This is a genomic window from Pseudomonas sp. LH1G9, from assembly GCF_002949975.1.
GTDB lineage: Bacteria > Pseudomonadota > Gammaproteobacteria > Pseudomonadales > Pseudomonadaceae > Aquipseudomonas > Aquipseudomonas veronii.
The window spans coordinates 226,275-340,459 of record NZ_CP026880.1 but is presented as its reverse complement, the minus strand read 5'-3'; the positions used below and the strand labels follow the sequence as shown (position 1 = coordinate 340,459).

Below are 114,185 nucleotides of genomic sequence, written 5' to 3'. Positions count from 1 at the left end.
GGTCACGCATGCGGAACTCGAAGTAGGCCCGCGACAGGGCTTCCTTGTCCTTGTCCACATCGGCCGAATGCAGCAGCTCGTTCAGGTCGCGCTCGTAGTCGAGCATCAGGCGCAGGTAGATCTCGGCCTTGGACTTGAAGTGCTTGTAGATGGTGCCTTTGCCGATACCTACGGCATCCGCGATCATCTCGACGGTAACGCTGTCTTCACCTTGTTCGAGGAACAACTTGAGGGCGGTGTCGAGAATTTCCTGCTCGCGGCGGCGAAACTCACGGACCTTACGGGGTTCTTTTTGCATGAGGAAAAGGTCTGCAGAGGTCGGTATAGGGAGGGTTGCGCAGGGCCAAGGAGACGTGGCGATACGATTTACCCGGTACGAGGGATTATCCCGACTGAACGGTCGTTGGGCAACGCTTATGTGAACCGCTCACACACATTACTTTCAGCATGCCGACGAATTCATGGCGTTCAGTCAGAAATAATACGTGACGTCTACGCCTGTACATCCGCTCAATGAGAACTCAAGCGAAGCGCGCGTATTCCAAATCTGTTTAAAAAACGACCAGACGCGACTGGACTGAATCGGATACTGATCAATACTTCAACTGTCGGCGCGACATCTCCCCCAAGTGAAGCGTCGACCTGGGTACCGACGGACTGCGTGCCCTTGTTTTACTCCTAATGGTCTTAACCCGGATTCCCCCCCCAGAACCCGGGTTTTTTTTGCCTCGGATTTGGTCGCGTCAACCTGCGACATGCGCCAGCGGGAACAGGCGCTTGAAGTTCTCGGTGGTCTGTTCGGCAAAGCGTTCGTAGGATTCACCGCGTAGCATCGCCAGGTAATCCGCCACGTCACGCACATACTCCGGCAGGTTCGGCTTGCCGCGATGGGGAATCGGCGCCAGGTACGGCGAGTCGGTTTCCACCAGCAACCGGTCGGCCGGCACTTGTCGCGCCACGTCACGCAGGGCGTCGGCATTGCGAAAGGTGACGATGCCCGACAGGGAAATATAGAACCCCAGGTCGAGGGCCGCCTTGGCCATGTCCCAGTCTTCGGTGAAGCAATGCAGCACGCCGGCCTGGGGCAATGCGGCTTCGCGCAGCAGGCTCAGGGTGTCGGCGCGGGCGCCGCGGGTGTGGACGATGACCGGTTTGCCGGTCTGCTCGGCGGCGTGCAGGTGCAGGCGGAACGACGCTTGCTGCAATAGCGCGGCTTCGGGCTCGTAGTGATAGTCCAGGCCGGTTTCACCAATCGCCACCACCCGTGGGTGGTTGAGTTCGCCGAGCAACCAGTCGAGGGCCGGAGCTTCGCCAGGCTTGAGGTCCAGCGGGTGGATACCCACCGAGCAATCCACGTCCGCGTAGCGATCCGCGAGGGCTTTGACGTCGGCCGCATTGTCGGCACTGACGCCGATGCACAGGAAGTGCCCGACCCCACGCTGGCGGGCCGCTTCCAGGGCGGCGTCGAGGGAACCGCCGTGTTGGGCGAGGTCGAGGCGATCAAGGTGGCAATGGGAATCTACGAGCATAGGAAATGACAACTTCAATCACGGGAAGGATCTGACCGACGATACACCCGTCGGCCACGGAAATTAACGCCGGCCGAGCAAACCGACCCACTGCACCAGCAGCGCTTCGAGCAACAGCACGCGGTTGAGGTTGGCCTTGCCGAGGACCTTCTGGCGCTGGGCGAGAATCCAGTCCTGGATATTCAGCACCTTGTCCTGTGCGCTTTTCTGCGCGAGGTATTGCACGACCTTGCGCATGTCCGGCAGGCCCAGGCCATTTTCATCCTGGGTCAACTGGTAGCGCAGGATCAGGCTCGACCAGTCGCAGAACCAGTCGAACAGCAGCAGCAAGGGGATGTCCTTCCAGGCGGTTTCCGCCAACTGGGTGGCGGACAACTCCTGCTTGAGCAGCTTTTTCACCCCGTCCACCACCAGTGCGCGTTGCTCGCGCACGCCCTGGGCCTGCAGCTTCACGGCGGCCAGGGGGGAGCCGGCGGCCAGGGTCAGCAACTCGACGCGTTCGGCTTCGGAACAGTCCGGCAAAGCCTGTTCCAGCCATTGCAGGCTCATCGCCTCGCTGGGCAATGGGCACGCCTGCTGCACGCAACGGCTGCGAATGGTCGGCAACAAGCGGCTGGACTGGTGGCTGACCAGCAACAGCACGGTATCGCCGGAAGGTTCTTCGAGGCTTTTGAGCAAGGCGTTGGCCGCGTTGATGTTCATCGCCTCCACCGGCTCGATCAGTACGACCTTGCGCCCGCCCATCTGCGCGGTTTGCACCACAAAGCTGACGAGGTCACGCACCTGGTCGACCTTGATCGCCTTGTCCGCTTCCTCGGGTTCCAGCAGGTAGTTGTCCGGGTGGCTGCCGGCCTTGAGCAGCAGGCAGGACTTGCACACGCCGCAGGCTTCCAGGTTGACCGGACGTTGGCACAGCAGGCTGGCCATCAGGCGTTCGGCGAGTGCGCGCTTACCGATACCCGCCGGGCCGTGCAACAAGTAGGCGTGGGCGTGCTGGGCACGCCCCGCCAGTTGCTGCCAGAGACTGTCCTGCCAAGGGTAGGCTTCAGCCACGGGCGCGCTCCAGCAATGTGGGTAGCAGCGCATCGATGGCCTGCTGCACCTGGGCCAGCGGCTGGGCGGCGTCCAACAGGTAGTAACGCGCCGGCTCGGCCTTGGCCCGGGCGAGGAACGCGCTGCGCACGGCGTTGAAAAACGCCTGGCCTTCCAGTTCGAAGCGGTCCAGGCGGCCACGCGCACTGGCACGGGCCAGGCCGACTTCCACCGGCAGGTCGAACACCAGGGTCAGGTCGGGACGCAAATCGCCCTGGACGAAGGTCTCCAGGGTGGCGATGCGCGCCTGGGACAGGCCGCGGCCACCGCCTTGGTAGGCATAGGTGGAATCGGTGAAGCGGTCACAAATCACCACGGCGCCGCGGGCCAGCGCCGGGCGAATCACTTCGGCCAGGTGCTGGGCGCGTGCGGCGAACACCAGCAGCAACTCGGTGTCCGGGTTCATCTGTTCTTCGCCTGGGGCCAGCAGCACTTCACGGATGCGCTCGGCCAACGGCGTACCGCCGGGCTCGCGGGTCAGCACCACCTCGACGCCCGCAGCGCGCAAACGCTCGGCCAGGTAATCGCGGTTGGTGCTTTTGCCGGCGCCTTCCGGGCCTTCCAGGGTAATAAACAAGCCAGTCACAGGCAGTCCTTAGTCAGAGTCATTGCGGGCTTTGCGATGCGGCGGCGTCCGGCGCAGGCTCGGCGGCTGCGTCGGGGGCATCGTTCGTCGGCGCGGGGCCTTCCAACGGTTTCACCTGCGGCGCCGGGCTGGAACGGTAATCGGCGCGACGCTTGAGCTGGAACTCACGCACCGCGGCATTATGTGCATCCAGGTCGTCCGAGAAAATATGACTGCCATCACCTCGGGCAACGAAATACAGGCTGCTACCCGGCACCGGGTTCAGCGCCGCATGAATCGCCTCGCGGCCGACCATCGCGATGGGTGTCGGCGGGAGCCCGGCAACCATGTAGGTGTTGTAGGGGTTGGCTTCCTTGAGATGGGCACGCGTCAGCTTACCGTTGTAGCGCTCGCCCAGGCCGTAGATCACCGTCGGATCGGTCTGCAGCAGCATGCCGATCTTCATGCGACGCACGAATACCCCGGCGATCTGCCCGCGCTCCTCCGGCACACCGGTCTCTTTCTCCACCAGGGAGGCCATGATCAGCGCTTGGTAGGGGTCGGTGTACGGCGCGTCGGCGGCGCGTTTGCTCCACTCCTGGGCGAGCACATCGTCCAGGCGGTTGTAGGCTTTCTTGAGGAACTCGACATCCGTCATGCCGCGCACAAAGCGATAGGTATCGGGGAAGAACCGCCCCTCGGGGAAAACCCCTGGGTGGCCGAGCTTGTCCATCACTTCGCTGTCACTCAGGCCGGCAAGGCTCTGCACGATCTTTTCATGCTTGGCCAGCGCCGAGCGCACTTGGCGGAAATTCCAGCCCTCCACCAGGGTCAGGCTGTATTGCACCACTTCGCCACGCTGCCACAGGCCGATCAAGCCTTGGGCGGTGAGGCCGGGAGTGAGGCGGTATTCGCCGCTGTGCAATGGCTGGCCTTCGAGGTTGAACCGCCAGTACAGACGCAACCAGAAGGCGCCGTCGAGCACACCGTCGGCTTCCAGGCGATTGAAAGTGCCGGTCGGCGTGGCTCCGGCGGGGACGTCGAGCAGTTGCTCCTCGGTCAGGTGCAAGGGCTGCTTGAGGGTTGAGTCGAGCTTCCAGGCCGAAAACCCCAACAGCAACGCCGCCGCGAACAGACCGATCAGCAGCAGTAACAACAGTTTTCGTATCAACTCAAATATCCAATAGCGCGCGAACAATGCCCTGCAGTTTACGGGTGAGCGGCCCAACCGACCAGCTCATCGCAGCACAGCCGCGCACCGGCCAAATGCCATAAACGCTGTTGCAGACAAAAACCTCGTCGGCCGACTGCAACTGCTCAAGGCTGATATCGGCCACGACCACCGGGGTGCCGAGCGCCTGCGTCTGGGCCAGTACCTCGGCACGCATGACGCCGGCCACGCCGCAACGATTCAGATCAGCGGTCAACAACACGCCGTGACGCACCAGGAACAGGTTGCTGAACACGCCTTCGATGACGCGCCCGGACATATCCAGCATCAAACCTTCGGCATGCTCGGTATCTTGCCACTCGGCGCGCGCGATCACTTGTTCGAGGCGATTGAGGTGCTTGAGACCGGCCAGCAGCGGCTGTTCGGACAAACGGGTGGCGCACGGAAACAGGCGGATACCGTCGTTGCCATGAGCCTGGGGATAAGCAGCAGGCGCACTGCCCTGCAGGATACGGCGCACCGGGGCGCCGGGGTTGATGCCATAACCGCGCAGGCTGTCGCCTCGGGTGAGGATCAATTTGAGTACGCCGTCGCCGAGGGCGCTGGCATAAGCGAGCACTTCGCTGCGGACCAATGCCGGGTCCACAACCAATGCCAACCGCCTGCAACCCTCGGCCAGGCGTTGCAGGTGGCGGTCGAGCAACACCGGTTGCCCGGCCTTGACGGCGATGGTTTCGAACAGGCCATCGCCATACGCCAGGCCACGATCTTTCAGGGGCACGCTGTCCGCTGGCTGACCGTCGACCCAGCTGAGCATTACTCGGCGAACCGGCGGAACACCAGGGAACCGTTGGTGCCACCGAAACCGAACGAGTTGGACAACACCACGTCGATCGGCATCTTCTGCGCTTCATGAGGCACGAAGTTCAGGTCGCAGCCTTCATCCGGCTCATCGAGGTTGATGGTCGGCGGAGCGACCTGATCCCTGATGGCCAGCACGCTGAAGATCGCTTCGACCGCGCCCGCCGCACCCAACAGGTGGCCGGTCATGGACTTGGTGGAGCTGACCGCCAGCTTGTAGGCGTGCTCGCCGAACACCGACTTGATCGCTTCGGCTTCCGCCAGGTCGCCGGTCGCTGTCGAAGTGCCGTGGGCGTTGATGTACTGCACCAGGTCCGGGCTGATCTTCGCATCGCGCAGGGCGTTGGTGATGCAACGCGCAGCACCGGCGCCGTTGGCCGGTGGCGAAGTCATGTGGTAGGCGTCGCCACTCATGCCAAAGCCGATCAGCTCGGCGTAGATCGTCGCGCCACGCGCCTTGGCGTGTTCCAGCTCTTCCAGCACCAGCGCACCGGCGCCGTCGGCCAGGACGAAACCGTCACGGCCCTTGTCCCACGGACGGCTGGCACGAGCCGGCTCGTCGTTGCGGGTCGACAGCGCACGCGACGCGCCGAAGCCGCCCATGCCCAGGCCGCAGGCCGCCATTTCAGCGCCGCCGGCAATCATCACGTCCGCTTCGTCATAGGCGATATTGCGCGCGGCCATGCCGATGCAATGCGTGCCTGTGGTGCAAGCCGTGGCAATGGCGTAGTTAGGTCCCTGTGCTCCCAGATGGATGGACAGGAAACCGGAAATCATATTGATGATCGAACCCGGCACGAAGAACGGTGAAATTCGACGCGGACCGGACTCGTGCAACGTGCGACTGGTTTCTTCGATATTGGTCAAACCGCCAATACCCGAACCCATGGCCACACCGATGCGTTCACGGTTGGCGTCGGTGACTTCCAGACCAGCGTCACGCACTGCCTGAAAACCGGCTGCCAGGCCGTATTGAATGAACAGGTCGAGTTTGCGGGACTCTTTGATCGAGAGGTATTGCTCGACATTGAACCCCTTTACCGAGCCGCCAAAACGGGTGGAATAGGCAGAAAGGTCCGTGTGTTCGATCAGACCAATACCACTGCGGCCAGCCAGAATGCCCTGCCAACTGCTCGGCACATCCGTGCCCAGTGGCGACAACATACCCATACCGGTGACTACGACGCGTCTACGCGACACAGCACTCTCCTTTTTCTAATGACGACACTTTGCTTCAGAATCACTTTTCATCAGAGCTAAAGAAAAAACCGCACGCCGTTACAGCAGTGCGGTTTTTCCCTGACAGCAAGCGACGACTACAAACTATTACGCCTGGTGGCTGGTAACGTAGTCGATTGCAGCTTGAACGGTAGTGATTTTTTCAGCTTCTTCGTCCGGGATTTCGGTCTCGAATTCCTCTTCCAGAGCCATCACCAGCTCAACGGTGTCAAGGGAGTCGGCACCCAGGTCTTCAACGAAGGAAGCGGTGTTGACCACTTCTTCTTCTTTAACGCCCAGTTGCTCGGCAACGATTTTCTTGACGCGCTCTTCGATGGTGCTCATACCTTGTTTTCACTCCTAATGGACAAATTCAGGCAGCTGGCCAGTGGGTAAGTGTATAGAAAGCCATTTCAGCTTTTCAACTGAAAGGTTCACCCCGTACCCGGTCGGCCACCCGCGTATAAATTAAGTTGCAGCTTTATAACGGATTTTAGACAGCTCGTATGACATTTTTTTGAAGCGATCCGTCACAATTTAACTCATGTACATCCCGCCGTTAACCGGGATTGTAGCCCCAGTCACGTATGCCGCACCGTCGGATGCCAGGAAAGAGACCACATTCGCGATCTCTTGAGCCTGGCCCAGACGGCCCAGCGGAATCTGCGTCAGCAAGGCTTCACGCTGTGCTTCCGGCAGTTCGCGGGTCATATCGGTGTCGATGAACCCAGGGGCCACCGAGTTGACCGTAATCGACCGCGAGCCGACTTCACGCGCCAGTGCGCGGCTGAAACCTTCCAGACCGGCTTTCGCCGCGGCATAGTTTACTTGGCCTGCGTTGCCCATGGCACCCACTACGGAGCCAATATTGATAATTCGACCCCAACGCGCCTTGGTCATGCCGCGCAAAACGCCCTTGGACAGGCGAAACAGACTGTTCAAGTTGGTGTCGACGACGTCATGCCACTCGTCGTCTTTCATCCGCATCATCAGATTATCGCGGGTGATACCGGCATTATTCACCAGAATCGCCGGCGCGCCGAACTGTGCGGTAATCTCGGCCAGTACGGCAGCCACGGACTCATCGCTGGTCACATTCAGCTCAAGGCCGGTGCCCTGCACGCCGTTTTCCTTCAAGGTCGCGGCGATACGCTCGGCGCCCGCGGCGGAAGTGGCGGTGCCGATCACGACGGCGCCCTGACGGCCCAGTTCCAGGGCGATCGCCTGGCCAATGCCACGGCTCGCGCCGGTAACCAGTGCAACTTTACCTTGCAGACTCATGCAGGCTTCTCCTAAGTTCGGGGTTCAGGCCAGTGCCGCGCGAGCGGCCGCAAAGGCATCCGGGGTATTGAGGTTGGAGGTCGACACGCCGTCGGCGCAGCGCTTGTTCAGGCCGGCCAGGACTTTGCCCGGGCCGCACTCGACCAACTCGGTGGCGCCGTTGGCGGCCAGGGTCTGTACCGATTCAACCCAACGCACCGGCTTGTAGAGTTGTTCCAGCAGGTCGCGCTTGAGGGTGTCGAGATCCGCGGCAACCGCCGCGCTGACGTTCTGCACCAGCGGGATCTGCGGCGCCTGCCAGTTGATGGCGGCGATGGACTCGGCAAAACGCTCGGCCGCCGGGCGCATCAGCTCGCAGTGCGACGGCACGCTCACCGGCAACGGCAAGGCACGCTTGGCGCCACGGGCCTTGCAGCCTTCGATGGCGCGCTCAACGGCGGCCTTGGCACCGGCAATCACCACCTGGCCCGGCGAGTTGAAGTTCACCGCGCTGACCACTTCGCCCTGGGCCGCTTCGGCACAGGCTGCGATCACCACCACATCATCCAGGCCGAGAATGGCGGCCATGCCACCCTGCCCGGCCGGAACCGCTTCCTGCATCAACTGGCCACGACGCTCGACCAGCTTGACCGCTTCAGCGAGGGTCAGGCTGCCCGCAGCGACCAGGGCACTGTATTCGCCCAGGCTGTGACCGGCGACGAACGCCGGACGCGCGCCGCCTTCCGCCAGCCACAAGCGCCACAGGGCGATCGAAGCGGTGAGGATGGCCGGCTGGGTTTTATCGGTTTGATTGAGTTGCTCTTCCGGCCCCTGCTGGGTCAGCGCCCACAGGTCGTAACCCAGGGCATCGGAAGCTTCCTTGAAGGTTTCCAGGATCAGCGGATATTGCGCGCCCAGCTCGGCCAACATGCCGAGGGACTGCGAACCCTGCCCTGGAAAGACGAATGCGAGGGATGTAGACATGTAACAAGCCCCTAATGATCTGGTCGTCGGATATAGGCGCTCCTACGATGGGAGCGCACGAAACTGACAGATTGGATGGTCAATTGAACCGGCCGGTCACATTTAAGCATTCCCGGGCCGATTCGCCTAAGGCAACAGATCTTCCAGGCGGCCGTGCAAGCGTCGCGGCAGGTTTTCCTGGATCTCGATCAACGCCCGTGCAATCGCACTCTGAAAGCCTTCCACCCCCGCCGAGCCATGGCTTTTCACCACGATGCCCTGCAAGCCGAGAAAGCTTGCGCCATTATGCCGCGCCGGGGCCAGGTCCTCCTGCAGGCGGCGCATCAGCGGCAACGCCAGGGCGCCGACCAGGCGTGTGGCCAGGTTGCGCTTGAACAAGGCCTCGATCCGCGTGGCAATCATGGTCGCCAGGCCTTCGCTGGATTTAAGCAGGATATTGCCGACAAACCCGTCGCACACCACCACATCCGCCTCGCCGCGATACAAACCGTCGCCTTCGACAAAGCCGATGTAGTTCAACCCCAGCGCACCTTGCAGCAAAGCGGCGGCGAGCTTGACCTGCTGGTTGCCCTTGATGTCTTCGATGCCGATATTCAGCAAGGCCACGCGCGGACGGGCCACACCCAGCGCCTCGGCAGCCACCGAGCCCATCACGGCGAACTGGAACAGATGCTCGGCACTGCAATCGACATTCGCGCCCAGGTCGAGCAACTGGCAATAGCCTGTCTGCGTCGGTATCGCCGCGACTATCGCCGGCCGGTCGATCCCCGGCAAGGTCTTGAGCACATGCCGCGACAACGCCATCAGCGCGCCCGTATTACCGGCACTGACACAGGCTTGCACCTTGCCATCACGCAACAACTCAAGGGCGACCCGCATTGAAGAGTCGGGCTTGCCACGCAGGGCGACCGCTGGCTTTTCATCCATGCCGATGGCTTCGCTGGCAGGCGTAATTGTCAGGCGCGCGCGATCCACCGCCGGATGGCTGGCAATCAGTTCTTCAAGAAGGGAAGGTTGACCGACGAGGGTCAGGTGCAGCGAGGGCGTAGCAGACAGGCTGGCAATACAAGCCTGAACAATGCTGCGGGGACCGAAGTCCCCGCCCATTGCGTCAATCGCGATGACTTGAGCAGACAAGTGATTACTCGTCAGCGCCCTTGTCAATCACTTTACGGCCACGGTATACGCCTTCTGGCGATACGTGGTGACGCAGGTGAATTTCACCGGTGGTTTTTTCTACAGACAGAGTGCTTGCCGTCAGGGCGTCGTGCGAACGACGCATGTCACGGGCAGAGCGGGATTTTTTGTTCTGCTGAACAGCCATAATTGATTAACTCCTAAACGTTTGGGTCACGCTTTAACTGCGCCAATACACTGAACGGGTTGGACCGCGTTACCTCGTCCTTGCTCGGTTCGGACTCGTCATCGAGGCCCGCCGGCTGCTGGCATTCTTCCGGATGATGAGCAGGCACAATGGGCAAGGCGAGCAAAAGCTCCTCCTCGATCAGTGCATGCAGATCCAAAGGATCTTCGCCCAGTTCCAGCACGTCATAACCTTTCGGCAACGACTGGGTATTCGCACCCTCCTTTACCACAGCGTAACTGCATTCGCTGTGAATCGGCAGGGTGACCAGCTCAAGACAACGCTGGCAAACCATTTTGACCTCGGTGTCGATAAAGCTGTGAATAACCACAGATTTACGTTCATCTCGTTCAAAAACGAATTTGGCCTGCACCGTACCGACAGTGTCGGAAAGCGGGTCGCAGAGTCTCTCCAAATCGGCCAGCAGCAATTCACCTTGAAGGGAAGTGCCACGATCAGCCAATTTGCGCGGGTCAACGTGAGGTGGAATCGGGTCATTCAACATAGGCGCAGCATTATAGGGATGCCCCCAGCCATGTCAAAGGAAATTCAGCCCTGTGCGTCAGCCGGTCGTCCCGCTAGAATCCCCGGTCGCCCTGAGGAGACGCCCATGCTGCCTTTATTACTCGCATCCAGCTCGGTCTATCGCCGGGAATTGCTGAGCCGCCTGCACTTACCGTTCATCTGCAGCTCACCGGATATCGATGAAAGCCACCGCGCAAATGAGTCAGCCGTCGAACTGGTCAAGCGCCTGGCCGAAGAGAAAGCCCGCGCCCTCGCCGCCCGCCATCCAGGGCACCTGATCATCGGCTCCGATCAGGTCGCCACACTCGAAGGCCGAATCATCGGCAAGCCCCACACCTTCGAGAACGCCCGCGAGCAACTGCTGGCGGCCAGCGGCAAGCGTGTCAGCTTCCTCACCGGGCTGGCGCTGCTGAACAGCGAGACCGGGCATTGCCAGGTCGACTGCGTGCCGTTCACTGTACACATGCGCGTGCTGGACGCGGAGCGGGTCGAGCGCTACCTGCGGATCGAGCAACCCTATGACTGCGCAGGCAGTTTCAAGGCCGAAGGGCTGGGCGTGAGCCTGTTTCAAAGCACCGAAGGCCCGGATGCGACCAGCCTTGTCGGCCTACCGCTGATTCGCCTGGTGGATATGCTGCTGGCTGAGGGCGTGCAAATCCCTTAAACCAGCGCAAAACCAAATGTGGGAGGGAGCTTGCTCCCGATTGCGGTGGGTCAGCTACAGATAAGCTGGCTGATCCACTGCTATCGGGAGCAAGCTCCCTCCCACATTTATCTACGCAGACCTTGGGATCTCAGCGCAGGGTCGGGCCCTGGAAGCCCATGTACAAGGCCAACTTCTCCGCCACGCTGGCGCCGAGTTTCTTGGAGAACCGGTCAAACGGCGACTCCTGAACGGTGAAGTCCACCAGTTCCTTTTCACCAATCACGTCCCGCGCCACCGAACTGGCACTGCCCAGACCATCGATCAAGCCCAGCGGCAAGGCCTGCTCGCCAGACCAGACCAGCCCGGAGAACAGCTCCGGATGGTCCTTGTCCTTCAGACGATCACCGCGCCCTTGCTTGACGCTGGCAATGAACTGGCGATGAGTGGTGTCGAGCACGCTCTGCCAGAACTGGGTTTCATCGGCCTTTTGCGGCTGGAACGGGTCGAGGAACGCCTTATGCTCGCCCGAGGTGTAGGTGCGACGCTCCACACCGAGCTTCTCCATGGTGCCGACAAAGCCGTAACCGGCCGCCGTGACGCCAATGGAACCCACCAGGCTGGCCTTGTCGGCGTAGATCTGGTCAGCGGCACTGGCGATGTAATACGCACCCGAGGCGCCCAGGTCGGAGATCACCGCGTACAGCTTGATCTGCGGATGCAGCGCGCGCAGGCGGCGAATTTCGTCATACACGTAGCCCGACTGCACCGGGCTACCGCCCGGGCTGTTGATGCGCAGGATCACGCCCTTGACCTTGGGGTCTTCGAACGCGGTGCGCAGACTGGTGACGATATTGTCGGCGCTGGCGGACTCCTTGTCGGCAATCACCCCGCGCACTTCGATCAAGGCGGTATAGCTGGAGCCACGGGTCGCGGTTTTTTCCATGTCCACCAGCGGGCTGAACAGCACCAGCATGCCGAGCAGGTAAACAAAGGTCAGCAGCTTGAAGAAAATCCCCCAGCGCCGCGAACGACGCTGCTCTTGCACGCTGGCCAGAAGGGTCTTCTCCAGCAGCTTCCAACTCTTGTCGTCACTGCTGTCGGCCTTTTCGGGCGCTTTCCACTCATCACTCATGCCATCTACCCCAGCAAAGACTCAGTGGGCCCGGCTGAGCCAGGCCTGCAATTCAGAAAAATGATCGATCGTCAGCCTGGGCTCGTATGCCTGCAGCGCCTCGGCAGCCTGCGCACCGTAGCTGACCGCCACGCTGTCCATGCCGGCATTGCGCGCCATCATCAGGTCGAAGGACGCGTCGCCGACCATCAACGCCTGGCGTGGCGACACGCCGCAATGGGCGAGGATCTGCTCAAGCATCAGCGGATGGGGCTTGCTGGCGGTTTCGTCCGCTGCGCGGGTAACGTCGAAATAGTCTTCCCAGCCGTGGGCCCTGAGCACCCGGTCCAGGCCGCGGCGGGCCTTGCCGGTGGCGACCGCCAGCTGATAACCCTCGGCGCGGAACGCTTCCAGGGACTGCACCACGCCATCAAACAGCGGCGAAGGCTCGGCCTCCAGCGCAATGTAGTGATCGGCATAATGCTCGCGGAACGCGACCAATTCAGCGTCAGCGATGTGCGGGTACAAAGTGCGAATCGCCTCAGGCAACCCCAGGCCGATAATGCCCTTGACCGCCAGATCGCTGCACAGCTCGAAGCCAGAACGCGTCGAGGCCATGTGCATGGCCTCGACGATACGGCCAATGGAGTTGGCCAGCGTGCCGTCCCAATCGAAAATCAGCAGTTTGTAGTCAAGGTGCGGCACTCAAACGCTCCACGGTCTTGGCCCACATCTCATCGACCGGCGCCTGCAATTTCAATTCGCCACCATCGGGCAGCGGTACGGTGAGCATGTAGGCGTGCAGGAACAGGCGTTTGCCGCCCAGGTCGCGAATCTCCTTGGAGAACGCCTCGTCGCCGTACTTGGTATCACCGGCAATGCAGTGGCCCGCATGCAGGGTGTGCACGCGAATCTGGTGAGTGCGCCCGGTGACCGGCTTGGCCTCGACCAGGGTGGCGAAGTCGCCGAAGCGGCGCAGCACCTTGAACAGGGTCAGGGCTTCTTTGCCCTCCTCGTCCACTTCGACCATGCGCTCGCCGGAGCGCAGGTTGCTCTTCTGCAACGGCGCGCGCACGCTCTTGATCGAGCTGGCCCAGTTGCCGCGCACCAGCGCCATGTAGCGCTTGTCCACGCCATCGCCGCGCAGGGCGGTGTGCAAGTGGCGCAACATGCTGCGCTTCTTGGCGATCATAAGCAGGCCGGAGGTGTCGCGGTCGAGGCGATGGACCAGCTCCAGCTCCTTGGCATCCGGACGCAACTGACGAAAGGCTTCGATCACGCCGAAACTCAGGCCGCTGCCGCCGTGAACCGCAATGCCGCAGGGCTTGTTGATCACGATCAGCTTGCTGTCTTCGTAGACAATCGACGCTTCAAGGCGCTGCAACAGGCCCTGAGCCAGCGGCACAGGTTCGTCGCGCTCAGGCACGCGCACCGGCGGCACCCGCACGATATCACCCGCCTGCAGCTTGTACTCGGGCTTGATGCGACCCTTGTTCACGCGCACTTCGCCTTTACGCAAAATGCGGTAGATCAAGGTCTTGGGCACGCCTTTGAGCCTGGCCAGGAGAAAATTGTCGATGCGTTGGCCGGCATATTCCGGCGAGACCTCGAGCAGCTGGACGCTGGGGGTCTGGGGGGCGGTAGTCGTCATGTCGGCGATGATAACAATTTTTTATGGAATTGAAGCACTTAATCATTACTGCTATAGTCGCGAACGCCGCCAAAAGCGGCCTGGACAGAGGACTTGCGGCAAATTGCCGGCCCTGACCTTCGCAATTCATCAGGACGCGAGGCCGTCCTACGGGGCTTTCGTTACCTTGGAAAGCCCGAGATTGTAACAAGCGCAGGTGACATGAGGCCTGAAGCGAGTGCAGAAAGCAGAGTGAATACTCGCATTTTGCGCCGATATTTACGGCCAGTTCACAAAGTGCAGTCAGTCTTGGGACACACCATGGCGAATGCTTCGGAAACAACGCCTGTTAAGAGCCGAGTGAGAGCGCAATCGCCCACACTTGGTCTTGTTTAGCCATGAGCGTGGACTCCCCATTGGAGAACACGGTAAATGCCAACCCGCTGCGGATTCTGCGCGCGGCAGCACCCGAATTATCAGGGATACGTGTAGGGTGGAGATGCACAACCGTCGGACCGTGTAGCACTAGGCTTATATATAGACGCTTCATCTCGTCCACAGTCGCCGGTTGATTCCTCCTCCTGACCTTAGCTTTTGTTGAAGTGGTGCCTTTGTCACCACCGCTAACAAGCAGGACGCGTCCGTCGCGATACCAGCCCAATTCGCCGGTTATTGCTGGACACTGGAGTGGCCAACCACTCTTGACGCACCTGACACCGACCGTGAGAAGTCGTGTGTGCCGAACGCCGTTTCCGGCAGCCCGGAAACCGACGGTACAACATGAAAAGAATGCTGATTAACGCAACTCAACCCGAAGAGTTGCGTGTTGCGCTGGTAGATGGCCAACGCCTTTACGACCTGGACATCGAGTCCGGCGCACGCGAGCAGAAGAAGGCCAACATCTATAAAGGCCGTATTACTCGCATCGAACCAAGCCTTGAGGCTGCCTTTGTCGATTTCGGCTCCGAGCGCCACGGCTTCCTGCCCCTCAAAGAAATCTCCCGCGAATACTTCAAGAAAGCCCCCGAAGGCCGCGTGAACATCAAGGACGTCCTGAGCGAAGGCCAGGAAGTCATCGTCCAGGTCGAAAAAGAAGAACGTGGCAACAAGGGCGCCGCCCTGACCACCTTCATCAGCCTGGCCGGTCGTTACCTCGTACTGATGCCGAACAACCCGCGTGCCGGCGGCATTTCCCGTCGCATCGAAGGCGAAGAACGCAACGAACTGCGTGAAGCGCTGAACGGCCTGGTCGCTCCAGCCGACATGGGCCTGATCGTCCGCACTGCCGGCCTGGGCCGCAGCAGCGAAGAAATGCAGTGGGACCTCGACTACCTGCTGCAACTGTGGACCGCCATCAAAGAAGCGTCCCTGGATCGTTCCGCGCCGTTCCTGATCTACCAGGAAAGTAACGTGATCATCCGCGCCATCCGCGATTACCTGCGCCAGGACATCGGCGAAGTGCTGATCGACAGCGTCGAAGCCCAGGACGAAGCCCTGACCTTCATCCGCCAGGTGATGCCGCAGTACGCCAGCAAGATCAAGCTGTACGAAGACAGCGTTCCGCTGTTCAACCGTTTCCAGATCGAAAGCCAGATCGAGACCGCCTTCCAGCGCGTGGTCGAACTGCCTTCCGGCGGCTCCATCGTGATCGACCCGACCGAAGCCCTGGTGTCCATCGACATCAACTCGGCGCGCGCCACGAAAGGTAGCGACATCGAAGAAACCGCCCTGCAGACCAACCTGGAAGCGGCTGAAGAAATCGCCCGCCAGCTGCGCCTGCGTGATATCGGCGGCCTGATCGTGATCGACTTCATCGACATGACCCCCGCCAAGAACCAGCGCGCCGTGGAAGAGAAAGTCCGCGAATGCCTGGAAGCTGACCGTGCCCGCGTGCAAGTCGGCCGCATCTCGCGCTTCGGCCTGCTGGAAATGTCCCGTCAGCGCCTGCGTCCGTCCCTGGGCGAGAGCAGCGGCATTGTCTGCCCGCGTTGCAACGGCACCGGCATCATCCGTGACGTTGAATCGCTGTCCCTGGCGATCCTGCGCCTGATCGAAGAAGAAGCCCTGAAAGACCGCACCGCCGAAGTCCGCGCACAAGTGCCGATCCCGGTTGCCGCGTTCCTGCTCAACGAAAAACGCAACTCGATCACCAAGATCGAACTGCGCACCCGTGCCCGTATCGTCATCCTGCCGAACGATCATCTCGAAACGCCGCACTTCGAAGTGCAGCGCCTGCGTGATGACAGCCCGGAAGCCCACAGCGGCCAGTCCAGCTACGAAATCGCCGCTGCCGCTGCCGAAGTGGAAGAAGTCCAGCCAGCCGCCGCGACCCGCACCCTGGTTCGCCAGGAAGCCGCCGTGAAGACCGCTCCGGCGCGTGCCAACGCACCGGTTCCGGTTGAAGTGGCTGCCCCGGTCGCAGCTCCGGCCGCCTTGCCTGAGCCAAGCCTGTTCAAGGGCCTGGTGAAATCGCTGGTCAGCCTGTTCGCCAGCAAGGAAGAGCCTGCGGCACCGGTGGTGGTCGAAAAACCTGCCACCGAGCGTCCGGCGCGTAACGAAGAGCGTCGCAACGGTCGCCAGCAGAGCCGTAACCGCAACGGTCGCCGTGACGAAGAGCGCAAGCCGCGCGAAGAACGGGCCCCGCGTGAAGAGCGCGCACCCCGTGAAGAGCGTGCGCCTCGCGAAGCCCGTGAAGCCCGTGAAGAGACCCCGGTCGTAGCCCGCGAAGAACGCGCACCGCGCGAAGAGCGCGCACCACGTCCACCACGCGCACCGCGTGAAGATCGCAAGCCGCGTGGCGAGCGTGAAGAACGTGTGCGTGAACTGCGCGAGCCGCTGGACGCTGCGCCAGCCGTTGCCGTTGCCGCCGCTGCTGTTGCCGCCACTACCGAGGAAGAACGCCCGGCTCGCCCGCCGCGTGAAGAGCGTGCGCCACGTGAAGAGCGTCAACCGCGCCCACCGCGTGAAGAACGTCAACCACGTACCGAGCAGGCGGCTGCCGCCAGCGAAGAAGAAGTGCTGACCGGCGAAGAGCAACTGCAGGAAGACGGCCAGGACAACGCCGAAGGCGATCGTCCGCGCCGCCGCTCCCGTGGCCAGCGTCGTCGCAGCAACCGTCGCGAGCGTCAACGTGACGCCAACGGCAATGTGATCGAAGGCTCAGAAGAAGCCGGCGAGAACGCAGAAGCCGCTACCAGCGAACCGACCAGCACCGAACTGGCTGCCGGCCTGGCCGTTACCGCCGCTGTTGCCAGCTCGGTCATCAGCGCACCTGCCGAAGCCCAGGCTCACGAGCAGGCTGAACGCGCCACTGCCGCTGTCGAAGAAACCGTTGCGGTAGAAGCGCCAGTCGCCGAGACCCCAGTGGTTGAAGCACCGGTCGTAGAAGCAACCACCCCGATCGAAGCCCCCGCGGCTCCGGAAGTGGAAGTTGCGCCGGTTCGCGAAGTCCAGCCGCAAGAAGAAGTGGCTGCCGCCGAGCCTGCCCCAGTGGTTGAGCCACAGCCAGTGGTTGAAGCTGTTGTAGAAGCTCCGGTTGTCGAAGCCGCCACCCCGGCCGTGCGTGAAGTTCGCGAAGAACAGACCGCCTTCCAGTGGACTGCCGAACCTGCCGCCCCGGTTGAAGCGCCTGCCCCCGTGGTAGAAGCCGCACCGGCCCCGGTTGCCGAAGTGGTTGAAGCCGCTCCGGTAGTGGTTGCCGAGCCTGCGCCAGTGGTTGAAGCGCCCGTGGTTGCCGAAGCCGCCGCCCCGGTGGTTGAAGCCGCACCGGCCAGCGCCCTGACCGAAAACGGCCGCGCGCCGAACGACCCACGTGAAGTGCGCCGTCGTCGCAAGGAAGCCGAAGCGGCCGCCGCTGCTGCCGCTGCCGCACCGGCTGTCGCCGAAGTGGTCGAGCACGCTGCCCCTATCGTCGACGAGACCCCGCGTTCCGTTGAAGAAGTGGCAGAGCACCACCCAAAGGCCCTGGAAGAAGAGCACGAGCCTAAACCCCTCGTCTGATTCCATCAGCCACTGAAAAGCCCCGCCTGATCACTCAGGCGGGGCTTTTTTATGCCAACTGTCCCGTCCTGAATAAGGTTTACGCCTTCTGACCTATCTTCAGGAGGATTCAATGGATACGGGCAAAAGGCGCAGCCAGCGCGACTACACGTTAGCTTTTAAATTATCGGTCGTAGACCAAGTCGAAAAAGGCGAGTTAAGTTATAAAGAGGCTCAACGGCGCTTTGGCATTCAGGGCCGGTCCACGGTACTGGTTTGGTTACGCAAGCATGGCCGACAGGACTGGAGCCAAGGCGCATCAATTCGAGCGCCGCGGAGCAAGCCAATGACCGACCCCAACCTCCCGCTAACACCCGAACAGCGGATCAAAGAGCTTGAAGAGCAACTGGCACTGAGCAATCAGAAAGCCCAGTTCTTTGAGGCTGTCGTGAATGTCTTGAAAAATGACTACGGTGTTTCCATTGTAAAAAAGCGACCCGGCAAGTCCTCTCGCAAGGGCAAATCCAAGACCTGAGCATTACCAGGGCTTGCCTGTTCATGGGTATTTCGCGTCAAGCGTATTACAAACGCAATCGAGTTTTTGATGCCCGAGTCCGCCAGGACCAGGAAGTGGTGGACTTTGTTCTGGAAAAGCGTCGACGCCAACCCAGGCTAGGAACGCGCAAGCTGCATTACCTGATGAGCATTGAGGCTGGAGCGGCATTAAGTGTCGGCAGAGACCGCCTGTTTGCCATCTTGAGAGAGGCGCGAGCGCTCGTTCCACGCAAGCGGGCCTACCATAAAACCACTCATAGCCATCATCGTTTTCGCCGCCATCCAAACCTGCTCAAAGCAGGTCCGGAACAAGTCGTAGCCAGCAGGCCCGAACAGGTTTGGGTCGCAGACATTACCTATCTACCAACGCGGGAAAGTGTCGCCTACGTCAGCCTGATAACGGACGCGTACTCACGCAAGATCGTAGGTCATCATGTGCATGAAAGCCTGCATACGGAATCGGTGATCAAAGCGCTGCAGAAAGCGGTTAGCCAGCGAAGCTCCAAGGAGCCGCTTGTCCATCACTCAGACCGCGGCGCCCAATACTGCTCCGACTTATACCAGCGGATGCACATCAAGCACGGGATCAGGTGCTCAATGACCGACGGTTATGATTGTTATCAGAACGCGATGGCCGAGAGGATAAACGGGATTTTGAAAACTGAATTTTTGCTACATCGCCCCAAAGACTTGGCAGACGCAGTAAAGATGGTGGATGAGTCGGTGCGGATCTACAACGGGGAGCGACCGCATTTCTCCCTGAAATACAAAACGCCCGATGCGGTGCACCGGGCGTTTTGAGACTGAAATAGGTGTAAACCTATTTCAGGACTAGACAAACAAATTCTGAAAACACCGAAGATTCAATGTGAGAGGGGGCTTGCCCCCGATGGCGGAGGGACAGGCACAGATGTTGAACCTGTCACTCCGCATTCGGGGGCAAGCCCCCTCCCACATTTCAGAGCGGTTTGAAATCCAACAGATGCGGCAGATCCACATCCCAGAGTACGCCAGGGTCGTTTACCTGGATCTCGCGCACCTGCCCCTGGGCAAACAGCGGCTTGGCCCCGCGATCGCCCGTCAACGCCATCAACGCTGGCCCAAACGCTCGTCCAAACGCAACCGGATGCCCATACTGGCCGGCATGCACCGGCACGCTGATACCATCTATGCGCTCCAACACCCGTTCAATACTGGACGGCAGAATGAACGGCATATCACCCAGCACCACCAGCCAGCCATCACTGGAACCACTGGCCGCGACCGCTGCCGCAATGCTGTCGCCCATTCCGACCGAGCACAGCTGCACTACCTCGCAGCCATGGACCTGCGCCAGACGAATGACTTCAAGCCGCTCGGGCGACGTCACCAGCACGCGCTTTAGCGCCCACGCCGGCAAATTCACCAGCACCTGCTCGATCACCGGCCGCACCACCCCGTCCCGGCCGACGCACTCAGCCAGCAATTTATCCCGATCTGCCCCGGCTTCAGCGCGAAAACGACTGCCCTGCCCCGCCGCCAGCACAATCACCGTAACGGTCATTCAACCTGCACCGACAGCGGCTTTTTCTGCAGTGGCGCCACGCCATTCTTGATCGCGACAATTTCCGCCAGCAACGACAGCGCGATCTCCGCCGGTGTATGACTGCCGATATGCAAACCGATCGGCCCATGCAACCGCGCGATCGCCTGCGCAGACAACCCCAGCGCCGCCAGGTTTTCCCGGCGTTTACGCGTATTGACCCGCGAACCCAGCGCGCCGATATAGAACGCATTGGAGTTCAGTGCCGTCAGCAACGCCATATCGTCCAGGCGCGGATCGTGGGTCAGGCAGACGATGGCCGTGCGTTCGTCGGTCTGGATGTTCAGCACCGCTTCATCAGGCATGCCGGGCACAAAGCGACCGTGCGGCTCTTCCCAGCCATACGCGAACTCTTCACGCGGGTCGCAGATCAGCACTTCAAAATCCAGCAACCGCGCCATCTGCGCCACGTAGCGGGACAACTGCCCGGCGCCGATCAACAGCAGGCGCCAGCGCGGGCCATAAATGGCGCGCAGGCGCTCGCCGTCGAAGCTCACCACGTCGGTCTTGCTCGCGGGGCTCAAGCTCACGTCGCCGGTGGCCAGGTCCAGCTCCCGAGCGACGATTTCATGGGCGTCACAGCGCGCCAGCAACTCGGCCACCCACTGCCACTCCGTCACGCGCTCTTCGGTCAGGCGCAGGGTGCCGCCGCACGGCAGGCCGAAACGCGCCGCTTCATCGCGTGTCACGCCATAGGTCACCAACTGCACCGCGGGCCCGTCGTCCGCCAACCGACCATCCTGCAGACGCGCAATCAAATCGTCTTCAATGCAACCGCCGGACACCGAGCCGATCACCACCCCGTCGCCGCGCAAGGCCAGCATGGCCCCGGGCGGACGCGGCGCGCTGCCCCAGGTCTGGACCACGCTGTACAACACCACCCGCTGCCCCGCGCGGCGCCATTCGAGCACGCTGCGCAGGACATTCAGATCCACGCTGTCCATCAAGCCTTCGCCTCCTGCCAGCCTTGCAACTGATAACGCACGGGCAGGTTGCGAATACGCTTGCCGGTGGCGGCAAAGATCGCGTTGCACAGCGCCGGCGCAATCGGCGGCACGCCGGGCTCACCGACACCGCCCAACGGCACCTCGCCCTGTGGCGTGACCAGGTGGACCGCGACGACCTTGGGCGCCAGGGACATGCGCGCCACTTCATACATATGGAAGTTGTCCTGCTGGACCTTGCCGTCCTTGAAGCTGATCTCGCCCAATACCGCGTTGCCCAGGCCCATCACGCAGGCGCCTTCGAATTGCGAGCGAATGCGTTCCGGGTTGATCTGCGGGCCGCAGTCCACAGCGATATCCGCCTTGTGGACGATCAGCGTGCCGTCGTCTTTGACTTCCACCTCGATCACCGCCGCCACATAGGTGACGAAACTGTAATGCACCGCCAGCCCCAGGCCTCGCCCCTTGGGTAGCGTGCGCCCCCAGCCGGCGGCTTTGGCGGCGGTTTCGAGGACGCCGCGCAGGCGGGCGGTATCGATCGGGTAGCGCTCCGGGGATTCGCCGTAGTTCCACTCATCGCTCAGGGTTTTCGGATCGATCTGACGGTCCGGCCCAAGCAGTTTGAGTTGGTACTGCAACGGGTCCTGGCCGGCCTTGTGCGCCAGCTCATCGACAAAGCTCTGAATCGCAAAGCCATGCGGGATGTTCGACACCGAGCGGTACCAGCCAACCCGGGTGTGGGCGGCGGCTTCGGGGTTTTCCAGGCGCACGTTGGGAATCGCGTAGGCCATGTTGGTAAAGCCCATGCCCAGCTCGAACGCCGCCTCGTGGTTCATCCCCGGTGCAAACAACGCGGTGATGCTCGGCGCGACGGTGCGGTGCAGCCAGGCGGAAGGCAGGCCGTCCTTGTTCAGGCCAGCCTTGAGGTACTCGGCGGAAACCGTGTGGAAGTAGGAGTTGTGGATGTCATCTTCACGAGTCCACTGCACGCGCACGGCCTTGCCGGGGAATTCCTTGGCGAGGATGGCCGCCTCGACCACGAAGTCCGGCTTGGACTTGCGACCGAAACCGCCGCCCAGCAGCGTGACATTGATCGTCACGTTATCGAAAGGCAGGCCCAGGCGCTCGGCGACGCGCTCACGGGTCACCTGGGGCGCCTGGCTGGGGGCCCAGGCTTCGCACTGGCCCTTGTCGAAACGGGCAACGGCAACCATCGGTTCCATCGGTGACTGGGCCAGATGCGGCAAATAATAAGCGGCGTCCAAAGTGCTGTCGGCCTCGTTCATCGCCTGCTCGAGGGTGCCGGTGTTGCGCACCACTTTGCCCGGTTGCCGCGCGGCCGCTTCCAGCTCCTTGCGGTAATCGATCGAGTTGTAGCCGGCGTTGACGCCGTCATCCCAGACAATCGCCAGCGCTTCGCGGCCCTTGATCGCCGCCCATGTGTTGCTGGCCACCACGGCCACGCCGCCCAGCGGCTGGAACTCCGAGGGCAGAGGCCGGCTTTCGATTTCGAGGACCCTGATCACCCCCGGCACCTTCAACGCCGCACTGGCATCGAAGGATTTGACCTTGCCGCCATACACCGTCGGCCGTGCAATGGTGGCGTAGAGCATGCCGTCGAAATGCACGTCCGCGCCGTAGACCGCGCGACCGTTGACGATATCGGCGCCGTCGATGGCCTTGACGCCCTCTTTGCCGATGTAGCGGAACTCCGACGGCTGCTTGAGGCGCAGCGTGTCGCGCGCCGGCACCGCCAATGCTCCGGCAGCGGCGGCCAGCTCGCCATAGCCCAAGGTGCGACCGCTGGGCTGGTGAACCACCTTATGCAGCTGCGCACGGCACTCGCCCAGCGGCACCTTCCACTGTTCGGCAGCCGCCTGTTCCAGCATCGCGCGCGCACTCGCGCCGCAACGCCGCATCGGTTCGAACCAGTGGCGCATGCTGCGCGAGCCATCGGTGTCCTGGTTGCCGTAACGCACTTCGTCAGCCAGCGCCTGCTGGACGCGCACGTGGGCCCAATCGGCGTCCAACTCATCGGCGACTACCAGGCTCAGGCTGGTACGCACGCCCTGGCCCATTTCCGAACGGTTGCAGATCACGGTCACGGTGCCGTCGGTGGCAATGCTGACGTAGACCTTGGGGTCATCGATCAGCCCATGGGGCATGGCATCGCCGCCATACTTCTTGGCGGCATCGGCGGCAAACGCGGCGGGCAGGCCCCAACTGGCGGCGATCACCAGCGCGCCGGTGGCGCCGACGCCCTTGAGGAAACCGCGACGGCTGAGGTTATCGAGGACGAAATCAGCGGGTAAGCGGTTCATGCCTTGGCCCCCTGCAGGTGCGTCGAGGCCTGGCGGATCGCGGTCTTGATGCGGTTGTAGGTGCCGCAGCGGCAGATATTGCCGACCATCGCCTCCTCGATCTGCTCGTCGCTGGGGTTGGGGTTGGTTTTCAGCAGCGCGGTGGCCGACATGATTTGCCCGCCCTGGCAGTAACCGCACTGGGCCACGGCACTGTCCAGCCAGGCTTGCTGCACGACCTGGCCGATGGGGTCGGTGTGCAGGTTGTCGATGGTGCTCACGGCCTGGCCCTTGACCGCGCCGATCGGGGTGATGCAACTGCGCGCCGGGGCGCCGTCGATATGAATGGTGCACGCGCCGCACAGGCCCATGCCGCAGCCGAATTTGGTGCCGTTGTAACCCGCCACATCGCGAATCGCCCACAACAGCGGCATATCCTCGGTGACGTCCAGTTGATGGTCTTGACCATTGAGTTTCAGGGTAATCATTGGGCACGCCCGCCTATTTTTTGCATTTAGGGGCGAGCCATCTGCCGCGAAAGGTATCGCTGGTTCGGGTGCGCGCAGATGGGCTCAGGCTGAGGAGGCTCTCTTGCGAAGACGGATCTTCACCGGGCCTTTGATGGAGCATTGACTAACTGTAAACCAAAAAATTCGAATTTGGCCGCGCAGAAACGCAAACGCCCCGAACCAGTCGGGGCGTTTGCGGATTGCTGTGGGCGTCAGTTCACGCCATCAGCGGGTTACTTGATCGCCGGCGCAGGGCCTTCGGCCACGCCCAGGTCATCTTCTTCACGGGTGTCGGAGATCCCACGACCACCGGAAGCCAGCTCGACTTGCAGCTTATCTTCGTCCAGTTCGTTGACCCACTTGGCTACCACCAGAGTCGCCACGGCGTTACCGACCAGGTTGGTCAGCGCACGGGCTTCGGACATGAAGCGGTCGATACCGAGGATCAGCGCCAGGCCGGCAACCGGCAGGTGACCCACGGCCGACAGGGTCGCGGCGAGTACGATGAAACCACTGCCGGTCACGCCTGCAGCACCTTTGGAGGACAGCAGCAGCACCAGCAACAACGTGATCTGATGGGTGATGTCCATGTGCGTGTCAGTCGCCTGGGCGATGAACACGGCAGCCATGGTCAGGTAGATCGACGTACCGTCGAGGTTGAACGAGTAGCCGGTCGGGATCACTAGGCCAACCACGGATTTCTTCGCGCCCAGACGCTCCATCTTGATCAGCATGCGTGGCAGTGCCGATTCAGACGAGGACGTACCCAGAACGATCAGCAGCTCTTCACGGATGTAGCGGATCAGTTTCAGCACGCTGAAGCCGTGCGCGCGGCAGATGGCGCCGAGCACCACCACCACGAACAGGACGCAGGTGATGTAGAAGCAGATCATCAACTGGCCCAATTGCACCAGGGAGCCGACACCGTAGGCACCGATGGTGAACGCCATGGCGCCGAGGGCACCGATTGGCGCGAGCTTCATGATCATGTTGATGATGTTGAACATCACGTGGGCGAAGCGATCGATGAAGTCCAGCACCGGCTTGCCGTAGGCACCCAGGCGATGCAGGGCGAAACCGAAGATCACCGAGAACATCAGCACTTGCAGGATGTCACCGTTGGCGAATGCGCCGACGATGGTGTTCGGGATCACGTTGAGCAGGAAGCCAACGATGCTCTGGTTCGCACCGGCCGTGGCATAGGCCGCGATTTTCGAAGCGTCCAGGGTGGCCACGTCGATGTGCATGCCAGCGCCCGGCTGCACGACGTTCACCACGAACAGGCCGATCAGCAGGGCGATGGAGGACACGACTTCGAAGTACAGCAGCGCGTAGCCGCCGGTTTTGCCGACCGATTTCATGCTCTGCATGCCAGCGATGCCGCTGACAACGGTGCAGAAGATGATCGGGGCGATGACCATTTTGATCAGTTTGATGAACCCGTCACCCAGCGGCTTGAGCTCCACACCAGTCTGCGGGTAGAAGTGACCGAGCAAAATACCGATAACGATGGCAACGATCACCTGGAAATACAGGGATTTGTACAGTGGCTGACGAGTCGTCATTGCAAAGTTCCTCAATCGTCCCGTGTGGCAAATATCCGCCATTGCCCACGGCACTTGAATTGCGAACCCTCCTGCACTGGAGGGATTTGTTGTTTGCGAGACCTGTAGGACCAAGCCTGCGCTGTAATCCTTATCGCAAACGTCGTGCCACTTTGCTGAAACGGCCTGAAGCCCCCTAGACATCAGGGCTGGAGGGATCAAGGCGCGTCTGAGCGCCGTCCATTGCATGGCGGGTTTCCGCCAACTCGCCGTATCTCGTCCTACAATTTGGCGGATATCCGCCTTGTCGCTGTAGCGGGTGATGGCTACCATCCGCCCTTCCATGGACGAGGCCCTTGCATGCGCGAACGTACCATCGCCAGTCACTACGCCCGAGCGGCCCTCGGCGGTGCGCGCCGGGCCGGCTACGACTACTCGGGCCTGTTGCAGCAGGTGGGCATCACCCCGGAACTGCTGAACGAACCCCGCGCCCGCATCGCCCCGGAACAATTTACCCGGCTGTTGCAAATGCTCTGGCTCGCGCTGGACGACGAATACCTGGGCTTTGCCGAAGGTCCGAGCAAGCGCGGCACGTTCGCCATGATGTGCCACGCGCTGATCCATTGCCGCACCCTGGAGAAGGCACTCGAACGCGGCTTGTTGTTTTACAGCCTATTCCCACAAGGTCCGCGTTGGCAGCTGACACGGGAAGGCGAAATGGCCCGCTTGAGCCTGGACGACTCCCAGCTCGGGGACCCGGATCACTTTCTCAGCGAATCCCTGCTGCTGATCTGGCATCGCCTCGGCAGTTGGTTGATCGGCCAGCGCATCCGCCTGCAGCAGGCCACGTTCAGCTACCCGATGCCGGCCCACGCCAGCGAATACGACCTGTTGTTTCCCTGCCCGCAGGTGTTCGACGCACCGAACAGCAGCCTGGTGTTTCCTGCGCGTTACTTGAGCCTGCCGCTGCTGCAGGACGAGCGCACCCTCAAGCATTTCCTGCAGCGCTCCCCCGCCGACTTGTTGTCGCGTCCCGATGAAGGCGACAGTTTGAGCAGCCAGATCCGCCGCCTGCTCAGCCGTGACCGCACACCCTGGCCGGACCTGGACGCCGTTGCCCAGCACCTGCACATCAGCCCGCAGACCCTGCGCCGACATCTGCGTGAAGAAGGCAGCAGTTTTCAAGCGCTCAAGGATGAGCTGCGGCGGGACATCGCCATTTACCACCTGGGACGCGCGGATCTGTCATTGCAGGAAATTGCCGAGCAGCTCGGGTTCTCCGAGCCGTCGGCGTTTCATCGGGCGTTCAAGAAGTGGACGGGATTGACGCCGGGGGCTTATCGGGCACAGGAGAGTTAGGCAGGCGCCACTCAAGGAAGGTCAAACGGTCGGAAAGTGGATCTTGAACGCCGCGCCCCCCAAAGGCGAGTCGCCCAGGGTCAGGCGCGCGCCGTAGCTTTCAATGATGTCCTTGACCACTGCCAGGCCGATCCCCTGCCCCGGGTGCTGGCGGTCCAGCCGCTCGCCCCGTTGCAGAATCCGCGCGCGCTGGTCGGGCGGCACACCGGGGCCGTCATCCTCGATGCACAGTTCGATGCCATCCAGGCTTTCCACCAGGCTGATACGCACTTCGCTCAGGCACAGGCGGTAGGCGTTTTCCAGCAGGTTGCCGAGCAGTTCCAGCAAAGCGCCTTTTTCGATGGGCACATCGCACGCGTCCGGCAATACGAAGCTCACTTTGACGTGCTTGTCGCGGTAGACCTTGTCCAGCGTGTCGCACAGGCTTTGCAGTACCGGCTGCAGGCGTACCTGATGGCGTACCAGGCCGCTTTTACGCAAGCTGGCGCGCTGCAACTGGTAGCTGATCTGCTGGCTCATGCGTTCGATCTGCGATTGCAGCACCCAGGCCTGGTCGCGGTCTTCGGGGCGCAGGGCCATGTCTTCGCTCACGCCCTGCAACACCGCCAGCGGGGTTTTCAGGCTGTGGGCCAAGTCGTCGAGGGAGTCGCGGTAGCGGGTACGCTGCTCGCGTTCACTGTGCAGCAAGCGGTTGAGAGACCCGGTGAGGCGCAGCAGTTCGCGCGGGTGTTCTTCGCTGAGGCTTTCGCGGGTGCCGCCTTCGATCTGGTCCAGCTCCTGGCTCAGGCGCCGCAACGCTTGCAGGCCCCAGGTCAGGCCCAGCCAGAGCAACGTCAGCAACACCAGCAACGCCGCGCCGAAGCCCAGGTAGAGGTTTTCGCGCAGACCTTCGAGGGTCAACTGGTATTCGCGCACCGGTTGCAGCGCGACGATGCTGAACGCCGCACTCTTGCCGCCGAGCAGCTTGACCTCGACGTCATACACGAAGAATTCCTGGCCATTGCCCTCGCGAATCCGCGCAAACTCATTACCGCGCCCGTCATAGCGCGGCCTGTAGTTGATGTTTTCTTCCTGGGTTGCCCGCGAGCGCCACACCAGATGGCCTTCGCGGTCGTAGATATAACCGAGCAACCGGCTATCGGTGAGGTTGAAGCGTTCGTCCGGCAACTGCGCCGGCATCTGCAGGCGGTTGTTTTCGACCCGCGCCGCCGAAATCAAGGTGGTGACGTCCGACGCCAGGCGCTGCTCGATCGAGTCCTGCAGGGCCAGGCTGAACGCGCCCTGCATGGCCGGCAACAAACCCAGCATAAACAGCACGGCCAGGGTGGCGGCCGCCAGCATCAAGCGCACACGTAACGAGCGAATCAACGACAGCGCTCATTGAACAGATAGCCCAGGCCGCGCACGGTGTCGATCGGCTTGAACCCGCCCGGGCCTTCCAGTTTACGGCGCAGGCGGCCGACCAGCACTTCGATGACATTCGGGTCGCGCTCGTCGTCATCGGGGTAGAGCTGCTCCATCAAGCGGTCCTTGGGCACTACCTGCTGATGGTGACGCATCAGGTACTCGAGAATCCGGTACTCGTAGGCGGTCAGCGCCAGGGGCTGCTCGTCCAACGAGGCCTGCTTGCGGTTGAGGTCCAGCAGCAAGGGGCCGGCGACGATGGTCGATTGGGTAAAGCCGCTGGAACGACGCAGCAACGCGTTCATCCGCGCTTCCAGTTCTTCGAACTGGAACGGCTTGACCACGTAGTCGTCGGCGCCGGCGGCCAGGCCTTCGACCTTGTCCTGCCAGTTGCCGCGAGCGGTGAGGATCAGGATCGGGAAGGTCTTGTCCTGGGCGCGCAGTTGGCGGATCAGATCAAGACCGCCCATGCCGGGCAGGCCGAGGTCGATGATCGCCAGGTCATGGTTGAATTGGCCAGTCTGGTACAAGGCCTCCTCCGCGTTGGCCACGGCTTCGACCACGTGCCCGCTGTCGGTCAGGCGGGTATACAGGTGATGACGCAACAGAGCCTCATCTTCCACGACCAGCAATTTCATAAGGCTCTCCAAAGCAAATCAACTGTCCGACAGAGGGATATCATAGCGGCCCTGCAGGTCTTGCGGGCGCAGTTTAATGCCATTGTATTGGCCACCAAGATGCTCATAGCCGGCACGATACGTCGCCTGCGGGCTGCTCGAGCCCAGCGGCTGGCCCCAAGGCGCGGCCTGGCTGCGCACCGCCTCGAAGCTCACACGCTGCATCAGCGTGCTGGATTTCTTGGTTCTCTCGCTACCGAATGCCGCAAAGGCGCCATCGCTGGCCTGCGCCCCGGCGGTGGCAGTGAACATGGTCAACGCCAACATCAGCTTCTTGATTGCAGTCATGGTACTTACCTCCACGTAGGCTGTAGGCCCACATTACGCAAGCGCCCCTGAACTCCCCCTGAACAGGCTCTGAACCTGGCCTGAACCGCTACGGACTATCCACTGGCGCGCCAACTCGGCAAAATACCGCCCATGACGCCCCTACCCGCTTGCTGCACCCCACTCGACGCCCATTGGCCACTGCCCGATCCCTTGCCGGGCACGGTGTTGTTCAGTACGCGTTTTGATCCGGCCCTGTTGATCGCCGGTGATTTCCAACGCAGCGCGGTGCCGCCGCCAGCGAGCATCCAGCGTTCGGTGGCCAAGCGCCAGGCGGAGTTTCTCGCCGGGCGGTTATGCGCCCGCGCCGCCTTGCAACAACTCGATAACCTGGACTGCGTGCCGGCAATCGGCGAAGACCGGGCGCCGGTGTGGCCGCCTCACATCAGCGGCTCCATCACTCACAGCAGCGGGCACGCGGCGGCGATCGTCGGGCACAAGGCGCAATGGCGCGGGCTGGGGATGGACCTGGAAAATGTCCTGAGCCTGGAGCGCGCGGAACGCCTGGCGGGGGAAATTCTCACCGCCGATGAGTTGCAGCGCATGGCCAGGTTGCCGCGTGAGCAACATGCGCGGCTGGTGACGCTGACGTTTTCGGCCAAGGAGAGCCTGTTCAAGGCGCTCTACCCGATCGTGCAGAAGCGCTTCTACTTTGAGCATGCCGAAGTGGTGGAATGGTCCGAGCACGGCCAGATGCGGTTGCGGCTGCTGACGGAGTTGTCCGGCGAGTGGTGCCACGGCACGGAACTGGTTGGGCAATTTGCGGTGGATGGGGATCAGTTGTTGAGCCTTGTAGCAATCGGCGTCTGATCGAGCGTCATCGGGGGCAAGCCCCCTCCCACACTGGAATGCATTCCAAGAGGGGCGGTGCGAGGGTTCGGCTTGCTCCCGATAGCAGTATCAGGATTTATCCTGGTCCCGTGGCCAACTCAGGCTGAAGCACGCCCCTCCCAGGTTGTTGCTCTTGCTGATCAATGCCCGCCCGCCATGCCAATGGATAATCCGCCGCACAATCGACAAGCCCAGGCCATGCCCGCCCGAGGCGCGGGTGCGGCTGTCGTCCAGGCGCAGGAACGGCGTGAAGATGCGTTCCCAAGCGCTTTCCGGTACGCCGGGGCCATCGTCTTCCACATCGATGCGGCAGCGCACCTGGCCGACCTGGTAACTGATCAGCACCCGGCCCTGGGCATGGCGCATGGCGTTGCTCACCAGGTTCTGCAGGGCGCGGTGCAGGTAGCGCGGTTCGGCATCGACCCAGGCATCGTCCCAATGCACCGATGACAGGCAGATACCACGGCTCACGCTGACCTGCGGGCGCAGTGGCGATAATTCGCCGATCACCTGGTCGAGCAACGCATTGAGGTCGACCCGCTGGAAATTCAGCTCCGGCGCGCCCTGCTCCAGGCGCGCGTAGGTGAGCATTTCGTCGACCAGGCCGTCGAGGTCCTGAATATCGCTGTCCATGCCTTCGAGGTATTTGCGCCGGGCCTGCGGGGTGGCGGCCTCGCCGATCATCTCCAGGCCGAAACGCAGGCGCGCCACCGGGGTGCGCAACTCGTGGGACACCGCGCGCACCAGTTCGCGCTGGATCGCGAGCAACTGCTGCAGGTGCTCGGCCATGCCATTGAAGGCGGCGGCCAGGCGCCCCACCGAGTCGGCGCCGCGCGCGGGCACGCGCACTTCCAGGTTGCCTTTGGCAATGCGCGTGGCAGCGGCCTCCAGACCTCTGAGCCGGCGCTCGAGCTGACGCACCAACAGATAGACGATCAGGCCAATCAGGGTCAGGCCGATCAATGCGATCAGGATCAACCATTGCGCCGGGTACGGGTTCATTTGATACAACGGGCCAATTTCAAGCACCCAGGGCGTGCCGACCATGCCGGCAAACACCCGAATCGAGTCGCCGCCCTTGCCCAGCGCCATCACCGTATCGCCCTCCGACACGCGGCGGCGCTGGTCGTCGTCCATATCGGCCTGATCGAGGGCCATCAGGTGCATCTCGAAGCCAAACCCTTTGGCTTCCTTTATATCCGCCAGGCGTTGCGGTTGCTCGGCCACCGGAAAACGCACCAACTCGTCGGCCAACAGGTAGATCGTCGCCCGCGCCAATTGCTCGCTGATCTGTTGCACTTCACCTTCCAGCACCAACTGATCCTGCTCGCTGACCAAACGCAGGACCCGCGCCGCATGGGGGCCGGTCTGTTGCACCAGCACCTGGCCATGCTGCAGGCGGGTGCGTTGGCCGAGGTCCAGTTGGGCATCGGTGTACGTGCGCAGCATCAGGGGAATGCCCAACAGGCGCTCCCACACCGCCAGTGCGCGCTGGCGCTCGATCGCGCTCATGGGTTGCAGGTTGTCGCCCATCAAGGCAAAGGTGCCGTGGGCCAGACGTTCACGGTACTGCCCGCTGCGCACGTCGTTGAGCAGGTGCAACGCCAGCACGCCCAGCAGCGCCACCAGGATCAGCGCCGCGCACATGCCGCCGTAGATGCGCAGGAAGATCGAGTTCACAGCGGTATGTCGGCAGCGGCTTCGGGGACGAACAGATAGCCTTTGCTGCGCACGGTCTTGATCAGGCGCGGGTGGATCGGATCGTCGCCGATTTTCGGACGGATGCGCGAGATACGCACGTCGATCGAGCGGTCCTGGCCGTCGTAGCCGATGCCGCGCAGGGCGATGAAGATTTCTTCGCGCGACAGGATGCGTCCGGCATTCGCCACCAGCAGCCACAGCAGGTCGAACTCGGCGCTGGTCAGTTCGATGCCCTCGCCCTGCAGCCAGGCTTCGCGCAGGGCGTTATCCACGAGCAGCGGGCCGAATTGCAGGCGGCGCTGGTTTTGCGCGACGGCCGGTTCCGCCGGCTCGCTGCGGCGCAACAGGGCCTGGATACGCGCCAGCAGCAGGCGCGGGCGCACGGGTTTGCACACGTAGTCGTCGGCGCCCATGTCCAGGCCCAATACCTGGTCCATGTCGTCGGTACGCGCGGTGAGCATGAGGATCACCCCGTCGTAGCGCTCGCGCACCTTGCGGCAGATGCTCAGGCCATCTTCGCCGGGCAGCATCAGGTCGAGGATCACCAGGTCCGGCTGTTCGGCGATGATCCGCGCCGCAGCCTGGGCGCCGTCGCTTTCCACCGACACGCGCAGGCCGTTGCTCTCCAGGTAATCACGGGTCAACTCGGCCAATCGCTCGTCATCCTCGACGATCAGGATTTGCCAGGCTTCATGCTCCACAGGTAATCCTCGTTGTTATTAGGGGATTGGTTGATCTTCGCCAGCCACACCTTATTTGTAATGTTGTGAGGGCATAACAATGATCGATTGTAGCCATGCCCCAACCCTCGAACACAAGCCAGGAAATGCATTCGGTGATGCGGTTTTTTTGTGATAGGGTTCGCGCCCTCAAAAATCCAAAGAGCCGTTTTTTTCTTGGAATATTCAGTGACAAACGGCGCGGTCCCGCAGTACTGCGGCCTACGCGGGCATTCTACGTTTCATACACATTTTACTCACAGCGTTATCCACAGCCCCTGGATTGCTAAGCCTCCAAAAACGCATTATCTTGTACCTCGGCGCCAAAAAAACCCTACATGTAGGGTTTTGAACTAAAAGACCAAACACAAATCAGACAAGAAACTCAAGCCCTTTCTTGCTCCTGTTTGGTCCAACTCCAGCATTTTTTGAAAGCCCAAACCGCTCATGCGGATGGCAACCGTTTTAGCGCTCCAACAGCGCAAAACGGTACGGGTGTTGCAGTGCTTGAACCGGGCAACTGTCACCCACCAGGAATACGGCGAGGCGCTTTTGAGCGCCAAACCGAAGACTTCGGCATGGAAGCGGCGCGATAAGCCCCCCTTCCTCCTGTCCCGAAGTTGTTATGCCAGGCCAAGGCCTGCTGTAAGTGCTTCAGGACGGAACGGTGGGCACCGTGATGGTGCCCAAATAAATATAGAATGTGGAGACAACCCCCCATGCAAACCGACACAACTCGCGAGAACCCGCAGGGCTCCGTGCCGCAGGCCGCTGATTCGAATATGGATCTGTCCGCCACTGCACCCGGCCAACTGCGCGTGATCAAGCGTAACGGCACTGTCGTTCCTTACACCGATGACAAAATCACCGTCGCCATCACCAAAGCGTTTCTTGCAGTTGAAGGCGGCAACGCTGCCGCCTCGTCGCGCATCCACGACACCGTTGCCCGCCTGACCGAACAAGTCACCGCGACCTTCAAGCGTCGCATGCCTTCGGGCGGCACCATCCACATCGAAGAAATCCAGGACCAGGTCGAACTGGCCCTGATGCGTGCCGGCGAGCAGAAAGTCGCCCGCGACTACGTGATCTACCGTGATTCGCGCGCCAAGGAACGTGCCGTTCGCTCCCCGGCCGACGAAGCCGCCATACAGGCGCACCCATCGATCCGCATCACCCTGGCCGACGGCACCTTCGCGCCGCTGGACCTGGGCCGCCTGAACACCATCATCACCGAGGCCTGCGAAGGCCTGGAAGAAGTCGACGGCGACCTGATCCAGCGCGAAACCCTGAAGAACCTGTACGACGGCGTGGCCCTGACCGACGTCAACACCGCCCTGGTGATGACCGCCCGTACCCTGGTTGAACGCGAGCCGAACTACTCGTTCGTCACCGCGCGCCTGTTGATGGACACCCTGCGTGCCGAAGGCCTGGGCTTCCTTGGCGTGGCCGACAGCGCCACCCACCACGAGATGGCCGACCTGTACGCCAAGGCCCTGCCGGCCTACATCGCCAAGGGTATCGAATACGAATTGCTGAACCCGGTCCTGGCCACCTTCGACCTGGAAAAACTCGGCAAGGCGATCAACCACGAGCGCGACCAGCAGTTCACCTACCTGGGCCTGCAAACCCTGTACGACCGTTACTTCATCCACAAGGACGGTATCCGCTTCGAACTGCCGCAAGTGTTCTTCATGCGCGTGGCCATGGGCCTGGCGATTGAAGAGAAGCACAAAGAAGACCGCGCCATCGAGTTCTACAACCTGTTGTCGTCCTTCGACTACATGTCGTCCACGCCGACCCTGTTCAACGCTGGTACCCTGCGTCCACAGCTGTCGAGCTGCTACCTGACCACCGTGCCGGACGACCTGTCGGGCATCTACCACGCGATCCACGACAACGCCATGTTGTCCAAATTCGCCGGCGGCCTGGGCAACGACTGGACGCCGGTGCGCGCACTGGGTTCGTACATCAAGGGCACCAACGGCAAGTCCCAGGGCGTCGTACCGTTCCTGAAAGTCGTCAACGACACCGCCGTAGCGGTCAACCAGGGTGGCAAGCGCAAAGGCGCTGTGTGTGCCTACCTGGAAACCTGGCACATGGACATTGAAGAGTTCATCGAGCTGCGCAAGAACACCGGCGATGACCGTCGTCGTACCCACGACATGAACACCGCCAACTGGATTCCTGACCTGTTCATGAAGCGTGTCTTCGACGACGGCAAGTGGACCCTGTTCTCGCCATCCGAAGTGCCGGACCTGCACGACCTGACCGGCAAGGCCTTCGAAGAGCGCTACGAGTACTACGAAGCCCTCACCGAGTACCCAGGCAAGGTCAAGCTGTTCAAGACCATCCAGGCCAAAGACCTGTGGCGTAAAATGCTGTCCATGCTGTTTGAAACCGGCCACCCATGGCTGACCTTCAAAGACCCGTGCAACCTGCGCAGCCCGCAGCAGCACGTAGGCGTGGTCCACAGCTCGAACCTGTGCACCGAGATCACCTTGAACACCAACAAGGACGAGATCGCCGTCTGCAACCTGGGCTCGATCAACCTGCCGAACCACATCGTCAACGGCAAGCTGGACACCGCCAAGCTGGAGCGCACTGTCAACACCGCTGTTCGCATGCTCGATAACGTGATCGACATCAACTACTACTCGGTGCCACAAGCGCAGAACTCCAACTTCAAGCACCGTCCAGTCGGCCTGGGGATCATGGGCTTCCAGGACGCTTTGTACCTGCAGCACATTCCTTACGGTTCGGACGCCGCGGTCGAGTTCGCCGACAAGTCCATGGAAGCGGTCAGCTACTACGCGATCCAGGCTTCCTGCGACCTGGCCGACGAGCGCGGCGCCTACGAGACGTTCCAGGGTTCGCTGTGGTCCAAAGGCATCCTGCCGCTGGATTCGCAACAGATCCTGATTGCGCAACGTGGCCAGAAGTACATCGACGTTGACCTGAACGAATCCCTGGACTGGGCGCCGGTACGTGCCCGAGTGCAGAAAGGTATCCGTAACTCCAACATCATGGCCATCGCACCGACCGCGACCATCGCCAACATCACTGGCGTGTCGCAGTCGATCGAACCGACCTACCAGAACCTGTATGTGAAATCGAACCTGTCGGGCGAATTCACCGTGATCAACCCGTACCTGGTTCGCGACCTGAAAGCCCGCGGCCTGTGGGACTCGGTCATGATCAACGACCTGAAGTACTACGACGGTTCGGTGCAGCAGATCGAGCGCATCCCGCAAGAACTCAAAGAGCTCTACGCGACTGCCTTCGAAGTGGACACCAAATGGATCGTTGACGCCGCCAGCCGTCGCCAGAAGTGGATCGACCAGGCGCAGTCGCTGAACCTGTACATCGCCGGCGCTTCGGGCAAGAAGCTCGACGTGACCTACCGCATGGCTTGGTACCGTGGCCTGAAAACCACTTACTACCTCCGTGCCCTGGCCGCGACCAGCACCGAGAAGTCGACCATCAACACCGGCAAGCTGAACGCGGTTTCCAGCGGCAACCACGGTGATGACTCGGTGCTCGCCGCACCGGCCGGCCCGGCCCCCGTGCCGAAAGCCTGCGCGATCGACGAGCCGGATTGCGAAGCCTGCCAATAAGCTGAGCACGTTCCGGGCTTGATGGCCCGGGATTTGAAAAGCCCCGATAACCCCTTGCTGCAGTTGGGTTTATCGGGGTTTTCTTTTGCCTGGGCAAAGGCTCGTCAGTCGTCGAACAATATGGTCGCAATCCCCGCCCGGGGCACCCCGCCCCGCTTGCCCCACAGTTCAATCCGACCATCGATCACCGCCATCGAATGACCGCCATACTCCACCGTCCCCACCTTGCTGCTTCGCAAGTCGGCATCCGTGGCCTGCCGGTAATTTTTGCGCAAGCCCAGACGGTCCAACCCTTCCCGAGTGTACTCGCCATCATTGAGGGTACGTATGCCATCCAGAAAGCTGCGCCCGGCAGTGCCATCGTTGTTTTCCAATTGCGCCCGTTTTGCGCTGACGGCAAACATGAAATTGGCGTTGGTCATCATTTTCGGGTCATCGCCCTGGAAACGTGCATGGGTGGCAGCCAGCCGCACTTCATCCTTGGTCAGGTCAACCTTGACACCATCGCGCATGGTCACAGAGTAGCCATTACCCGTTTCCTTGACCTCTTTGAAGACGTCGGTGGGCTTCTCGCCAAATTGCATCATGGCGGCTTTAATCGCCGAAACCGTCACGCAATTGCCGTCCGGCCCCTGTCTGAAGCCGCTCCAGATATTCTCCGGTTTTTTCCCCGGCTCGCTGTCATCGGGCTTGTAGTCGAAATGCTTCGCGCCTTCGGTAATCGGCTTGTTGCTCATGGACTCGCTGGGGCCGAAACCACCGCCACCGCCACCGCCTCCACCGCCGCCGCCACCCCCGCCCCCGCCCCCACCGCCGTCCGGAGAGGGGGATGGAGACGGTGCTGGTGACGGCGGCGCATCCGGGCCATCCGGAAACTCCTCCGGGAAGGCTCTCTTCATGAACGCCTGAAAGCCCTCAGGCGCGTCTTTCTTCACCTCTTCGAGGATCTCCTTGAACTTCTCTTCGCCGAGCTCCTTTCGCTTTTCATTCAGCTTGTCCCGCAGCTCCTGGGCCGTCTGGTTCTTGGAGGTTTTTTCGGCATCTTCAAGCTCCTTGATCAGCTTCGTGACACTGTCCTTGACGGCCCCCTTGTCGTCCTTGGTGCCATCAGACTGGTTGACCCCCTTCTGGTACTGTCCTCCCCACCCCCCCTCGTAACGCATCCCCCCAGCCCCTTGGCCGGATATCGATGAATTCCACATACCGCCTCTCCCAGGTAATGAAACAACCCAACGCTTCTCGGCTTGATAGGTGGAAAGACAGGTGTGGTGCGTTCCAACAAAGGCGTGTCACCTCGTAACCGCATCGGGGGTGGGAAAAGGTCCTGATGCCAAATAAAACGCAAAAAAAAGCCCCTCGATCGAGGGGCTTCTTGTGCAGCGTTAGCGCATCAGGTCATCTGGATGATGGTCTGCATGATGGTGCTCTGGGTGGAGATGGTCTTGGCGTTCGCCTGGTAGTTGCTCTGGGCCTTGATCAGGTCCACCAGCTCGTTGGTCAGGTTGACGTTGGAGTTCTCCAGGGAGTTGGCCACGATCGAACCGAGGGTGCCGGCTTGAGGGGTGTCGTATCCCGGTTGGCCCGAGGCAAAGGTCTCTCTCCAGGCCGTGCCGCCTGCCGGTTGCAGGCCTTGTTCGTTGTTGAAGCTGGCCAGGGAGATCTGGCCAATGGCCTTGCTCTGCTGGTTGCTGAAGGTGGCGAACAGTACACCGCTGCCGTCGATTTTCAGCCCGGTGATCTGGCCGGTGGCATAGCCATCGGTGACCGGCGGGTTGCGATAGCTGGCCGAATTGTACTGGGTGATATTCGCCATGTTGACCGCAATACCGCCGGTGTTGGCCGCGGCGCCGTTAGCAGTCCATACACCGTTGGTCACGGTGCCCGGTTTCCAGTTGGAAATGGTCAGAGTGGTGTTGGAGACTATGCTGGGCGGGGTGACCACGCCAGCGAGCTTACCGGCCGTGTCGAACGTCAGGGTCGACGCGACAGGTGCCACCGCGCCTGCGCCACTGATCGGGGTACCGTCAGGGTTACGCCCATCGATCAAGGTGTAGGACTTCCATTGGTTGGAGTCCGTCTTCACCAGGTACTGCACCATCGGGTGAGCGTTGCCTTGGGTGTCGTACAAGGTGGTGCTGTACTGGGTGGTGAAGGTCTTGGTGTCGGTTGGGTTGAATGGCTTGGCCACCTGGTCGATCACCGGCTCCGAGGAGTTCAGGTTACTGCTGGAATCGACGGTGCTGGAGGCTTTTGGCGGCAGGTTCGACAAGTTGAGTTGCAGGTCGACCAAGCCGCCCTTGACGATCTTGCCGTTGTCATCCGCCGCGTAGCCTTGCAGGCGCGAAGTACCGGTGTTGTTGGTGATGTAGCCGTCTTTGTCCGCACGGAAAGCACCGCTACGGGTGTATTCCAGCGAACCGTCGCTGCCCTTCTGTACGAAGAAGCCACCGCCCTGGATCGCCATGTCCAGGATTCCGCCACTGTTGTTGACGTCGCCCTGGGTGAATTGCTGGGACACGGCCGCAAGGTTCACACCGTTACCGATGCTGTTCTGGCCGGTGCCCAGCTTGGACGCCGCGTAGATGTCCGCGAATTCCGCACGAGACGATTTGAAGCCAGTGGTCGCGACGTTGGCGATGTTGTTGCCGGTCACGTCCAGTTGTTTGTTGGCTGCATAGAGGCCGCTCAGGCCGATGTTAAAAGACATGTTTCTCTCCCTCTGCCGTATCTAGCCGGCTCTATGTACCGATAGTCTGAATTTGCGACAGCTTGACGCTGCCCATGCCGCCCGCAAGGTTGAGCAGCATTTCGCCGCCGGTCTTGCTCAGGGTCACGCTGGTGACCGTCGCCGGCAGCGAAGTGGCCAGAGCCACTGCGTCGCCCGCGTCATTCTTGGTGGTGGCCGTAAAGGTGTAAGTACCTGCCGGGGCGACCTCACCGTTGGCGTTCTTGCCATCCCAGATGAAGTCGGAACTGCCCGCGCTCTGTGCGCCCATATCGAGGGTACGCACCACGACACCGTCTTTGTCGGTAATCTTGACCGAGACGTTGCCCGTTGCCGCCGTCACCTCGACCGAGCCGGTCATGCTCTTGCTGGTGTCCACCAGCGCCTTGTCGGTCTGGGTAATGATCGAGCGACCGACCAGCGACGAAGCCTGCAATGCTTGCGACGAGCTGAAGTTGCTGGAGATGCTGTTTACCGAGTCGTTCAGGGTGTTGATGCCTTCCAGGCTACTGAACTGCGCCAACTGAGCCACGAACGCACCGTTGTCCTGAGGCGACAGCGGGTTCTGGTTCTTCAGTTGGGTCACCAACAGTTGCAGGAACGCATCCTTGCCCAGCGACTGGTTGCCCGTTGCCGTCTTGGTGGCGGTGCTGAGGCTGCTGTTGTCCGTCGCAGTCTTGACCTTGCTGTTGAACAGGTCCTGGACTGCCGTGTTGTTCGTCGTATCAACAATGGCCATTGTTTGGCGCCCCTTATCACTGACCCAGGGTCAGGACCTTCTGCATCATGGTTTTGGCGGTGTTCATCATTTCCGCGTTGGTCTGGAACGAGCGACTGGCAGAGATCATGTCAGCCATTTCCTCGACCACGTTGACGTTCGGGTAGTACACGTAGCCTTTTTCGTTCGCCGCAGGGTGATTAGGCTCATAGCGCGCTTCCAGATTGCTCTGGTCTTCAACCACGCCGAGTACCTGCACGCCTTGCCCGGCAGCGTCCTGATTCTGGAACAGCGAATCGCCGCCGCTGCTCTGGCCGCCCTGAAACATGGTGGCGAACACCGGGTGACGGGCGCGGTAGGTCTGGTCGATGCTCGAAGACACCGTCTCGGCGTTGGCGATGTTACTGGCGACGGTATTCAGGCGCGTGGTCTGCGCGCTCATGCCACTACCGGCAATATTGAAAACACTGGCTAAGGACATGGCTTACTCTCCACGCAGGGCTGACATCAGCCCTTTGAATTTGCTGTTGAGCAGGGTGAAGCTGGCCTGGAAGTTCACCGAGTTCTCGGCGTAGGCCGATTGCTCCAACTGCGCGTCGACGGTGTTCTGGTCGATCGACGGCTGCATCGGCGTGCGATACAGCAGCGATTCGTCGCCGCTGCTCAGGCCTTGCGCTTCGATATGACGGCTGTTGGTCATGTTCAAGGCGAAGGTGCCGTTCTTGGTCTTGTCCTGCTGTGCGGCGAGCACGGCGGAGAAGTCCAGGTCCCGAGCCTTGTAGTTCGGGGTGTCGGCGTTGGCAATGTTGTTGGCCAGGACTTCGGCACGCTGGGCGCGAAAGCCGAGGGCTTGTTCGTGGATACCGAGCGCTTTATCGAAGCTGATGCTCATGGCGGAAACCTTTAGGCTGACCTGCTGTTCGTTAACAGGGTTATAGCAAGGTGCATGCCAATCTGGCTAAAGCCCATATATCAAGGGGTTACGCAGAGATTGCCGGCGGCAATGCCAGAAAAGCGGCAAGCGGCTTCCGCGTGGCGCCAGTAAAGCGGCAATCGGGAGTTGCCGCTTTTACCTTGCCGCAAAACAAATGTGGGAGGGGGCTTGCCCCCGATAGCGGTGTATCAGTGATAGAAACATCAACTGAACCATCGCTATCGGGGGCAAGCCCCCTCCCACACTTTGACTGCGTGCGACTTACTTGGCCTGGTAAATGATCCCAGGACTGCACTGCACCATCTGGAAATGATCCGGCAGGCCGTTCAGCGCCTCGGATGCACCGAGGAACAGATACCCCCCGCGCTTGAGCGTGCCGTGGATGCGCAGCAGGATGTCTTTCTTCACTTCGGCCGAGAAGTAGATCAGCACGTTACGGCAGAACACCATGTCGAACTTGCCCAGGCTGGCGTAGCTGTCGAGCAGGTTGAACGAGCGAAACTCCACCCGGTTCTTGATCGGCGCCTTGACCGCCCAACGCCCCGCCCCTTTCGGGTCAAAGTAACGCTGCAGGCGTTCCGGGGACAAACCGCGGCCCAGGGCCAGGCTGTCGTACTCGCCGGTCTTGCAGTTGGTGAGCATGGTGCCCGACAGATCGGTGGCGACAATTTGCGCGCCGGCCTTCAACTGGCCCATGTTCGTCCGTTCGAACTCGTCGATCGCCATCGAAATCGAGTACGGTTCCTGCCCCGAGGAACAGGCTGCCGACCAGATCCGCAAACGCTGACCCGGGCTGGCCTTGATCGCCTCGGGCAGCACTTTGCTCTTGAGTACCTCAAAGGGGTAGGTGTCGCGAAACCATAGGGTTTCGTTGGTGGTCATGGCATCGACCACCATTTCCTTGAGCCCGCTGCGCGGCTGGCTCTGAATCCGCTGGACCAACTCACCGAGGGACTTGATGCCCTGCTGTTCCATCAGTTTGTTGAGACGGCTGGATACCAGATACTGCTTGTTTTCACCGAGCAATATGCCACAGGCTTTTTCCAGGAAGACCCGGAACTGTTCGAAATCCAAATTACCCGTAGACAATGATACCGCCTCTTAAATCGTGTGACCGCCAGGGAAATTCCCCTAGCCGTGATCTGCTGCCTTGATCCGGTCGACTACCCGGGATGCCAGGTCATCAGGGCGGAACTTAGCCAGGAAGTCGTCAGCACCGACCTTCTTGACCATCGCCTGATTGAATACGCCCGACAACGAAGTATGCAGGATGATATGCAATTTTTGCATGCGTGGATCGTTGCGTATTTCAGCCGTGAGGGTATAGCCGTCCATTTCCGGCATCTCGATGTCGGAAATCATCATCAAGAATTCTTCTTCCGGCTTCTTGCCTTCATCCACCAGTTTGCGCAGGTAATCCAGCGCCTGGCGGCCATCGTTGAGCGCCACCACCTCAACGCCGATGGTTTGCAGGCAACGGGTCACCTGTTTACGCGCCACCGAGGAGTCGTCCACCGTCAGCACCCGCAGCGAAACCGCCTTGTGCGCCGTTTCGGCATCGACGACGCCAACCGAAATCGCTTCGGAAGTCGGTGCGACTTCGGCGAGGATTTTCTCCACGTCGATGATTTCGACCAACTGGTTGTCTACTCGCGTCACCGCCGTGAGGTAGTGATCGCGACCGGTGCCCTTGGGCGGCGGATGGATCTCTTCCCAGTTCATGTTGACGATACGTTCCACCGAGCGCACCAGGAAACCCTGGGTCTTGGTGTTGTATTCGGTAATGATCACAAACGGGTTCTCGCGGTCTTGCAGGCCGGCCGAACTCGTGGCCAATGCCAGGTCGAGAATCGGGATGGTCGCGCCACGGATGTTGGCTACGCCACACACCACCGGGCTCGACTTGGGCATGATCGTCAGCTTGGGACACTGCAGCACTTCCCGCACTTTGAACACGTTGATGCCATAGAGCTGCTTGCCGTCCAGGCGAAAAAGCAACAACTCCAGGCGATTCTGCCCTACCAGCTGTGTACGCTGGTTTACTGAATCCATTACACCTGCCATGCCCAGACTCCTACGCTAAAACCTTTGGGGGTACGACGCGCACCCAACACTAAACGGCACGAGCTTTGCTTTTTATTGGCTATGGATATGAAAACGACAGTTTCCCGACGCACCCGCCACTCACGGTATCGCAGATTGCTCTGCGCCTGGATGGCGTTGTTTGCCGTGGGCGCAGGCATCACTGCCCGCGCCGCCGACGTCACCTTGCCTGATCTACTTATCGGCGTCACCCAAGGCTTTCTTGAATTCACTGTAGAAGATTATCTGGCAACCACCCAGACGCCAGGACGCTATGAAATCCAGGTCAACCAATTGGATCCGCGCCTGCGCATGCCGATGTGCGACAAGGAATTGACAGCCAGCCTGGAAAGCCCGGCCCAGCCCATTGGTCGCGTGACGGTCAAGGTGCGCTGTGAAGGGACCTCGCCCTGGACCGTGTTCGTGCCCGCCCAGGTCAAACTGTTCCGCGATGTCGTCGTGGTGTCGCGGCCGCTCAAACGCAGCGGAATCATCGGCTATGAGGATGTCATCTTGCGCGAGCGGGACATCAGCCTGATCAACCAGGGTTACCTGACGTCAGTGGACCAGGCTGTCGGGCAACGATTGACCCGACCAATGGTCGCCGACCAGGTCATCACCCTGGTCCATCTTGAACAGGCAGAAGTCATTCGCAAGGGCGACCAGGTCATCATTTCCGCCAGCAGCGGCGGGCTGAATGTGAAAATGCCGGGCGAAGCGCTGTCCAACGGCGGCATGAGCGAACAGATCCGGGTCAAGAACCTCAATTCCAACCGCGTCATCAAGGCACGGGTCACCGCGCCGGGCCAAGTCGAGGTGGCTTTATAGATCACTGGAATAGGACGCCAGCTTTTCCTACACTGTACGCCTGACGTTCGTGCATGCAGGTTTATTGTCAATCGCGCCTAAAGTTTGTCCGGGTATGGCCGAAACCATGGCAAGCGTCCAAATACCCAGAGGTTTTTTATCATGGTCATCGATTTCAGCCGTTTGAATAACGCCCCGGCTTTGCCAGGCACTACGCGCACCAGCGGCACCAAGGACAGCGTAGACGCCAAGGCCCAGCCTCTGCCCGCCAAAGCGGAACAGGCCGGCGCCAGCCAAAGCGGGGAATCCGTACACCTGAGCAATGAGGCTCAACAGTTGCAGAAGGTCACTGACTCGCTGCGCGATCAACCCGTCGTCAATCAAGCCCGTGTGGCCGAATTGAAACAGGCAATCGCCGATGGCAGCTATAAAGTCGACAGCAACCGTGTAGCCAGCAAGCTGCTTAACTTCGAAGCCGAGCGCTAGGCAAAGGCCTGCGCCAGGCTTTTGGACGCTTAAAACCCAAGGCCAGCCATGCACCACGACGAAAATCTGCTTCAACTGATCATTGATGATCTGGCGCCGACGCAACAATTGCTCGAGCTGCTCAAAGAAGAATCCCTGGCCCTCTATGGCCGGGATATGCCGCTGCTGGAAGAAATCCTGGCGCGCAAGCAGTCGCTGATTGTCCTGCTGGAACAGCACGGCAAGAAGCGTAGCCAGATTCTCGTCAGCCTCGGCCTACCGGCAGATCAAGACGGCCTCGCACAGTTGGCCAGTCATTCCTCGGTCGGCGATCGGTTGCTGGCCCAAAGCAAAGAACTCAATCAATTACTCACCCAGTGTCAGGAAGCCAACCTGCTCAACGGTCAGTCGATCCAGCTTCAGCAAGCCACGACCGCCAATCAGTTGCGCATACTCCATGGCGGCGAACCTCCGGCCCTGTATAACGCCCAAGGCTCTACCTCGCGCCTGGTCAAGCCAAGCACCCGCAGCCAAGCCTGACGTCGGTTTAACGTGCGCCCTATCCAAGGCGTGCGACATACTGGCAAAATGATGGTTCTTGCGTGTAGTCGTATTTTGTCAGGAGATGGAAGAACCGTGTTCAACGCCCTTAATGCGGAAGAAGCTCCGCAGCCACCCAAGGTGTTCACCACGCCTCTGGAAATCGCTGGCACCTTGCGCATGCTGCAAGAAAGCCATGACCCGCTGATCATCACCTTCCATGAACGCAGCCAGCGCTTTCAAAGCTACCTGGTCGACGTCGACCGGGACAGCAAAACCCTGGCCCTGGACGAAATGATCCCCCGCGATGGCGAACGCTACCTTGAGAATGGCGAACCCTTCCGCATCGAAGGCTTTCACGACGGCGTGCGCGTTGCCTGGGAAAGCAACGGCACCCTGAGCATCAGTGAAAAAGGCGGCCACCGTATCTACAGCGGCAACATGCCGGACGAAGTGGTCTACCATCAGCGCCGCAATGCGTTCCGCGCCGCGCTGAAACTCGCGCAATTGGTGAATATCGAGTTGGGCGGCGAGAAACTCAAGGCGCCGGTCAGCGGCAAGCTGCTGGATATCTCCGCCACCGGCTGCAAATTGCGCTTTGAAGGCGATATTTCCGAGCGCCTGCAGTTGGGCCAGGTCTACGACCGTTTTATCGCCGCACTGCCCTTTGGCAGCATGACCACCTCGGTCGAACTGCGTTACCTGCACTTCGAAGAGAAGATCAACACCACCTTCGCCGGCGTGCGCTTCCACAACATGAGCGGCCTGGTGCAGCGCCAGGTCGAGCGTTTTGTGTACCAGTTGCAACGCGAAGCACGACGTTTCGATAAAGACGACGATTTTTAAGCATTCAGATCGCGATAAAAAACGGGCAGACCCTTTGGGGATCTGCCCGTTTTTGCATTCAGGGGCGCGCCCTGCTGAGGTCGTGGGGATGCTCATCCGGGCCCGGTGGTTCCGGCGGCCCTTCGAAGAGCGGCTCATCCGCCGGTGATTCCGAGTCGGTTTCAGGCTCGGGCTCGACAACCGCCGTCTGCATCTGCTCCTGCACCATCTGCTCATCGACCCGCGGATCGAGGGCCGCCACCAGCGGCGAGCTGGACATGCTGTCAGGCATTGCCACGTGCTGCAGCGGTGCATCGTCGACCTGATGCAGGTTGGTCACCGCTTTAGGCCGGATACGCCACACCAGGATCAGCGCGCACAGGCTGAAAAACGCGTACAGCATCTGGCTGCCAAACAGCTTCATCACCACACCGGCCAGCAACGGCCCGATACTGGCGCCCACGCCATAGGTCACCAGCAGCATGGCCGTCAGCGATACCCGACGATCACCTTCGACGTGGTCGTTGGAAAACGCCACGGCCAGCGGGTACAGGCAGAACTGCACCAGCGAACACAGGAACCCGGCCACGAACAGCACTTCCAGCGGCACCTTGCTCAGGATCGCCAACGGCAATGCCGCCACCGCCAGGCACAGGGCGAAGCAGCGAATCAACAGTGCGCGATCGTAACGATCCGACAGCCAGCCCAACGGCCACTGCACCACCAACCCGGCAAAAATGCAGCTACCCATGAAGAGACCGACCTGCTCGGTGCTCAGCCCCTGCTGGGACGCATAGAGCGGCGCCAAACCGTAGAACGAACCAACGATCAACCCCGCCCCCAGCACCGTGCTCAACGACTGCGGCACCCGCTGGATAAAGAAACGCGGCTCCATCGGCGCCGGACGCAGGGGCGCCGGGTGAATGCGCCGGGTCATCGCCACCGGCACCAGGCACAGGGCGAAGCACAGCGCGACCAGCATCAGCAACTCGGGGCCGAGCTGGGGATGCATCACCAGGATCAACTGCCCCAGCACCAGGCCAAGGTAGGACGCAATCATATAGCCGCTGAACACTACGCCACGCTGCTTGGCATCCGCCTGCTCGTTAAGCCAGCTTTCGATGACCATGTACTGGCACATCATCCCCAGGCCCACGATGACCCGCAGCACGATCCAGGCCGGCAGCCAGTCGATCAGGCCATGGCCCAACACCGCCGCGCCGACGATCCCGGCACAGGTGGCATACGCGCGGATATGCCCGACCCGGGCGATCAGGCGGTGGCCGATCTTGCCGCCCAGTACCAGGCCAGAATAGTTGGCCGCCATCAGCGCACCGACCCACAGGCTGTCGACGTTGTCGGCCGCCAGGCGCAAGGCCAGGTACGTACTGAGCAGGCCGGAGCCGATCAGCATCATCAAGGAGGCGAAATAAAGGGCTCGAAAAGATTTCCAGATCTGGCGCATCGGCGTTCCGAGCGGCTCCTTGCAGTGAGGGTCAGGGCTACCGGCATGATAGTCCCGGGGGTCGGGTCCGGACAGGCACCAGGCGCTGTTTCCGGGGAATATTTTGTGTGAAAACGATGGACTACAGCTCAGACGCTACTGGGTGACACACAAGGTACAAGGTTGCGCGAAATACTCGCCGCACCACCTGTGAACCTCGATCACGCGCAAGGTTCGACCGAGTGTTGAAAAGACCGAGCACGCCCCCAAAGCCCCCCCGCCGCGCCTGCACATGATTACCCGCACGCCGGCGTCGCCGATGCGTATCGCCACTAATTGTTACTGTTTTATCAACATTGTTTTCCAGTCTTATGGATTTATCCAAAAAACCAGCGCTATAGACTGGTCTACGCGTTAATCCACCGCGATTAACCAGCGAATCAGTCGGAGTAAAGCATGTAACCCGAACAAGGCCGACAGAGCCTTCGGAACGATTCACTCGCGACTGAGCACGTGGACAGTCGTCAAGCGGGCGTAATACAGCCGCCAACGTTTTCGTTATCCCTCCTGCCGAAACTCAATCAGCCTCTATTAAGCATCCAGTTCGTTATCGAACGGCGCTTTCAACGTGGAGGGCTGGGGCGAAAGAGTGTCGGCATCCAGACCATGAATACGGGGATGGCCAATTATTACGCTGATTTCCAAAGCTCGCTTGCCGTCGGCAAGCCAGCCTATCGGGATCATGGAAGAACCGCACCCGGCCAACTAAAGGCCGAACTCAATATTCGGCCAAGTTGTTGGTAAATAGCGCAAACCGTTACGTATTTCCCCAACTGAGCATATACAAATATGACAGACGATCATCGATCTCACTCTGGAAGATCCTCAATGAGCACTATTGCAAGGGGACTGTTTTCCCTGCTTGTTTTTGCCGTGGCACTGGCGTTGATTTATGGCGGATTCAAGCTGGTAGCACTCGACGGGTCGAGTTATTACTTGCTGGCTGGCCTCGCCTATCTGTTGTTGGCGGCACTGTTTGTCTTGCGTAAACCTATCAGCATCGCCCTCTCCGTCGTCATATTCCTCGCCACCTGTGTGTGGGCGTTCTACGAAGTGGGTCAGTTCAGCTACTGGCAACTGCTGCCGCGCCTGGTGGTGCCGGCGATCATCCTGACCCTCAGCTTGTGGGTCGGTGCCGCATTCCCGGAAACAGCCTTGAGCACCCGGCGCACGGCGAACCGATTCGGCTTCGCCGTATTCCTGGCCTTGATCGCCACCTTCATTGCGGCGTTCTACCCGCACGGCGGGATCTCGAACCCTGTGGCCGCGACTGACTCGACCAAGGCCACGAGCCCCGCCAGCGCACCTGAAAACTGGGAGTTCTTCGGGCGCAATGCGTCAGGGACGCGGTTTGCGCCTTACACGCAGATCACGCCAGGAAACGTCAAGGACCTGCAAGTAGCCTGGACCTACAGAACCGGACGTAGGACCACCGGCGCCGGCGCTGGCGTTGATGAAAACACCCCGCTGCAGATCGGCAACGTGCTGTATTCGTGCACCCCGGAAAACCTGATCACCGCCCTGGATGGCGATACGGGCAAGGCGATCTGGACGTTCGACCCTCACGCCAAAAGCGAAGAGCATGTGACGTGCCGCGGCGTGGGCTATTACGACATCGATAAAGACGACAGCCTGAGTGCGGCGGTCAAGGCCTCGTATACCGATCAGCAGCAATGTCGCCAGCGTATTCTGGTGTCGTCGGTGGATGCCCGCCTGTTTGCACTTGACGCGCACACCGGCGACCTGTGCCAGAGTTTTGGTGACAACGGTTACGTCGATCTCAAGAAAGGCATGGGCCCGACCGAGAACAGCAAGCGCTATCACCCGACCTCCCTGCCTGTGGTCATGGGCCACCTCACGGTGGTGGGCGGTTGGGTACGCGACATTGTGGCAGGCGAGCCTTCCGGCGCCGTGCGTGCCTTCGACGTGCTGAGCGGTGCGCTGGTGTGGGCATGGGACGTCGGCGCGCCCGAAGGCAGCGACCCGACCGCGGCCGATCACCCGTTCACGCTGGAAACACCTAACGTATGGACGATCCCGACCTACGATAAAGAGCTGAACCTGGTCTACTTGCCGACCGGCAATGGCCCGCCCGACTATTGGGGCGGTGATCGCAACGCCGTCAAAGAAAAATTTGGTTCGGCCGTCGTGGCAGTCGATGCCTCGACCGGCAAAGCCAAATGGGTCTACCAGCTCATTCACCATGATGTATGGGATTACGATCTGCCATCGCAGCCGGTTCTCTATGACATCAAGAATGCCCAAGGCGTGAAAACCCCCGTCTTGATCCAGACCACCAAGACCGGCCAGATTTTTGTGCTGGATCGTCGTACTGGCCAGCCGGTCACCGAGGTGCAGGAGCGTGCCGTTCCGACTTCTCCTGCGGCAGAAGGCGAACACTTGTCGCCGACGCAACCGTACTCGGCCGGCATGCCGGTGATCGGGGCCGACCCACTGACTGAAAAGTCGATGTGGGGCGTGTCGACATTCGACCAACTGTATTGCCGGATCATGTTCAAAGATTCGGTTTACGCGGGGCCGTTTACGCCGCCAACCGAAAAGCCGTACATCGAATGGCCTGGCTTGCTGGGCGGGATGAACTGGGGTGGCATCTCCATCGATGAGAACACCGGCACGATGTTCGTCAACGACATGCGGATGCCGCTGCGGATGTCATTGGTGACCAAGGAAGAAACCAAGAAGTTCAAGGTGTCGACCGATGAAGTGCCGGGTTTCATGGGCACCATTCGCCCGCAAGTCGCCGGTATCTATGGCGGCGTGAAAATCGACATTCTCCAGTCGCCACTGGGCGTGCCGTGCAACTCCCCGCCCTTCGGCAGCATGAGTGCGATTGATCTCAATACGCAGAAACTGCTCTGGCAGGTTCCCATGGGCACCGTGCAGGACACCGGCCCGCTGGGGATCAAGACGCACCTGCAGATTCCGCTGGGCATGCCGACGCTCGGCGGTCCGACGTCGACAGCCTCTGGCCTGGTGTTCTTTGCGGGCACCCAGGACTACTACCTGCGCGCGCTCGATTCGGCCACCGGCAAAGAAGTCTGGAAAGCCCGCCTGCCGGTTGGCGCAGTTGCCGCCCCACTGATCTATCAGTCGCCCACCACCGGGAAGCAGTACGTGGTCATCTCCGCCGGTGGCATGAGCCATTCGCCTGACGTTGGTGATTACATCATTGCTTATGCATTGCCGGACAACATCAAGCCGTAATGCGTTAGTTGCCACTGCATGAAAATAACCCCCGTTTACGGGGGTTATTTTTCCAAGTCACAAAAGAACGGTGCAACCGATAAACAACGCGGGCCGTTGAGCTATTCCCCTACTTTCTCTGTAACGGAGCACATCCAAATGCTTTTTTCTTTCCGCGCCATGCTGACCAGCAGCCTGTGCAGCGGTTTGTCCCTATGCCTTTTCGCCCCATCCCCGGCACTGGCCGACGATCTGATGAACCGCTCTACACTCACTGGCGACTGGGGTGGTGAACGCCAAAAGTTGACCGACAAGGGCATCAAACTGACCGGTGACTACAGTTCCGAAACGATTTCCAACTTGCATGGCGGGATCAAGCGCGGCACCCGCTATTCGCAACAAATACGCATAGGCGCCCAGTTTGATCTGAGTAAGTTGCTCGACAGCCCCGATGCGGGACGCGTGCAACTGCTGGTTAACGACCGTCGCGGCCACAGCGCCACGGAAGATTTGCTTGGAAACCGCCTGTCGTCCCAAGAAAACTATGGCGGCGAATACACCCGGCTGACCGAGTTCAGTTATCAACGCAACCTGTTTTCGCCGGCCCTGTCCACCAAACTCGGCTTCATGGTGATGGGCACCGATTTCGGTGGTATGCCCATCTTGACCAACTTTGTGAGCGCCGGTTTTTGTGCACACCCACTGACCATGTCGAGCGGCAGTGGCTGGGGCAACTACCCGACAGCACATTGGGGCGGCGAGCTGCGTTACGATGTCAACCCGTCGCTGACACTGCAAACCGCCGTGTTCCAGGTCAACCCGGAATACAACACGCGCTCGTCCAAAGCGTTCTCCATGCCCAGCAACGGCACTACGGGAGCGATTTTGCCACTGGAGGCGATCTTCAATAACAACGCCTTCCTGAACGGCCAATACAAAGTCGGTTGGTACTACGACACCTCCAACGCCCCCAAGATCGGGAGTACGCAAAAGAGCAACAACCGTACCGGCGCCTATGTGTTGATTGACCAAGCCATCTGGCGGGATGAGCAAGACCCGCAAAGCGTACTGCGCCTCTTCGGCCAAGCGGCCAGCAGCAACGCGGCGACCTCGCCGATGCGCCGCTGGTATTCGGTGGGCCTGGTCAAACAAAAGCCTTTCGCGAGCCGCCCGAACGACTCCATCTCTTTTGGCTATGGGCGCGCCGTGCTCAACTCGCGCACACGAGATGTGCAAGAAGCCAAGGCGACCAACCTCGAAGACGCTGAGATGATCGCCAACCTCGACAACGGCGAGCAGATGCTTGAGCTCAACTACGGCGCACAGGTCACACCTTGGCTGCTGCTGCGCCCCGATCTGCAGTACTACATCGAGCCCGGCGCGTTTTCCGGCAAAAAACGCGACAATGCGTTGGCGGCGGGGTTACAGGTCAAGGCGACGTTTTAACAACGCCGTTTGCACAGGGGGCATCCACTCGGTGCCCTTTCGCAATCGCACACGCAGGCGGTATCACACCAAACTGTCGGGCGTCCCCACTGCCTGGAACAACGTGCGGTCGGATAGTTTGGTCTGCAGCCCAATCAATATTTGCTCAAGCTCTACCCGGGCCTCTGCCTGGAGCCCCAGGCACATACCGATTCCGTCCGCATCCGTACTGAGTCGGGATGACATCGAGATCTTATAGTCGCCGGCACCTGCATTATCCATTTTATAGGCATGAAGATGCATTGAGTCGCCAATCAATGCCGGTGTTTCAAGATGGTCGAATTTAAATTCCTTGGTCATGTAGCTCAGCAGCTTGTCCTGGACCACCAACACCAGCTTCTTGTTGAGGTGTTCAAATGTCTGCACTTTGTGGTGCATTTGAACCAAGATGGTTTTTGCGGTCATTTTCCAGTTCATGCCGAAGGTTTTATTGGACTCTTCAGCACTGTCCGACCTGGAAATCCCTAGCGTTTCCAGCATTCTCTGGCGTTCTGGCCAGACCGTTCCGGTCGTATCGAGGGTCTGCAGCTCGATGCCAACGAAGTCCTTCACCTTTCCATCTTTTACCGACACCAAGAAATAATCGACACTTCCCCCCGGGATCGACACTTCGGGGATGATGTGAAGCTCGTTCCCCGGTTCATGGGTCGTCAATAGATGAAAACAGTCGGTAAAAATCTGCCGGCGCTCGATTAGCCGGACAGGACAGATGATTACCGGTTCCGGCACTTTTCCGTACAGCACGCTGCACGTACCGATAGAAATGTCGGGGTTGGACTTCCTGACTTTATAGCAACGCTTGTTGGTATAGGCGCAGCGTTGAGCGCCAATCACGCCTTGCCAGTCGACGGAGCGATTATGCGTACCCTTCCCGAACAACTCTATTATTTTGCTCATAACAGCGTATTGCACCTGTCTTTGGTCATCTCAAGATACTGCTCGGAGATATCTATCCCGATCGACTTCAAGCCTAAGCGTTGCGCCGCGACCATCGTTGTTCCCGTACCGCAGAAAGGGTCGATTGCAATACCGCCTGGTGGGCAGGTCGCCAATAAAGGTATACGGCACAGGTCGACCGGATAGGGGGCAAAGTGGGCTTCCCGGCCCTGCGAATCTTCCGGGAGAATGTCCCAGACGTCAGACGGTTTACTCCCCTTCGGGTGGTATTTAAGAAAGTAATAACCTTTATCCCTGAGTTCCTTCGCTCGTCCCGATACTTTTTCACTGTCGGAGTGCGTCGCTCTTTGCTGGCCACGAATGATCATCCGGAAGTCTGATACTTTACCGCAAGACAAATCTGCGAGGATGCCGGCCAGGGCGGCATGTGCGGATAATTTTTCTGCGTCGCTCAACGAGGTCGACAACTCGATCTGGCGCTTGTAACGCACGCCCGAAACGCCCGTGGCGGAAACTATCGAGCCATTTACCACTTTGGATTCTCTGGGCTTGGACCGGACGGCATCAGCATTGTAATAATAGTTTTTTGACTGCTTCACAAAGTGAAACAAGTTCTCATGAACATTGCCAAGCCGGTCTTTGGTGTTGTCCATGCCGCCTTTCAGTTTGTTCCATATGATGCTGTTTCGAAGTATCCAGCCTTGATTGTCGGTAAGCTCGAAAACCACTCGCCAAGGAATCCCGAGCAGCCCCTTACCGCTATAAGAATCACCGAGATTGAGCCAGAACGACCCCGTCGACTTCAGCACGCGCTTGAGTTCCAGAAACACAGCGCAAAGATCTGCTACGAAATCCCGATAGTCTTTTTCCAGGCCTATCCCGCCGTTTTGATATTCCCGCTTCCCCCAGTACGGCGGCGACGTCATTGCAAAATCAACCGACTCGTCCGGCAGCGACTTCAATACGTCGAGGCAATCCCCGTTCAGAAGGAGGGGGCGTGTAGAAGATGACTGGCCGTACTTCAGAAGTGCAGAAGAAAAATCATTCTGGACGATGGTCGAAGGTTCAAACGCGTCTTTCTCCTGCGCAGAAAATAGTGCGGGGTCGTTAAGTTCTGTGTAGGTCATGAGGTGTCCAAACGGGAACGGCGGTAATGGCTACAGGATGGCCTTCTAACGCTGTCCTGATCAGACCCGGATGGTACAGAGCCTGAGGAAAGCCGGGCAAGCCAAACCGTACTGAAGGGACAGACGTTGAGCCGCGGGGTGTCGACTCCCAGGGCTCGGTCAATTCGGTCGCCTTGCGATGGCGCAGAGCGACCTCATCGGATCAGCAAAGCTGCACCACTCTCTTTCGCTTCGCCTTTAGCCCCCGACCTCTCCTGCTAGCGACGAACGCAGATCGGTGCTGACATACACTTATTGTTTTTATATACTATAATTTAACAAACTGACCAGTTAGTGATCAATCGTATGCTCGAATCAGATCTCCAGCGGCTTCACGCCAACGCCGATGCTGCCAGCCAATTCCTCAAGGCTCTGGCCAATCCGGATCGCTTGATCCTGCTCTGCCAGCTATCCCAAGGCGAGCGCAATGTCGGCGATCTGGAGTCGCTGCTCGGGATACAACAACCGACGCTTTCTCAGCAGTTGGCGGTGCTGCGCCGCGAAGGCCTGGTGGATACGCGCCGAGAAGGAAAGCAGGTGTTCTATCGCATCAGCAGCCCGGCGGCATTGGCAGTCATTCAAACCTTGTATCAACAATTTTGCGCTGGAGAAGCCTCATGAATATCGACTGGCTCAACTTCACTCCCTGGTCATCCCTTGCAGGCGGCGCATTGATTGGCCTGGCGGCCAGCCTTTTCGTCGTCGCCAACGGGCGTATCGCCGGCATCAGCGGTTTGATCGGCAGTCTTTTACAACGAGGGAGCGAAGGTGCGGGTGAGAAAGCGCTGTTTCTCCTCGGCCTGCTCGTCGCGCCGCTTCTATGGGGCTTGTTCGCCGCGCTGCCGCCGATTGAATTCCAGAGCGGCGGGGTCGGGCTGATCGTCGCCGGTGTATTGGTGGGTATCGGTACACGCTACGGTTCAGGTTGCACCAGCGGCCACGGCGTGTGCGGCATATCGCGCCTTTCGCCGCGATCGATGGTCGCCACTGCCTGCTTTATGTTCAGCGGTTTCCTTAGCGTATTTGTCCTGCGTCATCTGCTGGGAGCCTGGATATGAACAAACTGAGCGCATTCATTGCTGGCCTGCTGTTCGGCTTGGGACTGCTGCTGGCAGGCATGGCCAACCCGAGCAAAGTATTGGCTTTCCTGGATCTGGCCGGTGCCTGGGACCCTTCCCTCGCGCTGGTCATGATCGGGGCGATTGGCGTCGCCATTGGCCCGCTGACCTGGGCGCGCCACCAATCCCGCTCGCTGCTGGGAAAGCCAATGCAACTGCCGACCAAGCGTGAGTTGGACCCGCGCCTGATCGGCGGCAGCCTGCTGTTCGGCATCGGCTGGGGAATAGCAGGCATCTGTCCAGGCCCTGCGGTGGCAATTCTGCTGACAGGACGCTGGCAAGCAATCGTGTTCATGTTGGCCATGCTGGCCGGCATGTTGTTGTTTACTGCGCTGGAGACCCGGCGCAACCACTGATCGGGAGATCGTCATGAAAGCGAACCTTGGAACCATTGACCGTAGCCTGCGCATTGTCGTCGGCCTGGTTCTCATTGGCCTCAGTCTGTCGGGCGTGATCGGCTGGTGGGGCTGGATCGGCTTAGTGCCACTGGCTACCGGTATTTTCCGTTTCTGCCCTTTGTACAGGTTGCTGGGCATCCAAACCTGTAACCGTTGCTGAGCAAAAAAACCCATAGCGTTCACGTGCATGAGGGCATTGGCGCAGCCGATTTTGTGGCTATGCGCCAAGCACGGGACGCTACGCTTGGCATATGTGCGTTGATCCCAACAGCTGGATCTATCAACGGACACGTCGAGTGGTTTCGTTTAAAGCTATTCTGCGCGGCGTCGTTTCAAAAGCTGTGTGAACAAGGAAATCTCAATGTCCGACCTGAACGATCCGCGCGTGTTCTTTGCCGCCGAGCGCACGTTGCTGGCATGGAACCGAACCAGCCTTTCGCTGATGGCATTTGGCTTTGTGATTGAACGATCCGGGCTACTGCTCCAGATGCTGAAACCGGACGCTTCGGGCTCTCCCGGAAAACATTTTTCATTCTGGATCGGGCTGACCTTTCTGATGCTGGGCTCCTGGGTTGCCTGCTGGTCATCCTGGCAATACAAAAAGGTGGTCAAGACCCTCAAACCCGTTGAGATCCCCCTTGGCTACAGCGTCAATACCGGCCCTGGCATTAATGTCATTACTGCAATTCTTGGCGTTTTGCTCATGGCCTATTTGTTCATGATGTGAGCAAGACTGGCCTGCCTGGCCTTTCTTGACTACTTCATCCTGAGGAAGATGGGGCATCATCCGCAGCACTTTTCGGAGTAACCACCACACCATTAAACTTCATAGGTTCGTCATATACCAGTGGAGTCATAGCCCAATAATCATATTTAGCGAAGGGTATAGACGTAGTAAACCCTAGCAACATAAAGATAAGAATTCGAGAGCTTCTCAGCCCAACCTTGTATAGCGGCGCGGCATAAATCTGAATAGCATCATCCACCCTTTTACTCTTGAAACATTGTGCGGCTAACTTTTTGAGTAACCCGCCCGAACCAACCAATCTCTAAGCGAATCAGTAACTTCCTTACGATCTTTATCCGAATGTAACAAAGAATGGCCGTAATAAGCATTGCGCAACGCATGAACCAAAGAATTATCTCCATTAATAACCTTCTGCCACGCCTTAATTTGACCCGCATGCTTGGGTATTTTTTTGTACCGTTTGAATCTTGAATTAATTAAGCCGTTAAACTTATACGTGCCAAGCGTATAATACTTATCGCGCTTACCCCCCAACAGATTCCCTACGCACTCCATCGACATTCCAAAGAACCCCATTGTAAGTGGCATCATATTAACGCCAGATCGTAGCGCAACGGAGTAATAGGTCACCACGTTATCGAAAAGTCTTTTTTTCCAAAGCGGATATGACTTGCTCGGCATTTTTTCTGCAGCTTTCAGAAAAACCTTAAGATTCTTTACGTCGAGATTGAAGTCACCTCTATTATTAGAGTAACGCGTATCTACACTCTGATCAGGGTCAACAAAATCCTCTCCGAAATACACGGACAGCCAAAGAAGCACATCCGAGTCAACAAATCGACTGGATAAATTTGTTACAACAGCACCTTTTCCAGTATCAAAATTTTTCGAAGCCAACAATAGTGAGTATTTTTGCCCCTTGAAAGATATAAGAAGATCAGTCTCCGAGCAGACGACTCGGCAATGTTTAAAGTGCACAAAATTAGAGAAAATCGACAATTTAAACCTACTCCATGAATTGCGATATCCGGATCGCCCCAACACTGTGACACAGGGTCAGATCTCATTCTCTTAGGATTTAAATCCAAAAGAGCATGGCCCAAAATCGAAGGGGCGTCGATTGGTTGCGCTCACCTTTGAGAGCATTTCCAACATCAGGAAAGCGCCTTGGGCGCATCGATTAAACGCTACAGTATCGCCTTATGGCGTTTTGGTTTCACTGAGACGGTTTGGTCTCACTCAGCGTGGCGGAAACGCCACGAAGTGTGGAGAACAACAGAAGAGGGAGTGGCCAACATCACCATACCTTTGCTGCAAGACCCAGGATGGAGCGTGACGGCCCCTATTTCATCGAAGACGAGGCCACCCTCGCCGGTCTTTTGCACCTGCTTCTTTAGAAAAAACGAATAGCTCAAGACTCAATGATTTTTTCCCGCTCAAGTACCTGGCGGATCTCCTCAAACTTGGCTTTGATGTCCCCTTTAGGGAATCGGATCTGTCCAAGGCCCTGGATATTCGAAAATTCTTCACACCCCTCTTCCAGGAGCACTATCGCCCGAGTGAATCCAAGGCGACCTTGAAAAAGTCCGACTTCATGTATTACGTTCGTTCGAGCCTCCATCTTACCGTCTGCCTGTTCATCTTCAGCGGTCATGACGATGAAAGCGACTGCTGCCGAATCAAGCATTTCCGCAAGCCGTGCAATGTTTGTGATACCCGCTACTGGGACACGGTTAAATTCATCAAAGGGCAGCTTCAGTCGCTCCGTGACAAAGTCCTTTAAATCACGCCATACGTGAGAGCGGCCATGACCGATGAAAATATTTGTGCCCACTAGAGCCTCCTTAGCCTGGGTCTTTTCAAATCTTGATAGGTATGAGTACGCCTTTTTAATCACAGGAAGCAGACGACTTATAGCTTCGTGCGGAGCCCTGTACACAAAGCAGTCAGACATAACTTTTATATGTGGGGGCGTCAAAAATCCTTGACTAAGGGCTAGAGAATCACGGGTCATTACCTGCCCTTTGGGTCGTACAAGGCTTAGAAAAAGCCCAGGAGTCACGACCTTCTTACCTGAAACGTCTTCGAGTAACTGGGATGCGTAAGAATCTCCTGTATCTCTAACAACAATCCGCAACACTACTTCGAGTTCATCGATAACACTTGCAAATAGTGCCTCGCCCTGTTCGCGATATACATCAGCATCGGCGAGATCTGGGTTGCCGGCCATTTCATAGATTGCATTCACTACGTCGTCAAACGCGCACTCATGCCAATCGCCATAAGTACCCTGACCGAAATGCTCCTCCATCCCCCACTCTTTGCTGAAGTTGTGCCCGGCAAGTGGGGGACGAAAATCTCTGTAATAGACTCTTGAATGATAACCCAACCAAGAGCCGCTGAAGGACCGCGAGACATCTTCTGCGACTGCCCGAATAGACTCCGCAGCGCGTAGCTTTTCCTCTGCCCCCTGCTGGTATGCCTCCAGTTTTTTAATGGCAAGCCCTATCTCGTCGATTGCGATACTCATAACCCCCTCCCCTGAAAATGAGCCGCTTGTAGCAAGCAGCTTGTCCGTTCAATCGAGTATGCCTCAGCCAAATCGCCCCAAAAAGGTATGCCTATCCAGATACAGGCTTATTTCGCCTTTTTCGAGCTTTCCGCTTGATAAGGAACACCCAAAGTGCAACAGTATTAGTAGAACGCCCTAACTGATACAGGCACCTATCATGTTCATCCGCGCATACCTCCGAGCATCCACCGAAGAGCAAGACGCCGGCCGAGCCCGGGGGTCGCTCGAGCAGTTCGCCAGCGACCATAACAAGGTCATTGCAAGCGTGTACCTGGAGAACGCCAGCGGCGCCACAGCCGACCGGCCTGAGCTAATGCGCCTGCTCAAGGATGCCCGCAAGGGTGACGTGTTGCTGGTGGAGTCGATAGACCGCCTCTCCCGCTTACCGGTGGAGGATTGGCAAAAGCTGAAGGCTGCGATCGACTCCAAGGGCCTGCGCATCGTCGCGCTTGACCTGCCGACCAGCCACCAGGGAATGCAGGACACCAAGGGCGATGAGTTCACCGGGCGGATGCTGGGAGCAATCAACTCAATGCTGGTGGAGATGATGGCCGCGATCGCGCGCAAGGATTACGAGCAGCGGCGCGAGCGCCAGGCTCAAGGCATCGAGAAGGCCAAGGCCGCCGGCAAGTATCAAGGCCGCCCCGTCGACATTGACCTGCATAAGCGGGTGACCGAACTGCTCGGTGCCGGCCTTGGTGTACGTGCCACAGCACGTCATGCTAACTGCTCGACTACGACAGTATTACGAATCAGAGATAGGGCTTAACCCGGCACTTTCTCCACCTCTTCCAGCACTGATTTTATTTCAGTATTAGCAGCGGGCGTGTTCGCTCTCTTGCCTCACAGCCTCAAGGCGTCTCTTCCGTGTTCAACAACGGCCCAACCGACCCAAACGGATAACTACCCATCCCAATCCGCAACGGCGTGATTGGGCTCGCCGCTGCCCCAATCAGCAGCACGTTGTCGATGACAATGGTTTCCCCAGGCGCACGGTTATCCGCCGCGACTATCAGGTAGTAAGTGCCGCTGGTTGTCACCGTGCCCTTCAACACTTGGCTGATGACTCCCACTATGCCAGTCGCCTTGCCAAAACCTTCAGCCTGCACGTTGCCTTTGGCGTCCATCAAGATCAAATAAGGGTTCAGGGCGTACTTGCTGAACCCCAGGCACCCGTTGACGCACCAGGAGTTAACGTCTATATGAAAGGGTTTGTCCTTTGTCAACGCGACGCTGAATAATCGATAGTTCGACGGTACCCCGCTAATCAGGATGCGCGGTTCCGCAGCGGTGATCTTCCACTGGGGTGGCCGCCATCCTGGGTTGATCGGCATGGGCACAGCTTGCGCGTTGTGCATGGCCTCAGAGGGGGTCCGTGCTAACGGCGTGGTGCTGTTTTTGACTTGCTCTTCAAAGAGTGCTGTTGGGTTGCTTGAACAGGCGGTGATCAACAAACAGCACATCGCAAAAAATAGAATTCGCATCACTGCTTCCCTGTTGTCGACTTTTTCATGGTGGCAGAATTATCACCCCGCTCTTCATACCTCCACGTACACCTAGCCCTCAACTGATTTTGTTGCGGCTTTTTCAGTCTAAATTATTGCGTATGCACCCATCATGCACCCATGAGACTGTGCAAGAACTACATACATTGGCTGGAGGTATTGAATTATATGGTGTCCCAGGGCCGGTTCGAACGGCCAACCTTCCCCTTAGGAGGGGGATGCTCTATCCAATTGAGCTACTGGGACAAATGACAACCATCGGGCCAACGGCGCTGCGACGGACGGCGTGCATGTTAACGGCCGAGGTGGGTTTTGTCATGTCGTCCGTGGGCTTTTTGAGTGTAAGCCAATGCTTGCGCCACGGATCACGGTTTCGCCCAGCAAACCCGGGCATCCGAGGCCATCGTGCAAAATGCACTACACCAAAATGCCAGCATTGCAAATTGCAACCCGAGCGCTGTTTAGATTAAACTCAAACCATTGATTTTATTGAAATAAAACATTGGCACGGCATCTGCAATACTTCTCCTACAAAACCATTCGGCTGGACCCGTTGCGGAGAAGATGACGATGAACAGCACCCTTCTGTTGGCTCTCAATACCGTCGCCCTGGCCGCACTGGTGATGTTTCATTTTCAGTCGAACGGTAGCGATGACACCGCGCAGATCCGCCAGCCCGTGCCGCATCATCTGCAACAACGTCCGCAATTGGCGGTGATGACGGCCAACCCGCAATCGCCCGTGCGCCTGGCCCAAAGCACTCAGGCCGCGCCCGCAACTGAACACTGGGTTTTCTGAGGAAGCCTTCCATGTCCAAAGCCGCCTGGCTGTTTTTGTGCCTGACCGTCGTGACTGCCGTGCTGGGCATGTCTACCTCGTCCCAGGACGCTCGCACCACCGCGCTCATCACCAGCACTGTGCTCGGCAGCTTCCTGCTGTTGACGCTGATCGTCGGCCGCCGAATCAGATTCGACCCCGTGCTGCGCTGATTTTCGCTCGCCGGCACACCTACCTTATGTCGCCTCGCACTAGTAAATCGGCAAATTGCCACTAGTCTTAAAAACAAGGGCAAAAGGCCATATCACGATACGATATGCGCCCCAAACCCCTTGGCAGCAACGGCTTGCGGGACGATGAATTGTGACGATCACTCGCAAAAAAGTTTTCCAACCAGTCCGCAAAAAAGCAAATCAGTACTGGCATAAAGCCTTTAGGCAGTTCAATATTTGTCACAGAATTGACGCCAAGGAACCGGCAAAACTGAGGCATGATGCGGCCTCTTTGCAATTCAGGTTGAACTTTGGTCGTGAGCCTTGTCTTAACACTCATCTTGCGGCCAATTCCAATAACCGCTCCCCTGAACTAACCGGTTAAATATATGCGCCCATTGAAACAGGCAATTTATTCCAGCCGCACGGCTGACAAGTTCGTCGTACGTCTGCCAGACGGAATGCGGGAACGCATTGCCGAGGTGGCTCGCAATCATCACCGCAGCATGAACTCCGAAATCATCGCGCGCCTGGAGCAGAGCCTCATTCAGGAAGGTGCGTTGGGCGAAGAGCTAAGCATGCGCCTGGACAGCCCTGAGCTGTCACTGCACGAACGCGAACTGCTGCAGCGTTTTCGTCAGCTCTCTCACCGCCAGCAAAATGCCCTTGTCTCGCTTATTGCGCACGACGTTGAGGCGGCCGCAGAAGCCGAATGATCTGTTCCTGAAAGCCGAAGCCAGCCATGTGCTGGCTTTTTTTTGGTTCTTCACGGAATCCCGGGAAACACAGAAACAAGAACGCCGATTTGATGGATGATGTTCGTGCGAGCAAACACATCTAAAAAACCGGCGTTCTTATGCGCGATATTAATACTTTCCTTCCTTTTTGGGAGGGCTTTTCTGTCGTCGCGATCAAACCTGACGGCGATGCCCTTCAAATCGATCTGATCCCCCAGGCCACGCGATTTCCCACCTGTGGTGGCTGCCAAAAGCTCTGTTCAACAACTCATGAGTACTGCGATCGAGTCGTGCGTGACTTGCCGATTCTCGGTCGCGCAGTCCGCCTCAACGTGCAGCTCAGGCGTGTTAGTTGCCGTGATTGTGGCAAGCGCATGGAGGTCGTCAGTTGGCTGGATCGCTATGCCCGCATGACGCGCCGGCTGGCAGAGGCCGTTATTCAAGCCTGCGAACGCCTTCCTACACTGCATGTTGCGCAAATGTTCGGGCTGCACTGGGACACCGTTCGGTTGCTGGAGCGGCGCGCTCTGCAAGCGGCGTTGAGTGCCTTACCCAAGGCCCAGCCACGGCGCCTGATAATGGACGAGTTCGCGTTATTCAAAGGTCATCGCTACGCCAGCGTGGTGTTGGACGCTGATACTCGGCGAGTGCTTTGGATCGGCGAAGGCCGTAGCCGAGCGGCAGTCAGACCGTTTTTCGAAGAGCTGGGGCCAGAAGGGTGCGCCCGAATTGAAGCGGTAGCGATGGACATGAACACGGCTTATGACCTGGAGGTTCGCCAACACTGCCCAAAAGCACGGGTGATTTATGACCTTTTCCATGTGGTCGCCAAATATGGCCGAGAAGTGATTGATCGTGTTCGCGTTGACGAGGCGAACCGATTGCGCCATGACAAGCCCGCTCGAAAGATCATAAAGCAAGCGCGATGGTTGCTATTGCGTAACCCGGAGAACCTGAAAAAGCCGGAACAGCAGGTTCATTTACAGGATCTGCTGGCCGCTAACCAATCGTTAATGACGGTCTACTTGATGAAGGCCGAGCTCAAAATGCTCTGGGCGCCGAGCGATGCCTGGGACTGGAGATCAGCCTGGAAGCAGTGGCTGCGTCATGCTCAAGAAAGCGAAATACCCGCACTGATCCAGTTCGCAAAGCGACTAAAAGGCTACTGGCGGGGCATCGTGAGCCGGGTACGCTGGCCAATGCACACCGGTCAGTTGGAAGGAATAAACAATCGAATAAAGGTCATCAAACGAATGGCGTACGGTTACCGGGACAGCGAATTCTTTTTCATGAAGATCAAGAGCGTCTTTCCCGGCAATCCGTGAAGAACCTTTTTTTTGCGCGCAATTCGGGAAGGCGGTACTGGGCGGGGGCTGGGTTGCCCCCGCCGCGAGGGGTCAGAGCAGGAAGATCGTCGCCAGGCCAAGGAAGATGAAGAAGCCGCCGCTGTCGGTCATGGCGGTAATCATCACACTGGCGCCCATGGCTGGGTCGCGCCCAAGGCGTGCCAGGGTCATGGGGATCAGCACCCCCATCAAGGCCGCCAACAGCAGGTTGAGGGTCATGGCGGCAGTCATGACCACCCCCAGCGACCAACTGTCGTACAGCAAGTAGGCCACGATCCCGATCACCCCGCCCCACACCACGCCATTGATCAGCGCCACCGCCAATTCCTTGCGCATCAGGCGCGAGGTGTTGCCGGTATTGACCTGGTCGAGCGCCATGGCGCGCACGATCATGGTAATGGTCTGGTTGCCGGAGTTACCGCCGATCCCGGCAACGATTGGCATCAACGCCGCCAGTGCCACCAGCTTTTCGATCGAACCTTCGAACAGCCCGATCACCCGCGAAGCGATGAACGCGGTGATCAGGTTTACGGCCAGCCACGCCCAGCGGTTACGCAGGGAGCGCCAGACCGACGCAAAAATATCTTCCTCTTCACGCAGACCCGCCATGTTGAGGACTTCGGTTTCACTTTCTTCACGGATCAGGTCGACCATTTCATCGATGGTCAGACGGCCGATCAGCTTGCCGTTCTTGTCGACCACCGGGGCCGAGATCAAGTCGTAACGTTCGAAGGCCTGGGCGGCGTCGTAGGCGTCTTCATCCGGATGGAAACCCACCGGATCGCTGGCCATCACGTCCGCAACCTTCTTCTCCGGGTCGTTGACCAGCAGGCGCTTGATCGGCAGCACGCCCTTGAGAATGCCTTCGTAGTCGACCACGAACAGCTTGTCGGTGTGCCCTGGCAGCTCTTTCAGGCGGCGCAGGTAACGCAGTACCACTTCCAGGCTGACGTCTTCGCGGATGGTGACCATCTCGAAGTCCATCAGGGCGCCGACCTGATCCTCGTCATAGGACAGCGCGGAGCGCACGCGCTCACGCTGCTGACTGTCAAGGGCTTCCATCAGCTCATGGACAACATCACGGGGCAGTTCGGGGGCCAGGTCGGCCAGTTCGTCGGCGTCCATCTCCCGGGCCGCGGCCAGGAGCTCGTGATCATCCATGTCGGCGATCAGGGTTTCACGGACGGAGTCGGATACTTCGAGCAGGATGTCGCCGTCGCGGTCGGCCTTGACCAACTGCCAGAGGGTCAGTCGATCATCCAACGGCAAGGCTTCAAGGATATAAGCGACGTCGGCGGAGTGCAGATCATCGAGCTTGCGTTGCAACTCGACGAGGTTTTGCCGATGAACCAGGTTTTCGACGCGGTCGTGGTGCGGACCTTCCTGGCGGTGCGTGAGCTCTTCGACCACGCGCTGGCGCTGCAGCAGCTCAATGACTTGAGCCAGGCGATCCTGCAGGCTTTCTTGTGTTTTCTTTACTTCTACTTCGGTCATAGGCGAACTCCACTCCCAGCAGCGGGGCACGCCGGAAGGATCAATCAGTCAATTCATGATTGGTAAAACGGGGTACTGAGTAACTACTGGGTAAGTCCATGGAGGTGTTCCACAAGCCCCGGCGGGGCTGACGGGCGCAATGATACACCGCCCGCCGCTTTTAACGTCAAAAAACTGGTAAGAACAAGCGCTTGCGCGCCAAAGCTGAGAATTGGCCGCATCTATGAATTGCGACGCTGCCACGCGACTGGAAAACACATGGCGCGGGAAGAAAAGGTTAAATCCTACAAACCCCAGACGGCAAAAAGCCCGCACTAGGCGGGCTTTTTGTTTGTATGGTGCACTCGACAGGATTCGAACCTGTGACCGCTCGGTTCGTAGCCGAGTACTCTATCCAGCTGAGCTACGAGTGCAGATTGTGTTTTTAGACCAGATCACAACTGGTTGTAACCGAATCACCTGCATTGCTGCAACTGACTCTTAAATGGTGCACTCGACAGGATTCGAACCTGTGACCGCTCGGTTCGTAGCCGAGTACTCTATCCAGCTGAGCTACGAGTGCATTTGTTGCCGCGCATTATAGGCCGTTCAATCTCTATGTAAAGCGATTTTTTCGATTAATTTCAACAACTTATCGATAAATCCAGATTGCAACGTACTAAGCAAATAATGGCGGAGAACGGGGGATTCGAACCCCCGACACCCTTTTGAGGTGTACTCCCTTAGCAGGGGAGCGCCTTCGGCCACTCGGCCAGCTCTCCGCAACACGGGGCGTATATTAACCACGTTCATCCCCGTTTGCAAACATAAAAAACGATAAAAATTAAAGGCTTGGTTCTTCGTCCTTCTCTTTCTTGATCCGCAGATAGATTTCCTCGCGGTGAACCGCTACCTCTTTCGGAGCATTTACCCCAATACGCACTTGATTGCCTTTGACGCCGAGCACGGTCACGGTGATTTCTCCATCACCAATAATCAGGCTTTCTGCGCAACGACGAGTCAGAATCAACATACCTTTCACCTCACGCACTTCAGTTCAGGAACAACAGTCTGCAAAAAAAGGCCTTCGACCTACGGCTCATCGGCCATAGCCCTACCAGCTAAGTATTGTCGAGCCCACGCAAAACAACATGCGCCCTACAAAAAAATGAAAGGCGCGGTAAACCGCGCCTTCCTGGCCTTGCATCACTCGCCCTGTCGGGCCGGAGCGTCCAGCTCAAAAGCGGTATGCAGTGCGCGTACAGCCAGTTCCAGGTACTTCTCTTCGATCACCACCGAGACTTTGATTTCCGAGGTGGAGATCATCTGGATGTTGATGCTTTCCTTGGCCAGGGCCTCGAACATGCGGCTGGCAACGCCGGCATGGGAACGCATGCCCACACCCACGATCGACACCTTGGCGATCTTGGTATCGCCGACCACTTCACGCGCGCCAATCCCGCTCGCAGTGTTCTGCAGGATACGCTCGGCCGCTTCGTACTCGTTGCGGTGAACGGTGAAGGTGAAATCGGTGGTGTTATCGTGCGAAACGTTCTGCACGATCATGTCGACTTCAATGTTCGCGCCACTGATCGGGCCGAGGATCTTGAATGCCACGCCCGGGGTGTCTGGCACGCCACGGATCGTCAGCTTGGCTTCATCGCGGTTGAAAGCGATGCCGGAAATGATCGGCTGTTCCATGGATTCCTCTTCATCAATAGTAATGAGGGTGCCCGGACCCTCTTTGAAGCTGTGCAATACGCGCAGCGGAACGTTGTACTTGCCGGCGAATTCCACCGCACGGATCTGCAACACCTTGGAACCGAGGCTGGCCATTTCCAGCATCTCTTCGAAGGTGATCTTGTCCAGGCGCTGGGCCACGGATACCACGCGCGGATCGGTGGTGTAGACGCCGTCCACATCGGTGTAGATCTGGCATTCGTCAGCCTTGAGCGCGGCCGCCAGGGCCACACCGGTGGTGTCCGAACCGCCACGCCCGAGGGTGGTGATATTGCCGTGCTCGTCGACGCCCTGGAAACCGGCGACGACTACCACACGACCGGCCTTCAGATCAGCGCGAATCTTCTGATCGTCGATCTGCAGGATGCGCGCCTTGGTGTGCGCGCTGTCGGTGAGGATACGCACCTGACTGCCAGTGTAGGACACTGCCGGCACACCGCGCTTGTTCAGCGCCATGGCCAGCAGGCCAATGGTCACCTGCTCGCCGGTGGACACGATCACATCCAGCTCACGCGGCAGCGGTTGTTGATCGCCGCTGATAGCCTTGGCCAGTTCGATCAGGCGATTGGTTTCGCCGCTCATGGCCGACAGCACCACGACGAGGTCGTCGCCGGCATCGCGGAATTTCTTAACCTTGTCGGCGACCTGCTCGATTCTTTCGACAGAGCCGACCGAGGTGCCTCCAAATTTCTGTACGATCAAAGCCATTTCTAAGCCGCCTCAGCCCGTAAAGGGGCGCCCAATAAACCAATCTTCCAGCAACCGAGCGAGCCCGCGACTAGACCACGGGCTCATTCACAGCGCCTTAAATGCCAGCCTCGACAAACGGCACGGTCAGGGCCAGGGCCGCGTCCAGGGCACCGGCGTCTACACCACCGCCTTGTGCCATGTCCGGACGACCACCGCCCTTCCCGCCCACTGCCGCAGCGGCTTGTTTCATCAAATCACCGGCTTTGAGTTGGCCAGTCAGGTCTTTGGTTACACCGGCAACCAGAACGACCTTATCCTCATGGACACTGCCGAGCAGGATCACTGCGCGGCCGAGCTTGTTCTTCAACTGATCGACCAAGGCCAACAACGCCTTGCCGTCCTGGCCGTCCAGGCGCGCCGCCAGGACGTTCACGCCCTTGACGTCCTGGGCGGAAGCCGACAGATCGTCGCCTGCCGCGCTGGCCGCCTTGGCCTGCAACTGTTCCAGCTGTTTCTCCAGGGCGCGGTTGCGCTCCAGCACGGCGGACAGTTTGTCGATCAGGTTGTCACGGCTGCCCTTGACCAGGCTGGCCGCTTCCTTGAGTTGCTCTTCGGCCGCATTGAGGTAGGCCAGGGCCGCAGCGCCGGTCACCGCTTCAATACGACGCACACCGGACGCCACGCCGCCTTCGCTGATGATTTTCAGCAGGCCGATGTCGCCGGTACGGTTGGCGTGGATCCCACCGCACAGTTCCACCGAGAAGTTGCCGCCCATGCTCAGGACGCGCACGTTGTCGCCGTATTTCTCGCCGAACAGCGCCATGGCGCCCTTGGCCTTGGCGGTCTCGATGTCGGTTTCCTCGGTTTCCACCGGGGTGTTCTTGCGCACCTGGGCGTTGACGATGTCTTCCAGGGCCTTGATCTGCGCAGGCTTGATCGCTTCGAAGTGGCTGAAGTCGAAACGCAGGCGCTGGCTGTCAACCAACGAACCCTTCTGCTGGACGTGCTCGCCCAACACCTGGCGCAGTGCCGCGTGCAGCAAGTGGGTGGCCGAGTGGTTCAGCGCAGTGGCGTGGCGCACGTCGGCGTCCACCTGGGCGTCCACCGGCGAACCGACGATCAGGCTGCCCGACGCCAATACGCCGTGGTGCAGGAACGCGCCGCCGGTCTTGGTGGTATCACGCACATCGAAACGACCGGAAGACGCCTTGAGGAAACCGCAGTCGCCGATCTGGCCACCGGATTCGGCATAGAACGGCGTCCGATCCAGGACCACCACACCGTCATCGCCTTCATTCAGGACGTCGACCGACTGGCCGTCTTTATACAGCGCGATCACTTTGGCCGAACCGTGGGTGGCCTTATAGCCGGTGAACTCGGTGGCCACGTCAACCTTGACCAGGCTGTTGTAGTCCATGCCGAAGGAACTGGCGGAACGGGCGCGCACGCGCTGGGCTTCCATCTCGCGTTCGAAACCTTCCTCGTCGAGGGTCAGGTTGCGCTCACGGGCGATGTCGCCGGTCAGGTCCATCGGGAAACCGTAGGTGTCGTAGAGTTTGAACACCACATCGCCCGGCACCACGCTGCCCTGCAGGCCGGCGAGGTCTTGCTCGAGGATTTTCAGGCCCTGTTCCAGGGTCTTGGCGAACTGCTCTTCTTCGGCCTTGAGCACGCGCTCGATGTGCGCCTGGTTCTGGGTGAGTTCCGGGAAGGCTGCGCCCATCTCGGCGACCAGCGCCGCGACGATCTGGTAGAAGAAGCTGCCGTTGGCGCCCAGCTTGTTACCGTGGCGGCAGGCGCGACGGATGATACGGCGCAGCACGTAGCCGCGGCCTTCATTGGACGGCAGCACGCCGTCGGCAATCAGGAAACCGCAGGAACGGATGTGGTCAGCCACCACTTTGAGCGATGCCTGGTCTTCATTGGCACAACCGATAGCCTTGGCCGCAGCGGCCAGCAGGCTCTGGAATAGGTCGATCTCGTAGTTGGAGTGAACGTGCTGCATCACCGCACTGATCCGCTCCAGGCCCATGCCGGTATCCACCGACGGTGCCGGCAGCGGGTGCAACACGCCATCGGCGGTGCGGTTGAACTGCATGAACACGTTGTTCCAGATCTCGATGTAACGGTCGCCGTCTTCTTCCGGCGAACCCGGTGGGCCGCCCCAGATATCGGCGCCGTGATCGTAGAAAATCTCGGTGCATGGGCCGCACGGGCCGGTGTCGCCCATGGTCCAGAAGTTGTCGGAGGCGTAAGGCGCGCCCTTGTTGTCGCCGATACGCACCATGCGCTCAGGCGGCACGCCGACTTGCTGGGTCCAGATGTCGTAGGCTTCGTCATCGCTGGCGTAGACGGTGACCCAGAGCTTTTCCTTCGGCAGTTTCAGCACGCCAGTGAGGAAGGTCCAGGCGAAGTTGATCGCGTCTTTCTTGAAATAGTCGCCAAAGCTGAAGTTGCCGAGCATTTCGAAAAACGTGTGGTGACGGGCGGTGTAGCCGACGTTTTCCAGGTCGTTGTGCTTGCCACCGGCGCGCACGCATTTCTGGCTGCTGACCGCGCGGGTATAGGCGCGCTTTTCCTGGCCCAGGAAGCAGTCCTTGAACTGGTTCATCCCCGCGTTGGTGAACAGCAGGGTGGGGTCATTGCCTGGGATCAAGGAGCTGGAGGCGACACGGGTGTGGCCTTGCTCTTCGAAGAAGCGAAGGAAGGCTTCACGGATTTCTGCGCTTTTCATTAGGTTCTTCCACGGAGTCTGAGGCCAAAGGCCAGTGCGCAACATCATCAGACGGAGCGACGGCAAAGGGCCGCATTATATCGGCCCTTTGCCGGTGGTACAGCGTGTTTATGTGATAGAAACAGTCAATTAGACAGTCTGCACGGTCATTTCCGAGAAAACTCGACGAATGCCTGCACCACTTGCTCGATCTGCGCACGACTCACGTCCAGGTGCGTGACCATGCGCAGGCGCGGTGCGGCGCTCAACTTGATGCCGCGCTCGGCGGCAAACGTCTTCAGGGCCTGCGCCCGGTCGCCGAGCTGCACGTAGACCATGTTGGTCTGCACCGGCTCCACCGCATACCCGGCCTTGCGCAGTTCATCCCCCAGCCATTGGGCGTTGGCGTGGTCGTCGGCCAGGCGCTGCACCTGATGGTCAAGGGCGTACAGCCCCGCCGCCGCCAGGGAACCGGCCTGGCGCATGCCGCCGCCGACCATCTTGCGCAAACGCCGCGCCTTGGCGATCAGCGCCGTGGAGCCGCACAACACCGAGCCAATCGGCGCGCCCAGGCCCTTGGACAGGCACACCGACACCGAATCGAAATGCTGGGTGATCTCCCACGCGTCCACGTCGAGCCTGACCGCCGCGTTGTAGAGCCGCGCGCCGTCCAGGTGCAGGGCCAGGCCATGTTCACGGGTAAACGCACGTGCCCTGGCCAGGTACTCCAGCGGCAGCACCTTGCCCTGCATGGTGTTCTCCAGCGCCAACAGGCGGGTGCGGGCGAAGTGGAAATCATCGGGCTTGATCGCTTCCAGCACCTGATCCAGGTCCAGGGAACCGTCCGCCTGTACTTCCAGTGGTTGCGGCTGGATCGAACCCAGCACCGCCGCGCCGCCGCCTTCGTACTTATAGGTGTGGGCCTGCTGACCGACGATGTATTCCTCGCCGCGCTCACAGTGGGCCATCAACGCCAGCAGGTTGCTCATGGTGCCGGTGGGCACGAACAACGCCGCGGCGAACCCCAGGCGCTTGGCCAGTTCGGCCTCCAGGCGGTTGACACTGGGGTCTTCGCCATACACGTCATCGCCGCTGACGGCGCTGGCCATCGCATCGAGCATGCCGGGGGTGGGCTGGGTCACGGTGTCGCTGCGCAGGTCTATCACGGTCATCAAACTGGCCTCTGATGGGTTGGGCGTTTTTTCGTACTGACGATTACTGCGGGTAAAGCCACGGAATATCAAGCCCTATGCTGCGTCAATCGAATATCAATCAAACAAACCGATATAGGCTATCGATACGGCAATCGTGCAGTTTCTGAAAAACCATGTTAAAAACTCTCCGCCGCCAGGGTTCTGGCGGCAACGTTCTCAGGGCGGGGTGCAATTCCCCACCGGCGGTAATTGCGCGCAATGTGCATAGCCCGCGAGCGCTTGGCGCCTCGAACTGCTCCGGCAGGACGGCGACAAGGTCAGCAGACCCGGTGTGATCCCGGGGCCGACGGTCATAGTCCGGATGAAGAGAGAACGGGATTGGCGCAAAAGGGCCGCGCGCTGAGTTCATGCCTGCATGACCCAGCTGTTCGTACCCTTAAATCCCATTCGATTCATAACGCCCTGTTTTTTTCTTAAACAGGAGTCAGAACATGCAACCCACCGCAATCGACAGCAAAAGCAAAAACCATCACGGCGAGCGCGTCGCGTTTATCCAGGCCTGCTGGCACAAGGATATTGTCGATCAATCGCGCAAAGGCTTCCTCAGCGAAATGATCGCCCTGGGTTACCAGGAATCGGACATCGATTTCTTCGAAGTCGGCGGCGCCTTTGAAATGCCCCTGCACGCCAAGCTGCTGGCCAAGACCGGCCGTTACGCCGGCATCGTCGCCGCGGCCCTGGTGGTGGACGGCGGCATCTACCGCCACGAATTCGTCGCCCAATCGGTGGTCAGCGGCCTGATGCAGGTTCAGCTGGAAACCGAAGTGCCGGTGTTCTCGGTGTCTCTGACCCCGCACCACTTCCACGCCGGCAGCGAGCACCACGCCTTCTTCCATGATCACTTCGTACACAAAGGCCAGGAAGCGGCGCGTACCTGTGCCGACACCTTGCACAAGGTGCGTGCGATCCGCCGCAGCGAGCCGCGTGCCGTAGCGGTTTAAGCAACACCGCAAAACAAAATGTGGGAGGGGGCTTGCCCCCGATGGCGGTGTCTCAGCTACAGATGAGCTGACTGACACTCTGCTATCGGGGGCAAGCCCCCTCCCACATTTGGATCCGGTTAAGGCTGAGATCTATGCCAGCCCGGCGTCCGTGGTCGGCACGATCAATATCCCTGCGCGCAAGCCATTCTTCACCTTCGGGTTCGGGAAGATGATGCGCGCGCCCTCCTCCTCGATCACCCAGCGGGTCTTGGCGACGTCTTCGGCGAGCAGATAGCCCTGGGCCAACGGCGAAAAGTTTTCCACGTCCGCCGGCAGGTGCAACAGGAATGCATCGCTGTGCTTGATGACTTCGCGGGACACGGCAAACAGTTGCAGGCCATCCAGGCTGCCGGTGTCCGGCTCGGTGCCTTCGATGATCTGCGTCAGCCGGGTTTCCAGGCGCGACACGTCCACATCCTGGTTCTGCCCGAATGGCCGCGCCTTGCCCAATTCCAGGGTAAAGGCCTCGGCGCCCAGTTGTTCATAGGTAAAGGCGGAGAAGGTGATCGAAGCTTTGTTCTGCAGCAGCACCGCCTGCATACCGGCGGCGCGCAAGCGGGCCAGTTCGTGGCGCGAATGCTGGCGCCCGTCCTTCCACGGGTAGAGGGCGAACTGCTCGACCTTCGAACCGCGAATGGCGGTGTGCAGGTCGTAATGCAAGCGCGAGCGGCCAGGCAGGCTGAAGAAGCTGCGGGCCAATTGTTCCAGCTCGGCAGCACGCATGGCTTCAGGGCCGATATTTTTTTCGTGACGGCCGTTGAACAGCCGGTTGACGTCCAGTTCGAGGTAACGCTCGCCGCGGCGCATGGCCTCGGGGTTGCCGAACAGGAACAGAATACGGGTGCGGGGTTTGATCTGCCCACGGGCGATGCCATGCAACAGGCGGTCGAGCAATTCGATCGGCGCGGTCTCGTTGCCGTGGATGCCGGACGACAGCAGCACATCGCTGCCGTTGTCCCGCGCTTGCGGCGGGCGCACTTCAAGCGCGCCTTCGCTGAGCCAGCGCATCTGCACGCCGTCGACAGTCAGTTGAATTTTTTGCGCCGGTTCACGACCGGCGAGGGTCAGTTCAAGGAGTTTGCCGAGGGCGAGCATAAGCAGCTTCCTTAGTGGTTGCAGCCTGGGCCGTGGACGTGATCGTCGTCATCACCCTCAACGTCGGCCGGTTCCATTTCCAGTTGCAGGCTCATCAGGTTGGTGGCCAGTGGGCGCATCAGCAGGTTGGCGTACTCGGCGTCGCCTTCTTCCACGTCCACACCGATCAGCAGTTGGCCACGGCCGTCGTGCTGAATCCAGACTTCCTTGCCCTGCCAGATCACGGCAACGCGGGTGCAGGAGGTTTGCAGCTGGGTGCCGTCGGTGTCTTCAAGGATCAGTTGCAGGGTATCGGTGCTCATAAATAGCTCTCGGCCGTGTGGCGTTAATTGATCTGGAAAGGATATACCGCGCCCAGTTTAAGGATTTGCGTCAGTTCATCCAATGCCGTCCGGCATTCAAGCAGCAATTGCGGGTCAGCCAGGTCGCTTTCGCGCAGGCTGTCGCGGTAGTGCTTGTCGACCCACTGGGTCAGCGTTTCATACAGCGGCGCGGTCATGATAACCCCTGGGTTCACCGCCGCCAGCTCGGTTTCGTTCAACGCCACGCGCAAACGCAGGCACGCCGGGCCGCCGCCGTTCTGCATGCTTTGCTTGAGGTCGAAGACCTTGACCTCGCGGATCAAACCACCGGCAGCGGTCAGACCTTGCAGATACTGCCAGACACGTGCGTTGGCCCGGCACTCTTCCGGCACGATCAATAGCATCGAGCCGTCGGCGCGGGTCAGCAATTGGCTGTTGAACAGGTAGGAACGCACCGCGTCTTCGACGCTGACCTGGGCACGCGGCACGCACACCGACTGGAAGTTGCCGCCCAGTTTGCCCAACTTGGCCTGCAACTCGGCAAGCATCGTCTCGGTGTTGAGGAACGCGTCCTCGTGATAGAACAGCATTTCGCCATTGCCCACCGCGATCACGTCGTTATGGAACACGCCGGCATCGATCACCGCCGGATTCTGCTGGGCGAAGACCACACCAGCTTCCTTCAGGCCGTGCAGGCGGGCAACGGCCTGGGAGGCTTCGAGGGTCTGGCGCGCCGGGTACTTCTGCGGTGCCGGGTAACGGGTGTCGAACGCGCTGCGGCCGAACACGAAAAACTCCACGCCGGCCTCGCCATAGTCACGGCAGAAACGTGTGTGGTTGGCCGCGCCTTCGTCGCCGAACTGCGCCACCGCCGGCAACGCGGCGTGGTGGGCGAAGTGTTTCGCATCGGCAAACATCGCCCCCAATACGCGGCTGGTGGTCGGGTGTTCGATGCTGCGGTGGTATTTGCAGTTGAGGTTGGCGGCGGTGAAATGCACGCGGCCATCCGCCGTGTCGGCGCTCGGGCTGACGGTGGCAGCGTTGGCCACCCACATGCTCGACGCCGAGCAGCTGGCGACCAGCAATGGCATGGCGTGCTTGGCCGCGTGCTGGATGACCTGGGCATCGCTGCCGCTGAAGCCGAGGTTGCGCAAGGCAGCCACGTCCGGGCGTTCCTGCGGCGCCAGCACGCCTTGCACAAAGCCCATGTCCATCAGCGCTTTCATTTTCTGCAGGCCCTGCAACGCCGCTTCCTTGGGGTTGGAAGCTTGCTGGCTGTTGCTCTGGGACGCGACGTTGCCGTAGGACAAACCGCCGTAGTTATGGGTCGGCCCCACTAGACCGTCAAAATTGACTTCATAGGATTTCATCGGCGAGGCTCCACGAACATCTGTTTTTATAGGCATCTAATGACTTGAATACACCACCGACCTAATGTGGGAGGGGGCTTGCCCCCGATAGCAGTCTGCCAGTTGATGAATCAGGTGACTGATCCACCGCTATCGGGAGCAAGCCCCCTCCCACCTTTAGATCAGTGTAATGCCGGGGGTGAGTGTGGCTGGCAGCACCAGGCTCGGGGTCTCCAGGGACGCCACCGGGTACGCGCAATAATCCGCTGCGTAATAGGCGCTGGCGCGATGGTTGCCCGAAGCCCCGACACCACCGAACGGCGCGGTACTGGCGGCGCCGGTCAGTTGTTTGTTCCAGTTGACGATCCCGGCGCGGCTTTCCAGCCAGAATTGCTGGTAGCGCGTTTCGGAGTCCGACAACAAACCGGCGGCCAGGCCGTACTGGGTGTTGTTGGCCTCGGCAATCGCCGCGGCGAAATCAGCGTAGCGGATCACCTGCAACAGCGGGCCGAACAACTCTTCATCGGCGCGCTCGCTCACTTTGGTCACGTCAATGATGCCCGGGGTCAGCAACGCGGCCTGAGCCTGCGGCTGGGTCATTTCCAGCAGCGCCACGGCGCCGTTGGCCAACAGCAGTTCCTGGGCGTCCATCAAGGCCTTCGCCGCCGCCAGGGAAATCACCGAGCCCATGAACGGCGCCGGTTGCTGGTCGAACGCACCGACCGCAATCGTCGCGCTGACCGCCACCAGCCGCGCCAGCAGTGCATCGCCCCAGGCGCCTTCGGGCACCAGCAAGCGACGGGCACAGGTGCAACGCTGGCCGGCCGAGATAAACGCCGATTGGATGATGGTGTAGACCGCCGCATCCACGTCGGCCACTTGATCCACCACCAACGGGTTGTTACCGCCCATTTCCAAGGCCAGGATCTTGTCCGGGCGCCCGGAGAACTGCTGGTGCAGGTGGTTGCCGGTGCGGCTGGAGCCGGTGAAGAACAACCCGTCGATACCCGGGTTGGCCGCCAGGGCGATCCCGGTTTCCCGCGCGCCTTGCAGCAGGTTCAACACGCCCGCCGGCAGGCCGGCTTCGATCCAGCATTGCACGGTCAGCTCGGCGACTTTCGGGGTCAACTCGCTGGGTTTGAACAGCACGGTATTGCCCGCCAGCAACGCCGGGACGATATGCCCATTGGGCAGGTGACCGGGGAAGTTGTAAGGGCCAAACACCGCCACCACGCCGTGGGGCTTGTGGCGCAACACAGCGGTGGCGTCGCCCAGCGGGCCGCTCTTCTCGCCGGTACGCTCGCGGTAGCTTTGCACCGAGATTGCGATCTTGTTGGCCATGCTGGTGACTTCGGTGGCCGATTCCCACAGGGGCTTGCCGGTTTCTTCACCGATGCAGCGGGCGATTTCATCGGCGCGGCTTTTCAAGGTATTGGCGAAGGCTTCGAGCACGCCGATGCGCTCTTCCAACGAGCGCCGGGCCCACGCCGGAAACGCCTGGCGCGCCGCCTGCACGGCGGATTCGACCTGCTCGGCGCTGGCGCCATTGCCGGCCCACAGCACGTGCTGGGTCACCGGGTTGCGCGATTCGAACAGCTCACCCTGGCCAGCCAGCCAGCTACCTGCGATATACAGCGAATTCATTATTTCGACTCCCGAGCAGCAGACAACGGTACGGCACGCACTTGATCGCCCACCACCAGTTGCAGGCGTTTGGCGGTCAACGGATCGACCACCAGCGTGCCTGCCGCCAGGCGGGCCGGTGCGGCGGTGATGCGGCACTCTTCGCGCTTGCGGTTATGGATCAGGAACGGCGTGGCGTCGTCGCCTGGCGTGCCGATGGCCAACACCAGCGACTGGCTGTCGCGCACCGCACGGATCTTGCTGGTCTCACATTCCACCGCCGGGCCGGCGTCGAAAATGTCGACATAGCCCTGGTAGCTGAACCCTTCGCTCTTGAGCATGCTCAGCGCCGGCTCGGTATCCGGGTGAACCTTGCCGATCACGTTGCGCGCATCCTCGGACAGGAAGCAGCTGTACAGCGGAAATTTCGGCATCAACTCGGCGATAAAGGCTTTGTTGCCCACGCCAGTGAGGTAGTCGGCCTGGCTGAATTCCATCTTGAAGAAGTGTCGGCCCAGGCTTTCCCAGAACGGCGAACGCCCGGCTTCATTGGACACGCCGCGCATCTCGGCGATGATCTTGTTGCCGAACAACTGCGGGAACTCCGCGATAAACAGCAGGCGCGCCTTGGCCAGCATGCGGCCGTTGAGGCCGTTGCGGTAATCGGCGTGCAGGAACAACGAACACAGTTCGGAGTTGCCGGTGAGGTCGTTGGCCAGGAACAGCGTCGGGATCTCACGGTAGATATTCAGCTCCTGGGAGGCGCTGACGGTCAGGCCGACCCGGAAGTTGTACCAGGGCTCGCGCAGGCCGACGGCGCCGGCGATGGCGGAAATCCCCACCACGCGGCCTTCGTCGTTTTCCAGCACGAACAGGTAGTCGGCATCCCCGCGCCCGGCTTCGCCGCGGAAGGTTTTTTCGGCCCAGCCGACCCGGTGGGTCAGGCGCTCTTCGTTGGCCGGCAAGGTGGTCAGGCCGGTGCCGGTGCTGCGCGCCAGATCAATCAGGGCCGGTAAATCGCTGCTGCGTACGGGACGAACGATCATGCTATCTCCTCAGGCGGGCCGCCCGCTCAGGCCACCCGCAAAACTCTGCGTTAAACCGCAACCAAACGCACGCTGGCGCCTTCGCCGACGCCCAGGGCTTCGGCCGCTTCCAGGTCCAGGGTCACCGGTTTGCCGGGCGCGTAGTCCAGCTCCAGCAGCACCGCGCGGTAATCCTGCAACTGCGCGTTGCTCACCAGGTACTGGCGGCCGACACCCTTGACCCTCTCGCCGATCTTCACCGGCACCACGCGGCTCTGGGCGATCGAGCGAATGCCCGAGACCCGTGCGTGCAGCGTCGGACCGCCGTCGAAGATGTCGATGTAGTGATCGGTCTCGAAGCCTTCGCGCATGAGGATGTCGAAGGTGATCTGCGCACGCGGATGCACTTGGCCCATGGCTTCCTGGGCTTCGTCCGGCAGCAGCGGCACGTAGATCGGGTAGTGCGGCATCAGCTCGGCGAGGAACGTGCGGCTTTTCAGCCCGCACAGGCGCTCGGCGGCGGCGTAGTTGAGGTCGAAGAAGTTGCGCCCGATGGCGTCCCAGAACGGCGAATCACCGTTCTCGTCGCTGTAGCCGACAATCTCGGTCACCACCGAGTCGGCGAAGCGCTCGGGATGGCTGGCGACGAACAACAGGCGGCCGCGGGAATTGAGTTCCGACCACGGCGAACCGACCAGCTCCGGCACCACGTAGAAGCTGGTGAGCAGGCTGTTGCCGGTGAGGTCGTGGCACTGGGAAAGCACGTGGATCTTGTTGTGGATCTTCAGCTCGCGGGAGGCGTGGACGAAGGTCTCGTTACGGAAGCTGTAGAACGGTTCCGAGTAGCCGGCCGAGGCGACGATGGCCGAGCAGCCGACGAGCTTGCCGGTCTCGGTGTCTTCGAGCACGAAGAAATAGCTTTCTTCACCGTTGAAACTGACCTCGGCTGCGAAGGACGCTTCGCTGGCGGCGATCTTGTCGCTCAGGCGTTCCACATCGTCCGGCAAGGAGGTGACACCAATCGGGCTGTCCGCAGCCAGACGCTGTACCTCGCCCAGATCAGCCATTTGCGCGGGGCGCATCACCAGCATGGTGTCACTCCTTAACTCGAAAAACTCATAGGAAAAAGTACCGGACAGGTCAGGAACAACACATATCCAATGTGGGAGGGGCGGTGCGACGATTCGACTTGCCCCCGATAGCGGTGTATCAGTCACCAGATGTATCAACTGACAGACTGCTATCGGGGACAAGCCCCCTCCCACATTCGACCCAGTCCGACAGATAAATGTGTATCAGGCTTGGGTCAGTGTTTTAACAGCACGCTCAAAACGGTCCAGGCCTTCATTGATGTCCGCATCCTCCACCACCAGGCTCGGCGCGAAACGCACCACGTCGGGGCCGGCTTGCAGGATCATCAGGTTTTCTTTCTCGGCCGCGTTGAACACGTCCTTGGCCTTGCCTTTCCAGGCGTCGCTCAACACGCAACCGAGCAGCAGGCCGAGGCCGCGCACTTCGCTGAAGATCCCGTATTGTTTGCCGATCTGCTCCAGGCGGGCCTTGAACAGGTCGTGCTTGGCGTTGACGCCGGCCAGCACTTCAGGCGTGTTGATCACATCGATCACCGCCCCCGCCACCGCACACGCCAGCGGGTTGCCGCCGTAGGTGGTGCCGTGGGTGCCGACCACCAAGTGCTTGGCCAAGGCTTCCGTGGTGAGCATCGCGGCAATCGGGAAACCGCCGCCCAGGCTCTTGGCGCTGGTGAGAATGTCCGGCACCACACCGTAGTGCTGGTAGGCGAACAGGTGGCCGCTGCGGCCCATGCCGGTCTGCACTTCGTCGAACACCAGCAGCGCGTCGTGGGCGTCGCACAGTTCGCGGGCGCCTTGCAGGTAGGCCAACTCGGCCGGCAGCACGCCGCCCTCGCCTTGCACCGGTTCCAGCACCACGGCGCAGGTCTTGTCCGACACGGCGGCTTTCAGCGCGGCCAGGTCATTGAACGGCACATGGGTGATGCCGGTGATCTTCGGCCCGAAGCCGTCGGAGTACTTCGACTGGCCACCGACGTTGACGGTGAACAGGGTACGGCCGTGGAAGCTGTTGAGGGCGGCGATGATCTCGTATTTCTCGCTGCCGAAGCGGTCGAACGCCACGCGACGGGCCAGCTTGAACGCAGCCTCGTTGGCTTCGGCGCCGGAGTTGCAGAAGAACACACGCTCGGCAAAAGTGGCGTCGATCAACTTGTGGGCCAGGCGCAGGGCCGGCTCATTGGTGAAGACGTTGGAGACGTGCCACAGCTTGTGGGCCTGTTCGGTCAACGCACCGACCAGCGCCGGGTGGGCATGGCCCAAAACATTGACCGCGATGCCGCCGGCAAAGTCGATCAGCTCGCGACCCGCCTGGTCCCACACGCGCGAACCTGCGCCGCGCACGGGGATGAATGCGGCAGGTGCGTAATTGGGCACCATGACCTGGTCGAAATCGGCACGTTGCACCGGGGCTTGCTCAACGGACATCGGAGTCTCCTGAAGAGGAACGCCTGCCTGGAACTGGCGGGCGATGCAGGGATTGTAAGGACAGTTTTCAGCGCGGCCTTGCCGCCAAGCGACAACTTCTTATAGCGCCAACCCGCGATTTTGGCGGGTTTACGCCAATGCGACAAATAGCATCGCAATGGCGCAGTTTAAACGCTACCGGGGCACAGCGGCAGGTGGTCGAGCAGGATAGGCGTAACTTGGCCGGCGGTCGGCTATCTATCTACCGCCGGGATCGCGCGGGTGAGATCAACCGCGTTCGGACGGCACCGACGACAACTCGAACGGGCTGCTGCTGCGTCGCTGGTTGCGGTCTTCGCGGGGGTGGCGCCGAAGAAATTGCGGTAGGCGCTGGAGAAGTGCGGCCCCGAGGAGAAGCCGCAGGACAGGCCGATCTGGATGATCGACTTGCTGGTTTGCATCAGCATCTGGCGGGCCTTGTTCAGGCGCAGTTCCAGGTAATACTGGCTGGGGACGCGATTGAGGTATTGCTTGAAGATGCGTTCCAGTTGTCGTCGCGACACGCAGACATGCTGGGCGATTTCGTCGGTGGTCAGCGGTTCCTCGATGTTGGCCTCCATCAACAGCACCGCCTGGGTCAGCTTCGGATGGCTCGAGCCCAGGCGGTTTTGCAGAGGGATGCGCTGGCGCTCGCCGCCTTCGCGGATGCGTTCCACCACCAGTTCCTCGGACACCGCACCGGCCAGCTCGGCGCCGTGATCACGGGCCAGCACCGCCAGCAACAGGTCGAGTACCGACATGCCGCCACAGGCGGTCAGGCGGTCGCGGTCCCAGTCGAACAGATGGCTGGTGGCGATGACCTTGGGGAAGCGCTCGGCAAAATCGTCCTGCCAGCGCCAATGCACGGCGGCGCGGTAGCCGTCGAGCAGACCGAGATGAGCCAGCGGGTAGACACCGGCCGACAAGCCGCCGATCACACACCCGGCGCGCACCAGTTGCTTGAGCGCGGTGCTGAGCTGCGAAGCGATCGCGGTGGGCGGTTCGTCGGCCAGCAGGAACAGTTTCTGGAAGCCTTCGAGCTTGCCGGCCCACGGCCCGCCGGGCAGTTGCCAGGCGCCATCGGTCTGCGGTTCGGCCTGCAGAAACGACAGTTCGTAGACCACCTCCGGATGCACCCGCTGAGCAACGCGCAAGGCCTCCTCAGCCAGCGCAAGCGTCAGTGCTTTTGTGCTGGGCCAAATCAGGAAACCAATTCGATGGGCAGTCATGGAGGGCTATCCGAAGCAAAAACAGTGAAAGAAGCCGTGGGCCAATGCTAGCCCGTAAACGAACACAAATCTCAAAAACGATGAACATCCAATGTGGGAGGGGCGGTGCGACGATTCGACTTGCCCCCGATTGCGGTGTATCAGAATCAGATGTGCTGACTGACACTCAGCTATCGGGGGCAAGCCCCCTCCCACATAAAAGGAGTGGCTACTTCAAGCTGCCGGAGAGGAACTGCTGAAGCCGCTCAGACTGGGGATTGACCAGCACTTCGCGCGGATTGCCGCGTTCTTCGACGATGCCTTTGTGCAGGAATACCAGTTGGTTGGACACTTCACGGGCAAAGCCCATTTCGTGGGTCACCACCACCATGGTGCGGCCTTCCTGGGCCAGGTCCTGCATCACTTTCAACACTTCGCCGACCAACTCCGGGTCCAGCGCCGAGGTGGGTTCGTCGAACAGCATCACCTCCGGCTCCATCGCCAGCGCACGGGCAATCGCCACGCGCTGTTGCTCGCCACCGGACATATGGCCGGGGAACGCATCCTTACGATGGCCCACGCCGACTTTGGCCAGGTAGTGCTCGGCCTTTTCCCGCGCGTCCTTTTTCGACATGCCCAGCACATGCACCGGGGCTTCCATCACGTTTTCCAGCGCGGTCATGTGCGACCACAGGTTGAAATGCTGGAACACCATGGACAGGCGCGAACGCATGCGTTGCAGCTGTTTCGGGTCGGCGGCGCGCAGGGCGCCGTCTTTGCCGGCCACCAGTTTCAGCTCTTCGTTATTGAGCAGGATCTTGCCGGCGTGGGGCTGCTCCAGCAGGTTGACGCAGCGCAAAAAGGTACTTTTGCCCGAACCGCTGGAGCCGATGATGCTGATCACATCACCGGCCGCGGCGGCCAGGGACACGCCTTTGAGCACTTCATGACTGCCATAGCGTTTATGCAGGTCTTGGACTTCAAGCTTGTACATGCGGTCGGTTCTCACAAAAACAGGTGGTCAGTCGTTGAGCAAGCGCCCGTGACGCAGCGCTTCGCGCCCCGCCACCTTGGCCAGCCAGAAACCCGCTTGGGCATAACGTAGCCGTTCAACGGCAAACAGCACCCCCGAAGTGCCGGCGCAGATGATGCTCACGCGGTCTTCCAGAGGGTCGATCACTTCAAAAACCGGCTCGCCGGCGTCCACCCAGTCACCGGCTTTACGCAGGTAACTGATCACGCCAGCGTGGGGTGCAAACAGCAATTCGGTGCCTTCGAAGGGCACGCCTTCGCAGGGTTCGTGACGTGGCGCCGGCCACTCACCTTTAATCAGGCCCTGCTCGGCGAGGAACGCGAGGATGCCTTCGGCGTGGAAGATCGCTTCATCGCGGCCGGTATCGGCCTGGCCGCCCAGTTCCAGGGTGGTCGCCAGGCACGCCAGCGGAATCTGCGCCTCGGGGAACGCCCGCGACACACGCAGCCAGGGCAGCGAGCAGGCTTCATCGAACGAGCTGCCGCCGGAGTCTTCCGCCAGCAGCCCGACTTTCACATTCAAATGCGCCGACAGCGACCGCCACTGCGGCCAATGCTGGGGCAGCGCGTACATGTGCAGCGCGGCTTCGGCGTCGCAATGCAGGTCGAGGACGATGTCCGCGGTGCAGGCGTGGCTCAGCAGCACCCGCTGCATGCCTTGCAACTGGCTGGCCGGCGCGGGCAGCGCGTCGAGCGTATCGTGCATCGCCTGGCGGATCACGCGCACGTTGGCATGGGGATCATCGCCGAGCTTGCCGTGCAGTTGTGCGATCAGCGGCTCGCTCAACTCGACGAAATCGCGGTTGAAATTCTTGCCGCTGCCAATCTCGAAACGCCCTTGATGGCTGCCTTGCAACAGCTGGCCCAGGCCCATCGGGTTGGCCACCGGCACCAGCTCGATCACGCCGTTGAGCGCGCCTTGCTGTTCCAGTTCGGTCAGGCGCTTTTTCAGCTCCCACGCGGCACGCATCCCCGGCAGTTCATCGGCGTGCAGGCTGGCCTGGATGTAGGCCTTGCGCTCGCCGCTGCCGAAACGGAACACGCTCAGTTGACGCTCGCAACCCAGGTGGCCCCAGGGCAACAGGTGATCGATACGTTCCATATCAGTGCTTCCGTGGAGCCAGGTAGCTCAGCCAGCGGCGCTCGGCCAACTTGAACAGGCGCACCAGGATGAAGGTCAGGCACAGGTAGAACGCGCCGGCGGTGATATACGCTTCGAACGGCAGGTAGAACTGTGCGTTCACCGTGCGCGCGGCACCGGTGATGTCGATCAGGGTGACGATGGATGCCAGGCTGGTGGTCTGCAGCATCATGATCACTTCGTTGCTGTACTGCGGCAGCGCCCGGCGCAGGGCCGATGGCAGCAGGATGCGGCGGTACAGCTTGTAGCGCGACATGCCCATGGCCTTGGCCGCTTCGATCTCGCCGTTGGGGGTGGCCTTGAGGCTCCCGGCGATGATTTCGGCGGTGTAGGCGCTGGTGTTGATCGCAAAGGCCAGGCACGCGCAGAACGTGGCGCTGGACAACAGCGGCCACAGGAAGCTCTCGCGCACCGCCTGGAACTGGGCCAGGCCGTAGTAGATCAAGAACAGCTGCACCAGCATCGGTGTGCCGCGGATCACATAGGTGTAGAGCCAGGCCGCGCCGTTGACGATCGGCTGCTTGGACACCCGCATCAAGCCCAGGGGCAAGGCGGCGAGCAGGCCGAAGAACAGCGAAATGGCGAGCAGTTTCAGGGTGGTCAGCAAGCCGCCGAGGTACAGCGGCATGGCGTCCCAGATGACGTTGTAGTCGAAGATCATAGATCAGCCGCCCTTACGCCTACCGAGTAGCGCTTCTCAAGATGACGCAAGGCCAGCAACGATACGCTGGTGATCACCAGGTACATCGCCGCCACTGCGAGGAAGAAGGTAAAAGGCTCGCGGGTGGCATCCGCCGCCTGCTTGGCCTTGAACATCATGTCTTGCAGGCCCACCACCGAAATCAGCGCGGTGGCCTTGGTCAGGACCAGCCAGTTGTTGGTAAACCCAGGGATCGCCAGCCGGATCATCTGCGGCACCATCACCCGGAAAAACACCTGGAAAGGGCTCATGCCATACGCCAGGCCGGCTTCGGCCTGGCCCTTGGGGATGGCCATGAAGGCGCCGCGGAAGGTTTCCGACAGGTAGGCGCCAAAGATGAAACCCAGGGTGCCGATACCGGCGGCCAAGGGGTTCAAGTCGATATAGTCGTCATAGCCAAGCATCGGCGCGACGCGGTTGAGCAGGTCCTGACCGCCGTAGAAAATCAGCAGGATCAGCACCAGGTCGGGAATCCCACGGATCACCGTGGAGTACAAGTCACCCAGCCAGGCCAACCAGCGCACCGGCGACAGGCGTAACGCGACCCCGATCAGACCCAGAACGATGGCCAAGGCCATGGACGACAAGGCGAGCTGAAGCGTCAACCATGCGCCATCGAGGATGACGGCCCCGTAGCCTTTCAACATGATTCAGGTCCTCGAAAAGGGGGATGAAAAAATGGCGCAAACCGCAGGAATTCTGTTGCTTGCGCCATTCTGGACAGACCGCTGCGACGATTTACTTGGCGTCTGGGCCGTAAATATCGAAGTTGAAGTACTTGTCCTGGATAGCCTTGTACTTGCCGTTGGCACGAATCGCAGTGATCGCAGCGTTGATGCGGTCCAGGTTTTCCTTGTCGCCTTTACGTACCGCGATACCGATGCCATCGCCGAAGTATTTGCTATCGGTAAAGGCTGGGCCGGTGAACGCGTAGCCTTTACCCGCAGCCGTATCGAGGAAACCTTCCTGCAACAGGGTGGCGTCAGCCACGGTGCCGTCGAGGCGACCGGCTTCCACGTCCAGGTAGATTTCGTTCTGCGAGCTGTAAGGAACAACCGTGGCACCTTTAGGCGCCAGTACTTCCTTGGCGAAACGGTCGTGGATCGAACCGCGCTGCACGCCGATCTTCTTGCCTTTCAACTCATCCAGGCTGTCGCTGACGGTCGTGCCTTCCTTCAACACCAGGCGCGCCGGGGTCAGGTAGTAGCGGTTGGTGAAGTCCACGGACTTCTTGCGGTCGTCGGTGATGGACATGGACGACAGGATCGCGTCGATCTTGCGCACTTTCAGCGCGGGGATCAGGCCGTCGAACTCTTGCTCGACCCAAGTACACTTGACCTTCATCTCTTCGCACAGAGCGTTGCCGATGTCGTAGTCAAAACCGACGATATTGCCATCCGGCGCCTTCGAGGCAAACGGAGGGTACGCCGCTTCGATACCAATTTTCAGAGGCTTGCCTTCAGCGAAAGCCTGCATGGACAGCACGGACAGCGCCAGGGCGCCCAACAGCACGAGTTTCTTCATCTTGGGACTCCATCGGTATAGGGCAAAACAGCAGTATGAGCCATGGCCCACGATGCGACTGAGTGAAACCGAATAGCGGTGCTGCGTCCTACGCCGATTCAACAGCGGCGACGACGAGCGAGTGATCGGCATTCTAACGACAGGCCGGAAGCCGATATTTCCTCAATGCGACAACAATTTACAGAAGCACCGAGAAAGCGGTTCCAGCACATTGACAGCCCCTGTTTTTTATGCAGAGACAAAAGATATTAAACCTGTTGATACTGCAAATAGCGGGCCTATTATTCGCAAACCCTTCTAGCACGGCAAGTCTGGCGTTTAATCTAATACTGGGAGCTGTCTAAAACGCGGCTTTTCGGTGCAAACCCGTAGCACTTTGCCTCATGTTCGGGCGAAGGGTTACACATTTGCGCCGCTCGGTAACATTCAGAAACGTCCTCTGCGATAAACCGATATTTATTGGACTGCGGGTTGTGTAGACCCATGTGGGAGGGGGCTTGCCCCCGATGGCGGTGGATCAGTCACTGATCAGTTGGCTGAAGACCGCTATCGGGGGCAAGCCCCCTCCCACATGGGATCTTCAGTGGCTTTGAGAGACCACAAACATGGGATCTTCAGTGGTTTTGAGAGACCACAAAAAAGCCCCACCCGGCTTACGCCGAATGGGGCTCTGTCCCACCTACCCGTCTTACGCGACGTTCATGGTCTTGTGGGTCTCAATCAAATGCGCCACCACACTTGGGTCGGCCAGGGTGGAGATATCGCCCAAGCCATCGTACTCAGCCGTGGCAATCTTGCGCAGAATACGTCGCATGATTTTGCCCGACCGCGTCTTCGGCAAGCCCGGTGCCCACTGGATCACGTCCGGCGAAGCGATCGGCCCGATTTCCTTGCGCACCCAGTTCTTCAGTTCCAGGCGCAGCGCTTCGGTCGGCTCTTCACCATTTTTCAGGGTGACATACACATAGATGCCCTGGCCTTTGATGTCGTGCGGCACACCCACCACCGCCGCTTCGGCGACTTTCGGGTGGGCGACCATGGCGCTTTCGATCTCGGCGGTCCCCATACGGTGGCCAGACACGTTCAACACGTCATCCACACGGCCGGTGATCCACCAGTAGCCATCTTCATCGCGACGGGCGCCGTCACCGGTGAAGTACATGCCCCGGAAGGTCTTGAAGTAGGTATCGACGAAACGGTCATGGTCGCCGTACAGGGTACGGGCCTGGCCTGGCCACGAATCGAGGATCACCAGGTTGCCTTCGGCAGGGCCTTCGATGATGTTGCCCAGGTTATCCACCAAGGCCGGCACCACACCGAAGAACGGCCGTGCCGCCGAACCTGGCTTGAGCGCATGGGCGCCCGGCAGCGGGCTCATCAGGGTGGCGCCGGTCTCGGTCTGCCACCAGGTATCGACGATCGGGCAACGGGATTGGCCGACGTTCTTGTAGTACCAGTCCCACGCTTCCGGGTTGATCGGCTCACCCACCGAACCCAGTAGGCGCAAGCTGCTGCCATCAACGCCTTCGCAGGCGGCGGTGCCGGAAGCCATCATCGCGCGGATCGCCGTCGGCGCGGTGTAGAGAACATTGACCTTGTGCTTGTCGACGATCTTGCCCACCCGAGTGATGTCCGGGTAGTTAGGCACGCCTTCGAACATCAGCGTGGTCGCGCCATTGGCCAGTGGCCCGTAGACGATATAGGTGTGGCCGGTGATCCAGCCGACGTCAGCGGTACACCAGAAGATTTCGCCCGGACGGTAGTCGAATACGCGCTCATGGGTCAGGGCCGCATACAACAAGTAGCCGCCAGTGGTGTGCTGCACGCCTTTAGGCTTGCCGGTGGAGCCGGAGGTATAAAGGATGAACAGCGCTTCTTCGGCGCCCATCTCTTTCGGCGCGCACACGGTGCCCGCCACTTTCATCAGGTCTTCGTACCAGATGTCGCGATGCTGGTTCCACTTGATGCTGCCACTGGTGCGCTTGCACACGATGACTTTCTGGACGCTGTTGGTTTCCGGGTTGGTCAGAGCGTCGTCGACGTTGGCCTTCAACGGAATCTTCTTACCGGCGCGCACACCTTCGTCGGCGGTGATCACCACTTTCGACTTACAGTCGATGATGCGACCGGCCAAGGCCTCCGGCGAGAAACCGCCAAACACCACCGAGTGGATCGCACCGATGCGGGCACAGGCCAGCATGGCGACCGCAGCTTCGGGGATCATTGGCATATAAATAGTCACCACGTCGCCGCGGTGTATGTCCTGGCCACGCAGGGCGTTGGCAAACTTGCAGACTTGTTCGTGCAACTCGCGGTAGGTAATGGTGCGGCTGTCGGCAGGGTCATCGCCCTCCCAGATGATCGCCGCCTGGTCGCCGCGCTCGGCGAGGTGACGGTCCAGGCAGTTGTAGGAAACGTTCAAGGTGCCATCGGCAAACCACTTGATGTCGACATGGTGATCGTCGAATGAGGTCTGCTTCACCGTGGTGAAAGGCTTGATCCAGTCAAGACGCTTGGCTTGCTCACGCCAGAAACCATCGGGGTTGACCACCGACTGCTGGTACATGGCCTTGTAGGTCGCCTCGTCAGTCAGCGTGTTGGCTACTGTTTCGGGGCGAACGGGGTACAGGGAAGCCGCACTCATCTTTCTTACCTCGGTGAAATAGTTGTTTTTGTATGACCCCAGTTGTAGCCGGGGTCAGCCTATAGAACCATTCGACGATGGTAGTAACAAGACCCTACAAATTGCTCTGTTATCTCCTTCCCCCCTCTGGCCCGTAGCCTGCGGCGCTTGGCGGACACGTAAAAAAACCTGCGAGGGGGGATTATTACAAAAACCACCAATAGTGTTTATCAAAAGCACGGGTATATGAATATAACCCGCAGGCCTAAAATCGACTCCGCCAACAAGGCAACCAGATTAACAACGTAACAGCCCCCACGAAGGCACGTTAATCCGAAGTAAACACCCCTAAGTTACACACGAGGCCTCCAAAGGGCCCCGTGACCCCTTTCGCACTGAAGAAGGTAAAAAGAGAAATGAAAGCTTTATTAGTTATGGCCCTCAGCAGCTTGTGCGCCACCGCCGCCCTGGCCGAGGAAGCCCCGACTGACGTAGCCGGCCAGAACGCTCCGATTGTTGAAGACTACACCTACAGCACTCACCTGGACGTCGCCAAAGTAGTCTCCATGAGCACCATTCCAGATGTATGCGAAGTCGTACCGGTAAAAATGGAATATGAAGACTCCAAAGGTCAGCGCCACATTCTTAACTACCATGTGATGGGTAACGGTTGCTCTAACGGATAACAACTTCGTTAGTTCACATTGACCGTGATCTTATTCGCCGCAAGAAATTGTTCTTGCGGCCAAAAACCCGCCTCCCACTCCCCCGCTCAAAAAACCTCGCCAGCCCCCGCAATAAATAGCCCACCGTCCGTCAAAAAAATCCTCCTGCACCAACCCCCTGTAAACCCTCGCTCTGGCTCGAATACCAGGCGTTTTGTCAGCAATCCGAGCGCATCTGCCACAACACAAAGCCGTTTTTTTCCCTATAATGCGCGGGTAAATCGGGCCTGCAATATCCCTTTACACTGGGATGAAGAGCCGACCTGAGGCCTCCGCAGGAGCATGCATCTATCGCTCCGCCCCTCAAGCCTCACGCAGAGCACCCGTTCACCCCATTGCGTTTAATGCCTGCGCTAGCTGTTGCAACAAACGATTCCTTAAGATCCACCGCGGCCCGAGGGCCGTGTGAACCCCCAACCATCCGGTTTCACACGGGCACCTTCGAGCCCTCACGCAGGAGACGACACGTCATGCTGAGCTGGGACGAATTCGACAAAGAAGAAGACGGCGAAGTCGCCGTCAAAGGCGCCAACGCCGGCCACGCCACCGAAGCCAACATGGACCGCCTCGACGGTGCCGGCGCCGCTGCCGCCATCGAAGCCCGCGCCGTCACCGCCAACGACTCCGCCGCCATCGTGCGCGCCAAGGCTGCCCTCGACAAACTCGACATCGCCGAAGGCCTCGCCGAACTCGAAGGCGCTTCCGCCCGCGTCGCTGTCGACGAAAAGCGCATGATCAACTGCCGCGCCGACCTCAACCAGCTCGTGCCCTTCAAGTACGACTGGGCCTGGCAGAAATACCTCGACGGCTGCGCCAACCACTGGATGCCGCAAGAGGTCAACATGACCGCCGACATCGCGCTGTGGAAAAACCCCGAAGGCCTGACCGACGACGAGCGTCGCATCGTCATGCGCAACCTCGGTTTCTTCTCCACCGCCGACTCGCTGGTCGCCAACAACCTGGTCCTGGCCGTGTACCGCCTGATCACCAACCCGGAGTGCCGCCAGTACATCCTGCGCCAGGCCTTCGAAGAGGCGATCCACACCCACGCCTACCAGTACTGCATCGAATCGCTGGCCATGGATGAAGGCGAAATCTTCAACATGTACCACGAGATCCCATCGGTCGCGAAAAAAGCCGCCTGGGGCCTGAAATACACGCGCTCCATCTCCGACCCGAAATTCGAAACCGGCACCGTCGACACCGACAAAGAACTGCTGCGCAACCTGGTGGCCTACTACTGCGTATTGGAAGGCATCTTCTTCTATTGCGGCTTCACCCAGATCCTCTCCATGGGTCGTCGCAACAAAATGACCGGCGTGGCCGAGCAGTTCCAGTACATCCTGCGCGACGAGTCGATGCACCTGAACTTCGGCATCGACGTGATCAACCAGATCAAAATCGAAAACCCACACCTGTGGGACGCCGAGATGAAGGAAGAAGCGACCCAGATGATCCTGCAAGGGACCCAACTGGAGATCGAATACGCGCGCGACACCATGCCACGCGGTGTACTCGGCATGAACGCGGCGATGATGGAGGACTACCTCAAGTTCATCGCTAACCGTCGTCTGTCGCAGATCGGTTTGAAGGAAGAGTATCCAGGGACGACTAACCCGTTCCCATGGATGAGCGAGATCATGGACTTGAAGAAAGAGAAGAATTTCTTTGAGACCCGTGTGATCGAGTACCAGACTGGCGGTGCGTTGAGCTGGGATTGATTTTAACGGTACAAAGGAGCTGCCCATTGGCAGCTCTTTTTTTTGCAAAAAACTCAGTGATTTGGAACAGCAGATGGATTACCTGTAATCCGGCCAAATCCCCATCAGAACGCCAGCATCAAGGGTGACGGTGCCCGCATATTTGTGCCAACGAAGCCTCTATGCCACCCTCTTTAGCCCTCGCACTTAAACCAAGTCCGCAGGCTGCATCGGCAGGATGATTTTTCCAACGTTTTCAGACGACTCCATTCGGCGATGGGCATCGGCCGCGCGTGACAGCGGGAAAGTACTGTCGACGACCGGCTCCAAACTTCCAGCGCCATCGAAGCGATCAAGCCAATACTCGCGAAAGCGCTTGATCATGTCGTGCTTCTCCGGCTGTGTACGCGACTTCATGACTGTACCGATGATTTGCAAGTGACGGTAAAGAATGTGTTCCAGTTCTACGCTCACCTTACCGCCTCCGCCCAGGATACCGACCTGAACAAGTCGGCCGCCATGAGCGAGAGAAGCGATGTTGCGTGCAAAGTAGGGCTCGCCAATGAAATCGATGACGACATCAACGCCTCGACCATTGGTTTTGGCTGCGATGACTTCAGCAAAATCCTGCGTCCTGTAATCAATGGCAATATCCGCGCCTAAATGCTCGACACGCGCCAGCTTGCTGCCCTCGGTTGTCGCATACACCGTCGCCCCGGTGGCGTAGGCCAGTTGAACGGCGGCAGATCCCACACCGCCTGCGGCGGCGTGGATCAATACCGAGTCGCCGGACTTGAGCCGAGCCAGGTGCATCATCGCTTCATGGGCCGTGACGAAGACCTCGGGAATAGCCGCGGCATGCACATAGTCCAGCTGCGCAGGGATATGCATGGCCATGCGGTAATCGATACGCGCAAGCTCGGCATAGGCCCCACCTCCGACGACCCCCATCACTCGATCTCCAACCTCGAAACCCGCGACCAAATCACCTTTGCCAATCACCTCACCGGCGATCTCCAGCCCGATGATCAGCGAGTCACCGAAATTCGGATGGCCGTAGCCACCCGTTCGATGTGTCAGGTCCGCACGGTTCACGCCAGCGGCATAGACACGTACCAGCAAGTCGGTTGGGCGCAGGTGTGGATTGGGAGCATCTGCCAGTTCAAGTACGTCCGCCGCGCCGAATGCTCTGATGCTGATGGCTTTCATGATCAGTTTTTCTCCGGTTCGGTAAACGTGGCATTAGCGATAGCAGAGGCGGTAATGGCGCCTGGAAAGCCTACGTAGAACGCCAGGTGAGTGATCGCGGCGGCGATTTCGTCATGGGTCACCCCGTTGCTCAGCGCCCGTCGCAGATGCGCGGGCAACTCTTCAGAGTGACCACCGGCAATCAATGCGGCCACTGTGATCAGGCTGCGGTCGCGTGGGGACAATGCCGGATCGCTCCAGATCTGCGGATACAGCGTCGAATCAACGAATTGCGACAGCTTTGGGGTAAACGCCCGAGCCGCTTCACGAGGACTGCTGAAATTGAGATTGGACATGATGCTGTCTCCTTAAACCTGGCTGATGAATTTGTGGGTGAGGTAGTGCTCGATGCCTTCAATGCCACCTTCCGAACCGTGGCCGCTTTCTTTCATGCCGCCGAAGGGAAGTTCTGTGGCGACGATGCGGTATTGGTTGATCCCGATCATCCCGGCCTCTAACCCGTCAGCGACGTCAATGGCCGTTCGAGCACTCGACGTGAACGCGTAGGCTGAAAGCCCGTAAGGCAGACGATTGGCCTCCTTCAAACCATCAGCCAAGTGATCGAATGGCATCAGCACGGCGATAGGCCCGAAGGGTTCTTCATGCATGACTCGGGCATGCATAGGCACGTCCGCCAACACGGTGGGCTCAAAAAAGTAGCCGCTGCATTCCAGGCGTTTACCACCGGCCAACACGCGTGCGCCTTTGGCAACGGCATCTGCCACCAGCTCTTCCATCTTGGCCAACTGCCGTGGATTGGCGAGCGGCCCAACCTGGGTGCCGGGCGTCAGGCCATCGCCAATGTTCAACGCGAGGGTGGCCGTCACAAAGTGCTCAACAAACGTTTCATAGACGCCACGCTGAATCAGAAAGCGCGTTGACGAGATGCAGACTTGGCCAGTCCCGCGGAACCGATTGGCAACGCCTTCGACGGCTGCTTTTTCGATTTCTGCGTCATCGAATACCAGCACCGGCCCGTGTCCTCCCAGTTCAAGGGTGATGGGCTTGACGCCCTCGGCAGCACGAGCGGATAGCAGCCGACCGATGGGAACCGAACCGGTAAAGGTCACCTTGCGAATGATGGGAGAAGCGATCAGGTGGCTGGAAACTTGGTCCGGCACACCAAAGACCACTTGCAACACGCCTTTAGGCAATCCTGCATCGTCGAGAGCACGCGCCAGGGCCAGCGCGGTGGAGGGGCTTTCTTCCCCTGGCTTTAGGATGACACTGCAACCTGCGGCCAAGGCTGCCGAGAGCTTACGGGCGGGTGTAATGGCCGGGAAATTCCAGGGCGTGAACGCAGCGACCGGGCCGATGGCTTGGCGTTTTACCATTTGCAGCACACCGGGACGATTGGCCGGGACTACACGCCCATCGATACGGCGCGCGCTTTCGGCAAACCACTCGAAGTACTCAGCCGCACGCGTGACCTCATCCAGGCTTTCCGCAAGCGGTTTGCCTTCTTCCAGCGTCATTTGCTCGGCGATGTGTGGGGCCCGTTCCAGGATGAGATCGGCAGCGCGTTTGAGAATTTTTGCGCGCTTGTCGGGTACGGTCTGGCGCCATTGTTCAAAGCTCTGTTGAGTCACTTCGAGCGCGTGATCGAGGTCGCCTGCGGTGGCGAGTGGAACACGCCCGATCTCACGTGCGGTTGCGGGGTTGACGACAGCGGCGGTCGCGCGTCCTTCGGCACTGATCCATTCACCACCGATAAAGAGATAAAGCGGGTCGTAAGACGTGTTCATGAGGTTGCCCTTCAGTTGGTTTATCAACAAGTTCGTACAAGACTCAGCGCCTGGGTTGCCGTGTCCAGGCGCCCTGTGCAACCAAGTCTATGGAGTACAAACCGTTTGATTTAGCCGACCAGAAGGGAATCATTGTTGTGCCTGGAGGTAATATCGAGCACCGCCAGGAGCGTGTAGCATCTGCAAATACCGCTCACGTCATGCGGCAATGACAACCTGGCTCGTCGCTCCAGGCTTGATTGTTTTTTGGGGTGGGGACTTCTGCAGTGAAGAACGTTTGCAATCAGATCGACAGGTAGAGTTGGATGGATAAGCTTACGAACATGTCCGTGTACGTCAAAGTTGTTGAGATGGGCAGTTTTACTGCGGTGGCTAACCATCTGGACTCTACGGTCGGCAATGTCTCGCGTGCGGTTTCCGCGCTTGAAAACGTGCTCGACGCCCGCCTGTTACAGCGCTCGACCCGCCGCCTTTCGGTGACAGACGCTGGCCGGCGCTTTTATGAGCGCTGTACCAAAATTCTGGCAGACCTTGAAAATGCAGAAGCCGAAGCAAGCAACGCCGCGCTGAAACCCAGGGGGACGTTGCGTGTGCATTGTGTGCCGGGGCTAGCACGGCAGTTGGTTACTTCAGCCGTGCTGGATTACCGCCGGGAATTCCCCGATGTCACCGTGGACTTAATGCTTTCTCAGCGAATGCCTAACCTCCTGGAAGACCAACTGGACGTCTCGATTCTGATTGCCCGAACGCTGCCAGATTCAGCGTATGTCAGCCAAAAGATCGGCATCAGCCATTGTGTGCTGGTTGCGTCTCCAGCATATCTGGAGCAACACGCTGCCCCTGTAACGCCAGAAGATCTCAGCGATCATCAGTGTTTGCTGTTGGGCACCGTCGATTATGTGCGGGATGAATGGCAATTAAAGAGCAAGACCGGGGATGCGCTATTTACCCCCAAGGGCCCGAGTTTCAGCGTCAATGATATGGACGCAATGGCAGTCGCCATTCGAGAGGGAGCAGGCATAGGTTTGCTGGCCGGTTTTTCAGCCATTGAGGACTTGCGTTCAGGCAGGCTCGTGCGTGTTTTGCCCGAGTACCATACCTACGAGCGTAATGTTTACGCCGTCTACACATCACGTCAGTTCATCGATGCAAAAGTTACTCGATTCATCGATACGTTAAAAAATCGGGTCGGTACTGAGCTGATGATGACCGCTCAGGAGCTCATCGCTTGAAGGACGCCAACCAAGGCCCGACGGGGAGGCTGTATCAGGATGGGTGCCTTCCTCATTTCGAGGCATTTCGAAACAGAAGACGCTAAAGACAATCAGGCGGGCTAAGGTTCGGTCATACCACTTGAAGTGTTTGTTTTGCCATTTTTTGCAGTCCATCACGAAGGGTTCGGATCGCATCACCAATGCTGTAGCCTTGTCCGCCAATTGCTATCAGCGCTGTCACCGCTCGAATGACCGGGATGAATTCACCGCCGGGCTCTACTCGACAATCGGCCGATTGATACAGGAGTAAACTCTTGCGGTCACAGCTGATGCATTCTCAATCAATACTAGCCAGGACCGAGGCCACCCCGTGAACCCAGATATGCTCGAAGCCGGCCCCGTGGATGCCAAAGTACTTTCCGTCTTTGACTTCGACGGCACCCTGACCCATCACGACAGTTTCGTGCCCTTCCTCAAGTTTGCCTTTGGCGCCGGCGAGTTCTATGGCCGGATGGTCAAGCTGGCGGTGCCTGGGCTGCGGTTTCTGGTGCGGCAGATCAGCCGGGACGAGTTGAAGGCGCAGTTGATCCGCACCTTTATGACCGGGGTGGAGAAGGCGTGGGTGCAGCAGAAGGCCGAGGAGTACTGCCAGCGCAGTTGGGCGCGGTTGATGCGGCCGGCGGGGGTGTTGTCGGTGGAGCAGGAGCTGGGCTCGGGGGCGGTGGTGACGTTGTGTTCGGCGTCGCCGGCGTTGGTGCTGCAGCCGTTTGCCGATCGGCTTGGGATCAAGTTGATCGGGACCGAGCTTGAGGTGGTCGACGGCGTGTTGACCGGCAAGCTCACCGGGAACAACTGCCGGTGCGAGAACAAGGTGCTGCGACTTGAAGCGGTGTATGGCGACCTGGGGGAGTATCGGCTCAGGGCCTGGGGCGATACGCGTGGGGACCGGGAGTTGTTGGCGGCGGCGCAGGACGCGCATTTTCGGCATTTTCATGGGAAGAAGCAGCAGGCCAGGTTGCAGCGCTGATAGGGGCGGTGGGGGATGCCATCGCAGCCTCGCTGGGATACGCGAGGTTGCGGTTTCCTAGCGACATCTGCGTAATATCCGGCTATCAATAGCCAAACCTCTCACGGACCCGAGCCCATGAAATTCGACACGGCCTACAGCCTGAGTCTCGACGACAAGCTGTCGATCTACGACGTGCGAGAGTTGAATTTCGACGAAACCGACGCCTACGACTCCGACACGGACCGTTTCCTCTGCCCCAACGACACATGCCGCGCGGCCTTTGACGCAGGCAATGTGCTGAGCACGTTCAACGCAAAAAACGTCAACTACCGACGCACCCCGCATTTCAAGAACACCCCAGGCACCCGGCACATCGAGGGTTGCCGTTACGCCAGCAGCCACAAGCCGGCCACGGGCGAAAGTGAGGACGAGCGCGAGGAACACTTCCCATCGGAATTCGTCCTGACCCGGCGCACCTACCCGCGTAAAACCCCGCAGGCCGGCACTGACGGGCAAGTCCCACAAGCCCCGGCGAAGCCCCCTTCAACCCGCACCAGCGCGTCTGTCGGCGCCAACGACACCACCCCGGATAAAACCAGCGTGTTCGCACACCCGGTGGAATGTTATGTGTCGAACCTCGACGACAAGGACAAGCTCAAGGCGATGCCCTTGAAGATCGGCGACCATACCGCGACGTACTGGACGTTTTTCAAGAAGATCGAGTACCTGCAGGACAATCAGGGCCTGATCTACTGGGGCCGGATCAAAGCGATCAAGGACTACACCAACAGCTTTCGCATCGACTTCGAAAAGAAGGTTTGGCTCGACAAGAAGCCCTATTCGGTCAACGTCTACCTGAGCAAGAAACTCATCGAGAATTACCGCAAGCGCACAGCGTTCCTCGAGCAGATCAAGGCCGCGGCCAGCAGCGCACGGCCGTTATATTGCTTCTTTTACGGGGTGACGCCGACACTTAGACAGGTGCCCAGCAAGAAAAACCCCGAGCAGACGTTTGGGGTGTTCAGCGCCGATATCGAGAATCTGGATCATTTGATTATTCGCGAAGTGCCAGCGGCTGAGGCGGGTTAGCCGAGACCGTGCCCGACCTCGCACACGAATACCCTCGTGCAAGCCTCAAAATAGAACGGTGTCGGCGCCGGAGAAAATTCCAGTTGATGAGCGGTCAAAACAACTGTACAAAAACACAGTATAGTTTGTCCTCCCCGTCGAACCCTGGAGACACCCCATGTCCTCTCTGGCAATGAGCTCTTTCGTAGAACAGCAGATCGTCCTGCATCAATTCACCGCCAAGCACAGCGTGCAGGCCCGCGTCATGCTCGGCTGGAGCCGCGAAGAGCTGTCGCGCCAGGCCGGTGTGACGGTGGATGCGATTCAACGGTTTGAAACCCAGGGCGCCGTGGAGGATGACGTGCGCCTGACCCTGGCGTTTCGCCTGGAAGCCGAGGGGTTGGTGTTTTTCCCAGGGTTTGCGCCTGGCTGGGGGATGCGTGCGCGCAAGTTGGGAGCCGCCGCAACGGAACCCGCTGCACAAAACATCCTGTCTCGATTGATGGGTTCAACAGCGGCGTCAATTGATTCACCAACCCCGCAGGCGCAGTAAGGCGCTGAGTGCGAACCCCAACGTTGGCCACGCCAGGGTGTGAACATTGCCTGACAGCTTAGAGGCTGGGCTTGGCGACCTTCTGTGCCGCCTGCTCATAGCCATGGCCCACAGCAAGCAGTGTGGGTTCAGACCCACGGGCACCAAAGAAGTACGCACTGGTCGGCACGCCGTCCTCATTCTTCCCGGATGGCACGCTGATCCCTGGGTAACCGGCCACCGCAACCGCGAAGTAGCTGTTCGTATCAAAGTCCGACACCATGGCGTCGAGGTTTTCCTGCGCGATCAGTTCATCCACCGTGCCACGAAAATCCTCGATCATTGCGTCCCATAACGGCTGGCGCTCATCGGCGGTGAGGGTGGACGCGTTGATCTCCTTGAGTGTCGGTTGGTGATCGGTGTCGGTGCCATCGCGCTTTTCATTGAACGCGATCAACTCGGACACCGACTTGACCGGCAACCCCTCGCGCTTGGCCAGGTAGTCGTTCAACTCATCCTTCACATCGGCGTACAAGAGTTCGCCATAGCGTGATGCGTCGGCCAAGCGCATATCGACCGGCACCAGAACCGCGCCTTGCGCGCGAAGCACTTCAAGCGTCTTGCGAAATTGCGGACTGTTGTCCACCGGTAAGCTTTCGCCATTCGCGGAAAAGGTCACGGGATAGCCGATACGTTTGTCCTGCAACGCACCGGGCTTGAGCAACGCGGTGTAATCAATTCCTTGGGGCGCATCCACACTGGCGGCATCATGAGGGTCCCTGCCCGACATCGCATTAAGCATCAACGCAGCATCAAACACCGAACGCGTCATCGGGCCCGGCGTGTCCTGCCGATGACTGGCTGGAATGATGCCGCTGCGGCTCAACAAACCCACGCCGGGCTTGAAACCGACCACCCCGTTGAACGCCGCCGGCACGATGATCGAGCCATTGGTCTCGGTGCCCACCGCCAAGGGAGCGAAGCCTGCGGCGACCGCGGCGGCCGACCCCGAACTCGAACCACCCACCTCTGCGCCCGCTTGATGCGGGTTACGCGTCTGCCCGCCCCGCCCACTCGAACCATCGGGGCCACCGCGAAAGCCCGCCAGTTCAGTCAAGTTGGTTTTACCCAGGATCACGGCCCCCTGCTCGCGCAAGCGCTCGACGATGAAGGCATCCTTGGGCGCCGCACTGCCCACCAAGCCAAAGGCGCCAGCGCTGGTTTGCTGGGTATCTCCCGTCTCGATAGTGTCCTTGAGTAACACGGGAATGCCATGCAGCGGGCCACGCACCTTGCCATTGGCGCGCTCCAGATCGAGCTCGCGGGCGATCTGCAAGGCCTCGGGGTTCAGTTCAATGATCGAGCTCAATTTGGGGTCCAGCTTGTGAATGCGCTCCTGCAGGTAACTGACCAGATTCGCCGAAGTGAGCCCACCCGGCCGGGCCATTTGCTCGCCGAGCTCACGCACGCTGGCGTATTCCGTTCCCGGGGGAACCGGCGCTGAAGCCCCCGATGAAGACTGCGCAGGCAGCACTCGCTGCACCTGGTGAACAAACACACCCATGCCATAACCAATACCCAACATGAAGCACCTCCCGGAAGGCGTAAGAAGTGATGAAGGACCCACATTGATCCGTACACCAGTCTAAAAACCCCACTCGTTCCAGGCTGCGCGACGCAGGTTGTTCAAACCGTGGGATTGTTCAGCGCAGTTGGTAGCTTTGCCTACCCATTAGTCAGGCCACGGGCGTTGCGATAGCCCTGCACCAGCACCTTCAGCGAGTCTTTCGACCACTGCGCGCCATAGAACCATAGCGTCGCCCCGTCCCCCAGCGGCTCACCAAGGCTCGGGTAGCCACTCCAGCACGCGGCATGGAATGCAGCGCTATGGCTCTCGGACACTAGCGCATCCAGCCGATATTCACTCACACGCTCATCGATTTCATTGCGCGAATGCAGGGTGAAGCGCAGGCCGTCATCAGCCCGCTCTGCCGGCACCGCCACCAGCTGGGCACCGGCCTGACGCAGGAAACCCAACGCTTCCAGGAAGGATGCGCTGTGTTCAATCAGCTCCTGATCATTGCCACGCACAAGGCGGTCGGCGAACCCCACGCGAGTGCCCGCCAACGTGTAGGGGACGGCGCAATTGCTGGAGTGTTGCACCAAGGCAGCTTCCACCTTGCCCGATTCAGTGGGCTCGACCCCACTCAAGGCGATCAATGACAGCGCGGGGTCGCGCACAGGTTTCAGAGGCAGGGCCGGCACGTTATAGCCAGGGATTACAACGCCGGCACCAAGATGTGCATCGGGGACGTAGCCGATGCCCAGTGCCGTCGTGGTCCCCGTTTCGACGTGAGCGTTGGAGGGCGCCTGCGCCAAACAAACCGGTTCCGCAGAGGGGGGTAAAAACGCTTCCCGCCGACAAGACATAGGCGATAGCAAAGACTTCCCACATTTATTGTCCATCAGAGCCGACTCCCGGAAATTGACCTTCCCGAGATCATCGCACTCTCATCTGGCGTTTGTCGTAGGCCTGCAACACCTTGAAAATTCCTTTTTTTCCGATTTTCCCAACCGTCAGTTCACAAGCGCTTCCTTACCGCTCTGAACCTCCACCTCCAACCACCACGCGACACCTCGCGCGGGCTGGCTCAAACTGAACGCCTGCCCCATGGCCGGTGTGGTAATCGACACGTTGCGCTCCCACGCCAACGCCATGATACGGTCGAAAGGCTCGTGCCAGGCATGGAAGGCCAGGTCGAAGGTGCCATTGTGAATCGGCAGCAGCCAGCGGCCTTTGAGGTCGATGTGCGCCTGCAGGGTTTGCTCCGGTTGCATGTGTACATGGGGCCAGTCGACGTTGTAAGCACCGGTTTCCATCAGCGTCAGATCAAACGGCCCGTACTGTTCGCCGATGCGTTTGAAGCCGTCGAAATAACCGGTGTCGCCGCTGAAAAACACGCGACGCGCGCCATCGATCATCACCCAGGAACACCACAGCGTCTGGTTGCTATCAAACAAACCACGCCCGGAAAAATGCTGCGCGGGAGTGGCGACAAAATGAATGCCATCGACTTCACTGCCCTGCCACCAATCCAACTGCCGCACTTGGCTGGCGTCCACACCCCACTTCACCAGGATGTCGCCGACGCCCAGCGGCGCAAGGAAGTAGCGGGTCTTGTCGGCCAGTTGGATGACGGCCTTGCGGTCGAGATGGTCGTAATGGTTGTGGGAAAGAATCACCGCTTCCAACGGCGGCAGGTCTTCGAGACTGATCGGCGGCGCATGGAATCGCTTGGGGCCGGCCCAACTGAACGGCGAAGCGCGCTCGGCGAATACCGGGTCGGTCAGCCAGAATTTGCCGCGCATTTTCAGCAGCACGGTGGAATGCCCCAGGCGGAACACACTGTGGTCGGGGGCGGCCGACAGCTGTTCGCGGGTCAGCGAATGTACCGGAATCTCCCCCACCGGCCGCGTGCTGCGCGGCTTGTGAAACAGCATCTTCCAGAAAATGCGCAAGGTTCTGCCGAAGCCGGCGCGCTGTACGGGAGCATGGTTACTGAAGGTGCCTTGCTCCTGTTCGGCAGCTTTGCGTACCACAGGCGAGGAATCGAGACGGGTTGAAATCGTGGCCATTACAAGGTGACTCCTACGGACCGCTCATAGAATTACACTGCACAGTGTAGTTTCAAGATTGCAACAAAACCCGGAGCAAGTAAACTACCGAGTGTAATTTTCCTTTTAGAGTCGATCACTGTTCATGACTGCGCCTCAACGCCTCACCCAACGCAAACGCGAAGCCATCCTGGCCGCCGCCATCGCAGAGTTTCGGGTCAATGGGTTCGAGGTCACCAGCATGGACAGGATCGCCGCCACCGCCGGCGTTTCCAAGCGCACGGTGTACAACCACTTCCCCAGCAAAGAAGAGTTGTTCGCCGAAATTCTCAACCAACTCTGGGCCAGCAGCGTCGCGCAACTCGACGTGAGCTACGCCGGCGACCGCCCGTTGCGTGAACAACTGCGCGGGTTGCTGGAAGCGAAGATGAAGATGATGTCGGACGTTAACTTCCTCGACCTGGCCCGGGTCGCCATCGCCGCCACCATTCACTCGCCGGAACGCGCCCAGGACATGGTCAACCGCTTGAGCATGCGCGAAGAAGGTTTCACTCAATGGGTGCGCGCCGCCCAGGAAGACGGCCGGCTCACATGTACCGACCCGGCCTTCGCCGCGCACCAGATTCAAAGCCTGCTCAAGGCGTTCGCCTTCTGGCCGCAGATCACCCTCGGCCAACCCACCCTCGACGCCGCCGACCAAGCCCGCGTGATCGAGTCGGCAATCGATATGTTTCTGGCCTGCTACGACGCCGATACTCGCCGCCCGCAGTAAACGACCGTTGCAGACGCGACATACCTGGTCGTTTTTGGCCTATTTGCCCTCTGTTTTGCGCGAATGGCCTGGAAGGACACTGATTATTCCTACATGAATAATCGACAATATTCACACACATTATCCGATCAACGGTTATCCCTGCACACGCGCGCGGCTGAATCTGTGAAAAAGAGCTGACCTGGGAATCTATGGAAAACAGACGAGGCAAAGGGCTTTCATTTGCCAGGCGTATTTACAAGCCAAGGATCATCGGCCTGGGTATCGGCTGCATCAGTGTCATCGGCGGCTTGTACCCGCTCGCGATGCCGGGCTGGGTGTGGGCGTTCCTGCTGTTCAATGGGTTGGCGTGGGCACATGTGGCGTACCAACTGTCAATCCGCTCACCCTTCCCCTACCACGCCGAACAGCGCAACATTTTGTATGACTCGTTGTGCGGTGGTTTCTGGGCCGCCGCTGCCCAGTTCACGCCGCTGACGGCCGTGACCATCCTCTCGATGATGACCATGAACAACTTCGCCGCCGGCGGCAAGCGCCTGTTCCTGCGCGGTTTGCTCGCGCAAGGGGTGGGGATCGGGGTGGCATGGGCGCTGTTCGGCGTGCGGTTCAACGCCGACGTCAGCCTGCTGCAGGTCTACACCTGCCTGCCGATGTTGACGTTGTACCCCATGGCCATCGGCATGGTCTGCTACGAGTTGGCGATCAAACTGTCGGAACACAAACGTGCCCTCAGCGCCCTGAGCCGCACCGACAGCCTCACCGGCCTGCTCAACCACGGTTCCTGGAAAGATCTGCTGCACCTCAAGTTCCACAAGTGCCGGCAGCAGCAAAGCCACGCCACCATCGCGCTGATCGATATCGATCACTTCAAACAAATCAATGACACTCACGGCCATATCGTCGGCGATGCCGTACTGCGCCAACTGAGCCTGGAGATACGGCGCAACCTGCGCGAAAACGATCTGGCCGGACGCTACGGGGGCGATGAGTTCTGTGTGATTCTTCCGCAAATGCCCTTGGAAGAAGCCGCACGGGTGATGGAGCGTATCCGCGAAAACTTCAGTAATTATCGCAACCCGCAGATCCCCGAGTTGCGCGTGAGCCTGAGCATCGGCCTCGCCGATTTCCAACGGATCTTCACCGATGCCGCCACCTGGCTGAACGCGGCGGATCGCGCGCTGTACGCCGCCAAGGACACCGGGCGCAACCGGGTCAATGCGAGTAACTACGCGGTCGCCCATTCCGCCTGAGGCGGTCATACGGCATCTCGTAGGCACCCCAGGTCGTCCTCGGGTTATTCATGCGTAAGACAGGTCGCCAAGGCTATAGTGGCCACCTGTCTTAAACATTGATGACCCGAGTTTGCCATGAGCCCAACCCCCGACAACCCCAAAGCCGTCCCCGTCGATCATCTACGTTTCCATCGACGCCACGCGCACCTGGCGCCGACCTTTGGCAACGACACCTTCGCCCTCAAGGCCGAGGCTTTTGCACGCTTCTTCGGCACGCCGATGTTCCTCGGTGCGCAAACCTTGATCGTGGCCGTGTGGATTGCGCTCAACGTCAGCGGCATCACGCACTTCGACGTCTACCCGTTCATCCTGCTCAACCTGGCCTTCAGCCTGCAAGCGGCCTACGCGGCGCCGCTGATTCTGCTGGCCCAGACACGCCAGGCCGCGCGCGACAAAGCCCAGTCCGACGCCGACGCGCAGCACCGTGAAGCGCTGGCCATCGCCAATGCCGAGCGCCAGGCCGAGGCGCAGAACACCAGCAAACAGCTGCTGGAACTGCTGGAGCAGAACACTCGGCTGACGGAAATGACCAAGCAACTGACCGAGCGCATCGATACCCTGACGTGTGAAATGCATGCGCAGTTTGTGCGAAAACCTTAAGCACCCCATACCTGCCGGTCTCAGGGGCTCAGTCGTACATGCCGCCCCAGTTGATCAAACAGCGTCACCACCGAGCGCAATGCCCGGCAATCGGGGCGCGTCAGCAGCCATAGCGCCGTGTCATGCCCCGCCAACGCGGGGCCCAGCGGTTGCAGGTGTTCATCCAACAGGAAATCCGGCAGCGCCGCCACGCCCAGCCCTGCCCGCACCAGTTCGGTGACCGACAACATGCTGTTGCAGCGATAGCCGGGACGCACACCCGGCAGCTGCGCGCGGCGCCAGACGACGGTGGGATGATCGGGCAGGAAATCATCCGGTGCGATCCAGGCCAGCTCCGCCAGCTCGCGTCCTGCGTGCCGCCGCGCAAAACCTGTGCTCGCGCACACCTGATACCTCACGGTGCCGAGGCAACGTCCGACCAGATGCTGCGGCGGTGTCCGGGTCAGGCGCAAGGCGATGTCGGCATCGCGGCGGCTGAGGTTGGCGAAGTCATTGGAGGTGCTCAGCTCCAGGGTCAGCGCCGGGTAATCCGGCATGAACTGCGCCAGCGCTGGCAACAACAAGCCTTGCAGTACCGAGTCGGTGCAGGTCAGGCGCACGGTGCCGCTGATCACTTCACCGCCTTGCTCGACGCCGACCCGCGCCGCTTCCAGGGCTTGTTCGGCGCGTTCGGCCTGTTGCGCCAGATGACTGGCCAGGCCGGTGGGCAGGTAACCGGCGCGGCTTTTTTCAAACAACGTCTGGCCCAGCGCGGCCTCCAGGCGCCGCACGGCGCGGAACACCGTCGACACATCCACCCGCAACAACGCGGCGGCCCGCGCCAGGGTGCCACCGCGCACCAGGGCGAGGATCAGCGACAGGTCGGGGTAATCGATTCGATAGTGCGTGAGTGCATTGAACATGTGGGAAAACGCCAATATTGATTGCGTGAACGCCAATCTATAGTGCGCGCCAGGACACAACAAGCCAGGGGATGCCTAAGATGAACGCCAGCACGCTGCACCTCGCCCTGATCGGCGATTACAACCCCGATGTCATTGCGCACCAGGCCATTCCCGTGGCGCTGCAACAGGCCGCCGACGCCTTGGGCCTGACGGTTCGCACGCAATGGCTGGAGACCGACACCCTCAACACCACCTCCGCGCTGCAGGGTTTCGATGGCTTTTGGTGCGTCCCCGCCAGCCCGTACCGCGACATCGACGGCGCACTGCGTGCGATCCGTTTTGCCCGCGAGCAGCGGCGCCCTTTCCTCGGCACCTGCGGCGGTTTTCAACACGCGGTGTTGGAATATGCCCGCAATGTGTTGGGCTGGGCCGATGCCGAACATGGCGAACTGGCCCCCAACGCCCCACGTGCGGTGATCGCGCCACTGAGCTGTTCTCTGGTGGAAGCCACCGACACCGTGCGCCTGGCCGCCTACACGCGCATCGCCGACGCCTACGGCACACGCGATATCCACGAAGGTTATCGCTGCCGCTACGGCATCAACCCCGACTTCGCCAGCGCGCTGCTGGACGGTGCTCTGATCCCCTGCGGCCACGACTCCGCCGGCGACCTGCGCGCGGTGGAGTTGCTGGACCATCCGTTCTTTGTCGCCACGCTGTTCCAACCCGAACGCGCCGCCCTCAAAGGCGTCACGCCGCCGCTGGCGATCGCTCTGCTCAAAGCCTGCCAGGAGACCTCGGTATGATTGCCCACACCCCCGCCCCGCCTTACTACGCAGTGATTTTCAGCTCACTGCGCACCGCCGGTGACCACGGTTACGCTGAGGCTGCCACGCGCATGCTGGAACTGGCGCGCGAGCAGCCGGGCTTTCTCGGGGTTGAGTCGGCGCGGGAGGATGGCCTGGGGATCACCGTATCGTACTGGCGCAGCGAAGCCGACATCCTCGCCTGGAAACAACAGGCCGAGCATCGGGCGGTGCGCGAGCAGGGGCGTTCCACTTGGTACTCGGCGTTTCACTCCCGCGTATGCAAGGTGGAGCGGGCCTATACATTCCAGAACTGAACGGCAGCCGGAAGCCCTCCCGCCGTTGATCTTCATCGATGCCAAAACGCCGCTCAGGCTAGCTGACGAGACTGCGCAACGCACTGATCTGCGGGATCTCCACACGCCGCATGTACACGCGCAGCGGCTCGGTGATGTTGATGCGATCGTCGATGTTCTGATCGAGCAGCAGTTGCAGACGCTCACGGGACAACGTCATGACGTGCTCGGGGGCCGGCAGCCAGACAAATTCGGCAGTGGGGATGATGCCGTCATCGGCGACATCCATACCGAAGGAGTCTTCGCTGAACCGCACAATGTACTGGCCGGTCTTGCGGTTGAGGCCGACAAAACCGTGAAGCTGGTCGGCGGCCTGGCAGATAAGCTCGGAGGTGATTCGCATGGTAAACCTCACTGAAAAGTCCCACAGGGACTGGAAAGATGGTTTACACGCGTGGCGGAAAGTACTGCCCTCTTACGGGGCGGTTCGCGGCAAGAGTACTGCAAAGCCACGCAAAAAAAACCCAGAAAATTAGCGCGCACACACGTTAATGTCGGTTTGGTGATAGCGCCTTTCGTTATCAATTGTTAAAAAGGAAGCCTTCTCAAAGCTCCCTCCACGAAAGGACTCCATATATGCCTGTCACGTTCACCAAGAGTGCCTTGCTGCTCGCCCTGATGCTTGGCCTTGGCCAGGCGCAGGCTGCCGACCCGATCAGCCCGGCTGAATTGGCAACTAACGAAGGCATTCCCTACCCTGCGGTGATCGCCCACCGCGGTGCGTCCTACGACGCCCCCGAGTCCACTGCCGCAGCCTACAAGGTCGCGCGCGACCTGGGCGCCGACTACCTGGAGTTGGACCTGCAGCGCAGCAAGGACGGCGTGCTGTTCGCCCTGCACGACAACAACCTGCAACGCACCACCGACGTGGCCACCAAGTTCCCCGAGCGCAAAGACGCTCCGGCCAACGAGTTCACCTGGAAAGAACTGCAAACCCTCGACGCCGGCAGTTGGTTCAACGCCGCCTACCCGGACCGCGCCCGCCCGGGCTTCGTCGGCCTGAAAATCCTCAGCCTGGACGACATCATCAAGATCGCCGAAGGCAACCCGCAGCACAAACCGGGCCTGTACATCGAAACCAAAGAGCCCAAGCAATTCCCGGGCATCGAAGCCGACCTGAAAAACAAGCTGCTGGACAAAGGCTGGTTGAGCTCCGCCGGCTCCAAGCTGGGCAAGAGCAACACCGGTGTCGGCCAGGGCAAAGGGCGCGTAGTGCTGCAGACCTTCGAGACGGCCAGCCTGAAAGAGCTGCAGAAAGAAATGCCCAACACCCCGAAAATCCTGCTGTTGTGGGTGGGTGAAGGCAGCATCGAGCCGAAATCCAAGCAAACCTTCGCCGAATCCGGCGAAGCGACCAAGGCCGCTTACTACGCCAAGCAAGAGCCCAAGGACGCCGCCGAGTTCGAAAAGTGGGTCGACGAAGCCAAGAGCCTCGGCGCCATCGGCACGGGCCCGTCGGCGGAGCTGACCGCCCTTGGCGACCAGAGCTACACCGACCTGGTGAAGCCTGGAATGAACAAGCTGACCCACGACAAGGGCCTGCTGGTACACGTCTACACCGTGGATGAACCTGTGGACTTCGAGAAAGTGATGAACGCCGGCGTCGACGGTATCTTCACCAACCGCGCCGCCGAACTGCTGAAGTTCTACAAGCGCTGGCCGTCGTCCAGCGTGCAGGACCTGCTGAACGACCACAAATACTGAGCGAGTCAGTGTGCCATTAAGGATGAATTAAGTTGCGCCGGTTAATCTGGCGCCACTTAAACAGCTCACCGAAAAAGGATACACACCATGAAAACCTTGACTGCTCTGTTTGCCGCGACCGCCCTGACCCTGGCCGCCGGCCTGGCCCAGGCCGATGTCCGCCCGGATCATATCGAAGGTCTGCTCAAATCCGGTGCCGTGATGCCTTTCGACAAGCTCAACGCCGCCGCCGTGGCCAAACACGCCGGCGCCCAGATTACCGACACCGAGCTGGACCACAACAACAGCGGCGTCCTGGTCTACGAAGTTGAACTGACCGACACCGCCGGCAAGCGCTTTGAAGTGAAACTCGACGCCAAGACCGGCACCGTGCTCGAAGACAAGCAAGACACCTGAGTCAAACCCTGAAAAAACCGCGCCACCTTCGGGTGGCGCGGTTTTTTATGGGCGCTTGATCAAGCGCTCAGTCGCGCCGTCACCTCGTTCAATTCGCCGGACAAACCACGCAGATTCTGGCTCGCCGCTTCGGTGCGCTTCACGTTGTCGAGGTTGGCGGTGGCCACGGTGGTGATCTGGGTGATATTGCGCGAAATATCCTCGGCCACCGACGTCTGCTCCTCGGCCGCCGTGGCGATCTGGCGGTTCATGTCGCGAATCGCTTCGACGGCCTGGGTGATGTGAGCCAGCATCGCGCCGGCCTGGGTGACTTTTTCCACGCTGTCATCGCTGCACGACTGGCCAGTGACAATCGCCTCGGCCGCATCGACCGCGCCGGTTTGCACCGCCTGGATAATCTGATTGATCTCGATGATCGACGCCGCCGTGCGTTGCGCCAGGCTGCGCACTTCATCGGCCACCACCGCAAACCCGCGCCCCGCCTCGCCCGCCCGTGCCGCCTCGATCGCGGCGTTGAGCGCCAGCAGGTTGGTCTGCTCGGCGATCCCGCGAATCACTTCGAGCACCTTGCCGATCCGCACGCTGTCGGTTTCCAGGCGGCGGATGATGGTGCCGGTGTTGAGGATTTCAGTACGCATCTGGCCGATGGTGGCAATGGTGACTTTCATCACTTCGCCGCCCTCGCGGGCCGATTGGTCTGCGTCATCGGCCGCGCGGGACGCACTGGCGGCGTGGTGCGCCACTTCCTGGGCGGTGGCCGACATTTCGGTCATGGCCGTGGCCACCTGGTCGGTACGGTTGAATTGTTCGTGGGTGCCGGTCGCCATTTGCCCGGCGATCGAATTCAACTCACCGCTGGCGTGGACCAGATCGGTGGCACTGCGCTGCAGGCGGCTGAAGGTTTCGGCCAAGAAGTCGCGCAAGGTGTTCGCGGCCTCCGCCAGATGCCCCAGTTCGTCCTGGCGACGACTGGCGACACGCTCGGCAAAACGGCCGTGGCTCAGTTGGCTCACATACTCAATCAAGCCACGGATCGGCAGGATCAGGTTGCGGTTGATCAACCACAGGCTGAACAGGCCGATCAATACGCCGGACAGCAACATGATCGCCAGCCCCACCATCACCGTGCGCTCGGCATGGGCGCTGATGACCTGGGATTGCTGGGTGCTTTGGGCACGCAGGTCGCTGACCAGCGCGCTCATCTGTTCGCTGGCGGCGCGGTCCACGCCCTTGACCGCAGCGTCTCCGGCGCTCGGGTCGGCGCCGGCGGCCAAGTAGGCATCGCGGCCCTTCTGGTAGGCAACGCCGAGCTGCTGGTGCTCCTTACGCAGGTTCTGGATACGCAGGCTCAGCGCCGGGTCACCGGCGGTCTGGGTGACCAGCCGCGAGAGAATGCCTTGTACATCGCGCTGCCGATCCTGGAACTGGCCCCAGTATTTCTCCAGGTCCTGCGGCTGCTTGCCGCGCAACAACACGTTTTTCCATTCTTGCACCTGCACTTTGAATTGCAGGTTGGCCTCATCGATCAACTGTGAAGTGAGCAACGGCCCATCGAGCAAACTGCGGTAACTCTGCACCCCGTTGGAAAGGAAGTTGAAACAGGCCAGGGCGATCAACAGCATCGCCAGCAGGCTGCCGCCGAGCAGCGACAAAATCTGTGCCCGCAGGGATGTTCGTAAAAAAGTCATCGGGAAAAGCCTCGAAACAAGGAAAAGGTGCAAATACGTCATGACATCCCTGTCGTCGAAGGCGCCGTCATCCGCAGCGGTTGTTGTGCCCTGAATCGGCCGATCTAGACACTTCTTGAGCTCATTTCGATAGTCGGTCAATAAAATGTCATCAAGTCGAAAACTGTCACAAAACTGTCAAGCATCCTTGCAATGATTCGCTCACGCGAACCTGTGAAACGTCCTACAGGTCCTTTCTCTGCGAGACTCCATGAACCACAGCATCGACCACAGCCACCAGGACTCCGATCTGTTTGGCTTGCTTTACGGTTTCCGTTTCCGCCCAGGCGAAAAGGGTGAGCAGATTGATTCAGCCACCGCTCTCCAGGCCTTGCAGCAACCGCAAGACCCGCAGGAGTTTCTATGGCTGCACCTGAACCTGGCACACGCCGGATGCGAGCGCTGGATGCTGGCGCACCTGCAATTGCCGGAAGAATTCTTCGAAGCCTTGCACGAAGGCTCACGCTCCACCCGTATCGAACACGTCGACTCAGCCTTGCTCGCGGTGGTCAACGACGTGGTGTTCAACTTCAGCAGCATGGTCTCGTCGGATATTTCCACATTGTGGGTCTGCGCCCGCAGTCACTTGCTGATCAGCGCGCGCCTGCAACCGCTGCACTCGGTGGACAAGTTGCGTTCGTCGGTCAAGGCCGGTGAGCACTTCCGCTCGCCGCTGGAGCTACTGGTCCACCTGCTGCGCGACCAGGGCGAGGTGCTGACGCAGATCGTGCGCAAGACCAGCATCAGCGTCGACCACATCGAAGACCAATTGCTCTCCTCGCACCTGTCCACCAACCGCGCCGAGCTGGGCGCCATGCGCCGGGTGCTGGTGCGCCTGCAACGCCTGCTGGCGCTGGAGCCCGGCTCGCTGCTGCGGCTGCTCAACCGCCCGCCGCAGTGGCTGCAAAAGGAAGACGTCAAGGAGCTGCGCAAATCCACCGAGGAGTTTGCGCTGATCATCAACGACCTGACCGCCCTGGGCGAACGCATCAAGTTGTTGCAGGAAGAAATCGCCGCCAACCTCAACGAACAAAGCAACCGCACGCTGTTTACGCTGACGGTGGTCACGGTGCTGGCGTTGCCGATCAATATCATTGCCGGCTTTTTCGGCATGAACGTAGGCGGCGTGCCGCTTTCCCAAGACCCGGAAGGCTTCTGGATTCTGGTGGCGTTGGTCGCGACCTTTACCTTGATTGCCGGGCGCTGGGCCTTCAGGAAACGCAACGACTACTGACCCTCACATGCGCTCAAAAAATCTGTGCGTTTGTAGACCAGCGGCCAATCCAATCCGCTAAACACTGATCTATCGCAGCATCTCTGTAATATTCTGCAATGATCATGAGCGACATCCTCTCCGACACTGGATGTTACTGCATGGCCACCCCTTCCCTGACAGCTTCAACGCATACGTCATCCGTTGATACCCGACCCAGGCTGGACAAAAAACCCGGCCTGCTGACGGTGATCATTTTCTTTGCCGTGCTCGCGATGGGCCTGTTGTTCACCGCCTACAGCCTGATGCGCGACATGCACGAACTGGGCACGCTGGTCACCACCTGGACGCCGTTCCTGCTGCTGGGCGTGGCGCTGCTGATCGCCCTGGGTTTCGAATTCGTCAACGGTTTCCACGACACCGCCAACGCCGTGGCGACGGTGATCTACACCAACTCGCTGCCGCCGCAGTTCGCGGTGGTGTGGTCGGGTTTTTTCAACTTCCTCGGGGTGCTGCTCTCCAGCGGCGCAGTGGCGTTCGGCATCATTGCCCTGCTGCCGGTCGAGCTGATTTTGCAGGTGGGTTCCTCGGCCGGTTTCGCGATGATCTTCGCCCTGCTGATCGCGGCGATCCTGTGGAACCTCGGCACCTGGTGGTTGGGCCTGCCGGCCTCGTCCTCCCATACTCTGATCGGTTCGATCATCGGCGTCGGCGTGGCCAATGCCCTGATGCACGGGCGTGATGGCACCAGCGGCGTGGACTGGAGCCAGGCGATCAAGATCGGTTACGCCCTGCTGCTCTCGCCGCTGATCGGTTTCGCTTTTGCCGCCCTGCTGTTGCTGGCCCTGCGCGCCTTCGTGAAAAACCGCGCGCTGTACAAGGCGCCCAAAGGCGACACCCCGCCGCCATGGTGGATTCGCGGCATGCTGATCCTCACCTGCACCGGTGTATCGTTCGCCCACGGCTCCAACGACGGGCAAAAAGGCATGGGCCTGATCATGCTGATCCTGGTCGGCACCCTGCCGATGGCGTATGCGCTGAACCGCGCCATGCCCGCCGAACAATCGCTGCAGTTTGCCGCGGTGGCTGAAGTAACCCAGGTCGCGCTGATGAAAAGCGCGCCGCAAGCGCTGCCGGGCGACCCGCGCCCCATCCTCTCGACCTACGTGCGGACCAAGGACGCCACACCCGAACTGATCCCGGCCCTCGCCGCCCTCGCCGGCCAGATCGGCGATGAAGTCAAAGGCTACGGCTCTTTGGCTAAAGTCCCCGCCGAAGCCGTAGGCAACGTGCGTAACGACATGTACCTGACCAGCGAAACCATTCGTTTGATGGACAAGGCCAAGATCGGCAACTTCGACGCCGACACCCAAGGCAAGCTGCAACTGTTCAAGCAACAGATCGACAACTCCACGCGCTTCATTCCGCTGTGGGTGAAGATCGCCGTGGCCATCGCCCTGGGGCTCGGGACCATGGTCGGCTGGAAGCGCATCGTGGTGACCGTGGGCGAGAAAATCGGCAAGACGCACATGACTTACGCCCAAGGCGCCTCGGCCGAGACCGTGGCGATGCTGACCATCGGCGCTGCGGATATGTTCGGCTTGCCGGTGTCGACCACCCATGTGTTGTCGTCCGGCGTGGCGGGGACCATGGTGGCGAACGGCGGCGGCTTGCAGATGAAGACCATCCGCAATTTGCTGATGGCCTGGGTGCTGACCTTGCCGGCAGCGATTCTACTGTCGGGTAGCCTGTACTGGTTATTCACCCAACTCTTTTGACCCAGCGCCGGATCAAAGGTGGGAGGGGGCTTGCTCCCTCCCACATTGTTGGCCGGCGTGGCAGTGGCCAGGGTGGCGATGCTGCGCTACTGGCTGTTCACCAAACTCTGCTGACCCACTACATTTTGCTGGGTGGTGTTTCAGGTATTGAAGAGCCCGGTCATTGCCCTCAAGCGCTTCTTGTACACCCGCCGCGCCTCCAACGCCTGCTCCAGGCTGACCGCCACAAACCCCGCCCGCTGGTTCGGCTGCATCTGCCCGATCAAGTCCAGGTCGGCACTGATCACCGTGCCGATCATCGCGTAGCCGCCGCCCGACACCGCGTCCCGATGCAGCACGATCGGCTCCAGCCCGGCCGGCACCTGGATCGAGCCGATCGGGTAGCAACTGTCGACGATGTTCGACGGATCGGACCCCGCACCAAACGGCTGCTCCCGTGGCTGAAAGCTCAACGCACTGCCGCCCTTGAAGCGATAGCCGATACGGTCCGCCTCGGACCCCACCGTCCACGGCTCGGCAAAAAAGCTGCTTTTCGCCGCCGCCGTCAGGCGTTCGTAATACAGGCCGGGCACCACGCGCAAGGTCACATCGCCACCGACTGCCCGGCGCAAGGCCATCGGCAAACTGTTGCCCGCCCGCCCCTGCCCACTGGGCTCGCCGATGGGCAACTCATCCCCCGCCTGCAACCGCCGCCCGTGAAAGCCGCCGAGTGCGCCGAGGGTGTAGGTCGAGCGACTGCCGAGCACCAACGGCACGTCGATGCCGCCGGCGACCGCCAGATAGGTACGCGCACCGGCCAGGGGAAATTCGAAGCGCAACACCTGCCCGGCGCGGACCTGGAACGCGGTGTCCTGGTGGACCACTTCACCGTCCAGGCGCGGCGCCATCAAGGCGCCGCTGAGGGCGACCAAGGCGTCCCGGCGAAACTCCAGCTCGGGACCGATCAGCGTGCATTCCAGGCCGGCCGCGCCCGGCGGGTTGCCCACCAAATGGTTGGCCGCGCTCAGCGCGTACTGGTCCAGCGCGCCCGACGGCGGAATACCCAGGTGGTAATAACCTTCGCGGCCCAGGTCCTGTACCGAGGTCGCCAGGCCGGGTTTGAGCACCTTGATCATGCCAGCGCCTCCTGCAGGGTTTTCGGATAACCGATGGGGTCGGCGAGAAACGCATCCAGGGAAAATTCCAGGGGGCGGATGCGCAGGTCGAAACGTTCTGCGTCCACCTCGGCGACGGCCAGGTCGTAGGCCTCGCGGTCGATCGGTTTGAACTGCACGATGTCGCCCGGCCGGAAGAACACCATATGGTCCTTGAGGTAGGCCAACTGCTGCGCCGGGTCGTAGATCGGTGCCGGGGTGACGCCGAACATCTGGTAGCCGCCGGCGCCGCGCACCGAATAGATGCAGCCAAAGCAGCCGCCATGGCCGAGGGTCAGTTTCGGCGTGTCGGTGCGCGGGCGCAGGTATTTGGGCACCTGCAACTGCCGCTCGCGCTCGACCATCTGGAACATGAACGGCAAGCCCGCGACAAAGCCGACCATCGACACAAACCACGGCGCGCCACTGTGGGCCGCGATGAAAGCGTCGACATCGGCCAGGCCGTTGATCCGCGCCGCATATTCCAGGTCGGTGCCGCTGGGGTCTTGATGGCGATCGCGAAAGCGCATCAGGGTTTCGTGGGTCCAGGGGTCGTTGTAGAGCACCGGGATTTCGATGATGCGCGTGTGCAAGGTGCGTTCGGCCACGGCCTGGGCTTCGGCGCTTTGCACCGCGTCGAGCAGCACATGGGGCGCAATGCGGTCCGGGTCGAAGCGGATCTGGAAGGAGGCGTTGGCCAGGCACACATCCAGCACACCGTCCAACGCCAGGCGTTCCACGGCGCGGGTCACGGCCATGCCTTTGAAGAAAGCCTCCAGGGACATGCTGTCGCTGACCTCGGCGAACAGGTGTTCATCGGCGCCGAAGCTGTAGCGGATGGGGGACGTTTCAGCCATGTCTGTTCCTCTTGGAATCGTTATAGAAAGGCAGGCAAAAAAGTATGGGGGCGATCTTATTCGGGTGTTCTGACCGCA

107 protein-coding genes, 4 tRNA genes, 2 pseudogenes and 1 riboswitch (2 of these 114 cut by a window edge) are annotated in these 114,185 nt (G+C 60.0%); of the genes and pseudogenes, 38 read left to right on the top strand and 75 right to left on the bottom strand.

Features of this window, described 5'->3' with window-relative positions:
- The 13 genes from C5F70_RS01660 to C5F70_RS01600 form a co-directional block, all read right to left on the bottom strand.
- Positions 1–298 carry the 5' end (the start) of a TetR/AcrR family transcriptional regulator gene (locus C5F70_RS01660; protein ID WP_046382372.1) on the bottom strand. Its footprint begins 371 nt before the window's first position, so 298 of the gene's 669 nt are visible here — the first part of the coding sequence; its start codon is at positions 296–298; the stop codon falls past the left edge of the window.
- 445 nt (positions 299–743) lie between these two features.
- The gene (locus C5F70_RS01655) at positions 744–1,529 is read right to left on the bottom strand and encodes a TatD family hydrolase (RefSeq protein WP_046382371.1); all 786 of its coding nucleotides are present in this window, start codon (positions 1,527–1,529) and stop codon (positions 744–746) included.
- Between the two features lie 63 nt (positions 1,530–1,592).
- Entirely contained in the window at positions 1,593–2,582 is a 990-nt protein-coding gene (locus C5F70_RS01650; RefSeq protein ID WP_046489299.1) for a DNA polymerase III subunit delta', read from the bottom strand.
- Positions 2,575–3,207 (bottom strand): dTMP kinase, encoded by a 633-nt coding sequence (gene tmk, locus C5F70_RS01645; RefSeq protein WP_046382369.1) that lies wholly within the window; start codon positions 3,205–3,207, stop codon positions 2,575–2,577. The genes C5F70_RS01650 and tmk overlap by 8 nt, the downstream gene beginning before the upstream one ends.
- A 19-nt stretch (positions 3,208–3,226) precedes the next feature.
- Complete coding sequence (gene mltG / locus C5F70_RS01640) at positions 3,227–4,357, bottom strand: endolytic transglycosylase MltG (RefSeq protein WP_104902620.1); 1,131 nt, start codon at positions 4,355–4,357, stop codon at positions 3,227–3,229.
- A gap of 1 nt (position 4,358) precedes the next feature.
- Positions 4,359–5,174, bottom strand: coding sequence for an aminodeoxychorismate lyase (pabC, locus tag C5F70_RS01635; RefSeq protein ID WP_104902619.1), 816 nt, complete (start codon positions 5,172–5,174; stop codon positions 4,359–4,361).
- Positions 5,174–6,418, bottom strand: coding sequence for a beta-ketoacyl-ACP synthase II (gene fabF / locus C5F70_RS01630; protein ID WP_046382366.1), 1,245 nt, complete (start codon positions 6,416–6,418; stop codon positions 5,174–5,176). Before fabF ends, pabC begins: the two co-directional genes overlap by 1 nt.
- A 126-nt stretch (positions 6,419–6,544) precedes the next feature.
- The gene (acpP, locus tag C5F70_RS01625) at positions 6,545–6,781 is read right to left on the bottom strand and encodes an acyl carrier protein (RefSeq protein ID WP_003175607.1); all 237 of its coding nucleotides are present in this window, start codon (positions 6,779–6,781) and stop codon (positions 6,545–6,547) included.
- A 192-nt stretch (positions 6,782–6,973) separates the two neighbouring features.
- A complete protein-coding gene (fabG, locus tag C5F70_RS01620) occupies positions 6,974–7,717 on the bottom strand; it encodes a 3-oxoacyl-ACP reductase FabG (protein ID WP_046382365.1) in 744 nt (247 codons plus the stop codon).
- 24 nt (positions 7,718–7,741) lie between these two features.
- The gene (gene fabD / locus C5F70_RS01615) at positions 7,742–8,680 is read right to left on the bottom strand and encodes an ACP S-malonyltransferase (protein WP_104902618.1); all 939 of its coding nucleotides are present in this window, start codon (positions 8,678–8,680) and stop codon (positions 7,742–7,744) included.
- A 126-nt stretch (positions 8,681–8,806) separates the two neighbouring features.
- Complete coding sequence (gene plsX / locus C5F70_RS01610) at positions 8,807–9,817, bottom strand: phosphate acyltransferase PlsX (protein ID WP_082118866.1); 1,011 nt, start codon at positions 9,815–9,817, stop codon at positions 8,807–8,809.
- A 4-nt stretch (positions 9,818–9,821) separates the two neighbouring features.
- Positions 9,822–10,004: a 50S ribosomal protein L32 gene (gene rpmF / locus C5F70_RS01605; RefSeq protein ID WP_008152339.1), complete on the bottom strand. Its 183-nt coding sequence runs from the start codon at positions 10,002–10,004 to the stop codon at positions 9,822–9,824.
- A gap of 13 nt (positions 10,005–10,017) precedes the next feature.
- Complete coding sequence (locus C5F70_RS01600; protein ID WP_104902617.1) at positions 10,018–10,548, bottom strand: YceD family protein; 531 nt, start codon at positions 10,546–10,548, stop codon at positions 10,018–10,020.
- A 105-nt stretch (positions 10,549–10,653) separates the two neighbouring features.
- Between C5F70_RS01600 and C5F70_RS01595 the strand changes: the two genes are divergently transcribed.
- Positions 10,654–11,232 (top strand): nucleoside triphosphate pyrophosphatase, encoded by a 579-nt coding sequence (locus C5F70_RS01595; RefSeq protein ID WP_104902616.1) that lies wholly within the window; start codon positions 10,654–10,656, stop codon positions 11,230–11,232.
- A gap of 130 nt (positions 11,233–11,362) precedes the next feature.
- Here the strand turns inward: C5F70_RS01595 and sppA are convergent, their stop codons facing one another.
- From sppA to rluC, 3 genes are read right to left on the bottom strand one after another with little or no spacing between them, the layout of a single operon-like run.
- Positions 11,363–12,346, bottom strand: a complete 984-nt coding sequence (gene sppA, locus C5F70_RS01590) for a signal peptide peptidase SppA (protein WP_046382361.1) — start codon at positions 12,344–12,346, stop codon at positions 11,363–11,365.
- A 21-nt stretch (positions 12,347–12,367) separates the two neighbouring features.
- Positions 12,368–13,030 carry an HAD-IA family hydrolase gene (locus tag C5F70_RS01585; RefSeq protein WP_046489270.1) on the bottom strand — a complete coding sequence of 221 codons (663 nt, stop codon included), beginning with the start codon at positions 13,028–13,030 and terminating at the stop codon, positions 12,368–12,370.
- Positions 13,017–13,976 carry a 23S rRNA pseudouridine(955/2504/2580) synthase RluC gene (gene rluC, locus C5F70_RS01580; protein ID WP_046382359.1) on the bottom strand — a complete coding sequence of 320 codons (960 nt, stop codon included), beginning with the start codon at positions 13,974–13,976 and terminating at the stop codon, positions 13,017–13,019. Before rluC ends, C5F70_RS01585 begins: the two co-directional genes overlap by 14 nt.
- A 768-nt stretch (positions 13,977–14,744) precedes the next feature.
- Here rluC and rne point away from each other — a divergent pair.
- Positions 14,745–17,954: a ribonuclease E gene (rne, locus tag C5F70_RS01570; protein WP_104902615.1), complete on the top strand. Its 3,210-nt coding sequence runs from the start codon at positions 14,745–14,747 to the stop codon at positions 17,952–17,954.
- A 112-nt stretch (positions 17,955–18,066) separates the two neighbouring features.
- Positions 18,067–19,289, top strand: a protein-coding gene (locus C5F70_RS01565; RefSeq protein ID WP_165933345.1) for an IS3 family transposase whose coding sequence is annotated in 2 segments (ribosomal slippage) — positions 18,067–18,418 and positions 18,418–19,289 — 1,224 coding nt in all. Because the reading frame shifts where the segments join, the coding sequence is not laid out codon by codon here.
- Positions 19,290–19,446: 157 nt separating this feature from the next.
- On the opposite strand, the gene C5F70_RS01560 is transcribed toward C5F70_RS01565, so the two are convergent.
- From C5F70_RS01560 to C5F70_RS01540, 5 genes are all read right to left on the bottom strand, one after another.
- Entirely contained in the window at positions 19,447–20,031 is a 585-nt protein-coding gene (locus C5F70_RS01560) for an NTP transferase domain-containing protein (protein WP_104902614.1), read from the bottom strand.
- Entirely contained in the window at positions 20,028–21,014 is a 987-nt protein-coding gene (locus tag C5F70_RS01555) for an XdhC family protein (RefSeq protein ID WP_057005502.1), read from the bottom strand. Before C5F70_RS01555 ends, C5F70_RS01560 begins: the two co-directional genes overlap by 4 nt.
- Positions 21,014–23,335, bottom strand: a complete 2,322-nt coding sequence (locus C5F70_RS01550) for a xanthine dehydrogenase family protein molybdopterin-binding subunit (protein WP_104902613.1) — start codon at positions 23,333–23,335, stop codon at positions 21,014–21,016. Before C5F70_RS01550 ends, C5F70_RS01555 begins: the two co-directional genes overlap by 1 nt.
- Positions 23,332–23,802, bottom strand: a complete 471-nt coding sequence (locus C5F70_RS01545; RefSeq protein ID WP_046382354.1) for a (2Fe-2S)-binding protein — start codon at positions 23,800–23,802, stop codon at positions 23,332–23,334. The genes C5F70_RS01550 and C5F70_RS01545 overlap by 4 nt, the downstream gene beginning before the upstream one ends.
- A 254-nt stretch (positions 23,803–24,056) precedes the next feature.
- Entirely contained in the window at positions 24,057–25,388 is a 1,332-nt protein-coding gene (locus C5F70_RS01540; RefSeq protein ID WP_104902612.1) for a dicarboxylate/amino acid:cation symporter, read from the bottom strand.
- A 339-nt stretch (positions 25,389–25,727) separates the two neighbouring features.
- Here C5F70_RS01540 and C5F70_RS01535 point away from each other — a divergent pair, with 339 nt between their 5' ends.
- Positions 25,728–26,726 (top strand): AraC family transcriptional regulator, encoded by a 999-nt coding sequence (locus C5F70_RS01535; RefSeq protein WP_046382352.1) that lies wholly within the window; start codon positions 25,728–25,730, stop codon positions 26,724–26,726.
- A gap of 21 nt (positions 26,727–26,747) precedes the next feature.
- Here the strand turns inward: C5F70_RS01535 and C5F70_RS01530 are convergent, their stop codons facing one another.
- Genes C5F70_RS01530 through C5F70_RS01520 form a run of 3 tightly spaced genes read right to left on the bottom strand, consistent with a single transcriptional unit; the run spans position 26,748 to position 29,095 of the window.
- A complete protein-coding gene (locus C5F70_RS01530) occupies positions 26,748–28,094 on the bottom strand; it encodes an ATP-binding protein (protein WP_102618403.1) in 1,347 nt (448 codons plus the stop codon).
- Positions 28,091–28,768, bottom strand: a complete 678-nt coding sequence (locus tag C5F70_RS01525) for a response regulator (protein ID WP_046382350.1) — start codon at positions 28,766–28,768, stop codon at positions 28,091–28,093. Before C5F70_RS01525 ends, C5F70_RS01530 begins: the two co-directional genes overlap by 4 nt.
- Before the next feature lie 18 nt (positions 28,769–28,786).
- On the bottom strand, positions 28,787–29,095 hold the full coding sequence (locus C5F70_RS01520; RefSeq protein ID WP_046489258.1) for a hypothetical protein: 309 nt from the start codon (positions 29,093–29,095) through the stop codon (positions 28,787–28,789).
- Between the two features lie 132 nt (positions 29,096–29,227).
- Between C5F70_RS01520 and C5F70_RS01515 the strand changes: the two genes are divergently transcribed.
- The gene (locus C5F70_RS01515) at positions 29,228–29,944 is read left to right on the top strand and encodes a 4'-phosphopantetheinyl transferase (protein ID WP_102618401.1); all 717 of its coding nucleotides are present in this window, start codon (positions 29,228–29,230) and stop codon (positions 29,942–29,944) included.
- Between the two features lie 90 nt (positions 29,945–30,034).
- Here the strand turns inward: C5F70_RS01515 and C5F70_RS01510 are convergent, their stop codons facing one another.
- Both C5F70_RS01510 and C5F70_RS01505 read right to left on the bottom strand, forming a co-directional pair.
- Complete coding sequence (locus tag C5F70_RS01510) at positions 30,035–31,645, bottom strand: ATP-binding protein (RefSeq protein ID WP_046489255.1); 1,611 nt, start codon at positions 31,643–31,645, stop codon at positions 30,035–30,037.
- On the bottom strand, positions 31,642–32,367 hold the full coding sequence (locus C5F70_RS01505) for a response regulator (protein WP_102618400.1): 726 nt from the start codon (positions 32,365–32,367) through the stop codon (positions 31,642–31,644). The genes C5F70_RS01510 and C5F70_RS01505 overlap by 4 nt, the downstream gene beginning before the upstream one ends.
- 737 nt (positions 32,368–33,104) lie before the next feature.
- Between C5F70_RS01505 and C5F70_RS01500 the strand changes: the two genes are divergently transcribed.
- A complete protein-coding gene (locus tag C5F70_RS01500) occupies positions 33,105–35,999 on the top strand; it encodes a ribonucleoside-diphosphate reductase subunit alpha (RefSeq protein ID WP_046489252.1) in 2,895 nt (964 codons plus the stop codon).
- Between the two features lie 104 nt (positions 36,000–36,103).
- Here C5F70_RS01500 and C5F70_RS30460 read toward each other — a convergent pair whose 3' ends face one another.
- From C5F70_RS30460 to C5F70_RS01460, 7 genes are all read right to left on the bottom strand, one after another.
- Positions 36,104–37,162: a hypothetical protein gene (locus C5F70_RS30460; RefSeq protein WP_158683828.1), complete on the bottom strand. Its 1,059-nt coding sequence runs from the start codon at positions 37,160–37,162 to the stop codon at positions 36,104–36,106.
- A gap of 227 nt (positions 37,163–37,389) precedes the next feature.
- Positions 37,390–38,706 (bottom strand): flagellar hook protein FlgE, encoded by a 1,317-nt coding sequence (gene flgE / locus C5F70_RS01485; RefSeq protein ID WP_104902609.1) that lies wholly within the window; start codon positions 38,704–38,706, stop codon positions 37,390–37,392.
- A 31-nt stretch (positions 38,707–38,737) separates the two neighbouring features.
- Positions 38,738–39,463: a flagellar hook assembly protein FlgD gene (gene flgD / locus C5F70_RS01480; protein WP_104902608.1), complete on the bottom strand. Its 726-nt coding sequence runs from the start codon at positions 39,461–39,463 to the stop codon at positions 38,738–38,740.
- Positions 39,464–39,479: 16 nt separating this feature from the next.
- The gene (gene flgC / locus C5F70_RS01475) at positions 39,480–39,923 is read right to left on the bottom strand and encodes a flagellar basal body rod protein FlgC (RefSeq protein WP_046382341.1); all 444 of its coding nucleotides are present in this window, start codon (positions 39,921–39,923) and stop codon (positions 39,480–39,482) included.
- A gap of 3 nt (positions 39,924–39,926) precedes the next feature.
- Positions 39,927–40,334, bottom strand: a complete 408-nt coding sequence (gene flgB, locus C5F70_RS01470) for a flagellar basal body rod protein FlgB (protein WP_003175633.1) — start codon at positions 40,332–40,334, stop codon at positions 39,927–39,929.
- Between the two features lie 303 nt (positions 40,335–40,637).
- Complete coding sequence (gene cheR / locus C5F70_RS01465; protein ID WP_026140309.1) at positions 40,638–41,465, bottom strand: protein-glutamate O-methyltransferase CheR; 828 nt, start codon at positions 41,463–41,465, stop codon at positions 40,638–40,640.
- A 42-nt stretch (positions 41,466–41,507) separates the two neighbouring features.
- Positions 41,508–42,440: a chemotaxis protein CheV gene (locus tag C5F70_RS01460; protein ID WP_026140310.1), complete on the bottom strand. Its 933-nt coding sequence runs from the start codon at positions 42,438–42,440 to the stop codon at positions 41,508–41,510.
- An 81-nt stretch (positions 42,441–42,521) separates the two neighbouring features.
- On the opposite strand from C5F70_RS01460, the gene flgA reads away from it, so the two are divergent.
- From flgA to C5F70_RS01440, 4 genes are all read left to right on the top strand, one after another.
- Positions 42,522–43,286, top strand: a complete 765-nt coding sequence (flgA, locus tag C5F70_RS01455) for a flagellar basal body P-ring formation chaperone FlgA (protein ID WP_032804943.1) — start codon at positions 42,522–42,524, stop codon at positions 43,284–43,286.
- Between the two features lie 141 nt (positions 43,287–43,427).
- Positions 43,428–43,751, top strand: coding sequence for a flagellar biosynthesis anti-sigma factor FlgM (flgM, locus tag C5F70_RS01450; protein ID WP_017849175.1), 324 nt, complete (start codon positions 43,428–43,430; stop codon positions 43,749–43,751).
- Positions 43,752–43,799: 48 nt separating this feature from the next.
- Positions 43,800–44,270: a flagella synthesis protein FlgN gene (locus tag C5F70_RS01445; RefSeq protein WP_017849176.1), complete on the top strand. Its 471-nt coding sequence runs from the start codon at positions 43,800–43,802 to the stop codon at positions 44,268–44,270.
- 96 nt (positions 44,271–44,366) lie between these two features.
- Entirely contained in the window at positions 44,367–45,116 is a 750-nt protein-coding gene (locus C5F70_RS01440; RefSeq protein ID WP_017849177.1) for a flagellar brake protein, read from the top strand.
- A gap of 58 nt (positions 45,117–45,174) precedes the next feature.
- On the opposite strand, the gene C5F70_RS01435 is transcribed toward C5F70_RS01440, so the two are convergent.
- Entirely contained in the window at positions 45,175–46,560 is a 1,386-nt protein-coding gene (locus tag C5F70_RS01435; RefSeq protein ID WP_017849178.1) for an MFS transporter, read from the bottom strand.
- An 867-nt stretch (positions 46,561–47,427) separates the two neighbouring features.
- Here C5F70_RS01435 and C5F70_RS01430 point away from each other — a divergent pair.
- Positions 47,428–49,824, top strand: a complete 2,397-nt coding sequence (locus C5F70_RS01430; protein ID WP_256588338.1) for a membrane-bound PQQ-dependent dehydrogenase, glucose/quinate/shikimate family — start codon at positions 47,428–47,430, stop codon at positions 49,822–49,824.
- 138 nt (positions 49,825–49,962) lie between these two features.
- Positions 49,963–51,249: a carbohydrate porin gene (locus tag C5F70_RS01425; protein WP_017849181.1), complete on the top strand. Its 1,287-nt coding sequence runs from the start codon at positions 49,963–49,965 to the stop codon at positions 51,247–51,249.
- A 63-nt stretch (positions 51,250–51,312) separates the two neighbouring features.
- Here the strand turns inward: C5F70_RS01425 and C5F70_RS01420 are convergent, their stop codons facing one another.
- Complete coding sequence (locus tag C5F70_RS01420) at positions 51,313–52,185, bottom strand: NotI family restriction endonuclease (RefSeq protein ID WP_017849182.1); 873 nt, start codon at positions 52,183–52,185, stop codon at positions 51,313–51,315.
- On the bottom strand, positions 52,182–53,312 hold the full coding sequence (locus C5F70_RS01415; protein ID WP_104902606.1) for a site-specific DNA-methyltransferase: 1,131 nt from the start codon (positions 53,310–53,312) through the stop codon (positions 52,182–52,184). The genes C5F70_RS01420 and C5F70_RS01415 overlap by 4 nt, the downstream gene beginning before the upstream one ends.
- A 345-nt stretch (positions 53,313–53,657) precedes the next feature.
- Between C5F70_RS01415 and C5F70_RS01410 the strand changes: the two genes are divergently transcribed.
- The 5 genes from C5F70_RS01410 to C5F70_RS01385 all read left to right on the top strand — a co-directional run bounded on the left by C5F70_RS01410 (position 53,658) and on the right by C5F70_RS01385 (position 55,594).
- Positions 53,658–53,972 (top strand): metalloregulator ArsR/SmtB family transcription factor, encoded by a 315-nt coding sequence (locus tag C5F70_RS01410; protein ID WP_017849184.1) that lies wholly within the window; start codon positions 53,658–53,660, stop codon positions 53,970–53,972.
- Entirely contained in the window at positions 53,969–54,409 is a 441-nt protein-coding gene (locus tag C5F70_RS01405) for a YeeE/YedE family protein (RefSeq protein ID WP_017849185.1), read from the top strand. The genes C5F70_RS01410 and C5F70_RS01405 overlap by 4 nt, the downstream gene beginning before the upstream one ends.
- The gene (locus C5F70_RS01400; RefSeq protein ID WP_104902605.1) at positions 54,406–54,825 is read left to right on the top strand and encodes a DUF6691 family protein; all 420 of its coding nucleotides are present in this window, start codon (positions 54,406–54,408) and stop codon (positions 54,823–54,825) included. Before C5F70_RS01405 ends, C5F70_RS01400 begins: the two co-directional genes overlap by 4 nt.
- 13 nt (positions 54,826–54,838) lie before the next feature.
- Positions 54,839–55,027 carry a DUF2892 domain-containing protein gene (locus C5F70_RS01395; protein ID WP_017849187.1) on the top strand — a complete coding sequence of 63 codons (189 nt, stop codon included), beginning with the start codon at positions 54,839–54,841 and terminating at the stop codon, positions 55,025–55,027.
- Positions 55,028–55,228: 201 nt separating this feature from the next.
- Positions 55,229–55,594, top strand: a complete 366-nt coding sequence (locus tag C5F70_RS01385; RefSeq protein ID WP_017849188.1) for a YidH family protein — start codon at positions 55,229–55,231, stop codon at positions 55,592–55,594.
- A 285-nt stretch (positions 55,595–55,879) separates the two neighbouring features.
- On the opposite strand, the gene C5F70_RS30455 is transcribed toward C5F70_RS01385, so the two are convergent.
- Positions 55,880–56,614 (bottom strand): hypothetical protein, encoded by a 735-nt coding sequence (locus C5F70_RS30455; RefSeq protein ID WP_158683826.1) that lies wholly within the window; start codon positions 56,612–56,614, stop codon positions 55,880–55,882.
- A gap of 412 nt (positions 56,615–57,026) precedes the next feature.
- Entirely contained in the window at positions 57,027–58,145 is a 1,119-nt protein-coding gene (locus C5F70_RS01380) for a TIR domain-containing protein (protein ID WP_104902604.1), read from the bottom strand.
- 199 nt (positions 58,146–58,344) lie between these two features.
- Between C5F70_RS01380 and C5F70_RS01375 the strand changes: the two genes are divergently transcribed.
- The gene (locus C5F70_RS01375) at positions 58,345–58,956 is read left to right on the top strand and encodes a recombinase family protein (RefSeq protein WP_017849196.1); all 612 of its coding nucleotides are present in this window, start codon (positions 58,345–58,347) and stop codon (positions 58,954–58,956) included.
- Positions 58,957–59,038: 82 nt separating this feature from the next.
- Here C5F70_RS01375 and C5F70_RS01370 read toward each other — a convergent pair whose 3' ends face one another.
- Positions 59,039–59,671, bottom strand: a complete 633-nt coding sequence (locus C5F70_RS01370) for a hypothetical protein (RefSeq protein ID WP_017849197.1) — start codon at positions 59,669–59,671, stop codon at positions 59,039–59,041.
- 190 nt (positions 59,672–59,861) lie between these two features.
- Positions 59,862–59,938, bottom strand: a tRNA-Arg gene (locus C5F70_RS01365).
- A gap of 324 nt (positions 59,939–60,262) precedes the next feature.
- Here C5F70_RS01365 and C5F70_RS01360 point away from each other — a divergent pair.
- The 4 genes from C5F70_RS01360 to C5F70_RS01340 all read left to right on the top strand — a co-directional run bounded on the left by C5F70_RS01360 (position 60,263) and on the right by C5F70_RS01340 (position 62,743).
- Positions 60,263–60,490, top strand: a complete 228-nt coding sequence (locus C5F70_RS01360) for a hypothetical protein (RefSeq protein WP_017849198.1) — start codon at positions 60,263–60,265, stop codon at positions 60,488–60,490.
- Positions 60,491–60,501: 11 nt separating this feature from the next.
- A complete protein-coding gene (locus C5F70_RS01355) occupies positions 60,502–60,681 on the top strand; it encodes a PA3371 family protein (RefSeq protein ID WP_104902603.1) in 180 nt (59 codons plus the stop codon).
- Between the two features lie 389 nt (positions 60,682–61,070).
- A complete protein-coding gene (locus tag C5F70_RS01345; protein WP_017849200.1) occupies positions 61,071–61,397 on the top strand; it encodes an Arc family DNA-binding protein in 327 nt (108 codons plus the stop codon).
- Between the two features lie 140 nt (positions 61,398–61,537).
- A complete protein-coding gene (locus tag C5F70_RS01340) occupies positions 61,538–62,743 on the top strand; it encodes an ISL3 family transposase (protein WP_083272305.1) in 1,206 nt (401 codons plus the stop codon).
- A gap of 72 nt (positions 62,744–62,815) precedes the next feature.
- On the opposite strand, the gene mgtE is transcribed toward C5F70_RS01340, so the two are convergent.
- The 8 genes from mgtE to ltaE form a co-directional block, all read right to left on the bottom strand.
- Positions 62,816–64,258 carry a magnesium transporter gene (mgtE, locus tag C5F70_RS01335; protein WP_017849201.1) on the bottom strand — a complete coding sequence of 481 codons (1,443 nt, stop codon included), beginning with the start codon at positions 64,256–64,258 and terminating at the stop codon, positions 62,816–62,818.
- Positions 64,259–64,594: 336 nt separating this feature from the next.
- A tRNA-Arg gene (locus tag C5F70_RS01330) sits at positions 64,595–64,671 on the bottom strand.
- Positions 64,672–64,743: 72 nt separating this feature from the next.
- Positions 64,744–64,820: transfer RNA gene (locus tag C5F70_RS01325), tRNA-Arg, on the bottom strand.
- Positions 64,821–64,928: 108 nt separating this feature from the next.
- Positions 64,929–65,019, bottom strand: a tRNA-Ser gene (locus C5F70_RS01320).
- 62 nt (positions 65,020–65,081) lie between these two features.
- Positions 65,082–65,270: a carbon storage regulator CsrA gene (gene csrA / locus C5F70_RS01315; RefSeq protein ID WP_003175645.1), complete on the bottom strand. Its 189-nt coding sequence runs from the start codon at positions 65,268–65,270 to the stop codon at positions 65,082–65,084.
- Between the two features lie 173 nt (positions 65,271–65,443).
- Positions 65,444–66,685, bottom strand: a complete 1,242-nt coding sequence (locus tag C5F70_RS01310; protein WP_017849202.1) for an aspartate kinase — start codon at positions 66,683–66,685, stop codon at positions 65,444–65,446.
- Between the two features lie 97 nt (positions 66,686–66,782).
- On the bottom strand, positions 66,783–69,401 hold the full coding sequence (gene alaS / locus C5F70_RS01305; RefSeq protein WP_017849203.1) for an alanine--tRNA ligase: 2,619 nt from the start codon (positions 69,399–69,401) through the stop codon (positions 66,783–66,785).
- A gap of 146 nt (positions 69,402–69,547) precedes the next feature.
- A complete protein-coding gene (ltaE, locus tag C5F70_RS01300) occupies positions 69,548–70,552 on the bottom strand; it encodes a low-specificity L-threonine aldolase (RefSeq protein ID WP_104902602.1) in 1,005 nt (334 codons plus the stop codon).
- Between the two features lie 190 nt (positions 70,553–70,742).
- Positions 70,743–70,912, top strand: a riboswitch (FMN riboswitch).
- A gap of 113 nt (positions 70,913–71,025) precedes the next feature.
- On the opposite strand from ltaE, the gene C5F70_RS01295 reads away from it, so the two are divergent.
- Complete coding sequence (locus tag C5F70_RS01295) at positions 71,026–71,535, top strand: 6,7-dimethyl-8-ribityllumazine synthase (protein ID WP_017849205.1); 510 nt, start codon at positions 71,026–71,028, stop codon at positions 71,533–71,535.
- Positions 71,536–71,667: 132 nt separating this feature from the next.
- Here the strand turns inward: C5F70_RS01295 and astE are convergent, their stop codons facing one another.
- From astE to acs, 14 genes and pseudogenes are all read right to left on the bottom strand, one after another.
- Complete coding sequence (gene astE / locus C5F70_RS01290; RefSeq protein WP_017849206.1) at positions 71,668–72,672, bottom strand: succinylglutamate desuccinylase; 1,005 nt, start codon at positions 72,670–72,672, stop codon at positions 71,668–71,670.
- An 11-nt stretch (positions 72,673–72,683) separates the two neighbouring features.
- Entirely contained in the window at positions 72,684–72,974 is a 291-nt protein-coding gene (locus C5F70_RS01285) for a hypothetical protein (RefSeq protein ID WP_017849207.1), read from the bottom strand.
- A 23-nt stretch (positions 72,975–72,997) separates the two neighbouring features.
- On the bottom strand, positions 72,998–74,344 hold the full coding sequence (astB, locus tag C5F70_RS01280) for an N-succinylarginine dihydrolase (RefSeq protein WP_017849208.1): 1,347 nt from the start codon (positions 74,342–74,344) through the stop codon (positions 72,998–73,000).
- Between the two features lie 156 nt (positions 74,345–74,500).
- Complete coding sequence (gene astD / locus C5F70_RS01275; RefSeq protein ID WP_177410572.1) at positions 74,501–75,970, bottom strand: succinylglutamate-semialdehyde dehydrogenase; 1,470 nt, start codon at positions 75,968–75,970, stop codon at positions 74,501–74,503.
- A complete protein-coding gene (gene astA / locus C5F70_RS01270) occupies positions 75,967–76,992 on the bottom strand; it encodes an arginine N-succinyltransferase (RefSeq protein ID WP_017849210.1) in 1,026 nt (341 codons plus the stop codon). The genes astD and astA overlap by 4 nt, the downstream gene beginning before the upstream one ends.
- 50 nt (positions 76,993–77,042) lie before the next feature.
- Positions 77,043–78,062, bottom strand: coding sequence for an arginine/ornithine succinyltransferase subunit alpha (gene aruF / locus C5F70_RS01265; RefSeq protein ID WP_017849211.1), 1,020 nt, complete (start codon positions 78,060–78,062; stop codon positions 77,043–77,045).
- Between the two features lie 204 nt (positions 78,063–78,266).
- Positions 78,267–79,487, bottom strand: a complete 1,221-nt coding sequence (locus tag C5F70_RS01260; RefSeq protein ID WP_046382325.1) for an aspartate aminotransferase family protein — start codon at positions 79,485–79,487, stop codon at positions 78,267–78,269.
- Positions 79,488–79,754: 267 nt separating this feature from the next.
- Positions 79,755–80,734: pseudogene (locus C5F70_RS01255) on the bottom strand (GlxA family transcriptional regulator).
- 208 nt (positions 80,735–80,942) lie between these two features.
- Positions 80,943–81,707: an ABC transporter ATP-binding protein gene (locus C5F70_RS01250; RefSeq protein ID WP_046382323.1), complete on the bottom strand. Its 765-nt coding sequence runs from the start codon at positions 81,705–81,707 to the stop codon at positions 80,943–80,945.
- A 27-nt stretch (positions 81,708–81,734) separates the two neighbouring features.
- Positions 81,735–82,847 carry a succinylglutamate desuccinylase/aspartoacylase family protein gene (locus C5F70_RS01245; protein WP_017849215.1) on the bottom strand — a complete coding sequence of 371 codons (1,113 nt, stop codon included), beginning with the start codon at positions 82,845–82,847 and terminating at the stop codon, positions 81,735–81,737.
- Position 82,848: 1 nt separating this feature from the next.
- Positions 82,849–83,547 (bottom strand): ABC transporter permease, encoded by a 699-nt coding sequence (locus tag C5F70_RS01240; RefSeq protein WP_017849216.1) that lies wholly within the window; start codon positions 83,545–83,547, stop codon positions 82,849–82,851.
- Positions 83,544–84,233, bottom strand: coding sequence for an ABC transporter permease (locus tag C5F70_RS01235; RefSeq protein WP_010566615.1), 690 nt, complete (start codon positions 84,231–84,233; stop codon positions 83,544–83,546). The genes C5F70_RS01240 and C5F70_RS01235 overlap by 4 nt, the downstream gene beginning before the upstream one ends.
- Before the next feature lie 91 nt (positions 84,234–84,324).
- Entirely contained in the window at positions 84,325–85,110 is a 786-nt protein-coding gene (locus tag C5F70_RS01230; protein WP_017849217.1) for an ABC transporter substrate-binding protein, read from the bottom strand.
- Between the two features lie 688 nt (positions 85,111–85,798).
- Positions 85,799–87,754, bottom strand: a complete 1,956-nt coding sequence (acs, locus tag C5F70_RS01225; protein ID WP_017849218.1) for an acetate--CoA ligase — start codon at positions 87,752–87,754, stop codon at positions 85,799–85,801.
- Between the two features lie 395 nt (positions 87,755–88,149).
- Here acs and C5F70_RS01220 point away from each other — a divergent pair, with 395 nt between their 5' ends.
- Entirely contained in the window at positions 88,150–88,419 is a 270-nt protein-coding gene (locus C5F70_RS01220) for a DUF2790 domain-containing protein (RefSeq protein WP_017849219.1), read from the top strand.
- A gap of 509 nt (positions 88,420–88,928) precedes the next feature.
- Positions 88,929–90,179, top strand: coding sequence for a ribonucleotide-diphosphate reductase subunit beta (locus tag C5F70_RS01215; RefSeq protein ID WP_104902600.1), 1,251 nt, complete (start codon positions 88,929–88,931; stop codon positions 90,177–90,179).
- 186 nt (positions 90,180–90,365) lie between these two features.
- On the opposite strand, the gene C5F70_RS01210 is transcribed toward C5F70_RS01215, so the two are convergent.
- The 3 genes from C5F70_RS01210 to C5F70_RS01200 are packed head-to-tail and all read right to left on the bottom strand — an operon-like array spanning position 90,366 to position 93,151.
- On the bottom strand, positions 90,366–91,367 hold the full coding sequence (locus C5F70_RS01210; protein ID WP_104902599.1) for an NAD(P)H-quinone oxidoreductase: 1,002 nt from the start codon (positions 91,365–91,367) through the stop codon (positions 90,366–90,368).
- A gap of 2 nt (positions 91,368–91,369) precedes the next feature.
- Entirely contained in the window at positions 91,370–91,702 is a 333-nt protein-coding gene (locus tag C5F70_RS01205; protein WP_017847243.1) for a carboxymuconolactone decarboxylase family protein, read from the bottom strand.
- A gap of 12 nt (positions 91,703–91,714) precedes the next feature.
- Entirely contained in the window at positions 91,715–93,151 is a 1,437-nt protein-coding gene (locus C5F70_RS01200) for an NAD-dependent succinate-semialdehyde dehydrogenase (RefSeq protein ID WP_104902598.1), read from the bottom strand.
- 305 nt (positions 93,152–93,456) lie between these two features.
- Between C5F70_RS01200 and C5F70_RS01195 the strand changes: the two genes are divergently transcribed.
- From C5F70_RS01195 to C5F70_RS01175, 4 genes are all read left to right on the top strand, one after another.
- Positions 93,457–94,383 (top strand): LysR family transcriptional regulator, encoded by a 927-nt coding sequence (locus C5F70_RS01195; protein ID WP_046382319.1) that lies wholly within the window; start codon positions 93,457–93,459, stop codon positions 94,381–94,383.
- A gap of 364 nt (positions 94,384–94,747) precedes the next feature.
- A complete protein-coding gene (locus C5F70_RS01185; RefSeq protein ID WP_017847240.1) occupies positions 94,748–95,392 on the top strand; it encodes an HAD-IB family hydrolase in 645 nt (214 codons plus the stop codon).
- Between the two features lie 117 nt (positions 95,393–95,509).
- A complete protein-coding gene (locus tag C5F70_RS01180; RefSeq protein ID WP_104902597.1) occupies positions 95,510–96,463 on the top strand; it encodes a hypothetical protein in 954 nt (317 codons plus the stop codon).
- A gap of 157 nt (positions 96,464–96,620) precedes the next feature.
- Positions 96,621–96,995 carry a helix-turn-helix transcriptional regulator gene (locus C5F70_RS01175; RefSeq protein ID WP_104902596.1) on the top strand — a complete coding sequence of 125 codons (375 nt, stop codon included), beginning with the start codon at positions 96,621–96,623 and terminating at the stop codon, positions 96,993–96,995.
- Between the two features lie 58 nt (positions 96,996–97,053).
- On the opposite strand, the gene C5F70_RS01170 is transcribed toward C5F70_RS01175, so the two are convergent.
- The 3 genes from C5F70_RS01170 to C5F70_RS01160 form a co-directional block, all read right to left on the bottom strand.
- Positions 97,054–98,559, bottom strand: coding sequence for an amidase family protein (locus tag C5F70_RS01170; RefSeq protein WP_052743403.1), 1,506 nt, complete (start codon positions 98,557–98,559; stop codon positions 97,054–97,056).
- 140 nt (positions 98,560–98,699) lie between these two features.
- Positions 98,700–99,353, bottom strand: coding sequence for a hypothetical protein (locus C5F70_RS01165; RefSeq protein ID WP_046489851.1), 654 nt, complete (start codon positions 99,351–99,353; stop codon positions 98,700–98,702).
- 198 nt (positions 99,354–99,551) lie between these two features.
- Positions 99,552–100,610: an MBL fold metallo-hydrolase gene (locus C5F70_RS01160; RefSeq protein WP_104902595.1), complete on the bottom strand. Its 1,059-nt coding sequence runs from the start codon at positions 100,608–100,610 to the stop codon at positions 99,552–99,554.
- Positions 100,611–100,734: 124 nt separating this feature from the next.
- Between C5F70_RS01160 and C5F70_RS01155 the strand changes: the two genes are divergently transcribed.
- The 3 genes from C5F70_RS01155 (at position 100,735) to C5F70_RS01145 (ending at position 103,253) form a co-directional block, all read left to right on the top strand.
- Complete coding sequence (locus C5F70_RS01155; RefSeq protein ID WP_017847234.1) at positions 100,735–101,361, top strand: TetR/AcrR family transcriptional regulator; 627 nt, start codon at positions 100,735–100,737, stop codon at positions 101,359–101,361.
- Between the two features lie 191 nt (positions 101,362–101,552).
- Entirely contained in the window at positions 101,553–102,611 is a 1,059-nt protein-coding gene (locus C5F70_RS01150) for a diguanylate cyclase (protein WP_017847233.1), read from the top strand.
- Positions 102,612–102,728: 117 nt separating this feature from the next.
- Entirely contained in the window at positions 102,729–103,253 is a 525-nt protein-coding gene (locus tag C5F70_RS01145) for a DUF1003 domain-containing protein (RefSeq protein ID WP_017847232.1), read from the top strand.
- Positions 103,254–103,273: 20 nt separating this feature from the next.
- Here C5F70_RS01145 and C5F70_RS01140 read toward each other — a convergent pair whose 3' ends face one another.
- A complete protein-coding gene (locus C5F70_RS01140) occupies positions 103,274–104,155 on the bottom strand; it encodes a LysR family transcriptional regulator (RefSeq protein WP_104902594.1) in 882 nt (293 codons plus the stop codon).
- An 80-nt stretch (positions 104,156–104,235) separates the two neighbouring features.
- On the opposite strand from C5F70_RS01140, the gene C5F70_RS01135 reads away from it, so the two are divergent.
- Both C5F70_RS01135 and C5F70_RS01130 read left to right on the top strand, forming a co-directional pair.
- The gene (locus C5F70_RS01135) at positions 104,236–104,943 is read left to right on the top strand and encodes a CTP synthase (RefSeq protein ID WP_017847230.1); all 708 of its coding nucleotides are present in this window, start codon (positions 104,236–104,238) and stop codon (positions 104,941–104,943) included.
- Positions 104,940–105,260, top strand: coding sequence for an antibiotic biosynthesis monooxygenase (locus C5F70_RS01130; RefSeq protein ID WP_046489860.1), 321 nt, complete (start codon positions 104,940–104,942; stop codon positions 105,258–105,260). Before C5F70_RS01135 ends, C5F70_RS01130 begins: the two co-directional genes overlap by 4 nt.
- A gap of 58 nt (positions 105,261–105,318) precedes the next feature.
- Here C5F70_RS01130 and C5F70_RS01125 read toward each other — a convergent pair whose 3' ends face one another.
- On the bottom strand, positions 105,319–105,642 hold the full coding sequence (locus C5F70_RS01125; RefSeq protein WP_017847228.1) for a DUF2025 family protein: 324 nt from the start codon (positions 105,640–105,642) through the stop codon (positions 105,319–105,321).
- A gap of 233 nt (positions 105,643–105,875) precedes the next feature.
- On the opposite strand from C5F70_RS01125, the gene C5F70_RS01120 reads away from it, so the two are divergent.
- Positions 105,876–107,003, top strand: coding sequence for a glycerophosphodiester phosphodiesterase family protein (locus C5F70_RS01120; protein ID WP_017847227.1), 1,128 nt, complete (start codon positions 105,876–105,878; stop codon positions 107,001–107,003).
- Positions 107,004–107,090: 87 nt separating this feature from the next.
- Entirely contained in the window at positions 107,091–107,399 is a 309-nt protein-coding gene (locus tag C5F70_RS01115) for a PepSY domain-containing protein (RefSeq protein ID WP_017847226.1), read from the top strand.
- Positions 107,400–107,458: 59 nt separating this feature from the next.
- Here the strand turns inward: C5F70_RS01115 and C5F70_RS31400 are convergent, their stop codons facing one another.
- Positions 107,459–108,163, bottom strand: a complete 705-nt coding sequence (locus C5F70_RS31400) for a methyl-accepting chemotaxis protein (RefSeq protein ID WP_371918780.1) — start codon at positions 108,161–108,163, stop codon at positions 107,459–107,461.
- Positions 108,164–108,391: 228 nt separating this feature from the next.
- Positions 108,392–108,502, bottom strand: a pseudogene (locus C5F70_RS31395) (hypothetical protein); the annotation flags it as partial.
- A gap of 835 nt (positions 108,503–109,337) precedes the next feature.
- Between C5F70_RS31395 and C5F70_RS01105 the strand changes: the two are divergent.
- Positions 109,338–110,360, top strand: a complete 1,023-nt coding sequence (locus C5F70_RS01105) for a transporter (protein ID WP_017847224.1) — start codon at positions 109,338–109,340, stop codon at positions 110,358–110,360.
- Positions 110,361–110,500: 140 nt separating this feature from the next.
- Entirely contained in the window at positions 110,501–112,117 is a 1,617-nt protein-coding gene (locus tag C5F70_RS01100) for an inorganic phosphate transporter (protein WP_017847223.1), read from the top strand.
- A 140-nt stretch (positions 112,118–112,257) separates the two neighbouring features.
- On the opposite strand, the gene C5F70_RS01095 is transcribed toward C5F70_RS01100, so the two are convergent.
- The 3 genes in view from C5F70_RS01095 to C5F70_RS01085 are tightly spaced (at most 56 nt apart) and all read right to left on the bottom strand, a layout consistent with a single transcriptional unit that may run on beyond the window.
- Positions 112,258–113,232 carry a biotin-dependent carboxyltransferase family protein gene (locus tag C5F70_RS01095; RefSeq protein ID WP_104902593.1) on the bottom strand — a complete coding sequence of 325 codons (975 nt, stop codon included), beginning with the start codon at positions 113,230–113,232 and terminating at the stop codon, positions 112,258–112,260.
- Positions 113,229–114,107, bottom strand: coding sequence for an allophanate hydrolase subunit 1 (locus C5F70_RS01090; RefSeq protein WP_104902592.1), 879 nt, complete (start codon positions 114,105–114,107; stop codon positions 113,229–113,231). The genes C5F70_RS01095 and C5F70_RS01090 overlap by 4 nt, the downstream gene beginning before the upstream one ends.
- Positions 114,108–114,163: 56 nt before the next feature.
- A protein-coding gene (locus C5F70_RS01085) for a 5-oxoprolinase subunit PxpA (protein WP_017847220.1) crosses the window boundary here: on the bottom strand, positions 114,164–114,185 show its end. 737 nt of this gene lie beyond the right edge of the window; 22 of the gene's 759 nt are visible here — the last part of the coding sequence; its start codon lies beyond the right edge, outside the window — the gene reads right to left on this strand; its stop codon occupies positions 114,164–114,166.

Bases quoted from the DNA above. Each gene is read 5' to 3' on its own strand.
- C5F70_RS01655 (WP_046382371.1), bottom strand. From the start codon at position 1,529: ATGCTCGTAGATTCCCATTGCCACCTTGATCGCCTCGACCTCGCCCAA.
- pabC (WP_104902619.1), bottom strand. From the start codon at position 5,174: ATGCTCAGCTGGGTCGACGGTCAGCCAGCGGACAGCGTGCCCCTGAAA.
- acpP (WP_003175607.1), bottom strand. From the start codon at position 6,781: ATGAGCACCATCGAAGAGCGCGTCAAGAAAATCGTTGCCGAGCAACTG.
- fabG (WP_046382365.1), bottom strand. From the start codon at position 7,717: ATGAGTCTGCAAGGTAAAGTTGCACTGGTTACCGGCGCGAGCCGTGGC.
- fabD (WP_104902618.1), bottom strand. From the start codon at position 8,680: ATGTCTACATCCCTCGCATTCGTCTTTCCAGGGCAGGGTTCGCAGTCC.
- rpmF (WP_008152339.1), bottom strand. From the start codon at position 10,004: ATGGCTGTTCAGCAGAACAAAAAATCCCGCTCTGCCCGTGACATGCGT.
- C5F70_RS01600 (WP_104902617.1), bottom strand. From the start codon at position 10,548: ATGTTGAATGACCCGATTCCACCTCACGTTGACCCGCGCAAATTGGCT.
- C5F70_RS01595 (WP_104902616.1), top strand. From the start codon at position 10,654: ATGCTGCCTTTATTACTCGCATCCAGCTCGGTCTATCGCCGGGAATTG.
- sppA (WP_046382361.1), bottom strand. From the start codon at position 12,346: ATGAGTGATGAGTGGAAAGCGCCCGAAAAGGCCGACAGCAGTGACGAC.
- rluC (WP_046382359.1), bottom strand. From the start codon at position 13,976: ATGACGACTACCGCCCCCCAGACCCCCAGCGTCCAGCTGCTCGAGGTC.
- rne (WP_104902615.1), top strand. From the start codon at position 14,745: ATGCTGATTAACGCAACTCAACCCGAAGAGTTGCGTGTTGCGCTGGTA.
- C5F70_RS01560 (WP_104902614.1), bottom strand. From the start codon at position 20,031: ATGACCGTTACGGTGATTGTGCTGGCGGCGGGGCAGGGCAGTCGTTTT.
- C5F70_RS01555 (WP_057005502.1), bottom strand. From the start codon at position 21,014: ATGGACAGCGTGGATCTGAATGTCCTGCGCAGCGTGCTCGAATGGCGC.
- C5F70_RS01550 (WP_104902613.1), bottom strand. From the start codon at position 23,335: ATGAACCGCTTACCCGCTGATTTCGTCCTCGATAACCTCAGCCGTCGC.
- C5F70_RS01545 (WP_046382354.1), bottom strand. From the start codon at position 23,802: ATGATTACCCTGAAACTCAATGGTCAAGACCATCAACTGGACGTCACC.
- C5F70_RS01540 (WP_104902612.1), bottom strand. From the start codon at position 25,388: ATGACGACTCGTCAGCCACTGTACAAATCCCTGTATTTCCAGGTGATC.
- C5F70_RS01535 (WP_046382352.1), top strand. From the start codon at position 25,728: ATGCGCGAACGTACCATCGCCAGTCACTACGCCCGAGCGGCCCTCGGC.
- C5F70_RS01525 (WP_046382350.1), bottom strand. From the start codon at position 28,768: ATGAAATTGCTGGTCGTGGAAGATGAGGCTCTGTTGCGTCATCACCTG.
- C5F70_RS01520 (WP_046489258.1), bottom strand. From the start codon at position 29,095: ATGACTGCAATCAAGAAGCTGATGTTGGCGTTGACCATGTTCACTGCC.
- C5F70_RS01515 (WP_102618401.1), top strand. From the start codon at position 29,228: ATGACGCCCCTACCCGCTTGCTGCACCCCACTCGACGCCCATTGGCCA.
- C5F70_RS01500 (WP_046489252.1), top strand. From the start codon at position 33,105: ATGCAAACCGACACAACTCGCGAGAACCCGCAGGGCTCCGTGCCGCAG.
- C5F70_RS30460 (WP_158683828.1), bottom strand. From the start codon at position 37,162: ATGCGTTACGAGGGGGGGTGGGGAGGACAGTACCAGAAGGGGGTCAAC.
- flgE (WP_104902609.1), bottom strand. From the start codon at position 38,706: ATGTCTTTTAACATCGGCCTGAGCGGCCTCTATGCAGCCAACAAACAA.
- flgD (WP_104902608.1), bottom strand. From the start codon at position 39,463: ATGGCCATTGTTGATACGACGAACAACACGGCAGTCCAGGACCTGTTC.
- flgC (WP_046382341.1), bottom strand. From the start codon at position 39,923: ATGTCCTTAGCCAGTGTTTTCAATATTGCCGGTAGTGGCATGAGCGCG.
- flgB (WP_003175633.1), bottom strand. From the start codon at position 40,334: ATGAGCATCAGCTTCGATAAAGCGCTCGGTATCCACGAACAAGCCCTC.
- C5F70_RS01460 (WP_026140310.1), bottom strand. From the start codon at position 42,440: ATGGCAGGTGTAATGGATTCAGTAAACCAGCGTACACAGCTGGTAGGG.
- flgA (WP_032804943.1), top strand. From the start codon at position 42,522: ATGGATATGAAAACGACAGTTTCCCGACGCACCCGCCACTCACGGTAT.
- flgM (WP_017849175.1), top strand. From the start codon at position 43,428: ATGGTCATCGATTTCAGCCGTTTGAATAACGCCCCGGCTTTGCCAGGC.
- C5F70_RS01445 (WP_017849176.1), top strand. From the start codon at position 43,800: ATGCACCACGACGAAAATCTGCTTCAACTGATCATTGATGATCTGGCG.
- C5F70_RS01435 (WP_017849178.1), bottom strand. From the start codon at position 46,560: ATGCGCCAGATCTGGAAATCTTTTCGAGCCCTTTATTTCGCCTCCTTG.
- C5F70_RS01430 (WP_256588338.1), top strand. From the start codon at position 47,428: ATGAGCACTATTGCAAGGGGACTGTTTTCCCTGCTTGTTTTTGCCGTG.
- C5F70_RS01425 (WP_017849181.1), top strand. From the start codon at position 49,963: ATGCTTTTTTCTTTCCGCGCCATGCTGACCAGCAGCCTGTGCAGCGGT.
- C5F70_RS01420 (WP_017849182.1), bottom strand. From the start codon at position 52,185: ATGAGCAAAATAATAGAGTTGTTCGGGAAGGGTACGCATAATCGCTCC.
- C5F70_RS01415 (WP_104902606.1), bottom strand. From the start codon at position 53,312: ATGACCTACACAGAACTTAACGACCCCGCACTATTTTCTGCGCAGGAG.
- C5F70_RS01410 (WP_017849184.1), top strand. From the start codon at position 53,658: ATGCTCGAATCAGATCTCCAGCGGCTTCACGCCAACGCCGATGCTGCC.
- C5F70_RS01405 (WP_017849185.1), top strand. From the start codon at position 53,969: ATGAATATCGACTGGCTCAACTTCACTCCCTGGTCATCCCTTGCAGGC.
- C5F70_RS01400 (WP_104902605.1), top strand. From the start codon at position 54,406: ATGAACAAACTGAGCGCATTCATTGCTGGCCTGCTGTTCGGCTTGGGA.
- C5F70_RS01395 (WP_017849187.1), top strand. From the start codon at position 54,839: ATGAAAGCGAACCTTGGAACCATTGACCGTAGCCTGCGCATTGTCGTC.
- C5F70_RS01385 (WP_017849188.1), top strand. From the start codon at position 55,229: ATGTCCGACCTGAACGATCCGCGCGTGTTCTTTGCCGCCGAGCGCACG.
- C5F70_RS01380 (WP_104902604.1), bottom strand. From the start codon at position 58,145: ATGAGTATCGCAATCGACGAGATAGGGCTTGCCATTAAAAAACTGGAG.
- C5F70_RS01375 (WP_017849196.1), top strand. From the start codon at position 58,345: ATGTTCATCCGCGCATACCTCCGAGCATCCACCGAAGAGCAAGACGCC.
- C5F70_RS01370 (WP_017849197.1), bottom strand. From the start codon at position 59,671: ATGCGAATTCTATTTTTTGCGATGTGCTGTTTGTTGATCACCGCCTGT.
- C5F70_RS01360 (WP_017849198.1), top strand. From the start codon at position 60,263: ATGAACAGCACCCTTCTGTTGGCTCTCAATACCGTCGCCCTGGCCGCA.
- C5F70_RS01355 (WP_104902603.1), top strand. From the start codon at position 60,502: ATGTCCAAAGCCGCCTGGCTGTTTTTGTGCCTGACCGTCGTGACTGCC.
- C5F70_RS01345 (WP_017849200.1), top strand. From the start codon at position 61,071: ATGCGCCCATTGAAACAGGCAATTTATTCCAGCCGCACGGCTGACAAG.
- C5F70_RS01340 (WP_083272305.1), top strand. From the start codon at position 61,538: ATGCGCGATATTAATACTTTCCTTCCTTTTTGGGAGGGCTTTTCTGTC.
- mgtE (WP_017849201.1), bottom strand. From the start codon at position 64,258: ATGACCGAAGTAGAAGTAAAGAAAACACAAGAAAGCCTGCAGGATCGC.
- csrA (WP_003175645.1), bottom strand. From the start codon at position 65,270: ATGTTGATTCTGACTCGTCGTTGCGCAGAAAGCCTGATTATTGGTGAT.
- C5F70_RS01310 (WP_017849202.1), bottom strand. From the start codon at position 66,685: ATGGCTTTGATCGTACAGAAATTTGGAGGCACCTCGGTCGGCTCTGTC.
- alaS (WP_017849203.1), bottom strand. From the start codon at position 69,401: ATGAAAAGCGCAGAAATCCGTGAAGCCTTCCTTCGCTTCTTCGAAGAG.
- ltaE (WP_104902602.1), bottom strand. From the start codon at position 70,552: ATGACCGTGATAGACCTGCGCAGCGACACCGTGACCCAGCCCACCCCC.
- C5F70_RS01295 (WP_017849205.1), top strand. From the start codon at position 71,026: ATGCAACCCACCGCAATCGACAGCAAAAGCAAAAACCATCACGGCGAG.
- astE (WP_017849206.1), bottom strand. From the start codon at position 72,672: ATGCTCGCCCTCGGCAAACTCCTTGAACTGACCCTCGCCGGTCGTGAA.
- C5F70_RS01285 (WP_017849207.1), bottom strand. From the start codon at position 72,974: ATGAGCACCGATACCCTGCAACTGATCCTTGAAGACACCGACGGCACC.
- astB (WP_017849208.1), bottom strand. From the start codon at position 74,344: ATGAAATCCTATGAAGTCAATTTTGACGGTCTAGTGGGGCCGACCCAT.
- astA (WP_017849210.1), bottom strand. From the start codon at position 76,992: ATGATCGTTCGTCCCGTACGCAGCAGCGATTTACCGGCCCTGATTGAT.
- aruF (WP_017849211.1), bottom strand. From the start codon at position 78,062: ATGCTGGTGATGCGCCCCGCGCAAATGGCTGATCTGGGCGAGGTACAG.
- C5F70_RS01260 (WP_046382325.1), bottom strand. From the start codon at position 79,487: ATGTCCGTTGAGCAAGCCCCGGTGCAACGTGCCGATTTCGACCAGGTC.
- C5F70_RS01250 (WP_046382323.1), bottom strand. From the start codon at position 81,707: ATGTACAAGCTTGAAGTCCAAGACCTGCATAAACGCTATGGCAGTCAT.
- C5F70_RS01245 (WP_017849215.1), bottom strand. From the start codon at position 82,847: ATGGAACGTATCGATCACCTGTTGCCCTGGGGCCACCTGGGTTGCGAG.
- C5F70_RS01240 (WP_017849216.1), bottom strand. From the start codon at position 83,547: ATGATCTTCGACTACAACGTCATCTGGGACGCCATGCCGCTGTACCTC.
- C5F70_RS01235 (WP_010566615.1), bottom strand. From the start codon at position 84,233: ATGTTGAAAGGCTACGGGGCCGTCATCCTCGATGGCGCATGGTTGACG.
- C5F70_RS01230 (WP_017849217.1), bottom strand. From the start codon at position 85,110: ATGAAGAAACTCGTGCTGTTGGGCGCCCTGGCGCTGTCCGTGCTGTCC.
- acs (WP_017849218.1), bottom strand. From the start codon at position 87,754: ATGAGTGCGGCTTCCCTGTACCCCGTTCGCCCCGAAACAGTAGCCAAC.
- C5F70_RS01220 (WP_017849219.1), top strand. From the start codon at position 88,150: ATGAAAGCTTTATTAGTTATGGCCCTCAGCAGCTTGTGCGCCACCGCC.
- C5F70_RS01215 (WP_104902600.1), top strand. From the start codon at position 88,929: ATGCTGAGCTGGGACGAATTCGACAAAGAAGAAGACGGCGAAGTCGCC.
- C5F70_RS01210 (WP_104902599.1), bottom strand. From the start codon at position 91,367: ATGAAAGCCATCAGCATCAGAGCATTCGGCGCGGCGGACGTACTTGAA.
- C5F70_RS01205 (WP_017847243.1), bottom strand. From the start codon at position 91,702: ATGTCCAATCTCAATTTCAGCAGTCCTCGTGAAGCGGCTCGGGCGTTT.
- C5F70_RS01200 (WP_104902598.1), bottom strand. From the start codon at position 93,151: ATGAACACGTCTTACGACCCGCTTTATCTCTTTATCGGTGGTGAATGG.
- C5F70_RS01195 (WP_046382319.1), top strand. From the start codon at position 93,457: ATGGATAAGCTTACGAACATGTCCGTGTACGTCAAAGTTGTTGAGATG.
- C5F70_RS01185 (WP_017847240.1), top strand. From the start codon at position 94,748: ATGCTCGAAGCCGGCCCCGTGGATGCCAAAGTACTTTCCGTCTTTGAC.
- C5F70_RS01180 (WP_104902597.1), top strand. From the start codon at position 95,510: ATGAAATTCGACACGGCCTACAGCCTGAGTCTCGACGACAAGCTGTCG.
- C5F70_RS01175 (WP_104902596.1), top strand. From the start codon at position 96,621: ATGTCCTCTCTGGCAATGAGCTCTTTCGTAGAACAGCAGATCGTCCTG.
- C5F70_RS01170 (WP_052743403.1), bottom strand. From the start codon at position 98,559: ATGTTGGGTATTGGTTATGGCATGGGTGTGTTTGTTCACCAGGTGCAG.
- C5F70_RS01160 (WP_104902595.1), bottom strand. From the start codon at position 100,610: ATGGCCACGATTTCAACCCGTCTCGATTCCTCGCCTGTGGTACGCAAA.
- C5F70_RS01155 (WP_017847234.1), top strand. From the start codon at position 100,735: ATGACTGCGCCTCAACGCCTCACCCAACGCAAACGCGAAGCCATCCTG.
- C5F70_RS01150 (WP_017847233.1), top strand. From the start codon at position 101,553: ATGGAAAACAGACGAGGCAAAGGGCTTTCATTTGCCAGGCGTATTTAC.
- C5F70_RS01145 (WP_017847232.1), top strand. From the start codon at position 102,729: ATGAGCCCAACCCCCGACAACCCCAAAGCCGTCCCCGTCGATCATCTA.
- C5F70_RS01140 (WP_104902594.1), bottom strand. From the start codon at position 104,155: ATGTTCAATGCACTCACGCACTATCGAATCGATTACCCCGACCTGTCG.
- C5F70_RS01135 (WP_017847230.1), top strand. From the start codon at position 104,236: ATGAACGCCAGCACGCTGCACCTCGCCCTGATCGGCGATTACAACCCC.
- C5F70_RS01130 (WP_046489860.1), top strand. From the start codon at position 104,940: ATGATTGCCCACACCCCCGCCCCGCCTTACTACGCAGTGATTTTCAGC.
- C5F70_RS01125 (WP_017847228.1), bottom strand. From the start codon at position 105,642: ATGCGAATCACCTCCGAGCTTATCTGCCAGGCCGCCGACCAGCTTCAC.
- C5F70_RS01120 (WP_017847227.1), top strand. From the start codon at position 105,876: ATGCCTGTCACGTTCACCAAGAGTGCCTTGCTGCTCGCCCTGATGCTT.
- C5F70_RS01115 (WP_017847226.1), top strand. From the start codon at position 107,091: ATGAAAACCTTGACTGCTCTGTTTGCCGCGACCGCCCTGACCCTGGCC.
- C5F70_RS31400 (WP_371918780.1), bottom strand. From the start codon at position 108,163: ATGTCGGCCACCGCCCAGGAAGTGGCGCACCACGCCGCCAGTGCGTCC.
- C5F70_RS01105 (WP_017847224.1), top strand. From the start codon at position 109,338: ATGAACCACAGCATCGACCACAGCCACCAGGACTCCGATCTGTTTGGC.
- C5F70_RS01100 (WP_017847223.1), top strand. From the start codon at position 110,501: ATGGCCACCCCTTCCCTGACAGCTTCAACGCATACGTCATCCGTTGAT.
- C5F70_RS01095 (WP_104902593.1), bottom strand. From the start codon at position 113,232: ATGATCAAGGTGCTCAAACCCGGCCTGGCGACCTCGGTACAGGACCTG.
- C5F70_RS01090 (WP_104902592.1), bottom strand. From the start codon at position 114,107: ATGGCTGAAACGTCCCCCATCCGCTACAGCTTCGGCGCCGATGAACAC.